This is a genomic window from Phyllobacterium sp. RCAM01083 (assembly GCF_055685835.1).
Map to the genome: position 1 here is coordinate 229,995 of NZ_JBVFZN010000003.1, position 115,343 is coordinate 345,337.

A 115,343-nucleotide genomic window follows, 5' to 3' on the forward strand; every position below is an offset into this window, starting at 1 on the left:
TCGCATTCCTGCAAACCGCCTATGACAGGTTCATGCAACTGCCCAACCACGGGCCGGAGGTTTTGCCCAATGTGAATTCCTATCAGGGCGCCGGCCGGGATTTCGGCGTGCGCGCATGTCCGCGCCCGACAGGCATTCTGGGTCAGGCGGGCTGGTACATCAACGGCCTGTCCTGCGCGATGATGGAGCACACCTACGCGGCTGCCTATGCCTCGGCCCAGACGGCCATTGCCGCCGCCGATGCCGTCCTGAATGGCGCGCGCCAGTCATTCGCCCTTTGCCGCCCGCCCGGCCATCACGCCTATGCGGACCGCGCCGCGGGTTTCTGCTATTTCAACAACGCAGCCATTGTCGCCCAGCATCTGCGCAAGCGCTATGATCGCGTTGCCATCATCGATTTCGACACCCATCACGGCGATGGCACCCAGGCCATTTTCTACACCCGTCACGACGTATTCTTCGGCTCCACCCACACCGATCCATCCAACTACTATCCGCACTACAGCGGCTATGCCGACGAAACGGGAGCCGGCGCGGGCCAGGGTGCCAATCTCAACCTGCCTCTGTCCGAAGGCAGCGGCGATGCCGCATTTATCGACGCCAACCGTCGGCTTGCCGCCGCCGTGGCCGCGCATGGATCGACGGCGCTGGTAATATCGGCGGGTTGGGACGCCCACCACGACGACCCGCTCTCACGCCTGAAGGTGACCACGGACGCCTATGCGGAAATCGGCGCTCTATGGGGGGCTGTCAATCTGCCTGCGGTTATCGTGCAGGAGGGCGGCTATTCGCTGAGCGCCGTTGCCGAAGCGGCTCCCCGCTTCATGGCTGCTTATCGGGCATCGCGGGACAAGCCGTAAACGAAGACATTTCCGCCGTGCTGAGCGGGGACTGGAAAACGTCCGTGCTCCAGCCCCCGGATATCCATACAATTGGGCGTGACCATATAGCGTTCGGCTACCCTGTGTTGTAAACTGAACAGTTGAAAGGTTCGGGGGATTCCTGCCAATCCCGGAAGATATAGACACTACCATCCATTTTTGCCCTCCACGTCATTGCACCGAACGGTTTCAAAAGGAGGCTCTCACCGGAATACAACCTATTCGAATTGTTCAGAATTCAGCTTATTTGACAGCTTACGGTTACCCATGGAAAAAAGTTTAACGCGCTATATCTGGTCGAACACGCGGTTCCAGCAAATATGGATATTGATGGTCGTTGCGGCCTCGATGATCCCGTATTTCCTGTCGTTCGATTTGCCGAAACAGATTGTCAACGGCCCCATACAGGGCACGGGATTCGAAGTGGAAGGCGCAACGCAGACCTTCATGCGCATCCAGTATACGCTGCCTTATTTCGGCAAGGTGATGTTCTTCAAAGGGCTCCAGCTGACGCGCTTCGAAATGCTGATGGCGCTGAGCCTTGTGTTTCTGCTGCTTGTGGTGATCAACGGCCTCTTCAAGCTCTACATCAACACCTATAAGGGCCGGCTCGGCGAGCGCATGTTGCGCCGCATCCGCTTTGAATTGATCGATCGCGTTCTGCGGTTTCCCCCGAGCCAGTTCAAGAGGGTAAAATCGGCCGAAATTGCAACGATGATCAAGGATGAAGTGGAGCCGATGGGCGGTTTCACCGGCGATGCGTTCGTTCAGCCAGCCCTCCTCGGCGGACAGGCCATCACGGCGCTTGTCTTCATCATTCTGCAGAATTTCTGGCTTGGCATGATTGCCGTCGGAATTGTTGCGGTGCAGGGCGTCGTCATTCCGCGCATGCGCAAACGATTGCTGGATCTCGGGCGGCAGCGTCAGCTGACGGCACGCGAACTTTCGGGCCGTGTCGGTGAGATCGTCGATGGTATCGGCACCATTCATGGCAACGACACGTCCAATTATGAGCGCGCGGATATTGCGGCGCGTCTGGGGCTGATCTTCTCCATCCGCTATGATCTTTACCAGTGGAAATTCCTGGTCAAGTTCATCAACAACTTCCTCGCACAGATCACGCCCTTCCTTTTCTATTCCATTGGCGGCGTTCTCGCGCTGCAGGGCCGGCTGGATATCGGCCAGCTGGTTGCGGTCATCAATGCCTATAAGGATTTGCCCGGACCGCTGAAGGAACTGATCGACTGGGATCAGTCGCGCCAGGATGTGCAGGTGAAATATGCGCAGGTCGTCGAGCAGTTCAATGTCGATATGCTTGTCGATCCGCATATCCAGGCGGTTGTGTGCGAACCGGTGGGAAAACTGGAACATTCGCTGAATGCGGTGAACCTCACCCTCTCCGACGATAGCGGCGCACGCCTTGTCGAGCACGTCTCGCTCGAGATCAAACTGGGCGAGACGGTGGCCATCGTCGGTGCAAGCGGCGGTGGCGGTGAGGCGATGGCGGAAGCCTTCGGCCGCCTGATCTGGCCTGATTCCGGCCGTATCACCATTGACGGCACCGATATTCTCGAGCTGCCGGAATCGATCACCGGGCGGCGCATCGCCTATGCCGCCTCCGATGCCTATTTCTTCCACGGGACGCTGCGCGACAACCTTCTCTATGGCCTCAAGCATGCGCCCTTGACCAAGGTCGAATATGACGGGACCAAGGCCGCCAAATACAAATGGAACATCAACGAAGCGCGGCTTGCCGGCAACCCGGACCTTGATCTCAACAGTGACTGGGTCGACTACCAATCTGCCGGCGTCACCGGACCCCAGGATCTTTTCAGGGTCGTGCGGCCGGTGCTCGAAGCGGTCATGATCTCGCAGGACATTGTCGATCTGGCGCTTCGCTCGCAGGTGGACACCGCAACCCATTCCGACCTGACGAGCCGCATCGTCGAACTGCGGCAGGCCCTGCGCAAAACCCTCCAGGATGAAAACCTGGACGGGCTGGTCGTCCCGTTTGAACCGAAGGTCTACAATCCGCAGGCAACCATCGGTGAAAATCTCCTCTTCGGCACGGTGAAGCGGCCGATGATGACCAATCTTCGACTTGCCGCCCATCCCTATTTCCGCGCGATCCTGCGCGAGAGCGGCCTCAATGTCGATCTGTACAAGATGGGTCTGGAAATTGCGGCCAACGCCATCGAACTGTTCGAGGACCTGCCGCCGGACCATCCGTTCTTCCAGCAGCTCACCTTTATGACGGCGGACGATATTCCGGCCTATCAATTGCTGTTGCAGAAGCTGCAGGGACGCGATTTTGACGCCGCCTCGCCCGACGAACGATCGAATATCATCCGCCTGAGTTTTGCTTACATCGAGCCGCGGCACCGCTTCGGTCTGTTGACCGATGAACTCATGGCAAAAATTGTCGAGGCAAGGCTTCGCTTCCACAAGAATTTGCCGGATGATCTCAAGGCCGTCATTGAACGCTACGATCCCAAGAAGTTCATTACTTCGGCTAACCTGATGGACAATGTTCTGTTCGGAAGGATCGGGTACGCGCAGGCCGATGGACCGGATCGGATTCGCGTCATCCTGCGCAACCTCTTCGACGAACTCGGGCTTTATGACAGCGTCTTGTCCATCGGTCTTGATTTTGATGTCGGATCAGGCGGCAAACGCATCACCAATGTGCAAAGACAGAAGCTGAACGTTGCCAGGGCTCTGCTCAAGCGGTCCGACTATGTGATTTTCAATCGCCCGCTGCCTGCACTCGACCAGCGTGTCCAGGATCAGATCACGCGCAATATTATGCAGGATCTGCATGAGGAAGGTCACGCGCCCGCGATTATCTGGGTGCTGGCTAATTCTTCACTGGCAAACCTGTTCGATCGTGTCCTTGTATTCGATCGCGGGGCCTTGGTCGAAGATGGAACACACGCGACTCTTTTGGAGAAAAACGGTATATTCAAAGAGCTGGTATCGTAATACTCTATGTCTGGGTAGAGTGGCACTTGTGGGGTATTGGACGTTCATGCTTCTGAAAGACGAAGTCGAAATGTTGCGGCGGATTCCGCTGTTTTCCGGTGTGGCGCCAGCGAAGCTCAAGCTTCTGGCCTTCACGTCCGATCGCGTCAGCTATCGCGCCGATCAGGCTTTGTTCCGTCAAGGCGACATGGGCGATGCCGCCTACGTTATTCTGTCGGGTACGGCCGAGGTCAGCGTCGATACGCCCAACGGACAGATCAAGGTCGCTGAAGTCGAGCACGATTCCATCGTCGGCGAGATCGCGATCCTTTGCGACGTCCTGCGCACGGCCACGGTTACGGCCTCAACCCCGCTTGAGGCCCTGCGCATCAGCAAGGAGCATTTTCTCAAGCTGCTGAGCGACTATCCCGAGATGACCATCGAAATCATGCGGGTTCTCGCCAGCCGGCTGAGCCATACGACAGCGGAGCTCTCGGAAGAGCGCAGCAAGCACTGACCGGCATTTTTTAAATTATCAGACTTTTTCGATGCTGCCGGTGGCAAGATCGATCCTAAAATGGCGCGACGGCAATCCTGAGAGATAGCAGCCCATCATGCGCACAATCCGGGCAAACTTCTCCTGCGCGCCGCCCATTTCCAATGCATCGGACACGGCAAAAACATCGATCAGGATGTGATAGATGGCCAGTCTTCCCGCTGGTATGCGATCGAGCGCCATTTCGCTGCCCATTCTGAGGCGGTACCAGTCGCCCAGAAATTCCTGCACCGTGATCCCGTCGAAAGACTTGAGGGCAACCTCCCTGCCCGCCAGCAAGGCATCCAGCCTGGCTTTGGTCTCGGCACGCCCGCGCTCGGCATGGACAAGGATGATGGTCGCATCCATATCCACGGGCTGGTCCAACAGGCTGAGTGTGAGCAGGTCACCGAGGGTGAGCAGCGGCAGAGCCCGCGCCATGTCTTTGGGCCACTCGCGCCGCAGGTACCGGTGCACGACCAGCTGATCGACGTGCTCGGAGATGAAGGCCCCGTAATCCGCGGCATCGAGCATCTTTCCGATCTTCTTGCCGGTCAGGTCGATTTCGGTCCGGTACAGGGCGTTCAGGCGCGGATCGATCGCCTGTCGGTCAATCCCGACGGTTTCAACATTGAGGGTCGGCGCCTCGAAGGTGACGACCTTGAACGCGGGCGGAAATGCCACCAGTGACGGCACACCGATATTGATTAGCCAGGACGCATCCTGCGCAACCCTCGCGGTATCATTGACATGCAGGTGGCCGCTGAAATGTATCCTCATCCCGGCATCCATCATCGCGGCGGCAACGTCCGGCAGCGGCATCCGCTTGACCGAGCCCGTGTTACCGATGACCTGCCTTTCATCGTCATGCGTGCTATCCAGGATATCCAGCATTGGGTAGTGCGAGAATGTAAGCAATCTCTTACCTTCCAGCGCCGCCCGCCTCGTGACGTCCTTGATCCATTCGATGACAAACCGCTTGTGCCGCAGCATGGCGTTCCAGCCGGCATTGGTGCTGTCGATGAATGCACCGGAACTGCCGCGCTCGAAATCGCCGTCACGCGGTTCGAAAACATTGGCGTCGATCATCAACAGCCACAGGCCCGCCACCGGCTCGACAAGATAGGATGCATCCATCAGGTGGTATTCGTTGGTGCCGTCGGCCGAACGCACCGGATAGAGCCGCTGCTCCGGCGCATCGTCCGGCCCGAACGGCGTTTCCCAGTGCAGATCGCCCGCGCGGCGAAAGAAACCGAGATCCGGCAGAGCCCGCAATCCCTTGGGATAGCCTGCGCAGAACATCTTGTCCGTTACGACCATCCCGTCCGCATCCTCGTCAATGAATGCGCTGTCACTGGCGACGATGGTGTACGTGCCGTCGGGATTGAGTAGGCGCTTGGCATGATGCCGCCCTTCGGGGCCGAATATGTCGTGGTTTCCCGGAGTAGCGGTAAAGACCAGCCCATGCGCCTCGGTGTAGCCATCCAGCAAATGCCGAAGTGCGTTCAGCGTCGCAACCTGCCCGTCATCGGAATAGTCCCCGAGCAGAACGACCTGCTTGATTCCCCGCTGCACGACCTCGTCCAGGGCCGTGCGCAGGGCAAAATAGCTTTCGTTGAAAACCCGGGTGGAGCGCACCGTATCCGTCAGGCGCCGCGCTGTCATGCGCTGGCCGCCGGCCCCTACCCCGGCAAAATCATAATCGCCGTAAAGATCATGAAAATGGGCATCTGCGATGATGGCGACAGGCGGAAATGCGGATGAGGACATGAATCAGACGTTCCGATGATTTTATACATTTGTATCAGCGATTGTCATAAAGCTTAAAAAACAAATCGCTATCGCCTACATATGCTGAATGGCAGACTTTTATTGCGCACTTAGCCAATAAAACAAAATCCAAGCCTCGCATAACGTCTGCAGTTTGGTTACGATGACCAAAAAAACGGGGAATTGGGTGTGAGAAACGTATGAGTGAAGAGATATTTCGGGTGAAATTCTGGGGAACGCGTGGCAGCGTACCAGTTTCCGGCCCCGAATTTGAACGCTATGGCGGAAACACGTCATGTATCGAAGTGCGTTGCGGTGAACATAGAATGATCTTTGACGGGGGCTCCGGCTTGCGTCAGGCGGGTGATGCCCTGTCGGTGCAAGGCGTCGACCAGATCGATATTATTTTCACCCACAGCCACTATGATCACATTATCGGCCTGCCGTATTTTGCCCCCCTCTACAATCCGATGATGAATGTACGGCTCTGGTCCGGCCACCTCGCGGGAATCATGACCACCCGGGAAATGGTCCGCCAGTTCATGCGGCCGCCCTGGTTTCCCGTCGAGCCGGATATTTGCAAGGCAAGTCTCGGCTTTCGTGATTTCCGCTCCGGTGATGTGCTGACACCGCGCGACGGCGTCACCATCCGGACCGACAGCCTGAACCATCCCGGCGGCTGTATCGGCTATCGCATCGAATGGGCGGGCAAGGTGCTCGCGCTCATTTACGACACGGAACACGAAGCCGGTATCCTCGACCCGGCCGTGCTGCGCCTGATCGATGGCGCCGATCTCGTCGTCTACGACTGCACCTACACGGAAGACGAGATGCCGCGGCGCTTCGGCTATGGCCATTCCACATGGCAGCACGGTGTCAAGCTGGCGGCGGCCGGCAAGATCGGCAAACTGGCGCTCTTCCATCACGCGCCCTCGCGCACTGACGACGAGATCGACGCATTCGAGACATTGGCCAGAGAGCGCTTCAGCGGGACATTTGCCGCCCGCGACGGCCAGGTCATCGATCTCTAACCCCCTGGCTTCTGGCTCTTCATCAGATCAGTAACAGAGAGCCAGCGCCCGCCCGGTGTTCGTGCAACGACCTGAAAGAGCTTGGTCAGGAAAACCCATGCCGACTCGTCGTGAACAAGATGATGGGTCAGAATCCCGATTGGCTCACCGCTTCCGTCAAACCGCAGCCGCAGCTGTTCCACGATGGCGCCGACCAGTTCCGCGTGGTCGCGGCAGCCGCGCGTGCCGTGCCAGTCCATCAGATCGACATGGGTGTTGATCTGCGGCACCGAAGTTTCCACCGGCTTGGCCGGGCCAAACACGGAGAGCGCCTTGAACCCACACGCTTTGAGATAGGGCAGGAGTGCCGCATCAATCCGGTTCCACGGCGGCACAAGAACGGGCACAAACCGATCAGGATACAGTCTGGCGAGCAGCACGCATCCCTCGCGCAATTGCCGCAGCACCAACTCCTGAGGCCGGTCAGGGCCAAGCTCCTGCTTCTTCCGGTCCTTCGGCGCATGGTTTTCATGCGACCAGCCGTGAACCGCAACGCAGATCCGGCGCTCCGCTGCGAGGCGCTCCGCCAGCGCCTCGCCGGTATGGGCTGGTATCACCGCGAGCGTCACCGGCACGTCAAAATCGTTGACCAGGCCGATGAGGCGGTCCAGCGCGGCGGTCGGCTCGACTGCATCGTCATCGCGCAACCAGAATTTTGCACTGCGGCTGGCATGGATCCAGCGCGCGAGTTCCGCCTGCAGAGGCTGCCAGATTGGGTCTTCCGTCATCGGCTCCGTCCCATGAATTGTGTCAGCACAGCATCCAATTGTCGTACCGCATTCTCCAGCGACCGCTCCTCCAGAACAAACCGCCGCGCCCGCGCGCCCATGGACTGCCGCAGATCATTGTCATCCAAAAGGCTGGCGATGGCGGCGGCGTAAGCCGGCACATCATCGTCCCGCGTCAGGAAACCGGTCACACCATCCTCGACCACTTCGGGAACGCCAGCCGTTGCCTGCGCAACAACCGGCAAACCCGCTGCCTGTGCCTCAAGATAGGCGATGCCGTAGGCTTCGCCGCAACCGGGCCAGACGTAAATACCACCCTGACGCAACAACGCGGCAATGTCACCGGCGTTCCGTTGTCCGAGCCACTGGATGCGGTCACCGAAAGCGGCAAACAGCGCCTGCACATCGTTGCGGGCCGGACCGTCGCCGACAATCGTCAGGGTCCAGGGCCGTCCGACAATCCGTGACAGAGCCTTGGCCAGCATTTCATAGCTGCGGAACTTGTCACCCGGCCGCATCATCGCCACGGTGACCAGCCGATGCGGATTATGCCCGATGCTGCTCTCACGAAAAGCCGCGGTATCGATAAACGGTTGCAACCGGGCTAGGCGCGCGCCGGGAATATTGCTTGCGAGCCCATCCATGTCGCGTTGCGTAAAACACAGGTTGACCGCTGCCGCGCGCACCGCTTCCGCCACGAGAATTTGCGTCCCGGCCCAGCCAAGCGCATTGCGGCGCGGCGAATAGGATGCTTCCGCGGTGATGTAGGCAATATCCATCGCCGCCGCCATGACGGGGCCGATCAGGTCCGGCGCCTTGTAATAGGGGTGATAACAGAACCAGAGATCGGGTTTTCGTCCGGTCTGCCAGAGGCCTGCGAGGCGCTCAATCTCGGCGCGCGCCGCCGCGGCGATGGGTTCGCGCTCTTCGATTGCGGGCGATGCGCTGAAGCTGCGCAGCTCCGACACGACTTCGACCTGGTGTCCGGCTTTGCGCAGCGCTGACATGAGCAGCCGAGCCATCTCACGATCGCCCGACGGCGTCGCGTGATTGGGTGATTTCAAGGGCGCGTAAAAGGCAACCTGCATGCGCACGCAATCCAGTATTTCACAATCGTTTCAACCATTTCGGCGAACGCTTGCCGATTCCGGCAAATCTATAGCCGGTTCCTGACGTCTGACACTAACAATCTTTTGATCTGTACCGCCATGATTGTTTGTCAAAAAGCCATCATTGCGCTTGATCGCTCGCCTCCCGCTCGCCAAATCAGATGGGCTCGCATAAGCTTTGCACGGCGACGGACGACAGGGGAAACCATATGGCTGACAAGATGCGGGAATTGATGCGGTATTCATGACGATAACAACGATAGCACCCATGCTTTCCGAGCGGTCCCTGCGCAGGGCGCGGCTGGCATCGGGCTTGATCATGCTCACATTCCTGACCTTGCATCTGACCAATCATGCGCTCAACCTCATCTCGCTTGCCGCCGCCGAGGAAGGACGCCGATGGTTTCTCGCCATCTGGCGCAATCCCGTCGGCACCACCCTTTTCTACGGCGCTGCGGTCACGCATGTCATGCTCGCGATGCGGTCACTCTACCTGCGACGGACGTTCTACATGCCGGTGGGTGAAGCGCTGCAGATCATTCTGGGGCTGGTGATCCCGCTGCTCATCATCGACCACGTGGTCGGCACGCGCATCCGCCATGAGCTATCCAACTACTACGACAGCTACGAAGCGATCATACGCGGTTTCTGGATCACCTCGCCCTTCAACGGCGTCAAGCAGACCCTCGCCCTGATCGTCATCTGGTGCCACGGCTGCATCGGCATCTATTTCTGGCTGCGCTACCGGCAATGGTATCAAAGCGCTGCACCGGTGCTGTTGACCGTCGCCATCCTGTTGCCGGTGCTCGCCCTGCTTGGTTTTGCCAATACCGGCCGGACCATCGCCAACATGTCGCCCGCCTCGGGCTACGGCGAGTTCCCTTCATCGGGCTATCAGGGTCACAAGAACTTCAATGCCACGCGCTACGCCTCCCCGGCCGAACGCGCCGAGGTCAAGCAAGACGAGTTTCTGATCAAGACCGGATTGTATGGCGCCTTTGGCGGCGGGCTGGCGCTGGTTGTCGCCTTGCGAATCCGCCGCCGCTGGCGCGAGCGCGCGACCCAGATTGAAATCCGCTATGCCGATGGCGAAAGCGTGCGCGTTCCCCTCGGGTTCAGCGTCCTTGAAGCCAGCCGCCTCGGCGGCATACCGCATTACGCGGTCTGCGGCGGCAAAGGCCGGTGTTCGACCTGCCGCGTCCAGGTTCTGGAGGGTGCCGAGACGCTGCCACCGCCCGAACCGATCGAGCAGACCACCCTCACCCGCATCGGGGCGGATTATGGCGTGCGTCTCGCCTGCCAGTTGCATCCAACCGCCAATATCAGTGTTGCACCGCTTCTCGTGCCCAGTCTTGAAAGCATCGTGCCGGCAGGCAGCCAGCAGGCGAGCCCCGGACGGGAGCGCGAAATCGCCATCCTGTTTTGCGATATCCGCAGCTTCACCATGCTGACGGAAGCCCGGCTGCCCTACGATATCGTTTTCCTGCTCAACCGGTACTTCGCCATCGTCGGCCAGGCCGTCGAGCGTTCGGGAGGACGGCTCGACAAATTCATCGGCGATGGGGCAATGGCGCTGTTTGGCCTGACGGGTTCTGCCGCCGACGGTTGCAAGAACGCGTTGAAGGCGGCTGCCATCATCGTCAAGGAAATCGAACGGCTGAACGATGAACTGGCGGGTGAGTTGAGCATGCCCTTGCGCGTTGCCATCGGCATTCACACCGGTCCGGCCATTGTCGGCGCGATGGGGTACGGGGCGGTGAAGAGCCTGACCGCGATTGGCGACACCGTCAATGTCGCCAGCCGGCTGGAAGCCGTTGCGAAGGAATTCGACGTGACCCTCGTGGTTTCAGAACCGGTCGTCACCCTCGCCGCTTCCGATACCGCAGGGCTTGAGGTCAGGGATGTTGCCATTCGCGGGCGGGCGCTTCCGCTTCGGGTCTACATTGTTCCGCAGGAAAGCAGCATTCGTTTCGGGTAAAGCGCGCGGCGCATGCCCTTTGGCGCGGGATCAGCGGCGGCGATAAAGGAAGTAACGTCCCGGCTTGACGCTGATGGGCAAGGGAAGCAGGTCAAGCGCGGGATGATCCAGCGCCAGGCCACTGGCGACGATACCGTGACGGGCCAGCAGCCCAGCGGCCAGCTGCGGCAGCCATGTCTGGGTAATGGCATCCTGGTCCGGATAGCCCGTGCCGATGTCCGCATGCACCAGGGCCGCGTCGATGCCGAGAAAGCTTTGCGCAGTTTCCCTGATTTCCCCGATAATCATGTTTTCCGGATCGGGCGTGGAAGCCTTGTAGGCATGGGATGCCCGATCAAACGCAATGATCCGCCGATCCGGAAACCGCTCGCGCAAATGATCGTAGGTGCGGCCATTGCCGAGACCCAGCTCCAGCACCGGCCCCGGCAGTTCCCTGACCGTGTCGCTGATATGGTTGAGAACATCGCGCTGGGCCGTCACGCGGCGGATGAAGCTGTCAAGACGGCTCATGATGATCGGGTATCCACTGTCAATTCACTACAGGCTTGGCTTAGCAGGCCGACGCAGCCGGGTCGACCGCGCCAGGCGACATATCCGGTAGATTCTTTTTGATCGCTTCGGGCGGAACCACCCTCGAATCCCCCGCTTGCCGCCGCCTCGAAGGCGCCTCTTCAAATCGCATTTTCTTTAACTTGACTCTTTTTCTCAAGTTCTTGTATAGCTGCACTCGCGATAGTTGCAAAGCTGGATATTTCAAAATTTGAAATATTTCTGGCCGTATCTCATGTTGCCATGAGCGGCAATACAATCATATGCAAAAAAGAATAAAGATCATGCCAAAAGAAAAGAGTCTTCATGATGAAAATGTTCTTATTGATGCACTGGTTAAATACAAAAATAAACTGATAGCTATTGCCGAAAGTGTATTGCACTCCCATGCACAGGCGGAAGATATATTTCATGACGCCATCGTCAAAGCTTGCACCATGCAGACAAATTGCATTCATTGTCCGGTCGGATATGCCTGCCGCATGGTCTATAATCTTGCGCTCGATGAGGCGCGGAAGCGGCAATACGAGAAGAAGAATCTCATGCCGATGGACGGCGTGGATTCCGTGCCTGCGCCGTGCGTCAACGCGCTTGATTGTATCGTGATGACGGAAGCGCTCAACCGGGTCATGACCTCATTGAACGACCTGCCCAAGCGCACCCACGACGCGTTCATCCGCCACCGCATCGAAGGTGTGCCGCAGAAGGACATTGCCGAAGAACTGGGCGTCTCGCGCACCCTGGTGAACTTCATGATCAAGGATGCCCACCGCTACTGCGAGCAATCACTTAAAGTCGCCTAGCCGTCTTGCGCGGGCGCAGGAGCAGCAGCGCAAACACCGAACCGCCCAGAAGCGTCGCGATCAATCCCGTCGGCAATTGCCACGGGAAATACGCCGTGCGGCCGATGAAATCCGCGACCGCCATCAACAACGCGCCAAACAGAGCCGTACCGAGAAGATGCGGAAATCCGCGAGTCAGTCCGATGCGCTGGGCAAGGTGCGGCGCCATCAGACCGACAAAGCTCAACGGCCCGACGACGAGCGTCGCGACGGCCGTCAACAGGGCGGCAAAACCGAGGATAAGGATGCGGAATGTCCTGACATTGACGCCATGGGAATGGGCGGACATTTCGCCCAGCGCAAAATGCTGCAAGGGCCGCAGGAAGACCGGCACCACCGCCATTGCCGCTACAGCGCAGATCAGCGAGATGACCGCCGCGGTGCCGGTGACACTGTAGGTCGATCCCGTCATCCAGCTGATCAGCGACATGGCGCGCGGATCGCCCGATGCCAGGATGACTGAAATCAGCGCCGTCAGGAACGCACTCAGCGAGACGCCGATAATGAGGAACTGGTTGCCCGACTGCGCTTTGCGCCAGCTCATGGCAAACAGCGCCACAAGCACGGCGGATGCGCCGAGAAAACCGCCCAGCAACCTGCTGATATAATCGGGCTGCGCCACGACAAACAGGACGCACAGCAGCCCAAAGGCCGTACCCGCGCTGACGCCGAGCACCTCGGGGCTGGCCATGGAATTGCCGGTCAGCCGCTGCAGCAGGCTGCCGGCAAGCGCCAGCATGGTTCCGGCAGACAGCGCCGCAATCAGCCGGGGCAGCCGCCACGGCAGCAGGGAGTCCAGCATGGCGCCGGTATGAATGGCCCAGGCCGTATCGATGCCGCGGCCGACAAAGACGGCGGTAACACAGGCAAGCAGCAGCAGACCGGCAAGCGCGGTCAGGATCAGCGCCGGATGCCGACTCCTGCGCACAGGCGATGCAGCGGCTGTCGGCTGCCCCGCGGCCTTGCGGCGCAACATGACGATCAGCAATGCCGGCACCCCGATCAGTGCCGTTACGGCGCCGGTCGGCAGCAGGATGCCGGTCACGGCCGCCTGCATCTGCAGCAGCTGGTCGATCAGGACAAGCAGCCCCGCACCGACAAGGGGCGCGACGATCAGCCGGTCCTTGATGCGCCGCGCGCCGATCGCCCGGGCAATGGCCGGCGAGGCAAGGCCGAGGAAGCCGATGATGCCGACCACGCTCACGGTGAATGTCGTCAATGCGACGGCAACCACGAGGGTCAAGGCACGCGTGGTTTGAAGCTTCATGCCGAGCCCCTGCGCCGCGTCGCCGAGGGTCAGCACATTCAGTTGTCGGGCGAGAAGAAACGCCAGAAACGTGAAGCAAGCGATTTTTGGCAGGAGCGCGCTCACATCGCGCCAGTCGTTCTGATTGAGCGAACCGCCACCCCAGACGAACAGGCCGGCGAGATAATGATTGTTCATCAGCACCAGAATGGTCGTGATTGCGGTGCAGTAAAGCCCCATGACGAGACCCGCCAGGATGACGGTGACAGGCTGGAACTGGAAACGCCACGCCACAGCAAAGACGATGGCCATGGCCGCGAACCCGCCAATGGCCGTGGTGAGGTCCCGGCTCCAGCCAAGCAAGGCCGGAAACCACAGGATCGCCACGCCAAGCGCCAGTTGCGCCCCGGCCTCGATACCCAGCGTCGAGGGCGATGCCAGCGGATTGCGCAGCACATGCTGGAATAGCGTGCCGGACAGCCCGAGGGCAAAGCCGCAGACGACGGACATGGCCAGACGCGGCAGCAGGCTGTAGTGCAGGAGAACCGCCTCACCGTCGCTTGCCGGCGGAGGCAGGAAAACGGCATCAGGACCGAGCTTGCCGATCATCGGCCACAGATTGAAAGCAGCAACGCCGAGCGCAACCAGCCACAGGGCACCTGTCCAGATCAGACGTTGGGATGACGAAGTACGTAACATCTAGACTTTTACCTCCGCCAGAAGACGGGCGAAGCGGGAGACCGACGGCAAGGCGCCGAACATCAGCACACTGGCCATGCGCTCGGCATGGCCCCTTTGAACAAAGGGCATGGCTTGCCATAGAGGACTTCCCGCCAAGCCGGCCAGAACATCCGGCGGAACCGGATCCATGTAGAAAATGCGGCTGTCGCCAATGGCAATGAGATCGGCAAGCCCGGCATCGCTGAAACCCCATTCATTGGTTCGCCTCGTCCAGGCATTGTGCAGGTCGAGCCGGTCGAGAACGTCCTGAAAGATACCGCCAGGGCCATACACCCGAATGTTGCGGGCATCCAAAAACGTCATGATGGCCAGTTTCTGCTCGGCGAGACGCCGGGTTGCCGCCTTTGCCGCCAGCAGCTCCCGCTCGGTGCGGTCAATCAGGGCCTGCGCTTCCTGCGGCTGCCCGACAATCTGCCCAAGCTCCAGCGTTGCAGCAACGATGTGCGGATATGGCGAGGATCCGAGTGCATGGATGGGAAAGGATTTAACCGGCGCGATTGTCTCGAGCTGTGGCCTGATCCATTCGAGATAGGGTGTCGAAATGATCAGATCGGGCTGCAGCAGCTGCAGCATTTCCATGTTGATCTCATAGTTCGAACCGACATTGGCAATGCCCGGCGGCAGGGTCGGCTCCATGACCCAGTCATACCAGCCCTGTGTGTCGATCAGGCCAACGGGCGGCGAGCCGAATTCGATCAGCGTCTGCGCCAGACCGTAGTCCAGCGAAATGATGCGCGGCGTCGCAGCCCTGGCAGCACGCGCGAGCAGCGGCGATGCGAGCAGAAGGCTTGAGCCGAACAGAAAATCGCGGCGGCGCAGCGCGGCCATCATCAGAATCCCGATCCTTAGAGAACGTAGCTTATGGGCGACTGTGTTTCCGGATGGCGGAAAATACCCATGCGGACCCCGTAAATGGCGTTGAGCTTGTCGGCCGTGATCAGCGCATCGGTCTCGTCATGGGCCACAAGCCTGCCGCCCGACAGGGCGATCAACCTGTCGCAGAAGCGCGCGGCCATGTTGATATCGTGCAGGACGATCAGCACCGAGCGATCATGCTCATGCGCCAGCATGCGGATGAGGCTCATCACTTCGATCTGGTGGTTGATATCGAGCGCCGAGATCGGCTCATCCAGCAGAAGACATTCCGTATCCTGCGCAATGAGCATGGCGAGAAAGGCGCGTTGCCGTTCGCCGCCGGACAGCGTGTCCACGATACGGTCGGCAAACGGTGTCAGTCCCGTCAACTCCAGGGCTTCGGACACTTTGGTGCGGTCGGTGAGCGAGAAGCGGCCAAGCGCCCCGTGCCAGGGATAACGCCCGAGCGAAACCACTTCCCTGACCGTCATGCCATCGGTGTCCGGCGTCTGCTGCGGCAGATAGGCAACCTTCCTGGCATAGTCCTTTGGGCGGAACGAGGCGAGCGGCTGACCGTGATAGTCAGCCTGCCCCCGCGTCGGCGCCTGGAACCGGGCCAGGATTTTCAGCAGCGTCGACTTGCCGGAACCGTTATGGCCCAGAATGCCGACCACCTCCCCTTTCGGAACGTCCAGTGTCAGTGGATGAAGCAGGGTTCTTCCGTCGATATCGAAACCAACACCCCTGAGGGAAAAGGACGTTCCGTTCATTTGATATTTGACCTTAGAATTTGACCGACAAGGTACCCTTGATCGTCCGGCCTTCGCCGTAGATACACATCGGTGCATTGTCATAGTCGGTCGAGCAGGTGGAATAGTAACCCTTGTCAAAGAGATTGCTGACCTTGAGCGCGCCCTTCCATCCATTCTTCTCATAGCTGACGGCCGCATCGACCAGCGTATAGTCAGGAACGTTCACCTGCTTGCCACTGGCACCGCTGCCGACGGAACTGCCGACATAGCGTATTCCGGAGCCGATGTTCAGCCCCTGAAGCAGGCCGGAGTCAAAGGTGTACTTGGCCCAGAGCGAGGCCTGGTTCTTGGGCACCATCGGCGTGCGGTTGCCGACTTCGGGCAGAGAACTGGCCGTGATTTCAGCGTCGAGATAGGTGTAGCTACCTGTCAGGCTGACATTGTGGAAAAGATCAACGGTGGATTCGAACTCAAAGCCGCGATGGCGCACTTCTTCGATCTGGCGATATGCACCGTCGCTGACAAAGGCCAGTACATTGGTTTTCGTGATGTCGAACAAGGCAGCGGTGAAATGCGCCGGCATGAAATCGGGATCATACTTGACGCCGACCTCGTATTGCCGCGCCTTTGACGGCGCATAAGGGGAACCGGTCAGGGCATCCTGGCCGATATTGGTCACGAACGAGGTGGAGTAGCTCGCATAGGGTGTGATGCCATTGTCGAAGAGATAGCCGAGGCCGACATTGCCGGTGAAGGCATTGTCCGATGTATCCGTTCTCGTATTGCTCAGGCGGTCATCCGTCTTTTCCTCGAACCAGGACTGGCGCCCGCCGAGATTGAGCAGCCAGCGATCGTTGATCTTGGTCTGTGTCTGCGCATAGATGCCAACTTGGTCTGTCGTGGTCTTCCGGTCGACAATCGTTCCCGGCATCGGCACATCGATGCCATAGACCGGGTTCTCGAAATTGAGACCGGGTCCGGGTGCATATCCGTTGTGACCGTCAACCGTGTAGCGGCTGTAGTCGACGCCCATCAACAGCGTGTTCTTGATATGATCGGACTGGTAGTCGTACTGCGCACTGTTGTCGACGCTGAAGATGGTCGCCGTTTCATCAACCGTGAAGGCGGCTCTGCCCAGGGTCTGCTCATCCAGCATCTGGGTGTAATACAGGTGACGGTAATCCGTGTCCTGCGAGGTGTAGCGAAGGTTCTGGCGAACCGTCCAGGCATCGTTGAAACGATGTTCGAAGGAATAGCCGATCGAGCCATGATTGGCGTTGAAGCGGTCAAAATCCGGATCCGATGTTGTGAAGCTGCGCGAGAACTTCGGCAGGTTGGGATGAAGCGGGCTCGCAACAGGCAGGAACGTATTGGGCGGAAGCTTATCCCACTGATAGTTGGCGAAGACCGTCAGAGAGGTGTCGGCGCTGGGAGACCAGGTGATCGCCGGTGCAATGAACACGCGGTTGTTCTTGGAAAAATCAATCGCCTCATGCCCCTCGCGGAACAGACCGGTCAGGCGGTAGGTCCACACGCCTTCCTTGTCCAGCGGACCGCCGGCATCGAGACCGACTTCATAGGTATTGTGCGAGCCGTAGCCGGCATAGGCACTGTACAGCGGGTCCTTGGTTGGCCGCTTGGTGGTCAGGTTCACCAGACCATCGGCACCGTTCTGACCATAGAGTACCGAGGCCGCCCCTTTGATGATCTCAATACGCTCAAGTCCGTAGGGCTCGGCCTTGAAGCCGGAGAAATCAATGGTCCGCTGTGGCAGCCCGTCGCGAGACACCGCATAAGGGCCGACGTCGAAACCACGGATCATGAATTGATTATAGCGTTCGTCAACACCCCAGGGCGAACTGGTTACCCCCGCCGTATAGGCCAGCGCATCCTCGATTCGCTGCGACGGACGGTCATCCAGCTGCTCGCGCGTGATAATGGAAACTGAACGGGGAACTTCGCGCAGCGGCGTGCTCGTCTTTGTTCCAGTCAAGGTGCTGTTGGCGAGATAACCATTGCCGGGACCGGTGGCATCGTCGCCGCTGTTGATGACAATCGGATTGAGCTCGATGGTCGGCGCCTGCTGTGCATAGGCGAGATTGGCAGTCATGAGCGTTGCCAGCGATGTGGTCATCAGCAGACGTTTGTGCGAACGCTGCTTGCGCCCGGCTGAATTGACCCCGTTCCAAATCATCGTCCTGCAACCCCGCATGACCAAACCCCCGTTAAAACCCTGAGACTATTCGATATTTAATATGAGTATTATTCTCATATTCAAAACATGACTACATTTATCATGTTCTCAAAGTCAAGGCGCGTTCGACGAAATGTCCGTCTTTTTCACCCGCCTTGACCAACTTTGTTTTGCCTGTGTCCTGCCTACAACCTGGCGGCGTGGAGGGCCTGCTGGATGTCGTTCCAGATGACCTCGGGCTCCTCCAGACCGACAGCGAAACGGATGGTCTGCGGATTGACGCCAAAGCGTACGAAGGAGGTCATCCGGTCAGGAATCTGCAAGGCGGCTTTGGCAGGAACCACCAGCGTTTCCGGTCCGCCCCAGCTGACGCCAAGGCGGATATGGCGCAAGGCGTTGACAAAGCGCGCGACATCGATGTCCGGGTTCAGATCGAAGGCAAAGAGGCCGGAAAAGCCCGTCAGCGTCTTCTTGCCCGGATGATCCCAAAAGGCGGGATGACGGACAAGCGCGATATCGTCATGCTGCTGCAGGTGCTTGGCGAGGACGAGCCCATTGTGCATGTGTTCTTTCAGCCGCACTTTCAGCGTACGCATGCCGCGCAGCAGCAGCCACGCTTCGAACGGCGAGAGTTTTGCGCCGACATAGGGATAGGTCGAGCTGTTGATCTTGGCGATCAGATCACGCGGCCCGACAACGACGCCCGCCACCGTATCGCTGTGGCCGCCGAGATATTTCGAAGCGGCGTGGATGACGATGTCGACGCCGTGCTGGATGGGTTTCTGGAACAGCGGCGTCGCCCAGGAATTGTCGATGACGGTCGTCACGCCATATTCCTTGGCCATGGACGTCAGGGCTTCGATGTCCTGCAGTTCGAAAACCATCGATGTCGGGTTTTCCAGATAGAGCAGCTTGGCGCCGGGCAACGCCGCGCGCACTTCGTCGTGGTTGGATGGATCGACGAAATCCACGGTGACGCCAAACCGGGCAAGCAGCTTCACGAACAGCCGGTAGATGTCATTGTAGAGATGCTGGACGGCAACCACGCGGTCGCCGGACTCGACGAGGCTGAGAATGGTCGCGGTGATTGCGGCCGTACCGCTGGAGAAGCCGCGTCCGTCTTCCGCACCTTCCAGGCGGGCGGTCAGCAGTTCGAATTCGCGCACCGTCGGGTTGTCGCCGCGCGAATAGATGTAATTGCGCGCACGCCCGGCAAACACATCTTCCATGGCTTCATAAGTGTCGTAGGTGAAGAGCGACGTCTGGAAAATCGGCGGCGACACCGCATTGAAGGCGGCCGCATCGACCGGCGAAAACAGGTCGTCCGGCATTTCCATTGGATCGAATTCATGGGGTGGCATGGATTTGTTCATGATGCCCTCTCAGACACGGTGTTGTTGAAGGTTGCGACGGGAAGATCGGTATCGGCGCGCAGCGGGCGCAGCGTGGTGAAAAGAATGACGGCGGACAGAAGTGCGGTCAGCGTTGGAGCCAGGAACAGGCTGGCAAGAAGGCCGTCAAAGCCGAGGAAATGCGGCAGGACAAACAGCAGTGGCAGGAGGAAATAGCCGTTCTGCGCGATGCTGATCGTGGCGGCGAGCCGCGCCCTGCCCTGTGCCTGCAGGAGTACGACAAGGATTTGCCGCATACCGAAAAAGATGAAGGGAATATGGGTGACGATGATGGTCAGCGCGGCGATCCGGGCGATCTCCGGATCATCGGTGAAAATGGCTGCGATGGGATAGCGCAGGAGAACGGCGCCAAGCCCGTAGGCCACGGAAAAAGCCGAGGTCAGCATCAGGAGCAGGTTCGATGCCGCCAGCAATCGCGGCGTCTTCCCCGCACCCCAGGCGAAGCTTAGGACCGCCTGGCCGCCCAGCGACAGACCGACGATGGGAAGCATGCCCAGAGTGAGAACCCGCAGCGCGATACCGACGCCGGCAATGCCGCTGTCGCCGCGATAGAACCCGGCATAGGTAAACAGCACGGCGAAGCTGATGCTGCTCAGCATGCTGGTCAGCGTCGTCTGCAGGCCGATGGAGAATACCGGTTTCAATATATCCGCCCGGAACGCGGCAAAGCGCGCCGACAGGTGCAGTGTGCCCATGCGCTTGCGGAAATACAGCGCGTATGCCGCAATCGCCGCGATCTGGGACAGGATTGTTGCCATGGCCGCGCCTGCAAGCCCGAAGCCAAACCCGAAGATCATGATCGGATCGAGAATGATATTCAGGGCAAAACACCCGAGCAGCGTCCACATGCTGAAACGCGTATTGCCTTCCGAGATGGCGATGAAATCCGACACTATCTGGAGCATCGTCAACGTCACCGAAAAGGCGACGATGATCAGATAGTGTTCGGCAAGCGGCATGATCGCTTCGCTGGCACCGAACAGGCCGAGCAGTTCACGCCGGAAGACAAGGATGCCTGTGGTGAGCACGATACCGAGCGGCACGGTCAGAACCATGAGTGTCGATGCCGTCACATTGGCGCGCTGCGGGTTGGCGCTGCCCAGGGCACGCCCGACGGCGGTCGCCACGCCGACGCCAAGCCCCTCGCCGATGGCACCGATCATCATCAGGATCGGCAGGACAACGGTGATGGCGGCAATTTCATGGGCGCCGATCATGCCGACAAACACCATGTTGATCGTATGATGCACTGCATTGATCGACAGGCCCGCCACGGCCGGCAGGCCGAGCCGGAAGATGAGGCGCGTCAGCGCCGGATCGTTGAGATCGTCGGGCGCAAAATAGGCGCGCCTTGGCTTCATCTGCCCGATTTCTTCGGGATTCATGGTGCCGGCACCCAAAGCCTGTCATCGAAAAAGCGCTCGCGCAGCAGCATGACCAGCATGGCCCTTTTATGCGGGAAATCGAAGTGCTTCACCTTGGAAAAGCCCGAGCGGTCGAGATTGCGGATCTGCTGCTCATGACTGGCGCGCGGCTCGCCGACAATGCGCTGGGTGCGCGGATCATCGAGAAACATGAAATGCATCAGCGACGGCAGCCACGCCGTGATCCACTGCTTGCCGCGATAGGCCGGCTCGCCGATGGCCACATGCCAGCCACGGTCGTAATCCTGCGCGTCGTAATAGGGTCCAAGCCGGTTTTCCCTAGCCCAATAGACCTCGAAATAGCCGAACGGCACGCCGTTGAAACAGCCGATCAGTGCAAGGACATGCGGATCATGCAGCCGCTCCTCGAGAATGGCCGCGTGTTTTTCCCTGTCGCCGCCGTCTTCCCAGATCACATTGACCTGCTCGTCATTCATCCAGCGATGGAAATGCTCGATATCCGTCTGCGGATCCGCAGCCCGGAACGAAAGCACCTGATCGAGCCAGGGAATGTAACGTTCATAGACGACGCCGACCGGCTTGCGCGGGCGTTTGGGATGATACTGGCCATTGGTCATGACGTGCACCTGCGGGTGCGGCCAGGCGGGATTGGCAATCCATGGCATCGGCCATTGCCAGAATTCCCTGACATCGACGGTCAACGAATTGCCGCTGTGCGTCCCCAGCGGAAAATCCGATGGCTGCACATTGTCGACTTCAACCAGACTGATATTGCGCGACTGCGCCGACAGAAATTCGATGGCCGAAGCCAGAACCGAAACGGTTTCGTCGGCATTCAAATCCGGCAACCGAACGCGGACACTTCCAGCCCTTGGCTCGACATCCGCGAGATAGCGCCCGGCCACGGTCGAAATCAGCATCTGACCCGGCGTTTTCATTTCGGCGGATTTCAGGAAGCACGACAGACCTGAAGCTGGAAGCGGCGAAACATTGGCTTCTTGAGAGATATTGGAAACAAGGGTCATGGTGCGCTCCGCAGCCTGCTCACTGGCAAGTTTTGACAAGATGGTTGCTACAGAGACGGTCGGCACACCGCTCGATTTAGCCAAAACTTTGAAAAATTTTTCTCCCGTTCCGCTTAAATCGGGCGCGGGTTCATCCGTCTCTTGGTCATGTCTTTATTCTGCAAGGAGCCCGCATGATGTCGAATGCCGAGACGTCGCCAGAGACCTGGAGCATCGTTCGCGATCAGGAACACCGCTATTCCGTCTGGTCCAATGACAAGGCTCTGCCCGTCGGCTGGAGCAAGGAAAGCTTCAGCGGCACCCGCGAGGAATGCCTGGTTGAAATCAAGAAAATCTGGGTTGATCCGCGGCCGCTTGCCCTGCGGCAGGCCATGGCGTGATTGCCGGCTATCCCTTTCAGACAACAGATCGGTGACACCATGAACAAACTCTTCGCTCAACCCGAAACCAATGAACCGGTTGCCGTGGACGGCATCGCCAGCGGTGCGGCCGAAAGCTTTCCGCTGACGCTGGCGCAAAAACGCATCTGGTCGCTCGAGCAGATCGGCAACGCAACGGTTTTTCCCTTCCAGGTGCTTTCCCTGCAATGGGAGAAGGGCGTTGCACTTGATCAGGTGCAGGGCGCCCTCGACCGGCTGGCGCAGCGGCACAGCGCCTTGCGCACGCGCTTTCGCCGCTTTGCCGGCGGTCGTATCGAGCAGTTTTCCGTTCCGGGCGACGTTCCCTCCAATGAGATTGTTGGTAGTGACAGCAATCCTCTGAGCGCGACAGAAGCCGAAACGGAAAAGGCGGGCTTCATTGCCCGCCCCTTCGATCTCCTGAACGGTGTTTCCGCCCGCTGTCAATTGATTGCCGGCAATAACGGCCAACTGATCTCGACAATCGTGCTGCATCCCATCGTCTGCGATGAGGCAGCGCTTGCCATTCTGCGCAGCGATCTCATCGCACTCGCCGAGGGCAGGGAATTGCCAGCACTTCCCGGCGACAGCCTGCAGCGCGGCATGCGCGAAGAAGAAGCGCTGGAAACGCCGCAATTTGCGGCGGCCCTTGCCCATTGGCGCAATCTGATCGGCGAGGAGTACAATGCGACGACGCTGCCCACACGCTTCAATGCTGCCGGATATGCCGGTGCCAGACGCAAACGTATCCCGTTCACGATACCAGCTGATCTCTGGACAACAGTCGAAACCCATGCGCGTTCCAAGAAACTAAACGCTGAGCATCTGCTTTCCGCCGCCTTTGCTGTTCTGCTGGCCCGCTACAGCGGCACCTATTCGCTGCAGTATGGAACTTTGCTTGGATCCACGAGCCAGGAGGCCATAGCGCGCAGCGAGCAAATCCTGCCGCTGAAGCTTGAACTGACCTCGCGCACGGCCTTCCTGGATGTTTGCAAAGCGCTTGCATCGGCGGTTGCCACAGGAACGGAATATCTCGTTCCGTTCGAGCGTCTCGTGCAGGAAATCCAGACGCATGAGGAACGGGAACAGGACGCGATCGTCAAATCCCTGTTCGAGTTCCGTCAGCCGCCCCGGCATTCCACATTGGCGCAAGACCATGTGCCAGCCGTCGCGCCGCGCTCGGATGCGGAACTGGCGTTGGTGCTGACCCCGAAGGCGGACGGCACGCTCGCCGGCCTGTTCGACCATGCCGAAGACATCTATGAGCCGGCGCTGATCGAGCGCGCCGCCATTCATTTCCAGCGCGTTCTCTCCCAGGCCATTGCCGGGGAACAGGTCCGCATCAAGGATATCGACCTCATCGCCGAGGATGAACTCGATGTTCTCTCGGCTCCCTATGAGGATGACACGATCAACGACGACCGGGCGGTGCATGAACACATCGCCGCCCATGCCCAGCGCACGCCTGACAAGACCGCCATCATCTTTGCCGACGAAGTCTGGAGCCACGCCAAGCTTGACAGCAGCGCCAACCGGCTGGCGCACCGGCTGATCAAGCTCGGTATCGGTGCCGACATCAGTGTGGCGATTGCCGTCAAGCGTTCTCCCGAAGCCATCGTCGGCATTCTCGCCACGCTCAAGGCGGGCGGCGCCTATATCCCCGTTGAGCCGGATCATCCCACCAGCCGCAACCACCACATTCTGCGCGATGGCGGCGTGAAGGTCATCCTCACCCACAGCTGGCTGCTTGACCGCATTCCGGAGGGCCTGGATGCGGTCATCCTCGAACTCGACAAATTCGACCTGTCGGAGGAGCCGGACAGCGTCCCCGATGTCAAAGTCCACAAGGGCCAGCTCGCCTACATCATGTACACATCCGGTTCGACCGGCCTGCCAAAAGGCGTTGCCGTCGAACATGGCCCCTTGACCCATCACATGCAGAACACCTCGCGCGTCTACGGGATGAGCGCGGACTCGCGCGAACTGCCGTTCCTGCCCTTCAGCTCCGATGGCGGACACGAACGCTGGATGAACCCGCTGATGGAAGGCGGCAGCATCATTCTGCCGGACCAGCCCCTGTGGACCCCGGAGGAAACATTGACCGCCATGCGCAAGCACGGCGCCAACAATGCCAGTATTCCCACCACCTATCTGCAGCAGCTGGCGGAATGGGCTGATCTCACCGACAGCGCGCCGCCGATGCGGCTCTATTCCTTTGGTGGCGAAGGACTTGCCCAGCAGACCTTCGATCTCCTGTCCACGGCATTGAAGTCGGAATGGCTGATCAACGGGTACGGCCCCACCGAGACCATCATGACACCGATGGTCTGGAAAGTACGTGCCGGGCAGAAATTCGAAGGCACCTATGCACCGATCGGCCGTGCTGTCGGCAATCGCCGCGTCTATGTCCTCGATCCCGACCTCAACCCCTGCCCCATCGGCGTGACGGGCGAGCTTTACATCGCCGGTGAAGGCATGGCCCGCGGCTATATCGGCAAAGCCGATACGACAGCCGACCGTTTCATTCCCGACCCGTTCTCCAAAGAGGGCGGGCGTCTCTATCGCTCCGGCGACCTGACCCGCTGGCGCGAAGACGGCACCGTAGAATTCGTCGGGCGCGTTGACCATCAGGTCAAGCTGCGCGGCTACCGCATTGAGCTCGGCGAGATCGAAGCGGCGCTGCTCCAGCTTGAGGGTGTCGGCGAAGCGCTCGTGGTCCTGCGGGATGATGAAGCCACCAGGCAGAAGATGCTGGTTGCCTATGTCGTGCCGAAACAGGGCATTGAGCTTGAGGTGGCGCAGATGCACGCGGCGCTGGAACGCATGCTGCCCGCTTATATGGTGCCTTCGGCTATTGTTCCGCTGAAAGCCATGCCGATCAATCCCAACAGCAAGCTCGACCGGTTCGCCCTGCCCGCGCCAACACCGATGAAGCGCAACATTGTCGAACCGGAAAACGCCGTCGAGGAAGAAATCCGCGATATCTGGCAGGACATCCTGAAAACCAGCCCGATCAGCGTAGAGGACAACTTCTTCGCCATCGGCGGCAATTCCCTTGGCGCCATCCGCATCCTCACGGCTCTGCGGCAGCGCAAACCGCAGAACCGCACGACCATTGCCGATCTCTTCAACAATCCGACGATCCGCGCATTCGCGCAGGTCGTCGAAAACGGCAATAGCGAGGCGGGCAGCGAAGTGATTGTGCTGCGCGCATCGGGAACCAAGCCCGTGCTCTATTGCTTCCCCGGCCTTCTCGTCAGCACGCGCGAATATGTCAAGCTGGTCGACTATCTCGGCGCCGATCAGCCCGCTACCGGCTTCATCTGCTATTCACTCTCCGAACAGAAGGAAATCGGCTCATCCGTCGACGATATCATTCAGGGCTATGTGGATTACATCCGCCGCGAAAGCAAAGGCCAGCCCTGCTATTTCCTTGGCTGGTCGTGGGGCGGACTGCTCGCCTATGAAACCGCGCGCAAGCTCGGCGACGAGATCGATCTGCGGCTGATCACCATGGTCGACGTCTGTGATCTCGGCACCGAGTTCGCCATTGGTGCCAAGCCGCGCTTCAAGCCGGGCGAACGCGACCAGTTGCACGCGACCGTGCAGGAGTGGTTGTCGCGCACCGCCATGCGCGCCGAATGGGACCGCCTGCTCAACGTCATGGACGAAGATACCTATGAGCAGTTCCTGCGCTTTGTCGGCGATGAGAAAGACGAGTTGCCGACGGATGGTCCGGACATCAGCAGCCGCGAACACACGTTCTGGATCCTCATCGATAACGCCCTGATTTTCAGGCGTCACGAACTGAAGCCGTATGACGTGCCGATCCATTCCTGGGCGGCCGACGACAGCCTGAATCGGGGTCTCAACCTGATCGACTGGCGGCGCTACTCTCCCCGGGCCAATCCGGCGGAAATCATCTCTGGCACCAACCATCTGCACGTAATCGGATCACAGGCATTCCACAGCCGCCTCTCCCACCGGCTGGACGAGGCCCGGTAGGGCCCTTTGGAATCAAGATCACGGAAAGGAATTCTGATGACTGCCATGTTTGCGAACAATGATCATACGCGCCAGCCGAACGAGACCCTCGATCTGGCGGGTATCGGTGTCGGACCTTCCAACCTGAGCCTTGCGGCACTGCTCGACAGCGTCGGCGGCCTCAAGGCGCATTTCTACGAGCGCCGGACAAATTTCGACTGGCATCCCGGCATGATGCTGCCCGATGTCGAACTGCAGTCGTCTTACCTGAAGGACCTGGTCACACCCGTCATGCCGACCAATCCATGGTCGTTCGTGTCCTATCTCGTGGCCCACAAGCGCCTCTATGCGTTCCTCAACGCCCATTACGATGCCGTGCCGCGCCGGGAGTTTGCGCAGTATCTCGCCTGGGTCGCCGGACAGCTCGACAATGTTTCATTTGATGCTGCCGTGCGCGAGGTCAAACACGACAAGGACAGGTTCGTGGTGCAGTTCGACAACGGCAGTGTGGCGGCAAAGAACATCGTGCTGGGAACAGGAACCACGCCCTTCGTCCCTTCATGGGCGGCACCGTTCCTCGGCGAACGCTGCTTCCACAATTCCGAAGCAAAATTCCGGCTGCCGGACCTCAATGCAGCCCGCATCGCGGTGATCGGCGGCGGCCAGAGCGGCGGCGAAGTGGTTGAATCCCTGCTCAACTCCAAAGCCAATCTGAAAGAGCTCAACTGGTTCAGCCGCCGGCACAATTTCGAACCGATCAACGACACCGCTTTTTCCAATCAGGTGTTTTCGCCGGAATATGTCTATGCCTACCTCAACCTCAACAATGACCAGAAGCTCGAAGCATTGAAAGCTTCGATCCTGACCAGCGACGGCCTTTCCCTGTCGACGATCAATGCGATCTACCGCCGGCTTTACAGTCTGCGCTATCTGGAAGGCCGCAGCATCGAGGCAAAGCTCTCGCCCAATCGCGATGTGATTCAGGTGGAAGCGGACAAGGACGGCTATCGGCTGATCGTGCGCAACCGCTTTGACGGCGGTGTCGAGGTTGCCCATGCCGATGCCATCATTCTTGCCACAGGTTACCAGTTCAAACTGCCCGAGGCCCTCTCCGGGTTGCAGGACCGTATCCAGTTCGACCGTCACAGCCGCCCCGCCCTCAATGACGAATACTGTCTCAACTGGAGCGGTCCGAAGCAGAACCGCATCTTTGCCCAGAACGCCGGGCGCTACAGCCACGGCATCGCCGATTCACAGTTGAGCCTGATGGCATGGCGCAGCGCCCATATCATCAACACGCTTACAGGTCACGAGCACTTCGATCTGGAGCCGCATGACTCGCAGGTCAACTGGCTGTCGAGCGGGCACGAGACCGTCGGCCAGTCCATCGCCGTAGATTACTAGAACCGGAAAATCGGATCGGGCAGGCTCTGTTGGCGGAATTCCAGTTCTGTCCGATCCGATTGCGCGCAAACCGCAATCATGTGCCCGCTTGGGGACAGAAGCAGCCGGTGGCACCAGTTGTCCCGATCTCCGGGCAGATCATGGTCCACACGGATTGCCCGGCTTACCGGATCAACCCACACATTTAGCCGATGCGGCTCGACAGCCAGCCCGTGGCCTGTCGCTTTCAAAAAGCTCTCCTTGAGTGTCCAGAAAGCGAGCAGCAGCGCCTGACGTTCGGCACCTTGAAGCATCGATAGCGTCGCAAATTCCGCGGTGGAGCAGATGAGTTGCGCCGCCCTGGCCTCAAGTGTCGCCGAGCGCATCTCGGCATCCACGCCAACAGCCGTACACGCGCGGCTGACTGCAAGCACCGCCAGACCGTTGGTATTGCTGAGATTGAATGCCAGCGCCGTTTCGCCGGCAAGATACGGTTTGCCGTGTTCGTCGGCAGCAATGTTCAAGTCCTCCGCCGCGGCTCCGGTGTAGAGTGACAGGACGCTGCGCTGGAGGTAACGCCCTGCCATGAACCCGATGGCATCCCGGTCGAACCTGAACGCAGCCGCCCGCTCCTGTTCCGGCAGCGTGAGTGCCGACCTGACCTTTCCCCAATCCGTTTGGCCTTCAGTAAAGGCCCACCACCAGATATCAATCGCAGCAGGATGCCCAAGGGTCCGGGCCGGGCTGGCCTCCGGCAAATCCGTGAGACGATCATATGGCAGCATCGGGCCTCTCCCTTCCCCCGGCTGTGTTCAACCGTCCTGGCGCGGCTTTACAACGGCGAAGGCAGCCTGAATGGCACGATTGACCGCCACCGGCAGCAGAGACATGTGGTTTTCACCGGCGTGAATCTCGAACTGCGTCCGGACCGGCCGGTCAGGCAGGGCGTTCAGCCGGCGCATGAGTTCGACGGAATGAACATCATTCAACGTGATTTTCTTCTGTGCCAGCCGGTCCGCCTCATCGGCCGCACCGCGCTGGAATGGTGCCAGCTTGTCCGTCTCGTACTCGCCGCAGGAGAGATAAAGCGCCGCCCCCGGCCGCGTCGCATGCGCTGCTTCGAAGTGGGGAAGAAAGGCATTGATCGCACAATTTTCCCAATAGATCGACGCGCTCGCCGCAATCCATGTTGTGAAGGCCGATGGGCGGGTGAAGAGACTGTAGAGTACGAAGAGGCCGCCGAAGGAATGACCGAAGATCGCCTGGCGATTGCGATCAATGGGAATGTCCGCTTCGATCATCGGCTTGATCTGATCTTCGATGAACGTCAGGAACTCCCCGGCCCCGCCGGTCCTGACTTCAGGGGTGTTTTCATAGAACGGCGGATAGACCTGTCCGGGCGGCGGCCCGAGATCCCAGGAGCGTCGCAAGGGATCATAGGCGCCGTCCACGGGATAGCCGATGGTGACAATCACGCCATAAGCCACATTGGTGCCGCTGGGATAACTCGCCTGCGCCCGCATCGCGTCGACGGCCATACCGATCACCGCATTGCCATCGGTCATGTAAAGCACCGGCCATCCATCGCTTGGCGGCTCCCCGCCGGGACGGTAGACGAAAATGCGGTACACCAGGCCATTCTGGTTCGAGACCACGTCATGAAAGGTGGTGTTGCCAATCATGGCCGGTGATGAATTGGAGAATGCTGTCATTGGTCCGTATCTTGTGAAGGGAAGGAGAACCCTTCCGCCATCGGAGCAGCTTGCATGGTGCAAATCCGGCTACCCTGTTATTAAACATGACTATAATGGTCAATATTTATTATCCGCTGGCGCTGGAAGGACCGTTGCGACGCAGCGCCAGGTGCTGGAATTCATCATCGCCAAACGGGTGCGGGACCATAGGCTCTCAGCCTGCAGGAAAGCTGCGCTAACCATATATTCCATTTCCCCTGGAACAATTATGGAAAGCCCCTTGCAGCAACGCAGTTAATTTCCGATGTTTACTCAGATACCGGAATTCTCTCTCTTCATATGTATAAGTAAATTACATATTGATCGTTCTTTTTGCCTTGGAGTTATCAAAGAAGTGAGAAGAAATATATGAATGCACACGAAAAGCTAATCGAATCCATGGCAAAGGCTATCCACGCCCAGAAATATACTGGAAACCAGAGCTGGGACAGCATTCCGGATTTTGTCCGTCAGACATACCGGGAATATGCCAAGGCGGCCATTCCGATCGTGTATAATGTCTTGCGTGATCCAACCAACGAAATGATCGATGCCGCCAACCGAGCGCGCCCATCCGTCACGTCAAGAACGATTCAGGCGGCTGTCGATGCATCGCCCCTCAATCCGAACGGTAAAATATAGCGTATTTCCGCTAGAATCGGCACCATGGGGTGCCTCTGTCCCGTCAAGACACCCATAATTTTGTCGTATAAATGCCTTCGGGGGATCACAGGCGCGATCCCTCTCGACGGTTGATCGCGGCATTTTAACCATACAAGGTGCCCTCCGCCCCGGGCGTGCGCGATTTGGCATCACGCGTGTAAATTATACACATCACGACAAACATATATAATAAACGTCAATTTATTCTCGCTTACGCCAATATATATATTGAAAAATGTGTTCAAAAATCTCACGACTTGAACAATTGTTTTGTATTGTACGGGATATATAAACTTGTATTTAAATTTTGAATTAATCAAAATAAGTGAAAAACTTGTTATGACAATTTCTTTAGTTGCTATTTCTGTAAAACTTCTCGTAGTCTGAACTTCCTTGAACGTCTAAAGTTGATCTTGAACTTCCGTTGCAGAAGTTGCTTGAGGTATTTGGGTTTTTTGGGGGGAGTGAATGTATAAGAATCCGATGGAACGTTCTGAATACAGATCTCTTCCGAGCTCAAGCGGCGACATATCCGGCAATGTTGAAAAGATGGACGGGAATTGGCGCTGGTCGGGCTTCCCCGATGAACAGGGACGTTATGGCTTCAAACGCCAGGTGTGTCCATTACATCAGACATCCATCGTTTATGGTGAAACAAGCGGCCGATTGGAAGTTGCGTCCAATGGTATTGGTGCAACGTTAAGCTTTGTATTCGTGCTCAAGGGCGCGGTTGATCTCATCGATACCAAGAACCGCAAGATACAGAATATTCCGGCGGGAACCGCCACCGGCGTGTTCGACCGCCCGGGGGTCAAGGCGAAACTTTATCCGGCCAGCTCCTGGGTGAGTTATCTTGTTCCGGTACCGACATTGCGCGAACACTTCGAACGCCTGATGCGGCGCCCGTACTTTCAGGAGCTCGCATTCTCGCCCCTGCATGATTTCCGCACCGGCAGCGCTTCCGCGCTATACCAGACGCTTTGCTACGTGAGCGAGGATATAGCGGCGGCAGCGGGTTCAGGCCGCGATGTCCTGGCGGGCGTGTATGAACGATTGCTGCTCGCCAAGCTGTTCATGACCAGGCCTGACAACGTCAGCGCCCTGAGCAGCCAGTCCTCCCGGAGAATTTCACCGCGCTACCTGCAGAACGCCGAAGCGTTCATGCGTGAGAACATTCACAATTCGATCACGCTCGATGAAATTGCGGCGGCAGCGGGCTGCAGTTCCCGCGCCCTGCAGCGTATGTTCAAGGAATATCGCGATACCAGCCCCATGCACATTCTGTGCGCGTACCGATTGTCGGCGGCGCATGATGCAATCGTCAGCGGCAGTGCGCGCAATGTCACCGACCTGGCCATGCATCTGCAGTTTTCAAATCCGGGACGTTTCTCGTCGCTGTATCGGAATGCCTATGGAATGAGCCCGTCGGCAATGATGCGATTTCACGAAAAGAGCACGTAAGACATGCTGAAGAGGCAAGCTGGACCTTCACTGCCAAGCATCGTGATGCCACTCTATCCCTTTCATCGGTATTTGGAGCCGAGACGATCCGCATCGGCGGGGCTGGTTCTCACCATGATGTCTGCAATTGCCCTTTCCGGCTGCGCACTTCCCGGTTCGGGTCCTTCAACCGCGCAGATCGTCGAGCAGCGGAAAACGGAAACGCGCACCAACTACGCCATGGTCGACGTGAACGACGCCGTGCTTTCCTATGCGGCGACGCGGCCGCGCGAAAGCCTCGTCAATCGCTTTGGCGCCGGGCCGCGCACGAGCGACCTGCGCATTGCCGTCGGCGATGTGGTTGGCGTCAACCTGTGGGAAGCGCCGCCCGGCAGCCTGTTCGGCAGCAACATCACCGCAGCAGGCTTTCAACAATCCTCCGGCGGATCGACGGTCATTCCGCCACAAACCGTTTCGGGCGATCGCACGATCGCCGTGCCCTATGCCGGACGCATTGCCGTTGCCGGACGGACTCCCTCCGAAGTGGAGCGCCAGATCGCTGCGGCCCTTGACGGCAAGGCCGTCCAGCCCCAGGCGCTTGTCACCATTCAGCGCAGCACGGCCAATTCCGTCACCGTCACTGGTGAAGTTGCCTCCGGCGCGCGGATTTCCCTTTCGGGTGCTGGCGAACGCATACTGGATGCCATCGCTTCGGCGGGCGGTATCCGGGCCGCAGCCAGCGAGAGCATCATCCGGTTGACGCGCAATGGCGTGACTGCCCGTATTCCGTTCGACGTGCTTATCGAAAATCCGGCGGAAAACATACGCCTGAAATCCGGGGATCTCATCACCGTCGTGCGCGAACCGCGCACCATTCTTGTGTTGGGTGCGGCTGGACGCAATGCCGAAATTCCGTTTGAAGCATCCCGGATTTCCATGGCCGACGCGCTGGCCAAGGCGGCCGGCCTGAACGACAACCGCGCTGATGCCAATGGCGTCTTCGTCCTGCGCTACGAACTCGCCTCCGTTGCCAGACGCTTTCTTCCCGCGGGCAACCCGCTTCTCAACTCCGGCGAATATATCCCCGTGGTGTACCGCTTCAACATGAAGAACACGAGCACGATGCTGGCAATGCAACGATTCGAAATGCAGCCGCGCGACGTCATTTACATTGCCAATGCATCCGGGGCCGAATGGCAGAAGGTCATGGCAATCTTCCAGGGTGTCGCATCCCCGGCTTTGTCCGCCACCTCGATCGGCATAAGCGCGGCGGCGGCAACGAAGTGAAACTGGCAAGAGCGTAACGTCTGATCCGCCGGTGTGCGGGGACTTGAACAACGAGACCATTACCGTCCTATGCTTCCCCTGGGAGCAGCTGCCGTGAGAGTAAACAATGCCATCCCAATCGTTGCTTCACCTCCATGAGATTGCAAGCTTCAAGCGCCCGGATCTGGAGTTGGCCGTTCAAAACCTCGCACGCAGCGCCTATCTCGGCGACTACACAGCGGTTGCGCGCATTCTGGGCCGCTACAAATTCTATATCGACACCCGGGACCGCGGCTTTGGATCGCACCTTCTTCTGGATGGGTACTGGGAAATCTGGCTGACACAGTTTTGTGCCCGGAACGTGCGCGATGGCATGGTCGCCGTCGATGTGGGCGCAAATTTCGGTTACTATTCGGTCCTGCTGGCGGAGCTTGTCGGTGCGTCGGGGCAGTTGCTTGCGATCGAACCCAACCCCCATGCCATGGATTTTCTCAGGCGCAGCATCGATCTCAACGGTTTTCTGCGTCGTACCCGCCTCGAACAAATCGCACTCAACGATACCAACGACAAGCTTGTCTCCCTCTACATCCCTCACAATGAGCCCAAAAACGCGGCAGTGGTGGAGCCCGGCTTCGTCGCGGATGCTGTCTCGGGATCTCTCGTCAATGTTCGCACGGCGACGCTCGATCAGCTGTGTCAGTCCTACGCGCGGGTGGACTTCATAAAAATCGATGCGGAAGGCGCGGAGGAACATATTTTTGATGCGATGCAAGAAACCATAAAACGCCATAAGCCCATGATTGTCATGGAGTTTAATGCGCTCCGGTATGCAAACAGCGTTGAGTTCATTCGCCGGTTGACGGCGGTCTACGGCACATTGCGGCACCTCGATTTCCAGGGACAGACACATGCTGTGACACTCGAACAGCTCTCTGCAAACGGCACTGGCGATGACTGGCTGCTTGTCTTGTCGGCTCATGAACCGGCATGATTGTACGATTTTGGGCTGATTTGCATTTCTGCGCCGCCCTGAAAGGAAGCCGACTTGGCAAGAACCATACTGTATGATGGTCTCAATCTATCCATGCAAAAGGGCACAGGCGTGGCCACCTATACACGTGGTCTGATTCAAACCGCGCGCCAGCTCGACTACAAGACGGGCATTGTGCATTCGGTTCGCGGCAAGCTCCCCAAAGATCCGGCCCTGCGGGAAGTCATCCTTTTCGACGATAATTCAAACAGAAAACTGGCTCCCGTTGCGCAGGCGAAACGCTGGCTGCGCCGGCAGATTGGCGCCCCGTTGGGGGCGACCCCTACCCCCATTCCCCTGACCGGCACGGTCATCGTCAAATCGCTGCAGGGAAACCTGATGGATTCAGAGTTTCTCTATGCGCACAATGATATCTTTGCGTTGGCCCGTCAGCACTTCAAGACTTTCGGGAAAAGCCTGCCGCTGTCATTCGACAAGGCTCCTGATCTTCTTCACTGCACATATCCGCTGCCGCTCAGAGCGCGCCAAGGCCTGAACATCTGCACCATTCATGACCTGGTTCCATTGCGTCTTCCCTATCTGACCGAGGACAACAAGCGATACCACTACAAGCTGCTGCGCCATCTGACCAAAACGGCCGATCACATTGTCACGGTCTCCGAAACCTCCAAGCAGGACATCATTCGCATCCTCGGGGTAGACGAGAAGCGCATCACCAATACGTATCAGGCTGTCCACGTCCCTCTGGATTTACGCGAAAAACCGGAGGGCGTTGCGGCCGATGAAATTGCCGGCATCTTCAATCTCGACTGGAAGAAATACTTTCTGTTCTTTGGCGCCTTCGAGCCCAAGAAAAACCTGTCCAGGCTGGTCGAAGCCTATCTCTCGGCCAAGGTGGATTTTCCCCTGATCATCGTCGGCGCGCCGGGCTGGAAAGGTGACCAGACACAGCTCCTCATCGACGACGAGCGGTTTCGCTTCTACACACACGTCGAAAACCGGGTTGTTCCTGGCCGCCGTATCCATCGTTTCGACTTCGTTTCCTATTCTCTTCTCATCAGTCTTGTCCGCGGTGCCCGCGCCGTGCTCTTCCCATCCCTCTATGAGGGCTTTGGTCTCCCGGTCCTCGAATCGATGCAGCTTGGCACACCGGTCCTGACATCAACGGAGGGGTCCGTCCCAGAGATTGCCGGTGATGCTGCCCTGTTGATCGATCCTTACGACACGGATTCCCTGCGCAATGCGGTCAAGGCGCTTGCCCGCGATGACGACCTCTGCAACCATCTTGCCAATCTCGGACCCAAACAGGCTGAACTTTTCTCGCCTGCGCGTTATCATCAGGCTGTCAGTTCACTGTACGACAACGTCTTCAACGGCGGGAGGTAGACAGGCCAGATGACTCTTCAGATTGCTTTGGGGATACCGGGTCTGATGTCGACCTGGGGAATCCATGCCCTGAAAGTCATAGCGGACGAAGCATTCGACGATTACAATTACGCGCCCGTGGAAACATTGGACGACATGCGCAATGCCTGGACAAGCCGGAGCAGCCAGAATGTCATCCTGTCTTCGCTCTACCCCGATGCGGCGTTGTGCGCATTTCTTTGCCGCTCCAAGACTCCCTACATCATCTTCAGCGAGAGCGCCCTGGATTCCATTGCACATCTCATCCATCAGTTCGCGAAGGAAGATATATCACTGGTTCGCTCTCTGTCAGCCAGCATTGCCTGCGTTTCGCAAATGCGCCCACACCCCTTTCTCGTTCATCTGGACCGTTCAAAAATCGGCAATGTGCGCATCCACCGCATCATCGCTCAACTGTGCCGGCAGCTCGATGTCTCGCTGACACCCGCCGGCATGGTCCGGTGCCTGGAACAATTGGGCATGGACAGCACCGGTTCAACCACAGAAACCCGGCACATTCCGACCCTTGAGGAGTCCGCCGCCAGGATCAGCCCGCACGATGTGCATCAGCCGGAAAAGGTGGAAGGGCTGTTGAAGATTGTACAGCACGCGATTGAACCGTTTGATGGTAAAATACTTAAGGGACAGGTCGCTTCTCTCACCTGGCCGCAGGAAAGCTTCCTGCTTGCCGACAAGGGAGGCGAGCCCGCGACAGGTGAAATCGACCTTGTCGGACAGGCTCGCTGCCTCGTCTATGGGCCCTACTTCCATCTTCCGGCCGGCGAGTGGAACGTCCGGTTTTTCCTGGATATTGATCAGAATATCTACGGACAGATTTTTACGATCGAAATCTACAGCGAGGACGTACTGGGTAAAATCCGCGTTCGCCCGTCCGGAACAGGGTCGTTCGCAGCGGAAACGACCTTCCGGGTTGAACGGCCTAAAATACCGATTGAAATTCGCCTCTTTACAGAAACAGGCTCCATCGAGGGCTCAATCGCGCACTGGCACGTCGAATTAAGTCCGGTCCATAGCGAGATTGGCACTCCCGAAGATTACCAGTCCGGTTCGGATCCGCAGCCCGAACAGGATGCGGTCGCAATGAAACTGGAATCCGTTAACCATCAGGACTGAAGCGATATTTCCCATTGCAATACAAAACGCGACAAACACAGACATCTGGCGACTATATTTAGATAAACCAATGTAATTAAAGTATATATCGTAATTATAATCTATGGCAATCTTCACCTCGAAGTTGGTCTTTTGAAGGTGAAAGTTATGCAGAAACTTGGTGCTATCGGTCTATTCTTTGCAGCCGCAGTTTTATCGGGCAATGCTTATGCCGCCGATGCCGTCACTGATACAGCTCCGCCGGAAGCAGTGTTCACGGCACCGGCTTTTACCTGGACGGGTTTTTATGCCGGTGTGAACGCCGGCTATGCATTTTCTGGAAATGACCGCGTTGGATTTCGCGAAGGCGGCAATTTCCTCGGCAGCATCGGCACCCTGGAGGATAACGGCTTTCTCGGCGGCGCCCAGATCGGTTACAACTATCAGATCAACAATTTCGTTCTCGGCCTGGAAGCGGATTTCCAGGGCGGCGACATCAGCGACAGCATTTCCGGTCCGCTTGGCCGCGTGAACTTCGATGCCCACTCAAAGATCGACTGGTTCGGCACCGTTCGTCCGCGCCTCGGATATGCATTTGACCGCACGATGATTTACGGAACGGGCGGCCTGGCCTACGGCAATGTCAAATACTCGATTTCCGACAGCATCGGCAACGCCGCCAGCGAGAGCAAGACCCGGGCCGGCTGGGTCGCGGGCGCCGGTATCGAACATGCCTTCACAGACCACCTCACAGCCAAACTCGAATACCAATACATCAATCTCGGCACGCATACGGTCGGGAATGACTTCATTTCGACAGACGCAACGTCTGATTTCCACAGCGTGCGCGTCGGCCTGAACTACAAGTTCTGATCCGCCCCACTCTGGGAATGCAAGCAACGAACACCGAGCTCTTAACAGAGAGGGATTTGTCATGACTTTGCTAAACGTTCAACTTGTATCCAACACCAACCAGACCATCAATTCCAGCAACGCCAGTAACGGCGACACGGTGAATTTGGGCCTGGTTTCAAACGGCATCCTCACTGTGGATGGCGTCAATGTCACGCTGACCAATGTCGCGGGTGCCGGTGTTGTCACCAGCACGACGATCAATCTCGTGAACAACGCCAATCTTACGGTCAATACGGCACTTCTCAGTGTAACGGCAGGTTCAACATTCCATTACAATATTGGCGCGGGTACCAATCTGACAATCCTCGCCGCTCCCATTGCTGCCAGCCTGTTGAACGGCACCACAATCGACTTCGCTACCGCCGGCGGCACCGGACATTTCACATACAACCCAGGAACCGTAAACCTCAATCTCAGCACTCCGCCAAGTATCATCAATGTGGACAATGGTGACAAGGTAACGGTCGTCAACGCGGCCAGCGTGCAGCTCAGCGGAAATACGCTTACATTCTACGGCCCTCTTGGTGTCTTGCAACCTCTTGCATCTTACCAGATTCCAGCAGGGGCAACCTACCAGTTCACCAGCAGTGACAACACTGTCACGTTCCTTACTCCGTGCTTCGTTCGCGGAACGCTCATCGCAACACCTGGCGGCGAAGTCGCCGTCGAATTCCTGAAGATTGGCGACATTGTTCTCACCGTGAACAATGGTGCAGTCCCGATCAAGTGGATAGGAAGCCGGAAGCTCGATCCGAAGGCCATGGATAAACCTCGCGACGAGTTACCCATTCGAATCTGCGCCGGAGCAATATCGGAAAACCAGCCGTCAAGAGATCTCTTCGTCTCTCCTGATCATTGCATGTTTATCGAAGGCTCGCTCATTCCTGCAAAACTGCTGATCAACGGCACAACAATTTTGCAGGAGATCATTCTCAGTCCAATTGATTATTTCCACGTCGAACTCGAAGAGCATGACGTGATCTGGGCGGAAGGCGCACAGGCCGAGAGCTATCTCGACCTCGGCAACAAGAGCGCATTCTTCGAACCGGGTGTTCTCCAGTTCACATCCCCAAAGGCGAAACAGGCGAAGGCTTGCTATCCCTTGGCTTACTGGGGCCCCGCCGTTGATCAAGCACGCGCATTGATCGCCGAACGTGAAACCGCCCTTGGCTACACCACGGATGAAGCAAAAGCGTCTTGATATAAAAACATAAACACAGATTGCAGCGACATATGTCGCTGCAATCTGTAATATTAACCACGCACGACAATAATATACTTTAGATATATAATATACTTCATTTACAACTCTATTTTTCAGCATGAAGTAAACTTCAAATGCACTTGGAGAGCAGTGAATGCGCAGTGAATTATTTACTTCACCTTATTCGCTCGATGTAGATATAGACGATATGAGAGGTTTGCTTGCCAGGTTTGCAGGCAAGCGCATTTTCTTTGATGGCGTGTTCAAGGGTGACTACAGCCTGGCCATCGTCAATCGTTTCCTGGCACAAGCACTGATTGCATCAGGCGTTGAAATCGTCTGCTACACGCACGAATCCGATTGGCAAACCGATTCCCGCCTGAATGCCATGCCGGACGTCAAACGCCGGCTGCTTGCCCATTATCCGGCTGGCGAAACATTCGATATTCACGTGCGCAATACCTGGCCGCCGGCGACCCATGACATGCTTGGACGCTTCAATGCCTATGTCAATTTTGCCTGGGAAGAGCTGGAAGTACCGCAATATCTTGTCTCGCGTTTCAACCGCGATCTCGATCTCTTGATGGTAACGTCCAATTTCGTCAAACAAGCCTTCGTACAATCCGGATTGACCATTCCTGTCGAAGTTGTCGGCAACGGGACGGACCATATCCAGGCCCATGCGGGACTTGCCGCGGAATCGCCGCTGCCGCCGCATGGCAAGGCACGGATTCTGCACGTGTCATCCTGCTTCCCGCGCAAGGGCGTGGATGCGCTTGTCGAGGCCTACGCCAGGACATTCAAACACGATGAGCCCGTTGAGCTCGTCATCAAAACCTTTCCCAATCCGGACAATATCCTCAAATCCGTCATGGCCCGCTTCGAAGAGCAGCTGAAACAGGCGCCACCCATCATTCTGATCGAAGATTATTGCGATCCCGAGCAATTGCTTGCGCTGTACCGGACCGCATCGCTTGTCGTTGCGCCAAGCAGGGGCGAAGGGTTCGGCCTGCCCCTGGCGGAGGCAATGCGCCTGGGGATCCCCGTCGTAACCACCGGCTACAGCGGCCAGGTGGATTTCTGCACCGCTTCCACCGCATGGCTGGTCGACTATCACATGGCACCGTCGCTGGCCCATGTATCGGGTTCGTTGAGCTTGTGGGCTGAGCCTTCCACCCTGCATCTTGGCGCGCAAATGCGCGCAGCGCTCGACAATGAGGAGGAGGCACGCATGCGCAGCAAAAATGCGCAACGTTTTCTGGACGCGCATACCGGATGGAATTCGGTGGCTGCCAGGGTTCTTGCGGCCATCGCCAAACCGGTAAAACTGATCGTCTCCCCCAAGCGGCCGTGGACTGTCGACCTCGTTTCGTCGTGGCAACAGCAGTGTGGCCTTGCGACCTATGCCGGGCACCTGTTTTCCACCCCGGCACTGGCCGGCCGTTTCTCCCATATCTATGCGCGCCGCATTCTCGATGATGCCCTGCCGGACAGCGCAGCCGCCAGGACCGCCGAAACTGCGGATATCACATCGCGGCCGTGGGGCTATGATCTTACCTCGCTCATGCGGTTCATCGCGGAAATCGAGGAGGCAAAGGGCGACGTCCTGTGGATGCAGCATCATCCCGGCCATTTCTCAACATCAGACATGGAACTGCTGTTGAAAACCCTGCTGCAGATCAACCACAAGCTGCGCGTCATAACCATGCACAGCGTGAAGGAAACGCTGCGCGGCGGCAATCTGGACTGGACGAAGAGCTTCGATATCGTGTTTGTCCATTCGGCAGAGGACGCGGGGCTCCTGGCCAAGGCGGGACATCCCAACGCCATTGTTGTTCCCCACGGAGTGCGTGAGGCGACGGGCGGGGGCGCGCAACCCGATCCATCCGCATTCACCATCGGTTCGTTCGGCTTTTTGATGCCGCACAAGAACATCGACGTCCTGGTGCAGGGATTTGCAAAGGCGCGGCTTTTCGAACCGCGATTGCGCCTCAAACTGCTCAATTGCATGGTTCCGAATGATGAATCCAGGGCATCCCGGGTGCTGATCGAGAATCTTCTGACACACTTTGACCTGCATGACGTTGCAACAGCCCGCTTTGATTTCATCGACGAGAATGAGCTGAGCGACGAGCTGGCCCAATGCAACCTTCTGGCCTTTCTCTATGGCGCCTCGACGGAGACGGCGACCGGCGCCGCGCGGATCGCCATGACGGCGGATCGCCCCCTCCTATGCTCCCGTTCATCGGTGTTGCGGGACATGTGGCCCATCAGCCATGTCGTGCGCTCGGTGGATGTGGATTGCGTTGCCGAAGCTCTGGTCAGTCTCGCCCAGAACCCGGACCTTCTGGGTTTTCGCGACGCCGACCGCCGGCAGGCGGCGGAATGGAACTCCTATCCGCGCGTGGCTGCGCGGCACGTTGTGATGATCGAACAGATGTTGGGACGCAAACATGACAATCGCCGAGCTGCATAAGATACCGCTGCAAGCCCTGCCCAAGGATGTCTTTTCCTTGCCGGCCGACGCATTCGTCGACGCCTGGGCCACCGCCTTCAACCTGGCAGAAACGGATCTGAGCGCGGACGACCGGCATGATCTGGCGCAGGCCATTCGCAATGGAACCAACAGAATGAAAGTCATCGACGCCCTTCGGTCCGTTGCCCCCGAGACCACCGAGAAGATTGGCGACTTCTCGGCACAGGTCATACGGCGACCCGCCGATCAGTTCGCGCTGCTTGAAAATTTTGCCCGTTTTGCACCTGACAGCGACGTGGCATTTCTGCGGTACGGTTTTTCCAAGATTCTCGGGCGCGAGCCCACCGACAAGGAACGGCTCGCATTCGAGTTCGACCTGCGGCGGGGCACGATGGCGCGCGAGGAGGTCGTCAAGACGATCGTTGGAATTGCCCGCCGTGAAGGCCGGGTGTCGCTTTGGGATACGCTGGCGGAACCGGGCCATGCGCAAGGTGTGCAGGACGACAGCAGTGCCGCGCGGAGCATGCCGGCTGGCCTCTCCTATGATTTGAATGGTCAGGAGACGCTGATTTTCGTGCGCGAGGTTCCGGGGTCCGGCTGGATGATCGGGCCGGACCTGTTGCGCCAGCCGGTCAACGTTGTCGACAATGGATGGAAGGTCAGCCCTGGCTGGCTGCTCGTCGGGCCGAAGCGCAGCTTTCAGACGGGGTCGTGGCGTATCCAGATCGATCTGGTGCAGGAAATGAATGCCAAGCTGGCCATACAGCTGGTTGCCAATTCCGGCCTCGATATTCTTCAGGAAGTGACGATAGCAGGCTCTTTCACCGGCAATCTTTCAACCGATATCCGTGCCGAACACCGCTTCGTTGAACTGCGTGTAAAGATTGTCGATACACACAGCGAGACGTCGTGGGTACGGCTGCGCGATATATCGATGGTTCGCGAGGCACAGTCATGATCCGCCTGCCATTCTCGGGGCAAACGGCCAGACGCCAGCCGAAACCGGCAGACAACGGTGCTGCGGTTGAGACACAGCTGTCCGCCGGAGCACAGGCGGATGCCGCCCGCAATCGCGGTGACTGGCAAAGCGCAGTCACCTTTTACCGGCGCGCCATTGCCGATAGCCCGGCACGCACGGATTTGCTTGTGCAGCTTGGCCACGCCGAAAAGGAACTCGGGAACTACGACCGCGCAGAAACGGCCTACCGCAAATATCAGGGCCTGCATCCCCGCAATGTCGATATTCACGTTCAGCTCGGCCACCTCTTCAACCGCAAGGGTGACTTGAAGGCGGCGTTCACCTGGTATGAAAAAGCCCTTCAGCTTGCGCCCGATGACCGGGAAATCGCCCGCCACGTCAATATCGCGCGCAACGGTTCCAGCCGCCCCGGCCTCGACCAGAGCCGCCGTGATGCCATGCGGCTCGTGGAGGAAAACAAATGGTCACAGGCCCGCGCCGCCCTGCGTGCACTGGTCGTCGACAATGGCCAGACCGACATGATTGCCGTCTTCGCCAATGTCACGAAGGAAGACGGAGATTTCGACGCGGCGCTGAAGCTCTATGGCCAGTACCGCGATTATGCCAATGCCTTCAACCCTGACAGCCTGGAAGATGTGGAGGTTCAGCTCGGGCATCTGCACAAGATTGCCGGCGACTATCGAACAGCGCTCACCCACTACATCAGGGCGCGGAACCATCACTTCAAACGTTCCGGCTACGTTGACGCAACCTCATCGCATGAGCGCGAAATTCAAGCCTGCATCAGCGAGATATACACCTGCTTCTCCGCGTGAACGATGGCAGGCGGTTCAGCCCAATACACCCTAGTTGCTGTGATCCCGGATTGCGGTGAGCAGCAGCCAGGCGAGCAGATAGCCGATGGACGTCACCAGCAGAACAATCGTGATGTTCCGTATGGCTGTCGGCAGTTCCGCCTTGTCAGGACGATTGGCAGGCACGACAACCTCCAGATAAAGCTGCTGCCGCCTGGCATCCGCCCTTGCTGTCTTCAGCGAATCGAGCGCGGACAGGAGTGCCTTGTTGGAAAATTCCCGCTGCAGGATCAGCCCTTCATAATCCGCAATTCTGGGGGCGATGGAGCTGTCCGTTCCCGCAACTTTTTGCTGCTCGAGTTTCAGTTGCTCTTCCAGGGCGCTGATACGGCTGGTGATGAAAGGGATCGAACTGGAATCCGGCGCCGTTTCCCGCGTCTCGGCAAGACTGGCCCGCGAAGCGGCCAGCTCGGCGCTCAGCCGGCTCATCAGTTCAACCAGCGATACGGAGTTCTGCCCCGGATCGATCATCAATTCCCTGTTGCGGAAAAGCGTGATCGCCTTCTGCGCATCGATCATGCGCTGCTCGGCATTGCCCACCTCGGTGGTGGCGAAGCGAATGGCATCGCCGCGCGCCCGCTCATTCATTTTCAGAAGCCGCTCGCTGCCGAGTTCAAGCAGCTTCTGGTTCATCTCATAGGCATCGTCCGGCCGGAACGCCGACGTCCTGAGAACGGTGATGCCGGTTGTATCGTTGTGAATGACCTGCACCCGCTGCGAGAAATACCGGTAGAGCTCTTCGAACAGGCCGGTTTGCCACGGTGCCGGGAAGCGCGCAAAAACATCCGCCTCCGGACGATCGAAATAGGTGCGGATGGGCAGGTCGTCACTCATCCGCTGCAAGGCGTCCCGCGACCGGATATATTCCTGTGCGGAGAATGTGTCGTCCTGGGATCGGGTAATGCCGCTGTTCTGCAGCAGGTTGCCGAAACTTGACGACGAGGGTGGTGCCGAGACACGCACGACAAAGGACGATTGCGAAACATAAATCGGCGCCGCGATAAATGCGTAGTAGACGCTGACCAACAGAACGGGAAGCACGATGACAACCAAGGGCAGCCGTATCTGCCAGAGCCTGGCAAACATGCCCCATTTTCTTCCCCTCGAGGACGGAACAAAAGAATTATGCGCCAGACTATTTATGATTTTAATCCTTTGCAGCAGCGAAATTGAATATTGCACGCCTCATTTCATTCAAACTGAAACAAAAAGAGTATATGTCTAAAATATATGGCTTGTGAAGTATTTAGATCGCTCTTGCACCGATGAAAATAACGTATAAAGTTTCATTTGACGCTCAGTGGATACAACTTGAAGAAGACATTCAATGAAAGCTGTCTTGCCTCAATACAACACGAGATCCCGCTTTTTTACTGGTCTGCGCGCGCAGGGGCGTGTTTTGGGCGCATTGGTCATGCGGGAGATGATAACCCGCTATGGACGCGAAAATATCGGCTTCCTCTGGCTGATACTTGAACCGATGATTCTGACATGCGGCGTCATGTTGATGTGGACCCTGATGCGTCATGAAGCGCACGGGCTGACAGTCATTGCCTTCGTTCTGAGCGGCTATATGCCCCTGACCCTGTGGCGGCACGTTTCGTCCTACATGGTGAGCTGCATCCGTCAAAATCTGCCTTTGATGTACCACCGGCAGATCGGCCTGGCCGATGCGCTGATGTCCCGGGCTTTGCTGGAGATCGGCGGAACCACTTTCGCCCTGCTGGTTGTCTATCACGGCGCCTATCTGGCAGGATTTATCGAACCGTTTGCCGATCTTGGCCTCGTCCTGGCCGGCTGGCTGTTCATGGCATGGTTTGCCTTTTCCGTCGGGCTCGTTCTGGCAGCGCTGGCGGAAATATTTGAGGTTGTTGAAAAGCTGGTCGCGCCGCTTCAGTATCTGATGCTGCCTATCTCCGGCATGTTCTTCATGGTGTCCTGGCTGCCCCACGAAGCCCAGAAACTGGCGCTCTACGTGCCGACAGTGCATTGTTACGAGATGTTCCGGGCCGGTACCTTCGGCAATACGATCAAGCCCTTTTATGATGTCTCATACGTTTTTTCGGCTTGTCTGCTCACAAATGCCGTGGGCTTTTACCTCATTGAACGCGTCAAAGGACACGTCAAGTTTGAATGAGAGCAGAGGCTGCCGTTTACCAAACACTCGGACCAGCAACAGCGGAGGATCCCATGCGCGATACAAATGAAGATTGGGAAAAACTGGCGCAAGACAATGCCTATTGGGCGGTTCTGACCGAGGACGAATTCAAATCAAAGAAACTGACCAAAAAACATCTGCAGACGTTTTTTGCGAGGGGCCGCGCCGATATCGCTAATCTCAGGGCGAAGATCAAAAGTCTTATTCCCGGTTTTTCGACGCCAACGGAATCCGTCATCGATTTTGGCTGCGGCGTCGGGCGGCTGCTCATTCCATTGGCCGAGCAGGCAAAAAACGCCATCGGCATCGATATATCGGAGACCATGCGCTCCATCACCCTGCAGAACGTTGCCCGTCATGGCCTTGATAACGTCCGATGTGTTGAAAGTGCTGAAACGCTCGTCAAGGAAGGCGTCAAAGTCGATTGGCTGAACAGTTACATCGTGTTGCAGCACATCGAGCCGCGTCGCGGCTATTTCATCATCAACGATCTGTTGCAATGTGTGAAAAGCGGGGGGATCGCCTCATTGCATATCCCGCTGTTCAAGACGGCGAACAAGGCCGAGTATTACAATGACCGGGTCATGTATTTTCGCAACGACTACTACAAGAACGAAACAGTCTTTGTTGACCGGGATAATTACAGCCATCCGGACATACAGATGTATGACTATGATGCGAATACGGTTTTGGCTCTGTTCCACAAGAACCAGATGACGAATGTCCATCTTCTCCACGATCAGTCGGCAACGGGTATTCACGCCTATTACTTCATCGCCAGGCGCGATTGAACGACCGCCTGCACAATCTATAGCGAAGCGTAAATACTGAACGCAAACTTGACGTCGTCGAAGACCCGGCCCCTTCCGCTTTTCAGGACAAGCGCCGATTTGCACTGGTCGGCGATGATATCAAGGGTATGGCCAACGATAATCATCGCGCGATCCCTGCGCTTCACAAACAGCTCGTCAAATGACCGGCGCTGAAAGCGCTGGTCGCCGACGGCAATGACTTCATCGATCAGGTAGCAGTCGAAATCGATCGCAAGGGACAGACCGAACGAGAGGCGCGCGCGCATCCCGGAGGAATAGGTTTTGATCGGCATCTGCAGATATTTGCCGAGATCGCTGAAGGTCTCGACGCTGTCGCGTATCTCATCGAGCGGTCTGTCATAGATGCGTGACAGAAACCGCATGCAGTCATATCCGGTCATCGATCCGCCAAAACCACCGCTCAAGGCGATGGGCCATGAAAGCGACATGGACCGTACGACCCGGCCGGCCGTTGGTTTTTCAATACCCGCAATCAACCGGACCAGCGTGGATTTGCCCGCACCATTGTGGCCGAGTATCGCGATCTTCTCCCCGGGGCGCACTTCGAAAGTGATATCGTCAAGCACGCGCCGGGTTCCGCCATGGACCGGATACTCCTTGACCAGGTTATACACGCCGATGGTGCCGTCTTTCGGCAATCCGTCGGGTGACGGGATATTGGCGGTGAATGCAGGCGGAGCACCACCGGGATGGCTGAACGTCAGTGTATCCGAATTGCTCATGTCTCTGCGTGCTCGTAAATCTGGTTGAGCATGAAACGGACGATCCAGAATGCGGCAAAGCACATCACGAAGGTCAGCAGGATCGACCACAGACGCCTTGGATACAAGGCATGGTCAGGGCGGTTGGGATTGACGATCCGCTCGAGATAAAGCTGCTGCCGTTGCGCCTCGATCTTTGCATTCTCGAGCGATGTCGATGACGATTCCAGCATCCGCATGCCGAGTTCGCGCTGCAGGAGCAGTTGCTCATACTGGGCGATCAATGGCGCCATGGAAGCATCCCCGCCAACGACCCGGGCCCGCTCCATGCTGATCTGCGTCTCCATTGCATCGATGCTGCTGCGAAGCGACTGAATCCGCGGGCTTTGCGGCGCCTGCTGGATCAGCGCCGTATATTGGGCCTTGTTCTTCGCCACCTCATCCGACAACTTCGCAATCATGTCGAGCATGACCGCCGACTGCTTGCCGGGGTCGATCATGGCAACCTTGTTGCGGAATTCCGTCAGCGACTTCTGCACCTCCGCCATCCGGTTTTCGCTGTCGGCAACCTCGAGCTTGGCGTAGCGTATGGCGTCCTGGCGCGCCCGCTCATTGAGCTGGTTGATCAGAGCTTCTGCGCCGTCGAGCAGCGCTTCCGTCAGCCTCTGCGCGTCCTCAGGCCGTGCCGCGCGCACTTCAAGGGTGGTGATACCGCCGCCCGAATCCGTGCCGACTTTCATGATTTTGAGATAGTGCTTGTAAAGCGCCTCTTCCGTCGCATCGCCCCAGATGCGGGGAAAGCGCGTCAGAAAATCGATGTCGGGCCGGGACAGTATCGCGCGCAGATCGGTTTTCGCTTCAAGTGTCGCAACGGCGGCGCGCGATTCAATATATTCCATCACCACATAGCTGTCGTCCTGGGCGCGAACGAAGCCTGTACTCTGCAAAAATCCGCTGAGCAGGCCCGCTGCGTTTCTGTTTGGGCTGCGCACCACAAAGCGCGTTTCCGATACATATTGGGGCGAGGCAATGACCCCGTAATACACCGTGGCAAGCGTCGTCGGGAGAATGACCATCAGGATAAGCAGCACATGCCGGCGCAACAGCGCCATCAGGCGTATCGTCCAATGGTCTTTGCGCGCTTTCTCAGCTTCTGACTGGCTGAGATCAACCAGCGTCAGGTAGTCGATGAATTCGTCGTTGGGACTAAGCCGCGTCATGCCAAGAAGCGCCCGGTTGTTGCGGCATCGGGTTCAGAATGTTTGCCGGATAATGCCAAACTCATATTCATCTCCGCCAGCGGCCTGATGCCATCCACTACAACGCCAAGATATAATGAAACTAAATATTCTGCAATTACAACTGAATATAACTATTGATATAATCAAATATGATAAAATACAAATGTTCACCAGCAACAATGAAAAGACAAATACATATCTTATTGTCGTAAATATACTTGTTCTGGCGGAATTAGTATAGCGCCGCAAAAATCCGAATGAAATAACTACCTGAAATTGCGTTTGTTTTGGGTTCTGCTGACATAACGTCAAGTCAGAACCGATTGCGAAGGGGCTTGACGACCTGTGGAGGAGAAATCCGGGCAATCTGGCACAATCGTTCCTTTTCCGATCCGCGGACGGGCAAACCGTTGCATCTCCTCGCAAAAGCCTCTTGTCCTGTTGCTTCAGGGCCCCGTGGGCCCATTCTTTCGCATCCTCTCCAGCACATTCGAAACACAGGGCTTTGATGTCCTCAAGATCAACTTCAACGGTGGAGACTGGTTGTTTTCGCATGGTCCCGGCACGCTCAACTTCTGCGGTTCCATGGATGCCTGGTCAGATTGGCTGGACGCGTTCATACGCAGCAGGCGGCCGGAGGCGATCATCCTGTTCGGCGACAGCCGGCCCTACCACCGCCAGGCGATCATGGTTGCGCTGCGCGCCGGCGTGCCCGTCTCCTGCTTTGAGGAAGGCTATATCCGCCCCAATTTCATTACCTGCGAATGGGATGGCAACAATGCGCTGTCGCCCCTTCGCAGGCCCCAGCCGGCGCGGTCTGCATCGTCGACGCTCCCGATAGAACCGGTCAAGGGCAACCTTTTCCGCGCCATGACCCTGTTTGCCGTCCGCTACTACCTGGCAAAGACGGCTGGCGCCGTGTTCTTTCGCGGCAACGTCCATCATCGCAGCCGCGGTATTCTGTCGGAAGCTGTTCTCTGGACGCGGAATTTCTACCGGAAAATACGCCACTATCCCGCGAACAACGCCATGATGCTCAATCTGATCGAGAATCTGGAGAACCAGTATTTCGTCATTGCATTGCAGGTGCACGACGACCAGCAGCTGCTGCGGCATGGCCGCGGCTGGACAATGGAAAAGCTCATCACCGAAAGCATCCGCTCATTCCGGCGGCATGCCGCGCCGGCGCACCATCTGGTGATCAAGGTGCATCCGATGGACCGCGGCCACAAGAGCTACCGGCCATTTGCCATGGAACTGGCACGGATCGCCGGCTGCGCGGAGCGGGTCCATGTCGTCGATGATGGCTCCATCGGCTTGCTGATACGGCACTCCCTGGGGCTGATAACGGTCAACAGCACCTCGGGACTGCTGGCCCTGAACCACGGCAAACCCGTGCTTTCCCTCGGCGAAGCAATCTACAACAAGCGCGATCTGGTTTGGGGCCGCCGACATGGCGGCGAGCCGGGTGACACCGCTGGAATGGATGGCTTCTGGACATCGCCGGTTCCGCCGCGCCGCGACGCCGTCAAGGCATTCAATGCGCGCATGCACGAGGAAAGCCTCGTCAACGGCAGTTTCTACCTGCGCAACCTGACCGAAGCCACAAGCAAACGTGTCGTGCAACGCATCCAGCGGGACCTGAAGATGATTGCGGTCAATATTCCCGCGCTGTCGCCCGACATTCCGAACGGAACGCCATGAGTTTCGCCCGATCACTCCCCCTTCAGGCAACAGGCCCGGCAAACGCCGGCGCGGCGGCCATTGGAGCGGCAGAGCAGGCGAATTGGCTGCCGCCGCAGGGCGCCGCGCTGCTGGCATTTCTGCCGACGAGGCTGCGGTTTCCCCTCATTGGACCAGCGCTCGGCGCCACCGCGATAAGGTCGGCGGAAATGGCCTGGAACCGCGCCGACGGTGTTGTCGGCTGGGGTGAGAAGCCGCTTGCCCGCCTGGGAAAGGGGTTGGCCGCCATGCGCGGCATTCCCTATTGGTCGCTGGAAGACGGCTTTCTCCGGTCGGTTGGCCTTGGCAAGGCGGGGGCGCCGCCGGTTTCGATGGTGGCGGACGATCTCGGTATCTATTTCAATGCCGCCCGGCCATCGCGCCTGGAAGAATTGCTGCAGTGGGGCGCCGACAAGCCGGACCTCGCCCGCGCCCGCACGCTGCGCGCCATGATCGCTGAACACCGGCTGACGAAGTACAATCATTTTCCGGACCGGCCAGTCGCCCTGCCCGCAGCCCATGGCCGGCGGATCCTGCTCATCGATCAGGTGGCCGGCGATCATTCGGTGAGGGGAGCGGGTGCCGGCGAACACACGTTCCGGCATATGGCCAATGAAGCCTGCGCCGTGCCCGGGGCAACGGTGCTGGTCAAAAGCCATCCGGATAGTGTTGCCGGTTATGCCAGGGGGTATCTCAGCCATCTCGCGGGAAGGCCCAATATCCGCTTTATCGATGAGAACGTATCGCCGCATGCCTTGCTCGATGTCGTCGATGAAGTCTGGACGGTATCCAGCCAGTTCGGTTTCGACGCGCTGTTGCGGTCAATCCCCGTCACGACGTTTGGCGTTCCGTTTTATGCCGGCTGGGGTCTGACACGGGACTGGGCCGACGGCCCGGTTGCCAATGCCGCTTTGAACCGCCGCACACACCGGGTGAGCCTCGATGCTTTTGTCGCGGCAACATTGCTTCAGTACGCCCTCTATGTCGACCCCGTGACAAAGCGGCAAACGACAGCCGAAAAGGCCATCGACCGGCTTGTCGCCTGGCGGCACCACGCGCTGGAACGGCGCGGCAACTATCTCTGCGCCGGCTTCTCGCGCCATAAGCGGCCGACAATCCGGCGTCTGCTGCAGGGACCCTGGTCCAGCGTCAGTTTCTGCGGTGAGGTGCCGACGAAAAAACAGCTGGCACAGGCGGACTGTCTCGTGCGCTGGGGTCAGAATGCCGACGAACCCCATCGGGGGAATGTCCTCTCCGCACCGTTGCCGGTTCTGCGCATCGAAGATGGTTTCATCCGGTCTGCGGGGCTCGGCGCCAACCTGACACCCGCCTCCTCGCTTTGTATCGACCGGGAGGCGCTCTACTACGATGCCACCCGCGAAAGCGGTCTGGAGAGGCTGCTGCGCACGGTATCGTTCGACCCGCTGCTGCTCGCCCGAGCAGCCCGCCTGCGCCAGCGGATCATTCAACACGGGATCAGCAAATACAATCTCGACGTCACCCCATCGCCCGACTACCGCACGCTCGCCGCCGGCCGCCGCATCGTCACCGTTGCCGGACAGGTGCCGGACGATGCCTCCCTGCGGCTTGGCCTCACCGGCGGCATCTCGAACTTCCAATTGCTGCAGATGGTGCGCACGCGCCGCCCGGATGCCTTCGTGGTGTACAAGGAACATCCCGATCTGCTGGCGGGAAAGCGGCAGTGCCTTTGCGATGCCGCCGCACTTGGCAAGCTGGCCGACCTTGCCGTCGGCAATGTCGCGCTCGACACCCTGCTTGATGCGAGTGACGAGGTGCATGTCGCCACGTCGCAGCTGGGCTTCGAAGCCCTGATCCGGCAACGGCCGGTCTGGTGCTACGGATTGCCGTTTTATGCGGGCTGGGGCCTGACCCATGACGCCGTCACGCCGCTTCGCCCGCGCCGCACGCTGCCGCTCGACGCGCTCATGGCAGGCGTTCTCATTCTCTATCCCCGCTATCTCTCCGGGAACACCGGTCTGCCCTGCGAGGTGGAAGACGTTATCGATGAAATTCACGCAACGCGACACAACAAGACCGGCCTGCTGCGCCGGTCATTACGCCGGATTGGGTGGGTACGATGAATGCAATAGCCATGGACATCTCCCGCCTGATCGGGCGCGCGCATTATTCGACGCCGACGGGGATTGATCGCTTTGAACTGCAATACGCCCATTGGGCCAGGGAACGCAGTTCGCTTTTTGTCGAAATGGGGCGGAACAAACCGATTGCGATCAATGAGGGCCGTGCAGCGGGATTGATAACCGACCTGAGTGCGCGCTGGTCCGGGACGGCGCTGAGCCCGAAGCAGTCCGCCGAGCTGGAACAGATCTATGCGGCCATCGATGGACGGATCTCCTGGTGTGATATCAGGCCCGCCCCGGCCGGATCAAAGCCGGCAAAGGTGAAACAATGGGGTCTGGTCGCCGGAAAGGCCTTGCGGACCCTGTTTCCGGCCGGGCCGATGGCGCGCAACACCCCTTTCGTCCATGTCTCCCATACGAACCTCGACAGGCCTGCCGCCTTTTCATGGCTTGACGGAAAGCGCCGCAGCGGCGTTTTCTACGTCCACGACCTCATCCCCGTCACCCATCCCGAATTTGTCCGCAGGAAGGAGCCCCAGCGCCATCTGCAGCGGATGGAGACTGTGCTGCGGCATGCCGGTCTTATCCTGTGCAATTCCCAGACAACGGCACGTTCGCTGCGGTCATTTGCCGACGAACGCGGACGCGTGGCACCGCCCATGGCGATTCTGCCTCCGGGCATCGAGAACAGCTTTCGCCAGGTCCGCCGCACAGGCAGGCCCCGCACCCAAAACCCCTATTTCGTCATTGTCGGAACCATTGAACCGCGCAAAAACCACATCCTGCTCCTGCAATTGTGGCGCTGGCTCGTCGAGCGCGATGGCGACAGCGCGCCGCGCCTGGTGATCGCGGGCAAGCGCGGCTGGGAAAACGCGCAGGTCTTTGCCACGCTGGACCGGTGCCCCCAGCTGCGCAACATGGTGCTCGAAGTGCCGGATCTGGGCGATGCCGCTTTGGCCGATCTGATGTCCGGTGCCGCCGCCCTGCTCGCCCCCTCCTTCGTCGAGGGATATGGCATGCCGGTTGCCGAAGCCATGGCGACGGGAACGCCTGTCATCGCATCCGACATTCCGTCCCATAAGGAAATTGTCGGCGACCAGGCAACGCTGCTCGATCCCTGTGACGGCCTTGGCTGGCGGGCGGCAATCGAAGCGCATGCCGGCGAATACAGAAGTAAATCACGACACACTCCACAAGATTGGAGTGGACATTTTGAAGTATTGGATGAATTGTTAGCAAATGCCGTGCAAGTTGTACGGTAATAGCACGAATTTCTCCTGATGTAGCTGATACACTCCAATGAATGTGAAGGCGTCATGACGAGTTACAATGACATTATGAGTTGCTACAAATTTATTCTTGGACGCGACGCAAATGCTGAAGAGATAAATGCAATTTCCGAGAATTTACTCGATATCTCGGATATCCCGTTCGGGGAACATCGAAGAATGTTCCTGTCATCCGATGAATTTCACCATAGACACGCAGAAGTTATCTTCGGCAATTTTGTTCGAAAGAGCATCGAAGTGCTCTATGAAACAAAGCAAAAATTCAAGATTTATCTGGATTTGCGCCAATACCACATGACATTTGGCATCTTTAGCGGCCAGTATGAGAAGTTTGATATCGACATCATAAAGGCCGTGACGCCGGACAACGGCGTATTTTTCGATGTCGGCGGCAATGTCGGATATTACTCGCTGTCCGTGGCAAGCAAACCCAATTTCTCCGGCAAGGTTGTTGCTTTCGAGCCGCTCCCGCACCTGTGGAACCTGTTCAATAAATCCATCTCGGAAAACAAGCTTTCGAAAACCGTCAAAGTTCACAAACTGGCGCTTGCCGATGCTCCGGGCATCATGGAGCTCAACACTGCCGAACACACGGTCAATGCGGGCGCAACCAGCCTGATTGCCGGCTCCGGAAACACCACGTCCGAGCGCAGCACGAAGGTTGAAACGTTGGACCGCATCGCAAAAGGCCTCAAGCCGGATTCGATAAAGGTCGACATTGAAGGCGCCGAAGAATTGTTCTTCGCCGGGGCTGCCGAAACCATTACGGCATCGAAGCCGACAATGCTGGTCGAGGTCAACCGCGAGGTCCTCGCGACGCTGTCGAAAACCACTCCGGGCCGTATATTCGACCGGCTGTCCGGCTGGGGCTACGAGGTCTGGGAAGTTCTTGAAGACACGATCAGACAATTGCCGACAGGCCCTGCAACCGACACGGCTTTTCCCGCCGGACGGGTCGCCAATATCCTTGCCGTCCACCCCGACCGCAAACAGGACGTCGCGCAACGGCTGAAAGCGCTCAATCTGACACTCTGACGGGCCGCAGAATACAATTCTTTCCCCGCTTCCGCATCTTGGGCTATAGCTGCGCGAGATGGAGGAATCGGCATGCAGATCATCAACAGAGTCATGGTGGGCGAATCCCTGGTCGGCGAAGGCAATGAGGTTGCCCATATCGACCTGTTGATCGGCCCGCGCGGCAGCGCGGTGGAAACCGCGTTCTGCAACGCCCTGACCAACAACAAGGACGGTTTCACCTCGGTTCTGGCCGTCATCGAGCCGAACCTGCCCTGCAAGCCCAATACGGTGATGTACAACAAGGTCACGATCCGCGGATCCGGCCAGGCCATGCAGCTGTTCGGACCGGCGCAATCGGGTATTGCCAAGGCGGTGCGCGATTGCGTGGCGGAAGGTGTGATCCCGCTCGAGGAAGCCGACAACCTGTTTATCTGCGTCGGTGTTTTCATTCACTGGCAGGCGCGCGACGACAGCAGGATACACGATTACAACTATCAGGCGACAAAAGAGGCCATTCAGCGTGCGGTTACCGGACGGCCGACGGCAGCGGAGATACTCGGCCTGAAATCATAACCGCCGCCCGACGATCAGTGATCGCGCCTGCGATGCGATACGGGTGCGTTGGCAGGCAGGACCGGCGCGATCTGTGTCTCGCGCCTGCGCTCGATCTCGACGCCCACGCCCCCCGGCCCCAGTTCCAGCTTTTCCGCCCGCACCACCACGCGGGTGACACGCGGATTCTCCAGGATGAACGCGGCAATGCGCTCGGCCAGCGTTTCCGACAGCTCGATATGGCCGCGCGCGACGATGGCGCGAATACCGTCCATGATCAGATCATAGGACACGATGTGGCGCATGTCCTCGGGATTGCGGGTTACCCGCAGGACATCGGCGGTGACGTCGAAACGCATCTTCTGGGCAATGCCGTGCTCGAAACTGTACGCGCCGATATGAACGGGCAGGACGAAATCACGGACGAAAATCTTGTCCGTCCCAAGCCCTTCTTCGGCCGGATCGGGGAAATAGCCGCGCGCCGCCAGCAATTGATAATCGACACCGGGCGCAAGACTGTCCTGCCGCTCTGGAGGAATGAGCTCGCGGATTTGCGAAGCCGCCTCAACGTTGATCGTGCCCGCATGGGCATTCTCGAAAAATGCCTGCCTGAAACCCAGAATATCCAGCTGAAAACTGAGAAGGCGCGGAATATCCGGCGTTTCAAGCGCACCGGCGATGCCGACCAGGATCGAAAGCGCGTGGCACTCCCGGACATAGGCATCGATTCGGGCGAGCGACACATGGTTCAACAGCCGCGATCCGTTGCTCGTATCCAGCATGATCACGGCAAAGCCCTGGGACGACAGGCTGGACACGTCGGGCAACGCGCTCATCAGGTCCACATGAACGACCGCCATCCACTTTGCCGGAGCGGGCAAGTCGGGGAGGGCGTGAAGCGGCGTGGACGTTTCGACCGGAATGCCGATGAACCCAAGCCCTGCGCCCGCCAGCTCCCCGGCACGGGATGCGAGCGCCGCCTCCGGCAATGTTGCGGACAGCGCGGCCTTGCCGCGCGCGGCTTTCGCGTAGGGCTGCAACGCTTGCAGATCAGATGCCGGTACATCAATGATGTCGGCGCCGCACTGAAGGACGATGTCCGCCTCTTCAGGACTGCGGACAATGGCAAGCATCTTGGTCATGGGCAAAAACCTCCGGATGCACCATGAACTACATGTATCGGCGCATGTCCGCGCCGATCATGACGCCATGAAATGGCGTCATTGCGAAACAGGGCACCTATTTCAGTGCCAGCTTAGAACAACCTTGCCCGAGCTTCCCGAGCGCATGGCGTCGAAGCCCGCCTGGAAATCATCGATCGGCAGGCGGTGGGTGATGATCCGGCTCAGATCGAGCCCCCCTTGCACGAAGGCAATCATCTTGTACCAGGTCTCGAACATTTCCCGGCCGTAAATGCCCTTCAGGTTGAGCATCTTGAAAATGACCTTGTTCCAGTCGATCTCGAAGCCGGTCGGCGCGATGCCGAGAATGGCAATCTTGCCGCCATTGTTCATCTTGTCGATCATGTCGCGGAAGGCCGGCGCGGCGCCGGACATTTCGAGGCCGACGTCAAACCCTTCGGTCATGCCGATCTGGCGCATGACATCTGCAAGGTTTTCATTCGACGCATCGACCACGTGATCGATGCCCAGCTGTTTGGCAAGCGCAAGGCGGGACGGATTGATGTCCGTGATGACGACCTTGCGGGCGCCCGAGCGCTTGGCAACCAGCGCACCCATGATGCCGATGGGCCCGGCGCCCGTGACCAGCACGTCCTCGCCCACCAGATCGAAACTCAGCGCCGTGTGAACCGCATTGCCGAACGGATCGAAAATCGCGGCGATCTCGTCGGAAATATCGTCGGGAATCGGCACGACATTGTATTCCGGAATGCACACATATTCGCCGAACGAGCCGGGACGATGCACACCGACGCCCAGCGTGTTGCGGCAGAGATGGCCCCTGCCCGCCCGGCAGTTGCGGCAGGTGCCGCAGACAATATGCCCCTCGCCGGAAACCCGCTGCCCGACCTTGTATTTGGTGACCGCCGAGCCGATGTCGGCAATCTCGCCGCAGAACTCATGCCCGACAACCATCGGCACGGGAATCGTCGCCTGCGCCCACTGATCCCAATTGTAGATGTGAACGTCGGTGCCGCAGATCGCGGATTTTTTCACGCGGATCAGCACATCGTTGGGACCGGGCTCCGGCACGGGAACGTGTTCCATCCAGATGCCGGGTTCCGCCTTGGCCTTTACCAGTGCCTTCATCATGTTCGACATGGTGTTTTTCCTATTTGATGATGCCGAGATCACGCCCGACTTCGGCAAAGACGTCTATAGCGCGGGCGACATCTTCCGTGGTGTGGGCAGCAGACATTTGGGTGCGGATGCGCGCCTGGCCTTTCGGCACGACCGGGAAGGCAAAACCGATGACATAGACGCCCTTTTCCAGCATGCGCGCCGCCATTTCCTGCGCCAGCGATGCGTCGCCCAGCATGACGGGGATGATCGGATGATCGGCGCCGGCAAGCGTGAAGCCGAGCTTGCTCATATCCCTGCGGAAATGCGCGGCATTGGCGCTGAGGCGCGCCCGCAGGTCGGCACCCCGGTCGATCAGGTCGAAGACCTTCAGCGAGGCTGCCGCGATGACCGGCGCCAGCGTGTTGGAGAACAGATAGGGCCGCGACCGCTGGCGCAGCCAGTCGATGACTTCGGCCTTCCCGGAGGTGTAGCCGCCCGATGCCCCGCCCAGCGCCTTGCCCAGCGTGCCGGTGATGATATCGACCCGGCCTTCGACGCCGCAATGCTCGGCCGAACCGCGGCCATGCCTGCCGACAAAGCCGACCGCATGGCTGTCGTCGACCATGACCATGGCGCCGTATTTTTCGGCGAGATCGCAGACGCCGCCGAGATTGGCGATAATGCCGTCCATGGAAAAGACGCCGTCGGTGGCGATCAGCTTGAACCGGCAGCCTTCGGCTTTCTTCAGTTCTTCCTCCAGCGCCGCCATATCGTTGTTGGCATAGCGGAAGCGCTTTGCCTTCGACAGGCGCACGCCGTCAATGATCGAGGCATGGTTCAGCGCATCGGAAATGATCGCATCCTCTTCGCCCAAAAGGGTCTCGAACAGACCGCCATTGGCGTCGAAGCAGCTGGAATAGAGAATCGTGTCTTCCAGCCCGAGAAAGCTGGAGATGCGCGACTCAAGCTGCTTGTGCTCTTCCTGCGTGCCGCAGATGAAACGGACCGAAGCCATGCCATAGCCGTAACGGTCGAGTGCGGCTTTTCCGGCTTCCGCCAGCTCCGCATTGTCGGCAAGACCGAGATAATTGTTGGCGCAGAAATTCAGGACCCTGGCACCGCCGGAGACCTCGATTTGCCCGGCTTGCTTGGAGGTGATGACACGTTCGGACTTGTAAAGCCCGGACTCCTTCAAGCCTTTCAGCTCGCTCGTGAGGTGATCGATGAATTGCTGGGTCATGATCGGTATGGTGTCCTGCTGTGTTCTTCCGGCGGGGCCGTGGCGTTGGTGCAATCGGATATTCGCAGGCTGTGTCATCTCACGATCGGATGAATGTCTCAAGCCCCAGATTGAACAGCGGCCGGACGGCACCGAGAATGGCGAACTCCTCGCTTGATTTGTCCGCGATCAGAACCGGCAGTTCCAGCGTTCCGATCAGGCCTTCCGCCTGAAAGGCTTGTTCGAACGCCTGCCAGACATCCGCATTGGCAATGAACGGTCCTGTCACGATAACCCGCTTGGGAAAAAGCAGGCGGCAGACATTGGCGAGGGATCGCGCCATGAGCTCCACCCCGGTGCGCATATCTTCCATGTCGAGCAGGGGCCGCCGGGCCATTTGCCCGGCCAGCACTTCCTCGTTCTCGGACAGGGACGGCCATCGTTCGAGCATCCGGGGCAGCAGCGCCCAGAGCGACGCCGCCGTTTCAAGACAGCCATGATTGCCGCAGCCGCAGGGGCGGTCTTCCAGCAGGTTGAAACGCCAATGGCCGATTTCGCCGAATGGTCCGCCCGCACGGATGAACGGATCGCCATTCACGCTATAGGCCAGGCCGATGCCCCAGCCCCAGTGCAGGAGCAATGTATTGTCGGTGCCGTAAACCGGGTCCTGCAGCATGCGGGCATTGAGTTCGGCATCGAGGTGCCGGCAGACGAGTACCTCCGGGGTGACCGGCGCCAGCGCCGCCGCCAGGTCAAAATCACGGATCTTCGGCCAGCGCGAGGTGAGCAGCCAGGTGCGGCTTTCGACATCGACGACACCGGATACGGACACGGATGTCCCGATGTGCTGCATTCCCGCCGGACACTTGTCCGCCAGAAACGTGACCAGATCCTGCATGGCGGCCGTCATCTGGCCGCAGTCGGCGTCGGCCCGCATATCGAGACTGAGGCGTTCCAGCGTCCGGCCGCCGAAATCCACCAGCGTGCCGCGCAGGGAACGGCTCGACACGTGAATGACCGTTGCGGCGAAACGCTGCGTGTTGAGGCCGATTCGGATGGCGGGGCGGCCCCGCCCGCTTTTTTCGCCGGCCGTTTCCACCAGCAGGCCGCGCGCGATCAGGTCCCCCACCACTTTTGACGTGGTGGTCGAGGTCATGTCGAGCGCTTCGGCAATGCCGGGGCGGGAATGCTGGCCGCCGTCGGAGACAAGCGCCACGACCCGGGCGCAGTCACGCTGGTGGGCATCGTCATAATGTGTCTCGTCAACCGTCAGAATCATGCGGAAACGCCTTCGTTCTTATTTTTGAACAATATTATTCTAAAATACCTTGCAGTGCCATGGACAGCTATGCTTACAATGGCGGCTACGGTGAAAAGCATATGCAAGAAGGTTGGTAAAGCCCATGGTCGATACGCGTATTTTATCTGACAAGCAGGTCCTCGGCGCGACCGGCGCTGCGCTTGGCGCGGCGGCGATCCGCCTGGCGATTGCGCAAAAGGGCAAGGCGTCGATCATTGTCGCGACGGGCGCCAGCCAGTTCGAACTCCTGCAAAATCTCGTTGCAGCGGAGGACATTGACTGGTCGCGGGTCACGGCGTTCCATCTTGATGAATATGTCGGCATGGACATCACCCACCCCGCCAGCTTCCGCAAATATCTGAAGGAGCGGTTCGTTGCGCCGCTCGGTGGCAATGTAACGTTTCATCCGGTCAATGCCGAGGGCAATCCGCAGGCCGAAGCAAAGCGGCTCAGCGCGGTGATCGCCGAACACGATATCGATGTCTGCTTTGCCGGTATCGGCGAAAACTGCCATCTGGCCTTCAACGATCCGCCCGCCGATTTCGATACGGAAGAGCCCTATATCGTGGTGACGCTGGACGAGGCATGCCGCAGGCAGCAGATGGGTGAAGGCTGGTTCCCGTCGCTGGACGCCGTGCCTGAGCAGGCCATTTCGATGAGCATCCGGCAAATCCTCAAGAGCCGCCTCATCATCCTTTCCGTGCCCGACGCGCGCAAGGCGCAGGCCGTCAAGGACGCATTGGAAGGTCCGGTCGACCCACGTCATCCCGCCTCGATCGTCCAGACCCATCCGCAGACAATCCTGCTGCTCGATCCGGACTCGGCGTCGAAACTGTCATGATCACATCTGGCCTCGTCGATATCCAGGTCAACGGGTTTGCCGGGGTGGATTTCAACGCCGCCAGCCTGACGCCGGAGGCGTTGGACCTCGCCTTGGAGGCCATGCTGGCAACGGGCGTCACCACCTGCCTGCCGACGATCATCACCGCCTATCCCGATGAACTGGAGGCGCGCTTCACCGCGCTCGACCGCTGCGTCAACGCCAGCCGTCTCGGCCCGATGATGTGCCCGGGATACCATCTGGAGGGGCCGTTTCTCAATCCGGCGCAGGGCTTTTCCGGGTGCCATCCCGCACAGGCCATGACATCGGCGGATCCCGCGCTGGTCACGCGTCTGCAAGACGCGATCAAGCGGCCGATTCTTCTCGTGACTGTCGCGCCTGAGATATCCGGCGGCCTCGATTTCATCCGGGCCATGGCGGCACGGGATATTCTGGTTGCAATCGGCCATTCCGCTGCGGATTTCGCCATGGTGGAGGCCGCGGCGCTGGCCGGGGCAAGCCTGTCGACGCATCTCGGCAACGGCCTGCCGCAGATCATGCCCAAGCTCGACAATCCGCTCTTTGCCCAGCTTGGCGAAGACCGGCTGCTGGCGACCTTCATTGCCGATGGTATTCATCTTCCACCCAAGGCGCTGAAATCGCTGATGCGGGCCAAGGGTTTCGAACGCTGCGCCCTGGTGACCGACGCTGTCGCCGCAGCCGCCGTTCCCGCAGGCACCTATGATTTCGCCGGCATGCGTATCGAGCGCACCGCAGACGGCACCGTGCGCCTGCCCGGAACGACGGGGCTGGCCGGATCGTCCCTTTGTCTCGATGACGGGGTGCGCAACCTTGTCCGTTGGGGCATCGCGTCCTTCGAACAGGCCGTTGAAATGGCATCGACGCGATTGCTGGTTGCACTGGCACCGGCCCTGCGCGCCCGCAACATCACCCTGCCGCATGCGGAAATCGACTGGTTGGACAGCATGTCCATCCGCAGCGTCCGCATCGGCGACGAGATCAGAAATTGCAACTGAAACATCCAAGAACAATAAAGGGGAATGCAAATGGGAAATGACCAGTTTCGAATGAGCCGCCGGGCGCTGCTGGGCGGCATGACCGCATCGGCAATGGCGGGCGCGATGCCCGCCTGGGCCAAGACGCCCGCTCTGCCCTCCGCGCCTGTCGTGATCACCGTGATGGACGTGGGCGGTGCGCTGGCGCTGATCCAGCCCGCATTCGAGGAATATGCCAAGACCTATCCGGAACGGGCATCGCGGATCATCTTCACCAAGGCGCCGGTGACGGAGCTCGCCGGCAAGCTCAAGGCGCAGCAGAGCGCGGGCCGCGTCGATATCGATATCGTTCTGACCGGCAGCGACGGATTGGCGGCCGGGCTTGCCAATGAAACATGGCTGAAAATCCTGCCGGATTTCGCCGACAAGTTTCCGGGAATCGAGGAAAACTACGAACCCGCCGCGCTCGCCCTGCACAAGGCGCAGGGCGACGGCTACGGTGTCGTCGTCAACTACTACCCCTCGGGCCCGCTGATCGAATATGATCCGGAACGGGTCAAAAAGGTCCCGACCAGCGCGGAAGAACTTCTGGCCTATGCCAAGGAAAACCCCGGCCGCTTCATGTATGCCCGCCCGACCAATTCCGGTCCCGGCCGCACCTTCATGATGGGGCTGCCCTATATTCTCGGCGACAAGGACCCGCAGGACCCGGTCAATGGCTGGGACAAGACCTGGGCCTATCTCGCCGATCTCGGCCAGTATATCGACTATTACCCCGCTGGAACCGGCGCGACGATGAAGGAATTCGGCGAAGGATCGCGCGACATCATCATCAGCACCACCGGCTGGGACATCAATCCGCGCGCGCTCGGCATCGTACCCGAAACGGCAAAGATCGGCACCCTCAAGGGTTTCCACTGGGTTTCCGACGCCTTCTTCATGTGCATGCCCAAGGGCATCGCCGACGACAAGGCGGCTGTCATCCTCGACCTGATGGCCTTCCTGCTCACCCCCAAGGCGCAGGCCTATTCCTATGACGAGGGCTATCTCTATCCGGGTCCGGCGGTGAAGAACGTGCCGCTGTCCATGGCACCGCAGCACAGCCAGGACGTGATCAAGCAGTTCGGCCGGGAGGAATATGCCGGGCTGATCGCCAACAACCCGATCGAACTGCCGCTGAAGCCGGACAAGATGGTCATCGCCTTCCGCAAATGGGACGAACTGGTCGGTTCCAAGAAAGCGAAGTAAGGGCCTACTGCACCTGAACCAGGTGTCCCGCCGAAACTTCATTGTATTGCCGCACAGGCACAATGAAGTCCGGCGTGCGCACCGGGCTCTTGATCTCGTCATTGGAGACCGGCCGCTTGATGCCACGCCGCGACGGATCGGGCACCGGCACGGCTGAAATGAGCTTGCGCGTATAGGGATGCTGCGGGTTCTCGAAAATGGCTTCGCGCGATCCGATCTCGACGATCTCACCGAGATACATCACCGCGATGCGATGGCTGACCCGTTCCACCACGGCGATATCGTGCGAGATGAAGAGATAGGCAAGGTTGAGGCTCGCCTGCAGATCGAGCAAAAGGTTGATGACCTGCGCCTTGATCGACACGTCCAGCGCCGAGACGGATTCATCGGCGACGATCAGTTTCGGATCGAGTGCGAGTGCGCGGGCAATGCACACGCGCTGCCTTTGACCGCCGGAAAATTCATGCGGATAGCGGCTTGCCATATCCGCAGTCAGCCCGACCCGCTCGAGGAGATCGGCGACACGCTCTTTTGCCTGCGCGCGCGTTCCCAGCTTGTGTTCGAGATAGGGTTCGGCAATCGCCGCGCCGACGGTGATGCGCGGGTTGAGACTGGCGAACGGATCCTGAAAGATCATCTGCATGGTGCGGCGCATATCGCGCAGCCGCTTCGGCTCCATGGTCAGCACGTCTTCCCCGTTCAGCAGCACCTCGCCGCTGAGCGGCTGCACCAGACGCATGATGGAGCGTCCGGTCGTCGACTTGCCGCAACCGGATTCACCGACGAGCGACAGGGTCTCGCCCGGCTGCAGGGTGAAGGACAGATTCTCCACCGCATGCACGCGGCCTTCCAGTTGTCCGAACATCCCCGAGTGAATATTGAAGCGGGTGGTGAGGTTCTTCACCTCGAGCAATGGCTTTACCTGCGATTTGACGGTGTCGGCGGCCTCGACAGGCACGTCCGACGTGCCGGTTGCCCGGTCCACCACCGGAAACCGCAACGGACGCTTATGTCCCTTCATCGAGCCGAGAATGGGAACAGCGGAAAGAAGCGAGCGGGTATAGGGATGCTGCGGGCGGGCAAAGATGTCCTCGGTCCTGCCGGTTTCCACCGCCTCGCCATTATACATGACGACGGTGCGGTCGGCGATCTCGGCGACCACGCCCATATCGTGGGTGATGAAGAGGACGGATGTGCCCTCCTCTTCCTGCAGCAGCTTGATCAGATCAAGAATCTGGCCCTGGATCGTCACGTCAAGCGCCGTCGTCGGCTCATCCGCGATCAGCAGCTTCGGCTTGCTGGCCAGCGCCATGGCAATCATCACGCGCTGGCGCATGCCGCCGGAGAAGCGGTGCGGATATTCGTCGAAGCGCGATTGCGCGGCGGGAATGCGCACCTTCTCCAGAAGCCGGATCGTTTCGGCCTTGGCCTCCGCCCGTGACATGGCGGAATGGCAGAGCAGGGCTTCGCTGATCTGCTGGCCCACGGTGAACAGCGGATTGAGCGAGGTCATCGGCTCCTGAAAGATCATGGCGACGTCATTGCCCCGCACCGCCCGCATCTGGCTCTCGGGAAGCGCAAGAATGTCCTTGCCGTCCAGCATGATGCGGCCTTCGATGCGGCTCTTGTCCTTCTGCAACAGCCGCATGATGGACAGCGATGTCACACTCTTGCCCGAACCGGATTCGCCGACGATGGCCACCGTCTCCCCCGGCGCCACGTCGAACGAGACATTGCGCACGACCGGCCGCCATCTGCCGTCGGACTGGAAGGATGTCGTCAGATTGGCGACCGACAGGACCGGCGCGGGGGCATTGCCCCTGTTGCCGGGATGGGAAGGCTGACGATTGTCCATGAGTACAAATCCTTTCCGTTGGCAGGTGGCGATGCGCCGCTCAGTCGGGCCAGCGCATGAGACCGGCCATGCGGCGCGCGTAGCGGTTTTCAACCGGGGTCGAGATGATCGCGTTGGACGCGCGCGCCTTGCCGAGCTCTTCCGTCAGACGGCTGGCCACAATGGTTTCTTCTCCCGGATGCAGATTGCACGGGTCCATATAGAAGTAGCCGTGTTCGACCTCGTGGTCCCGGACGATCACCGGGGGCGCGCCCTGTGCCAGTGCATCGGCGAGATCCCAGGCGGAGATATGGGCGGCCTGCGGTTCGATGGTGACGCGCAGGCGGTCGAGCGGGTTGTGTGTCGGATCGGGCTCGATGACTGCCGTGACGCCCGGCTTGCCTGCAAGCGTCTGCTGCCAGAGGTTGAGATAGCCGGTTTCCCGCTCGCGGATACCCGCATGGTCGCGCTTTTCCCAGGCTTCCAGCGCAGCGATGGTTCCAAGGATGCTCTCCTTGCCCACTTTCATGCCGCGGCCGATGCCCATGTTCTGCAGGAAGGTGTTGCGGACGAAATCCTTGGCGCCGGCGACGATGCCGCCGGTCGGACCGCCCAAAAACTTGTGTGCGGAATAGAGCGCGATGTCGGCCCCCTGCTCCAGAAAGATCTTCAGATCATATTCGGACGCCGCATCGACGATGACAGGCACGCCGCGGGCGTGGCAGACTTCGGCAAATTTCTGCAGGGCAACGAGGCCGTACTGAACCGTGTGATGCGAGACAACAAAGACTGCTGCGGCGGTGCGCTCGTTGATTGCCCCATCGAGATGATAGGGGTAGCAGGATGTCGCCTGACCGACCAGGACGGCCTTGGCACCGGCCAGCCGGATACCCTGATCGACCGGCGCGCCATAGCTGACCACGTGGCCCATCTGGATGATGACTTCGTCCTTCAATCCCGTGGTGTCGGGCAGGCGCTCGATGGCGGCAAGATCGTTCCCGGTCATGGCCGCTGCTACAGCAAGACTGATGCCGGCGGAGCAGGACGCCGTGACAAAACCGGCCTCGCCGCCGGTCAGCCGGGCAATCACCGGGCTCGCCTTCTTCTGCAGGTCGTTGACCTCGACGAACTGCGGAAGGATGCCCGTCATGGCGGCGACCGCTTGCGGAACCACGATCGACGCCCCCAGCGAGGTCATCGTACCGGACACGTTGATAACGGGTCGCAACCCGAGCGTTTCGCGAATATCGTCGGGGTTGTGAGAGTCTGTCATGCTAATCTCCTCGAAATGTTGCCGCTTGCAACACATTCCATTTTCTAGGCATATATGCCATTATAATGTAATAAACTGTTTGAACATCAATCGAGCCTGCCAGGAGCCTGAACGTGGACGCAAAGACATCAGACATGGGCGCTGCCCCCGGTCTTGAGACAACCGAACAACCGGAAGCGACGGGCCGCCGTTCCCGTGTCAGCGGCATCGACCGTGCCTTGCAGGTCCTGGACTATCTCTACGAAACCGGCAGTCCGGCCGGTGTCTACGGCATTGCCAAAGCCATCGGCGCGCCACTGTCCACCGTCTATGTCATCATTGACGATCTGGTCGAGAAGAACCTTCTCTCCCGCAACAATGACGGCTCCGTCTGGCTGGGTGCACGGCTTTACCACTACGGTCTCGCCTATGCCCGCTCGCTGGATTTTCTCGACGTCGCCAATCACGAAATGCACAATCTCAGCCGCGTATCGGGTGAAACGGTGCAGGTTTGCGGCCGCGACGGCGATCATATGATGGTTCTGGCCATGGCCGATGGTCCCGGCCATTTCCATGTCACGTCGCGCGTCGGTACGCGCGTACCGCTGAACTGGACCGCATCCGGCCGCCTGCTTGTCGGCCATCTGCCCGAAGCCGAACGGCTGGATCTGTTCAAGCGCTGCGCCAAATCCTCGCCCACCGGCCGTGCCGTCATCGAACCGGCAGCGCTGTCGAAAGCCGCTGCCGAGGCGCTGCAATCGCGCATTTCCATTCAGGCGGGCGAATCCGACTACGCCGTCGCCTGTGTTGCCTCGCCCGTATGCGACGACAAGGGCACCTGCGTTGCCACCATCTCCATCGTTCTGCCCGAGCAGAAGATTGCCGATGACCCCGAGCGCTACACGGCCGAGGTCAAGGCATCTGCCGAACGGATCGAAACGGTGATGGGCTGGCGCAGTCATTCCTGATCCTAGTCCCTCAAGGCGATGATCGCCTCGATCTCCACGGTGATGTTGCCCGGCAGTGAGCCGAAGCCCACGGCCGAGCGGGCATGTTGTCCCGCATCGCCGAACACGTCGATCAGCAGATCGGAGCATCCGTTGATAACAAGCGGATGATCGGCAAAGTCAGGCACGGCATTGACCATGCCGAGCAGCTTGACCACCTGCTTGACGCGGCCAAGATCGCCCAGGGCGGAATGCAGGACCGCCAGCAGGTTGATGCCGGTCAGCCGGGCGTGGGCGTAGGCGTCCTCAACGCTGACGTTGTCGCCCACCTTGCCCGTATGCATGAAGCCGTCATCCTCGCGCGGGCCCTGGCCCGAGAGGTACAGCATGTTGCCTTCCTGGATGTGGGTGACGAAATTGGCAATCGGACGCGGTGCCGGCGGCAGCACGATGCCCAGCGCCTTCAGCCTGGTGTAAGGAGATGTGCCGGCGTCGACAGCCGGACTGGATGAAGGATTCACGCGAGCTCCTTAGCGGTATGAATGGGTATGGCGGTGATTGACCAGCTCGGGCTTCACCGGTTGATAGCGGCTCGCCGCGATGGTTTCGGTGCCCAGAACCACCATGCGCGGTTCGAACAGTTTGTGCAGCGTCGCTTCATAGCCCAGCGAATCGATGACACTGAGATCTGAATCGACCAGTTCAAAGATGGTGAACTCGGCCGGCTTGCCGACGGAGAGGAGATTGTCGGTCGGCAGGCCGATGGCCGATGCCGGCGAGAGCGTCACGGCCTCGACAACTTTGTCGAACGGCATGCCGACGCTCAGCAGCTTCGACATCGTCGTTCCCAGATCCCACACGGAATAGTTCAGGCTGTGCAGGTGGATGTCGGTCGAGATGGAGAAAGGCAGCAGGCCGCGGCTGATGGCGACTTCCGCCACGCGGAACGAGAACGACGCGCCGCCATGGCCGATATCGAGCCGGATGCCTTCACCAGCGCAGCGTTCCGCCAGTTCGAACAGATCCTCATCTTCGATGATGCTGGCGCCGACCTTGCCGTTGAAGCAATGGGTGATGATATCGCCCGGTCCCAGGATCTCCAGCACTTCGTCATAGAGCGCGGGCGGTTCGCCCACATGCACCATCATCGGCAGCTTGAGAATTTTTGCCACCTTCTTGCCGACCTTGACCGGAGTCACGCCCCAGGAACCGGTGATGACATGGCTGGCACGCACCTTCAGGCCGACAATGTGGTCGCGGTTCTCGTTGACGCAGGCGACCGTGCGGTCGAGATCGATGGAGCGGATATCGCTGAGTTCGCTAACGCGGTTGCAGGCGACAAGGCCAATCGAGCCGAGATTGAGGAAAGCCTTGATGCGCTCCTTTGCCGGTTCGATGATATATTCGCGCAGGCCGTGGAAATTCGCTTCACCCGCCGAGCCCGCATCGACAATGGTCGTCACGCCGCGCTCGACACCGCAGATTTGCGGGCGAACCGAGATATCGGTTCCGCCATGCCAGACATGGGCATGCAGGTCGGTCCAGCCGGGCGAAATCCAGGCGCCCTTCATGTCAATGCGCCTGGCATCGCCGGCGATGTTCAGAGCGGGGCCGAATTCGGCGATTTTTCCATCCGCACCGATCAGGATATCGATGGTGCCGGAGGGTGTATTGGGGCCAAAGGCAACCGGCTTGACATTGGTCAGCAGCAAACGGCCGTCGGTTGCGGAGGGGGCGGGCATGATCAGAGATCCTTTCTGAGGCGGGGGTCTAGGAGGTCGCGGAAGCCATCGCCGACCATTTGCAGCGAGAGAACGGAGAGGACGATGGCGATACCGGGAAACAGGGTCATCCAGTCGGCCTGACCGACATATTGCCGGCCGGCGGCAATCATCGTGCCCCAGGTCGGCACCTCGGGGCTGACGCCGAGACCGAGGAACGACAGGCCGGCTTCCGCCAGCATGGCATGGGCAAACAGGAACGTTCCCTGGACGAGGATGGGCGAGAGCAGATTGCGCAGGATATGGCGCGTCAGGATATGCGGGGTCGAAATACCGAGGGCATGGGCGGCTTCCACATAGGGCAGTTCACGGATGACCAGTGTCGAGGCCCGCACCACGCGGGCAAGCCGCGGCGCGTAGACGATGCTGAGCGCGATGATCACCGTTGTCAGCGACGGACCGAGCGCCGCAACCAGCGCAATGGCAAGCAGGATGTCGGGGAATGCCATCATCGCATCGATCAGCCGGGTGATCGGCGCATCCAGCTTGTGGAAGAAGCCGGCGAGAATACCAAGGGTCACGCCAATAAGCGAGGCGAGCACCACCACGGCAAAACCAACGAGCAGCGACAGCCGGGCGGAATAGATCGTGCGGGAAAACACGTCGCGTCCGAATTCGTCCGTGCCGAAAATCCATTGGGCGCTCGGCGGCTTCAGCCGGTTGACGATCGACAGCTTGTTCGGCGCATAGGGGGCGATGAGCGGCGCGAGAATGGCAAGCGTGATGAAGATTGCCAGAACGATCAAGCCGAACAGGACGGTCTTGCGGCGCAGGAGAACGCGCAGGAATTTGCTGCGCTCGCTGGCGGGAACGGGTGAAACGATATCGGTCATCAGTAGCGCACCCTTGGATCAACGACGAGGTAAAGCATGTCGATGGCGAAATTGATGAGGACATAGAGCCCGGCGATGATGAGGAGCGCGCCCTGAATGACGGGGTAATCGCGGCGCAGCACGGCCGAGACGACGAGATTGCCGACACCGGGCAGGCCGAATACCGTCTCCGTCACCACCGCACCGGAGATCAGCACGGCGGCGGTCAGGCCGACGACGGTGATGATCGGAATCAGCGCATTCTTGAAGGCGTGCTTGAGCACGACGCTGCGCTCGACGACGCCCTTGGCCCGGGCGGTGCGGATGTAGTCATCCCCCAGCACATCCAGCATCGAAGCGCGGGTAAACCGCATGATCAGCGCCGATGAAACGATTCCCAGCGCAAAAGCCGGCAAAACGAGATGATACAGCCGCTCGCCCAGCGTCGTGTCCGGCCCGCCATAGCCCGAGACCGGGAAAATACCGAAGCGGACGGCAAACACCTGCATCAGGATCAGGCCGAGCCAGAAGCTGGGAATGCTGGCGGCCAGCATGGCAAGCGCCGTTGCGGCCTGATCGAAGACCGATCCGCGCCGGTAGGCGGCATAAACCCCGATGGGGATCGCAATGACACTGGCAATCAGGATCGAGAAAACCGTGAGGAAAAATGTCGGCTCGGCGCGCTGCGCCAATGCCGTCAGCACGGGCTGGTCGAGAAAGATCGACCGTCCGAGATCGCCCTGCAGCAGCTGGCCGATGAAATACACATATTGAACGAGGATGGAGCGGTCGAGCCCGAGGGCTGTCCGCAACTGCGCGATATCGGCAGCGGTCGCTTCCGGTCCGAGCATGACGGCCGCCGGATCGCCGGGCGTGACGCGCACGATGATGAACACGATGGTCACCACCAGAAACATCACGACAATCATGCCGATAAAGCGTTGGAAGATGTAACGGAGCATGGGCCGGTTGGATCCTGCTGCGGGAGCTACGATACGAAGGGACGGGCGGCAGGCGGCTTGCGGCCACCCGCGCCCGAACGCTTCAGATTACTGCTTGAGCGACACGTTCCAGAAATAGGGCCAGGGCGCCGGAGTAAAGTGCTCCAGCTTGGGCGATTTGGCCGACAGCGCGTTGAAATCGCCGATCTTGATGATCGGCGCTTCCGCGTAGATCACCTTCTGAACGTCCGCCCACAGCGCGATACGCTTCTTCGGGTCCGTTTCTGCGTTGAAGGCATCCACCGCCACCTTGCGGGCCGGTGTATCCCAATTGCCTGGCGCACTGGTCGACAGGGCGCCGATCAGCGCGGGTTCCGGCAGGAACGGGCTGTGGCTGATATAGATATCCCAGAGTGCCGGGTCGGCGCGGCGCTGCGTCAGCGTTGCCCAGTCGACCACCTGCAGATCGACATTGATCCCGGCGGCCTTCAGATATTCCGCTGCGACCTGTGCCATCTTGTAATGGAACTCATACTGGCGGCTGGTGAGAATGCGCACCGGCTTGCCGTCGTAATTGGCTTGCTTCAGAAGCGTCGCCGCCTTTTCGGGATCGCCGATATTATAGCCATCCTTGACGCCCGCATCGCTCGCCCAGCTATAGGATGCCGGATAGAACGATCCATTGAGCGCATAGAAGTCCTTGCTGCCGAAAGCGGCGGCCAGCATGTCTTCCACGTTGAGCGCAGCACGGATCGCCAGGCGCATATCCTGGTTCTTGGTCAGGCCCTGCGCCGTGTTCAGCACGAAGACCGGCCAGCCGAAAGGCTTCAGCAGCACCGGCTCGGTGACCTTCTGGCCCTTCAGACGGTCATAAGCCTCGACAGGCAGACTGTCGGCATAGTCGAACTGGCCGGAAATCGCGCCTTCGACCCGGGTATTGGCATCAGGGACAGGAACGAAGCGGATTTCATCGAGATACTGATGACGCGCGCCGCCATAGCCATTCTCACGCCCTTCCGGAGACTTGTAGCCATCGAAGCGCACGAGCTGGATATACTGGTCCGCCTTGCGCTCCTTCAGCTTGTAGGGGCCCGTGCCGACCGGGTCGGTCATCGGGTTCTGCTGCTTTTCACTTGGGAGGATGATCGCCGCGGCATTGTTGAACGCCAGCAGCGACAGCAGCGGTGCATGCGGGGCATTGAGCGTGATGCGGACGGTCGAGGCATCAACCGCGTCAATGGCTGTGATGAGAGGCGCGACCTGCTTGCCGCGCGAGGCGATCTGGGTCCAGCGCTTCAGCGAAGCCACGACATCGGCGGAATCCATGTCGGTGCCGTCATGGAACTTGACGCCGGTGCGCAGCTTGATCGTGTAGATTTTGCCATCCGCCGAAATCTCCGGCAGGCTTGCCGCCAGCAGCGGGGTCGGGTTCCAGTTTTCATCGAAGGTGTAGAGTGTCTCGAAAATGTGCTGGGAAACAATGCCGACCAGATCAGCCGTCGATGCCATGGCGTCAAGTGTCGGCGGCTCGCCGATGGTCGCGACATTGATGACGCCGCCCTTGGTCTGGGCAAGGGCTGCAGGGCTGAGGGCAACCAGCGCCGAACCCAACAGGAGTGCGAGTTTCAGTGATTTCATGACAGTTCCCTTTGTTATTCTATTATTATGTTATATAATGTTTTATAGTAGAATAAGACCAAATGTATCAGGCGCTGTCAAACAAAAAAGAAAAGGCAGCGCGAGGGGCGCTGCCTTGATCATGCAACCAGCCGGCAATCCGTTCAGATAATGCCGCCGCTGCCGCCCGTGCTGGCCGGCCGGATTTTCCCGACCTTTTGCCGGTAGCCGCTGGCCCGGTAGGCGGCGATGGGATCGATGGCGCCCCCCGCCCGGCGGCGGGCTTCGGCGAGTATCGGCTCGACATCCGTCCGGTAGGCGCGCTTCAGCGCATCCGATGCCATCAGCGCATCATTGCCGTCCTGATAGCCATCCAGAGCCGCCCGGTCGACCAGCAGGGCCTGCGCATAGGCGCGGCGAATCTCATTGGCGCTGGAGATCAGGCTCTCAATCGGATCGGTCACATTGTGCGACTGATCGATCATATGCGCGGGGCGGAAATTCTCGACGCCGCGCGCCTCCGCATCGACCAGTTCGTTGAAAACCAAGAACAGCCGGTACGGGTCGATGGAACCCGCATCCAGATCGTCATCGCCATATTTCGAATCGTTGAAGTGGAAGCCGCCCAGTTTCTTGAACTGGATCAGCCGCGACACGATCATCTCGATATTGGTGTTCGGCGCGTGATGGCCGAGATCCACGAGGCAGAAGGCTTTCGGCCCCAGTGTCTGGGCGATCAGATAGTTGCTGCCCCAGTCCTGCACCACGGTCGAATAGAAGGCGGGCTCGAACATCTTGTGTTCGGAGAAAATGCGCCAGTCATCCGGCAGCGCCTTGTAGACCTGCGCCATGGCATCGAGATAGCGCTCGAACGACCGGGCAAAATGGCTCTGGCCGGGGAAATTCGATCCATCGCCGATCCATACCGTCAGAGCCTTCGAGCCGATGGCGTCGCCGATTTCGATGCACTCAATATTGTGCGCAATCGCCTGCTTGCGCGTCGCCGCATCCGCATGGCTGAGCGAGCCGTATTTGTAGGAATGCGCCTGATCCGGCGCATCGGAAAAGGTGTTGGAATTCATCGCGTCGAAGCCGAGGCCGAGCGCCTCCGCATGGGCTTTGAGCTGTTTCGGGTCCGCCTTGTCCCAAGGGATGTGCAGCGAGACGGTCGGCGTCGCGCGGCTCAGCTGGTGGATGACTGCGCAGTCATCAAGCTTGTCGAAAATGCCGCGCGGCTCGCCCTGCCCCGGAAACCGGGCAAAGCGCGTACCGCCGGTACCGACGCCCCACGAGGGAACCGCGACGAAGAAATCGGCCACTTTGGCGGTGATCGCCTCGATATCGATGTTGCGGCGGGCAAGATGCGCGCCCAGCGCCTCGAAATCGCTTTTGTGCGCCGCACCGCGCTTGTCGTTCTCGGATGCGATCAGATCGCCGGAAATATGCTGTTCAGCCATGTTGTCCTCCCCCGGACTGCCTTTATCGCGTGAAGCTCTGCACGTTGCCAGCGTCCACATTGATAATATTGCCCGTTGATTTGGCGGACGCGTCGGAGGCAAGGAAATAGATCGCCTCGGCGATGTCTTCCGGCAGCACGTTGAGCTTGAGCAGCGACCGCTTGCGGTAATGCTCTTCCAGCTCGTCCACCTGCAGGTTGGATGAGGCGGCACGCTGTTCGCGCCATTCGCCGTTCCAGATTTTCGAGCCACGCAGCACGGCATCGGGATTGACGGTGTTGACGCGGATACCGGCTTCCGCCCCCTCCAGCGCGAGGCAGCGGGCGAGATGGATTTCCGCCGCCTTGGCAGCACAGTACGCGCTGGCATTGGGCGAGGCGGCAAGCCCGTTCTTCGATGCGACGAAGACCACGTTGCCGCCGATCTTCTGGCGCCGGAACAGGCGGAAGGCTTCGCGCGACACGAGGAAATAGCCGGTCGCCAGTATGTCCATGTTGCGGTTCCACATGGCAAGCTCGGTCACCTCTATCGGGGCAGACGAGGCGATGCCGGCATTGGAAACGAGAATATCGATGCCGCCGAATTCAATCGAGGCCTCGGCGAAGCTGGCGATCACGGCAGCCTCATCCGTCACGTTGAGCTGCACGCCGCGCACCGCATCGGCGCTGTAGCGCGCGGCAAAATCCTGGTGGGCGGCCTTCAGGGCCTCCGCATCGATATCCGCAAGGACGACACAGGCGCCCTGCCCGAGCAGCCGTTCCGCCGTGGCGCGGCCGATGCCGCCGGCACCGCCCGTGACAAAAGCCACGCGGCCCGCCAGGGATTTCGGCTTCGGCATGCGCTGCAGCTTGGCTTCCTCAAGCAGCCAGTATTCGATATCGAAGGCCTCCTGTTCCGGCAGTCCCTGATAGTCCGAAACAGACGATGCACCGCGCATCACATTGATGGCGTTGACATAGAATTCCCCGGCGATACGCGCCGTTGCCTTGTCCTTGGCAAAGGACAGCATGCCGACACCGGGAATGAGGAAGATGACCGGGTTGGGATCGCGCATGGCTGGCGAGTTGTCATGTTTGCACGCGTTGTAATAGCGGGCATAGTCGGTGCGGTAGGCTTCCAGCGCCGCATCAAGCGCTTCGACAGCGGCTTCGGGATTGGCCGCATCGACATCCAGCACCAGCGGGCGAATTTTCGTGCGCAGGAAATGATCGGGGCAGCTGGTCCCGAGTGCCGCCAGCGGATGCAGGTCGCGGGAATTGACGAATTCCAGCACCGCCGGCTGATCGTCGAAATGGCCGAGCTTGCGTTCGGCTACACCGATCTTGCCGCGGATTTCCGGCATCAGCCGCGCGGCGATGGCGCGGCGTGCCGATGCGTCGAGGCTCGCCGTTGCTTCCCCGCCGAATGCGGGTTTGCCCGCCGTCTTGGCGTCGAACCAGACAATCGCCCTGTTGATGATATCGAGCGTCAGCTCGTAGCATTCCTTGGCGTCATCGGCCCACGTGAACAGGCCATGGCTTTCCAGCACGACACCCTTTGAATTGGGATGCGCCGCCGCATAGGCGCCAAGATCGAGGCCGAGCTGAAAGCCTGGACGGCGCCAGGGCAGCCAGCCGATTTCGTCGCCAAACACCTCTTTGGTCAGTTCACGCGAATTCTTTGATGCGGCAATGGCGATGATCGCATCGGGGTGCATGTGATCCACATGCCTGAACGGCACGAAACCGTGCAGGGGCGTATCGATCGATGCGGCGCGGCTGTTGAGATTGAAGGTGCAATGGGGCAGGAAGCCCACCATGCGGTCTTCGTCCGCAACACCCTTGTAGATGGACTTCAGCGATTCCAGCTTTTCCATATAAAGCGTGGCGAAACCGTCGAGCTTGATCGTGCCGACATCGCCGCCCGATCCCTTCACCCACAGCACCTCCACCGGCTTGCCCGTAAGCGGATCGGTTTCCGTCACTTTCGCCGAGGTGTTGCCGCCGCCGTAATTGGTGATGCGCTTGTCGGCACCCAGCAGATTGGAGCGGTAGAGCAGCTTGCCGGGCTCATCCAGCGCGGCAGCCTTTTGATCATCCCAACGATTATCCAGAAGTTGGACCTTGTTCGCCATGCTTGCCTCCCGAAGACGATCTGATGGCCTGACAACACGCCGCAGCCATGTGAATTTTCTCTAGCTATGAAGCAGGGAGTGATTTGCTGTCAATCATAAATGATCAAATTCAATCATAAAATTGCAATTGTGCAGTGCAGTATGAATAATTTTGACTGAAGTTGATTGACAGCACCGTGTTATTTGCGCAATGTTCGCAGCAGTGGAGGGAAAAATGCACGAACGTGAGCGCCAACGAATTATCCTGAGTGCCGTTCAGGAAAAGCCGTTCATCACCATTCAGGACATTGCCGAACTGACGGAAGCGTCGGAAGCAACGATCCGTCGTGACATCGCCTCCATGCACGTCCAGGGCAAGCTGCGCCGGGTGCGCGGCGGCGCGGAAGCCATTCACCCGCCGCAGCAGACCGCGCTTGCCGGCCGGCCATTCCGCGTCTCGGAAGCCGAGAACATCGACAAGAAGCGGGCGATTGCCCGTGAAGCCGTGGGCCTGTGCAACGAGGGCGACGCCATCATCCTCAACGGCGGCACCACGACATTCCAGATGGTGCATTATCTCGCCACCCGCCGCCTGCAGATCATGACCAATTCCTTCGCCATCGCCGAACATCTGGTGAAGAACTCCAAGAGCACGGTCATTATTCCCGGCGGCATGATCTATCGCGAGCAGAGCATGATCCTCTCGCCGTTCGACAATGACGTGACCCGCAATTTCTACGGCAAGCGCATGTTCATGGGCGCCGTCGGGGTCGGTCCGTTCGGCGCGATGGAATCGGACCCGCTGATCATTCAGGGCGAGCAGAAGCTGATCAATCAGGCGGATGAACTGGTGCTGTTGGTGGATTCCAGCAAGTTCGAGCGCCGGTCGAGCCTGATCCTGTGCCCGCTGCAGCGGGTTGCAACAATCATCACCGATGACGGCATTGCGGATGCCGACCGGAAGATGGTGGAGGATGCCGGGGTTGAGCTCATCGTCGCAAAGGTGGGAGCTCAGGACAAATCAAGGGATTCCGCTTCGATCGCATAAAAACCAGGCGCCGAAGCGGCGTATTTCAATCTAGGGAGGATGAAATGAAACTGTTGAAGAAACTCGCACTGGGATCGGCCTTGGCCCTTGCCATGCTCGCATCGCATGCACAGGCGGAAACGATCAAGATCGGTCTCGTCGCCAAATCACTCGGCAACGGCTTCTTTGAAGCAGCCAACAAAGGCGCGCAGGAAGCCGCCAAGGAGTTGGGCGGCGTAGAAGTCATCTATACCGGACCGACATCGACGACGGCCGAAGGCCAGATCGAGGTCATCAATGCGCTGATCGCGCAGAACGTCAATGCCATCGCCATTTCCGCCAACGACCCGGACGCCGTCGTCCCGGCTCTGAAGAAGGCCATGGCGCGCGGCATCAAGGTGATCTCGTGGGATTCCGCCGTGGCCAAGGACGGCCGCATCGTCCACCTCAACCCGTCGTCGAACGAGCTGATCGGCAAGATGTGCCTGCAGCTTGCCGCCGCCCATCTGCCTGATGGCAAGGGCGACTTCGCCATCCTCTCGGCCACGACCACATCGACAAACCAGAACACCTGGATTGCCGAGATGAAAAAGCAGCTGCCGAACTTTCCCGGCCTCAACCTTGTGACGACAGTCTATGGCGATGACCTCGCCGACAAGAGCTACCGCGAAGCGCAGGGCCTCCTGACCTCGCAGCCCAATGTGAAGGTCATTGTCGCGCCGACCACGGTTGGTGTATTGGCCGCCTCGCAGGCGGTATCCGATGCCAAGAAGATCGGCACGGTTTATGTGACCGGCCTCGGTCTGCCGTCGGAAATGGCCGGCGCCATCAAATCAGGCGCCACCAAGGAATTCGCCATCTGGAATCCGATCGATCTCGGCTACTCCGCCACGCAGATCGCCTATCATCTCGTCAAGGGTGATACCGACGGCAAACCCGGCAGCGACATCAGCGCCGGCCGCATGGGCAAGATCAAGATCGGCGACAATGGCGAGGCGGCCATGGCTGATCCCTTCGTCTATGACGCGAAGAACATCGATCAGTTCTCCAAAATTTTCTGATCCGGCAATCGCGCCGCAAAGCCCGGCAGGCCTTCTGCCGGGCATTTTTTAACCCTTCGGTATTGCCCATGATGACCGCAGCCCTTGCTGACTCACCCCTCGCAACCCCCATTCTGGAAATGCGGGCCATCTCCAAGACCTTTCCGGGTGTGAAAGCCCTGAATGACGTCAATATCGCCCTGTTTCCCGGCGAGGTGACGGCGCTCATCGGCGAGAACGGTGCGGGCAAATCCACGCTCGTCAAGATTCTGACCGGCATCTACCCGTCCGACGAAGGCGAGATCCATATCGACGGCAAGCCCGTCACCTTCGGCAACGCGCAGGATGCCATCGATCACGGCGTGACCGCCATCCATCAGGAAACGGTGCTGTTTGACGAACTCTCGGTTGCCGAGAACATTTTCATCGGCCATGCGCCGAAGACATCGCTGGGTCTGGTCAACTGGAAGGGTGTCAACGCCAGGGCGCTCGCCCTTCTTCATTCGCTCGAAAGCAATATCGATCCGCGCACGCGGCTGAAGGATCTCTCCATCGCCCAGCGCCATCTTGTTGCCATTGCCCGCGCGCTGTCGGTCGACGCGCGTATCGTCATCATGGACGAGCCGACCGCCGCCCTGTCGCGCAAGGAGGTGGACGACCTCTTCCAGATCGTCAAGCGGCTGAAGGCGCAGGGCAAGGCCATTCTCTTCATCAGCCACAAATTCGACGAGGTCTACGAGATCGCCGACAATTATGCCGTGTTCCGCGACGGCAAGGCCGTAGGCAGCGGGGTTCTCGCCGAGATCAGCCAGAACGACATTGTCCGCCTCATGGTCGGCCGCTCCATCGAGCACGCCTTTCCGAAAGTCGACATCCCGCTCGGCGAAACGGTGCTCAAAGTCGAGAACTACAGCCATCCCACCGAATTCCGCGACATTTCCTTTGCTCTCAGAAAGGGTGAAATCCTTGGCATCTACGGGCTGGTCGGCGCGGGCCGCTCGGAAATCTGCCAGTCCCTGTTCGGCGTGACCCGGCCGTCCGGCGGCAGGCTGGAACTGGACGGCAGGGAGATCCAGATCCGCTCGCCCGGCGATGCAATCCATGCGGGCATCGTCTATGTGCCGGAGGAGCGCGGCCGCCACGGTGCCGTGCTGCAACTGCCGATTTACCAGAACATTTCATTGCCGTCGCTTGGACGGACATCCCGTTCGGGTTTCCTGCGCGCCGCCGAAGAACTGGCGCTGGCGCGAAAATACGCCGAACGCTTCGACCTCAGGGCCGCCGCGCTTTCCGTGCCGGTTGGCACGCTTTCCGGCGGCAACCAGCAGAAAGTCGTCATCGGCAAGTGGCTCGCCACGCAACCGAAAATCCTCATTCTGGATGAACCGACCAAGGGCATCGACATCGGCTCGAAGGCGGCGGTCCACGCCTTCATCAGCGAACTTGCCGGCGAAGGCCTCAGCATCATCATGGTATCGTCGGAACTGCCGGAAATCCTTGGCATGTCCGACCGCGTGCTGGTGATGCGCGAAGGCCTGTCCGCCGGTCTCTTCGAGCGCGCCGACATGAGCGCCGAGACGCTGGTTCGCGCCGCAACGGGCAACGCGTGAGGATCGGGATGATCAAGCAACTGTTCAAATTTCGCGAAATGCTGCTGGTGGTGATCATCGCCGTGCTGCTCGGCGTTTTCTCTTCCCGCTCGCCCGGCTTTGCCAGCCCGTCGAACCTCTCAAATATTTTCAACGACACGTCGATCCTGATCATTCTGGCCCTCGGGCAGATGACCGTCATCCTGACGAAATCGATCGACCTGTCCGTGGCGGCCAATGTGGCCTTTACCGGCATGGCGGTTGCCATGCTCAACGCCGCGCATCCCGGCCTGCCGCTGGCACTGATCGTTCTCATCGCGCTTGGCATCGGTGCGGTCCTCGGGGCGATCAACGGCCTGTTCGTGTGGAAGCTCGGCATTCCCTCGATTGTCGTCACACTAGGCACGCTTACCATCTATCGCGGCATGGCCTTCGTGCTTTCCGGCGGCGGCTGGGTCAACGCCCACCAGATGACCGAGCCTTTCCTGCAGACGCCGCGCCAGCTTTTCCTCGGCCTGCCCGTGCTCGGCTGGACGGCCATCGTCATTGTTGCCGTCATCTATGTCGTGATGTCGCGCACCTTCCTCGGCCGGGCAATCTACGCCTCCGGCGGCAACCCGACGGCAGCGGTCTATGCCGGTATCGATGTCGGGCGCACGCGCTTTTTCGCCTTTGTCATATCGGGCACGCTCGCCGGGCTCTGCGGCTACCTCTGGGTATCGCGCTATGCGGTGGCCTATGTGGATATCGCCGCAGGCTTCGAACTCGACAGCGTCGCCGCCTGCGTCATCGGCGGCATCTCCACCCTCGGCGGCATCGGCTCGGTCGCCGGGGCGGTGCTTGGGTCGCTGTTTCTCGGCGTCATCAAAAATGCCCTGCCGGTCATCAACATTTCGCCGTTCTCGCAAATGGCAATTTCGGGCGGCGTGATCATCGCCGCCGTGATCTTCAATGCGCGGCAGGAACGGCGGCGCGGCCGCATCATCCTGCGTGACCGCGGGGCATCGGAAACAATCGAGGGCATCGCATGAGCGCGGTCAGTGAAAAACGTCATATCCCGGACCGGCTCGGCACCTCCGCAACGCGGCTGTTTGCCAGCTGGGAAGCGCTGCTGCTGGTTGTCGCGATCCTGATCTTCATCGCCAACTCCTTTGCATCGCCCTACTTCCTCAATGCATGGAACCTGTCCGACGCCACGTTCAACTTCACCGAGAAGGCGATGGTGGCCTTCGCCATGGCGCTCCTGATCATCGCTGGTGAAATCGACCTGTCCGTCGCGGCGATCATTGCGCTTGCCTCGACGGCCATGGGCGCCGCGGCCCAGATGGGCGTGGGCACGCCGGGCCTTGTTGCCATCGGCCTTGGGGTCGGCATCGGCTGCGGCGTGATCAACGGCATTCTCGTTGCCGGGCTGCGCCTGCCGTCGATTGTCGTGACCATCGGCACGATGAGCCTGTTTCGCGGCATCGCCTATATCGTCCTCGGCGACAAGGCCTATGGCGGCTATCCCGCCTCCTTCGCCTATTTCGGCCAGGGCTATGTCTTCTGGGTCATTTCGTTTGAATTCGCCCTGTTCGCCGCCCTGGCCATTCTCTTTGCCATTCTCCTGCATGCGACCAATTTCGGCCGGCGCGTCTATGCCATCGGCAACAACGAGTTTGCCGCGCGTTTCTCCGGCATCCGCGTCGAGCGCATCAAGTTCACGCTGTTCCTGATGACCGGGCTGATGTCGGGCATCGCCGCGGTCTGTCTCACGTCACGCCTCGGCTCGACACGGCCGTCCATCGCGCAAGGGTGGGAACTCGAAATCGTCACCATGGTGGTTCTCGGCGGCATCTCCATTCTCGGCGGCTCGGGAACCATTGGCGGCGTGGTCATCGCCGCCTTTGTCATGGGACTGGTGACATTCGGCCTCGGGCTGCTCAACGTGCCCGGCATCGTCATGTCGATCTTCATCGGCCTGCTCTTGATCATCACCATCACCCTGCCGATCATCATCCGCCGCTTCAGGCACAGGAAACATGCATGAGTACCCGGGAAACCTATGCGTTCAAGATGACCCTCCATCCGGGCATGGAAGAGGAATACCGCCGGCGGCACGATGCCATCTGGCCGGAACTGGTCGCTCTCCTGCACGGTGCGGGCGTGCAGAACTATTCGATCCACCTCGATCGTGACACCCACACGCTGTGCGGTGTCCTGACGCGCCCGAAGCAACACGGGATGGCTGATCTTCCCGATCATCCCGTGATGAAAAAATGGTGGGCGCACATGGCCGACATCATGGTGACGAACCCCGACAATTCACCGGTGCAGACCGATCTGGTCTGCCTGTTCCATCTGGCCTGAACCGGCATGACCAAGCCAGGCCATATCGCTGTCATCGACGTCGGCAAGACCAACGCCAAAGTCGTCATCGTTGATGCGGCGAGCGGCGTGGAACTTGCCGCACGCAGCACGCCCAACCGCGTGGTCACCGGCGGCCTCTATCCGCATTACGATATCGACGCACTCTGGACGTTTTTTCTGGCCTCCCTGACGGAACTCGCTGCAACGCCCGGTTTCGACGCGATATCCGTCACCGCCCATGGCGCAGCGGCAGCCTTGCTCGGCGACGACGGCCTGGCCATGCCCGTCATCGACTATGAATGCAGCTATCCCGATGCAGTACGCCGCGCCTATGCGGACCTGCGGCCGGACTTTGCCGAGACCGCCTCGCCCTATCTGGCGGGCGGACTGAATGTCGGCGCGCAAATCCATTACCAGAAGACGCAGTTTCCCGAACGGTTCCGGGATGTCAAAACCATCCTGACCTATGCGCAATACTGGGTATGGCGGCTGACCGGCATTGCGGTCAATGAAGTGACGTCGCTCGGCTGCCATACGGATCTGTGGAATCCGCGGGAAGGTGATTATTCCAGCCTTGTCGACACGCTGGACCTGCGCCCGCTCCTGCCGCCGATCCGTAGGGCATTCGATCATATCGGCGATTTGCTGCCCCCTCTTCAGCATCAGCTTGGCGTCTGGCAATCTGTGCCGGTCTTCTGCGGCATTCACGATTCCAATGCGTCACTGCTGCCGCATCTGATGACGCGCAGCTCGCCATTTTCCGTCGTCTCGACGGGCACGTGGGTTGTGCTGTTTGCCGTGGGCGGGCGGCTGGACAGGCTCGATCAGGAGCGCGATACGCTTGCCAATGTCGATGCCTACGGCAAGCCGGTGCCCTCGGCCCGGTTCATGGGCGGGCGGGAGTTTGACCTTTTGACCGGCGGCAATGCCGCCACGCCCGATACCGCAACGCTCGACCGGGTCATCCGCGATCGCATCATGCTGCTGCCCAGTCTTGTCAAGGGGACGGGCCCCTTTCCGCACCGGGAGGCCGTATGGCCGAACGGCGAGGCCCGGACACCGGCCGAACGCACAGCCGCAGCCTCGCTCTATGCCGCGCTGATGACCCATGTCAGCCTCGGGCTGATCGGAGCTGAGGGCAGCACGATTGTCGAAGGTCCCTTCGCCCGCAATGCGGTGTATCTGTCTGCCCTGCGCAGCCTGACGGCGCGTGACGTGGCCGCCCTGCCCGGTTCAACCGGAACCAGCCTTGGCGCGGCCCTTCTGGCGGGCGCGACAATCCCCGTGCAGGCAAAGACCGGAAATGTACAGCCGCTCGACGCCGCATTCGACACATATGCGGCGATATGGCGGGACCACCTCGCATGAAAAAGGCGGGCTGAAAAGCCCGCCTTTCCCTCTCAGTCGTTACCGGCTGTCAGCCGGCATAGGCAAGGGCTTCGTCTTCGCTGACGCCGCCATGCAGTGCGCGGTCAAGCTGGCCCTTGTCCAGTTCGCCTTCCCAGCGGGCGACAACGATGGTCGCCACCGCATTGCCGACGAGGTTGGTCAGGGCGCGGCATTCCGACATGAAGCGGTCGATGCCGAGGATCAGCGCCATGCCGGCGACCGGCACGGCCGGAACCACGGACAACGTTGCCGCCAGCGTGATGAAACCGGCACCGGTGATACCGGCAGCACCCTTGGAGCTGAGCATCGCCACCAGCAGCAGCAGAATCTGATCCGTCAGGGTCAGCGGTGTGTTGGTTGCCTGGGCAATGAACAGCGCAGCCAATGTCATGTAGATGTTGGTGCCGTCCAGGTTGAAGGAATAACCGGTCGGGATGACGAGGCCGACGACGGACTTCTTGCAGCCCGCCTTTTCCATTTTCGCCATCAGCGTCGGCAGGGCGGCTTCGGATGAGCTGGTGCCGAGAACGAGCAGCAGTTCTTCCTTGATGTAACGGATCAGGGCGAAAATCGAGAAGCCGTTGTAGCGGGCGACGGCACCGAGGATGATCACCACGAAGAGGATCGACGTCAGGTAGAAGGTTCCGATGAGGAACAGCAGGTTGGCAACCGACGAAATGCCGTACTTGCCGATGGTGAACGCCATGGCGCCGAAGGCACCGATGGGAGCAGCCTTCATCAGAATGGCGACCAGCTTGAACACCGGTGCCGACAGCACATGCAGGAAGTTGGTGACCGGCGCGGCGCGCTCGCCGACCATGGCCAGCGATACACCGAAGAGAACCGAGAAGAACAGCACCTGAAGAATGTCGCCGGAGGCAAAGGCACCGACGATCGTCGTCGGAATGATATTCTGCAGGAAGCCGATGACACTCTGTTCATGCGCCTGCTGCGTGTAGGTGGCGACCGAGGCCGGATCAAGCGTTGCCGGATTGATGTTCATGCCGGCACCGGGCTGCACGACATTTGCAACGATAAGGCCGACGATCAGCGCCAGTGTCGAGAAGGTGAGGAAGTAGATCATCGCCTTGCCGGCGACGCGGCCGACTTTCTGCAGATCGCTCATGCCGGCGATGCCGGTCGTCACGGTCAGGAAAATGACCGGAGCAATGATCATCTTCACCAGCTTGATGAAGGCATCGCCGAGCGGCTTCATGCTGGTGCCGACATCGGGATAATAGTGGCCAAGCGCGATGCCGATGGTGATGGCAACGATGACCTGGAAATACAGATGGGTGTAGATAGGTTTCTTGACGCGCGGCTGCGGTGCTGCGCTGATGGTCACAGGACTCATGTCTTCCTCCATGGTGCGAGCCGCGTCTGGCAGAAACCCTGTCAGCCTCCCGGGCCCTTCTTGTTCTCGAGAACAACGCATGCGTTCTCTGGAAAGGCATAAGCAAGCACCGTGCCAATCTTAATTTATTTGATAATATATTGATTTTATTGCATATTATTTTTATGCTTCGGGCGCGGGATATAAAAACGTGCGGAATTTCGCACAAACAGATTGTCAATCGTGCGGATATATGCACAAATCAGCCATGGACCGCCCCCTGCCAAACGATGCCGATATGCTGCCCCGGACCGGGGGATTCAGCACCATGGGCAAAATCGTCTATGGCGCCCTGGCCGTTTTCATCATTCTCGGCGCCCTGTTGGCCGCCAATGATTACGGCCGCAATCGCGCCTATGTCGCGCTGGAAACCCGGGCCAGAAGCGCGGCGGAACTCAACGCCGTCCTGCTGCGGACCGTGCTGGAGAAGCAACGCTCCCTGCCCTTCGTCCTCTCGCAGGACCGCGACCTCATCAGCGCGCTGTCATCCCGCAGCGAAAGCATGCTGCATCTTGTCGACCGCAAGCTGGAAAGCCTGATCGAAGGCACGCACGCGTCCGTCATCTATCTCCTCGATGCGAAGGGCACGGCCCTGTCGGCCAGCAACTGGCAGGAACCGACCAGCTTTGTCGGCGTCGACTACAGTTTCCGCCCCTATTATCTGCGCGCACTCGCCAATGGCAGTGCCGAGCACTATGCGCTCGGCACGATCAGCAAACGGCCGGGCCTGTATATTTCGCGGCGCATCGACGGTCCGAACGGCCTGCTTGGCGTGATTGTCGTCAAGGTCGAGTTCGACGAACTGGAGGCCGACTGGCGCCGGAGCAGCGACCCGTCCTATGTCCTTGATCCTCGCGGCATCGTGCTGATCACAAGCTTTCCCGAATGGCGCTTCATGGCGCAGGCACCGATCCCGGCCGAACAGCTCGGCCCGATCCGGGAAAGCCTGCAATTCGGCAATGCGCCGCTCGAACCTTTGAGCGTCGCGCCTGCCTTGACAACCGCGACGCCGGACAGGGTAACCGCCCAATTGCCGGGTTCCAGCCAGGACGCGGAGTATGTCCGGGTCCGCGTTCCCGTGCCGACAACCAGCTGGACGCTGCAATTGCTGACCCCGGCCGGCGCGGCGGTGAGCGAAGCCATCCGTGCCGCGCAGCTCGCAGCGCTGGCGGTCATTGCGCCTCTCCTCGGCTTCACCGCGTTCTTCCTGCATCGCCGCGGCCTGGCGCTGCAGCGCCTGCAGGAGCAGGAACTGGCGCGCCGCGAACTGGAGCGCCGTGTGGCGGAACGCACCGAAGCGCTGAGCACCGCGCATGCCGAACTGGTGATGCAGGCGGAGGAGCGGCAGAAAACCGAAAACAAGCTGCAGACCGTGCAGCAGGAACTGGTGCAGGCCAACCGCCTTGCCATTCTCGGGCAGGTAACAGCGGGCGTTGCGCATGAGATCAACCAGCCCGTGGCGGCCATCCGCGCCTATGCCGACAATGCCGGGACGTTTCTGGCGCGCAATCAGGTCGAACCGGCCAGGGAAAACCTGTCGGCCATCGCGGGCCTGACCGAACGCATCGGCAGCATCACCGATGAACTGCGCACCTTCTCGCGCAAGGGCACCGGCGATGCCGGTCCGGCAGATGTCAGCGACGTCATCGAAGGCGCGCTGCTGCTGCTCGGCAGCCGTTTCCGCCAGACCGTCGGCAAGATCACGACCGAGACGCCGCCGGCCGGACTGAAGGTGCATGGCAACCGCATCCGGCTCGAGCAGGTGCTGATCAATCTGATGCAGAACGCGCTGGAGGCAACCGAAGGCGGGCCATCCAGCCGGATCAGCGTCGGCTATGCCGTTGCCGATGACGAGGTGCAGCTGACCGTGGCCGATAACGGCCCCGGCATTCCCGATGACATCATGCAGGCGCTGTTTACCCCCTTCAACACCTCCAAGGACCGCGGGCTCGGGCTTGGCCTGGTCATCTGCCACGACATCGTCGCCGAGTATGGCGGACGCATCGAAGTGGACAGCAGCAGCGCCGGAACCCGATTCACCGTCCATCTCAAAAGGGTTGCCTGACCATGGGATTCCAGCCGCAAATCGCCTTTGTCGACGATGATGACGACCTGCGCAACGCCAACAGGCAGACGCTGGAACTTGCCGGGTTCAGCGTGATTCCGTTCGCCGATGCCATGAGTGCCCTGCGCTTCCTGACACCGGAATTCGCCGGCGTCGTCGTCAGCGATGTCCGCATGCCGCATGTGGACGGGCTGGAATTTTTCCGGCGCCTGCGCGCGATGGACGCGGATCTGCCCGTCATCCTGATCACCGGGCATGGCGATATCGAAATGGCCGTCGAGGCCATGCAGGAAGGCGCCTACGATTTTATTGCCAAACCCTATCCGGCCGAGCGCCTCGTCCAGAGCATCCGCCGCGCCGCAGACAAGCGCCAGCTTGTCATGGAAAACCGCCAGCTGCGGCAATTCATGGAGGCCTCCGACGAAACGGTGCCGCTGATCGGCCAGACACCCGTGATGCAGAATCTGCGCAAGACGCTGCGTCATGTGGCCAATGCCGATGTGGATGTGCTGATCGCCGGCGAGACCGGCAGCGGCAAGGACGTGGCCGCCGGTCTCCTGCATGAATGGAGCCGCCGCAGGCAGGGTAATTTCGTTGCGCTCAACTGCGGCGCCCTGCCGGAATCGGTGATTGAAAGCGAGCTGTTCGGCCACGAGGCCGGAGCCTTCACCGGCGCGCAGAACAAGCGTATCGGGCGGATCGAACATGCCAGCGGCGGTACATTGTTCCTCGACGAGATCGAAAGCATGCCCTTGGCCACCCAGGTCAAACTGCTGCGCGTTCTGGAAATGCGGGAAATCACGCCGCTTGGCACCAATGAGCACAGGCCCGTGGACCTGCGCGTCGTCGCCGCCGCCAAGGTGGATCTCGGCAGCCCCGAACAGCGGGCGAATTTCCGCGAGGATCTGTTCTACCGTCTCAATGTCGTCACTGTCTCGATCCCGCCCTTGCGTGAGCGCAAGGAGGATATTCCGCTGCTGTTCACGCATTTCCTGCACCGCGCCGCCATCCGCTTCAAGACGGAACCGCAGGACATAAACGCGGCGATGCGCGCGCGGCTGATGGATCATGACTGGCCCGGCAATGTGCGCGAACTCGCGCATTTCGCCGAGCGGGTTGCGCTGGGTCTGGATGAAATGACCAGTGAACACACGCCGTCGCAGACCAGCACGCTCACCCTGCCCGAAGCCATGGAACGCCATGAGGCAAAGCTCATTCGCGAGGCCCTGGCGGGCAACAATGGCGATGTGAGGACGACAATCGAGGCCCTGGGCATTCCGCGCAAGACATTCTACGACAAGCTGCAGCGCCACGGCATCGACCGGGCTGATTATGTCAAAGGAAAGTCACCCCCGGACCAGATCTAGAGCCTTTCCTGGTGCGCTCCGTCACCGAGAGACGCTCGACCAGCGGGCATTCGAGCTTGGTGATGGGGTAGCGTGTTCCGCTCCCCGTGGCATAGCTGTCGAGCTGTTCGATGGCCCAGCGGCCCATGGCCCGGTGCGGCAGGACGGATGTGGTCAATTGCGGGTGCAGGTGCCGTGAAATTTCTTCATCGTCATAGCCGATGACCGAAATATCCTCCGGGATGCGGATGCCCGCTTCCTTCAGCGCTTCGTAGCAGCCGATGGCGGTCCGGTCATTCTGGCAGAAAATGGCCGTGGGCCTGTCCTTCAGCGCCAGCAGCGTCTTCGTCGCCTTGTAGCCCGCGCTTGCCGACCAGTCGCCCTCGATCACCAGTTCCGGATCGAAGGGAATATCGGCGGTCGCCAGTGCCCGGCGATAGCCGCGCAGCCGGTCCTTCGCCGCCTCCATCCACGGCTCGCCGGTGATGATGCCGATGCGCCGGTGGCCGTGCTGGATCAGGTGGCGGGTCGAGTGCTGGCCGCCGGCGATCTCGCTCGGAACGACCGCCGGAAAAGCATAGTCGGCGGTATAGCAGTTGAGGAGCACCAGCGGGATATCGAGATTGTAGAGGTAGTCCGGCAACGTCACCTCGCGGGTAAAGATCGCCATGTAGATCAGCGCGGAAATCCCCTGCTCGCGCAGGGCGCGGATGGTGCGCGGCTCCATCTCGGGGTCATTCAATGTCTGGGCAACCAGAATGATGTTGCCCGCATTCCACGAGGCCTGCCGCGCGCCCTCAATGGCAACGACCGCTTCGGGACTGGTTGCCAGCTGGTCGACCACGAAGCCGATCTTGCCGTCGACCGCAGGCGCATAGGCATCATGGCTGTCCAGGTGGGCAAAGTTGGGCGCGGCATAGCCGAGCGAGCGGGCAGCCTCGATCACGCGTTCGCGCGTTTCCGCCGCCAGCTTGATGCCCGGCGTCTTGTTGAGCACGAAGGAAACCGTTGCCTGCGAACAGCCGGCAATGCGCGCGATATCGGTCATCGTCACGCGCTTGTTGACGCGTTTGCGCCGGGCCGTGACCCGGACGGGCTTTTTCTTTTCAGTGGTCACATCATCCACTGTGTCATTCATTCGAAAACAGCCCTTTGCCACATGCAAGCACGGCTGAATCAATCAAACCGCGTGGGAATGATTATGCAGCGAAACACCGGCTAATCAACATAAATAATTATTGACTAATTTTTATAAATGAAGATGATCAGGCCAGTGGAATTTCCACGCTCTGAATTTCTGGGAGGAAAATTCGTATGTCCATCACCCGTCGTACCCTATTGCTCACCTCGGCTGCCGGCCTCGCCGCCGCCATGGCTGCAGGCAGTGTTTTCGCCGCGTCGCCGCCGCTGAAGAAGAAAGACACCTACAAGGTCGGCTTCGCCCAGACGGAAAGCAACAATCCGTGGCGTCTGGCCCAGACGGCCAGCATGCAGGAAGAGGCCAAGAAGCGCGGCTGGCAGCTTGTCTACACGGATGCGGCAAGCTCCGCGGCCAAGCAGGTCGCCGACGTCAATTCGATGATCGCACAGGGCGTCGACCTGATTTTCCTGGCCCCGCGCGAGGAAAAGCCGCTGATTCCGGCGATCAAGGCCGCCAAGAGCGCCGGAATTCCGGTTATCCTGCTTGACCGCAGCGTCGATCCGTCCCTCGCCAAGGCTGGCGACGACTATGTGACCTTCATCGGCTCCAACTTCATCGAAGAGGGCCAGCGCATCGGCGAATGGCTGGTGGCCAACGCCAAGGGCAAGACAAAGATCATCGAACTGGAAGGCACGACCGGCTCCTCGCCGGCCAACGACCGCAAGAAGGGCTTTGACGACGTCATCGCCAAGCATTCGGATTTCTCGATCGTTGCCTCGCAGACCGGCGATTTTGCCCGTGACAAGGGCCGCCAGGTCGCCGAAACCCTGCTGCAGGCGCATCCCGACGCCAATGTCATCTACGCCCACAATGACGAAATGGCGATCGGCGCGATTTCCGCCATTGAAGCGGCAGGCAAGGTACCCGGCAAGGATATCCTCGTCCTGTCGATCGATGGCGGCAAGGAAGCGGTCCAGGCCGTGGTCGACGGCAAGATTGCCGCGGTGGTCGAATGCAATCCGCGCTTCGGCCCCAAGGCCTACGATACGGCAGCCGCCTATGCCGCCGGGGAGAAAATCGCCCCGAAGATCATCAATCCGGACCAGTTCTACGATGCCGGCAATGCGGCAAAATTGTTGAGCTCCGCCTATTGATATCTGACGAAGCCAGCGCTTCCATGGAGCGCTGGCTTTTTCATGTCTGGTGTAACCCTGCATCCAGGCAAAAGCTCCGGATGATTTCAGAAACGGCTTTGCAATGGACACCGATATTCTTCTGTCGATGACAGGCATCGACAAGCGCTTTGCGGGTATCCCTGCCCTTTCCGCCGCCTCGTTCACCGTGGCCCGCGGCGAGGTGCATGCGCTGATCGGCCAGAACGGCGCGGGAAAATCGACGCTCATCAAGGTGCTGACCGGCTATCATCGGCGGGATGCGGGCGACGTGACGTTCGACGGCAAGCCGTTTGAAGTCGCCTCGCCGCAGCAGGCGCAGGCAAACGGCATCAGCACCATCTATCAGGAAATCAATCTGGTTCCCTACCGTTCCCTGACGGAGAACATCTGCCTTGGACGGGAGAAACGCCGCTTCGGCCTGCTCGACTGGGCGAGCATGCACCGGGAGGCTGAAAACCTGTTGCGGCGCTTCAATATCCGCGCCGACGTCCGCCGACCCCTGATGGAATTCAACACGGCAACCCAGCAGATGGTGGCCATAGCCCGCGCCATCGGCTTTTCCGCCAAGCTCGTCATCATGGATGAGCCGACCTCCTCGCTCGACGAGCGCGAAGTCGGCGTCCTCTTCAACGTCATCCGCCAGTTGAAACAGGACGGCGTTTCCGTGGTGTTCGTCAGCCACAAGCTGGACGAACTCTATGCGGTGTGCGACCGCGTGACGATCATGCGCGACGGCCGGACGATCAGGACCGCTCGCATGGACGCAATTGAAAAGATCGAGCTCGTCTCGTCCATGCTGGGGCGCAGCATTGAAAAGACCGAGGGCCACGCCACCGCCTTTACCGCGCGCGATGAAAAGAACATCGGCAAGGTCCTGCTGTCCGCCGACAATCTCGCCGTGGGGCAGATCGTCCAGGATGTCTCCTTCACCATCCGCAGCGGCGAGATCGCCGGCTTTGCCGGACTGCTCGGCGCGGGCCGCACCGAAACGGCGCGGCTGGTCTTCGGCATCGACCGCCTGAAGGCGGGCGCCATGACCTATGGCGACAAGACGTTCGAACCCCGGCGGCCCTCCGACGCCATCGCCGCAGGCATGGGTTTCTGCACCGAAGACCGCAAGAGCGAAGGCATCGTGCCGGATATGAGCGTCGCGGAAAACATGATGCTGGCGCTGATGCCGAAACTCGCCAAATCCGGGGTTATCGACGAGAAGGCGCAGCAGGAGATCGTGAAACGTTTCATCAAGCAGCTCGGCATCAAATGCTCCGGACCGGAGCAGAAGGTGCGCGAGCTTTCCGGCGGCAACCAGCAGAAGGTCCTGCTTGGCCGCTGGCTGGCGATGAACCCGCGCCTGCTCATTCTCGACGAACCGACACGCGGCATCGATGTCGGCGCCAAGGGCGAAATCCAGTTGCTGATCAAATCGCTGGCGGACCAGGGACTGGCTGTGCTGATGATCTCCTCCGAGCTGGAAGAGGTCATCGAGGGCGCTGACCGGGTGTTCGTCCTGCGCGACGGCATCAGCGTCGCCGAATTCGGCCGCGCCGCCGCCACCGAAGACGCGCTCATGGGCGCCATGGCCCATGGCAATGCGCCCGCTGTCGAGGAGGCCCTGATATGACCGGCACACCCCAAATGGCGCGCACGACAGCCCGGCGTTTCGATCCCTTCGATTTCCTCGCGCGCTACGGCACGCTGATCGCGCTGCTGCTGCTGATCCTGTTCAATCTGGCGTTCACCCGCAATTTTGCAACGATACAGACGCTGAATGTGAACCTCACCCAGGTCTGCACCATCGTCATCGTCGCGGTCGGGATGACACTGGTCATCGCCACCGGCGGCATTGACCTCTCCGTCGGTTCGCTTATGGCCATCTCCGGCGCCCTGGCGCCGATGATCTTCCTCGGCAAGATCATGCCCATCGGCAATATCTATCTCGCCGTTGCCGCTGCCATGCTCGTTTCCATCGCCGTTGCCGGGCTGTTCGGCCTGTTCAATGGCTGGCTCATCTCCGCCTTCCGCATCCAGCCCATCGTTGCCACGCTTGTTTTGTTCATCGCCGGGCGCGGCATTGCGCAGGTCATGACCAACGGCAATCTGCAGACATTCCGCGTGCCGCAGTTCCAGTTCATCGGGCTTGGCCGGGTGCTCGGCATTCCGGTGCAGGTGATCCTGATGCTGCTGATCGTCCTCGCCGCCGCATGGATGCTGAAACGGACGGTGTTTGGCCGCCAGATCATCGCCATCGGCGGCAATGAGCGGGCGGCAGAACTGTCCGGCATTGCCGTCGCCAGGGTCAAGCTGCTGGTCTACGCCATCAGCGGCCTGTGCGCCGGACTGGCCGGGCTCGTCGTCATCGCCATCAACTCCTCCAGCGACGCCAATCTGGTCGGGCTCGGCATGGAGCTTGACGCCATCGCCGCGGTCGCCGTCGGCGGCACGCTGCTGAGCGGCGGCAAGGCCACCATCATCGGCACGCTGATCGGCGCCATGACGATCCAGCTGGTGCGCTACACGCTGCTCGCCAATGGCGTGCCCGATGCCGCCGCACTGGTGGTCAAGGCGGGGATCATCATCCTGGCCGTCTGGATCCAGCAGCAAGGCAGGGCACACGCATGACCCGGACACGATGGATATCCCTGCTCGGCAGGTACGGCGTGGTGGTCGCGCTGCTGTTGCTCGTCATGTTCGGCTGGCTGCGCTACGATTATTTCCTCGGCTTTTTCAACATCTCCAGCGTGCTGCGCTACAATTCGATGTTCGCGCTGGTGGCGCTTGGCATGTGCTTCGTCATCATGACCGGCGGCATCGACCTCTCCGTGGGGTCGACCGCAGCGCTCGGCAGCGTGGTCGCCGCGCTCTTCAGCCCGCAGGGCGCATGGATCGGGCTTGGTGCCGGCGTCGGTGCCGGGCTCTGCGTCGGCCTCGTCAATGCCGCGCTGGTGACCCGGCTGAAGATCATGCCGTTCATCGCCACACTCGCAACCATGCTGGCGGCCAGCGGCACCGCCCTGCTGCTCGCCGACAACCAGTCGGTTTCGGTCTCCTATGACAGCGGCTTTACCAGCATCGGCCAGGACAACTTTTTCGGCTTCCCCATCCCGGCATGGATAGCGCTAGCCGCCTATGTCGCCGGCTGGATCATCCTCAACTTCACCAGCACGGGACGCGGCGTTCTGGCCGTCGGCGGCAATGAGGATGCGACGCGGATGATGGGCCTGCCGGTCGGCCGGATCAAATTTCTGGTTTACCTTGCCAGCGGCGGGCTTGCCGGCCTGGCCGGCGTCATCCTCGCCTCGCAGTTCGGCGCGGGCCAGCCGATTGAAGGCGTCGGCTGGGAGCTTTTTGCCATTGCCGCCGTGGTCGTCGGCGGCACCCTTTTGACCGGCGGCGTCGGTTCGGTCGGGGCAACGCTGGCGGGCGTGCTGCTCCTCGGCATTCTCTTCAACGTTCTCAATTTCGAGAACGGCAAAGGCTGGATTTCGCTCTCCGCCTACTGGCAGTCGGTCATTCGTGGCCTGTTTCTGCTCATCGTCGTTGTCCTGCAGGCGAAGCTCGCCGCGCGCGGCAATGCAGCCGTGCGGGACCACTGAGCGTGCGCGCGCTGCTCGGCCCCCAGCCCTTCGGAATGTTCGCCGGGGAACCGGTGTTCCAGGCAACGATCCAGTCGCCATCCGGTGCGCTGGCGCATGTGCTGAACTGGGGCGCTGTTATCCGTGACCTGCACATCCCCCTGGCGGACGGCACGCCGCAACGGGTGGTGCTCGGCTTTGACCACTTCGATCCCTATCCCGTCCAGTCGCCCTATTTCGGCGCGCTGGTCGGGCGCTACGCCAACAGGATCGCCCATGGCCGCTTTACCCTTGACGGCAGGGAATACCAGCTCGACCGCAATGAAGGCGGGAAACAGACCCTGCATGGCGGCGCGATGGGGACGTCGCAGCGCCTGTGGACCGTCGCCGACTGGAGCGCCTCATCGGTCACGCTCGCCTTGCGGCTGCCCGACGGCGATCAGGGTTTCCCGGGGGCAATGGAGGTGCGCTGCACCTACCGCTTCACCGCGGATTCGACGCTGTGCATGGAGATCACAGCGACAACCGATGCGCCGACGGTCGCCGGTTTTGCCCAGCACAGCTATTTCAATCTCGACGCGTCCGACGATATCCGCAGTCACCGGCTGCAGATTTTCGCCGACAGCTATACGCCGGTCGCGGACGACCTCATTCCGACCGGCGACATCCTGCCGGTCGACGCAACGCCCTTCGAATTTCGCGCGTCGCGCCTGATCGGCGCCCGCCCGCCCGCGGCCTATGACCACAATTTTGTGCTGAGCGGCGCACTCAGGGACGGCCTGCGCCATGCCGCGTCGCTTGCCGCCGACAATGGCCTTGAACTGCAGGTTCATACGAGCGAACCCGGCCTGCAATTCTACGACGGCCGGATGATCGCCCCCGGACTGACCGGCCTTGGCGGCAGGCGCTACGGGCCGCATGCGGGCCTGTGTCTGGAAGCCCAGCACTTTCCCGACAGCCCCAACCAGCCGCATTTCCCCGGTACCGTGCTGCGGCCCGGCGAGACCTACCGGCAGCAGACGGAATTCCGCTTCCTGCAGATCTAGAGCGGTTTGCGGCCATATTGGATCAGTTCTGTTTCCCGGATGGCGAGACAATCCACGCGGAAGGTAGCAAGGCCGATGTTTATCCATCGGACGAAGCTGCCTGACAAAGTGGGTGTCCGCCAGCCGGAAACCCGAAGGGCCGGGTGAATTTGGCCCAATTCCTGCGGGTTTTGACTTCGTCCGATGGAGAACATCGGTCTCGTCAAACCCCTTGACCTTGTCCGCAAATTCCCGCCGGCAGAACGATTCAATATGGCCGCAAACCGCTCTAGCCTGTTGCCAAGCGCCCGCTCCCGTCCTATGCCGGAACGCAAAGCAGCCGGATGAGGAGCGTTTTGGTATGGCGAGCAATGTGGCATTGACGGGATTGGCGCGGGACATGCAGGCACGGGCGGATGCGGGCCGTCCGATCCGCATCGGGCTGATCGGCTCGGGCGAGATGGGCACGGACATCGTCACGCGGGTGGCGCATATGCCGGGCGTCGAGATCGGCGCGATTTCCGAACTGAACCTGCCCAATGCGCTGAAAGCCGTCGATATCGCCTACCGCGAACCCGGGCATGCGCAGGAAGTGACCACCGGCTCGGCCCTGACCGCGGCAATGGAGGACGGCCGGATCGCCGTCACCGACAATGCCGACCTCATCCTCGAAAATGACCTGATCGACGTGGTGATCGATGCGACGGGCGTTCCGGCGGTCGGGGCCGAGATCGGCCTTCGCGCCATGGAGCACGGCAAGCACCTCGTCATGATGAATGTCGAGGCGGATGTGACCATCGGCGCGTATCTGAAAAGCGAGGCGGACCGCCTCGGCGTCACCTATTCGCTGGGCGCCGGCGACGAGCCGTCCTCCTGCATGGAGCTGATCGAGTTCGTCTCGGCCATGGGCCATCCGATCGTTGCCGCCGGCAAGGGCAAGAACAACCCGCTCAACATCGACGCCATTCCCGACGATTACGCGGAAGAGGCGGCACGGCGCCACATGAATGTGCGCATGCTGGTGGAATTCGTCGACGGCTCGAAGACCATGGTGGAAATGGCGGCGATCGCCAATGCCACGGGGCTTGTCCCCGACAAGGCGGGCATGCACGGCCCCGCCGCCACGCTGGACCAGCTCAACAAGACGCTGATCCCGCAAAAGGATGGCGGGCTGTTGTCGCGCGTCGGCGTGGTCGACTATTCCATCGGCAAGGGCGTGGCGCCGGGCGTGTTCGTGGTCGCCGACATGTCGCATCCGCGCATTTCGGAGCGGATGGAGGATCTGAAGATGGGCAAGGGCCCGTATTTCACCTTCCACCGGCCCTATCACCTGACCTCGCTGGAAGTGCCGCTGACCTGCGCGCGCGTCGTGCTCTACGGCAAGGCGGACATGGTGCCTTTGGCGAAGCCCGTGGCGGAAGTCTGCGCGGTGGCGAAGAAGGACCTGAAGGTCGGCGACACACTCGATGCGATCGGCGAATACTGCTACCGCGCCTGGATCATGACGGCGCCGGAGGCGCGCGCCGCCGGAGCCATTCCCTGCGGCCTGTTGCAGGGCGGCACGGTGACGGCGCCCATCGCCAAGGGCGCGCTCATCACCAGCGCCAATGCCGCCCCCATCCCCGGCTCGAAGATCGTCGAGCTCAGACAGCGGCAGGACAAGCTCGTCTATGGCTGATTCGCGTCAAGCCGATTGACGCCACATTTGCGCCGTTCTGCCCCGGAGGGCAGGACGGCTTTTTATTTCGGCCATGGAACAAAATCACTTTATCTTTTGAAAACAAAGGTTTGGCTAATGAGTGGGCGATGAAAACCACCCGCAAATAAACCTGTATAAAACCTGCATCTCCTTGAAAAAGCCGTGTCAAGTGCCAATATTAATAAATGGTTAACGACTGAGTCTTTGGTGCAGGAGAATGAAGTGCCAGCGTATCAAGTCAAATTTGCCTATCTGACCAAATACAAACAGACACGTCATCTGTTTCATCAGCTTGTCATTGCTGAAGACGAGGCCACGGCGCTTATCGAAGGCCGCAAGATGATGAACAGGCGCTCCCCCAATGCCCGAATCATGCATGAGTCCTGCGTGCTGCGCCCTGACAGCCAGGACGTCGAAAGCGCCACCGCCCAGGGCTGGGTGCTCAACGACAACTGGTGGTCACGGCCGATCAAGCCGGACGACGATCTGGCAGCCATTGCCAGGCACGGCTTTGCGCACAGCAACCACATTCACGCCAAGTCGGCGATGGACTGCGTCGCCATCGACAAATACGCCGCCTGATGCAATGCGGACCTAGAGTTCGGTCCGCATGCTCCACAATTCCGGAAACAGCACGACATCGAGCATCTTGCGCAGGTAATTGACGCCGGATGTTCCGCCCGTGCCGGTCTTGAAGCCGATGATGCGTTCCACCGTGGTGACATGGTTGAACCGCCATCGGCGGAAGTAATCCTCGAAATCCACCAGCTTTTCCGCCAGTTCATACAGCGGCCAGTGGGTCTCCGGCGAGCGGTAGACCACCAGCCAGGCATCGCGCACGCTGTCATTGGCCTCGTAGGGCAACGCGCAATCCCGCTCCAGCACCGCCGCGTCGATGGCAAAGCCCTTGCGGGCCAGCAGACGGATCGACTGGTCATAAATGCTGGGCGCACGCAGGATACCCTCCAGCCACGCATGAATATCGGGTCTGTGCGCATGCGGGCGCATCATGGCGGCATTCTTGTTGCCGGCCAGAAATTCGATGGCGCGGTACTGGAACGACTGGAAACCCGATGACATGCCGAGCTCCTCGCGGAAGGTCGTGTACTCGCTCGGCGTCATCGTTCTCAATACATCCCAGGCGGAGTTCAGCTGGTCGAGAATGCGCGAGACGCGGCTGAGCATCTTGAACGACGGCGCAAGATCGTCTTTGGCAATGTGTTCGCAGACCGACATCAGTTCATGGATGACCAGCCGCATCCAGATTTCCGACGCCTGGTGCTGCACGATGAACAGCATTTCGTCATGGGCGTCGGAGAGCGGTGCCTGTGCCGTCAATATCTTGTCGAGACGCAGGTAGTCGCCATAGGACATGCGCCCGTCGAAGGACATCTGCGCGCCTTCCGTCTCCGGATTGTAGGGTGTGCGGCTCATGTGACGGCCTCCCTCACCTTGTATTTCGGCGCATCCCAGGCCCGTGTCGACAGAATGTCCCGCAGGATGGCAACCGCTTCGGACACTTCGGCAAAGCTGAGATAAAGCGGCGTAAAGCCGAAGCGGATGATATCGGGCGCGCGGAAATCACCGATGACGCCGCGGGCGATCAGTGCCTGCATGATGGCATAGCCATTGTCGCAGGAATAGGAAACCTGGCTGCCGCGCTGATCGGGGTTGCGCGGCGTGACCAGCGTCAGGCCGAATTCTCCGGCAAAACCGTCGACTTCCTGAATGAAGAAATCGCACAGCGCCACGGACTTGGCCCGCAGCGCATCCATGTCCACGTCATCCCAGAGCGCCAGCGCCTCATCCATCGCCACCATGCCAAGCACCGAGGGCGTGCCGCACAGATACTGGTCAATGCTGTTCGACGGCGCATAGGATGATTCGAAGGCGAAGGGTGCGCGATGCCCGAACCAGCCGGACAGCGGCTGGCGAAAGCCGCCGTGATGGCGCGGATTGACATAGAGAAACGCCGGGGCGCCGGGGCCGCCATTGAGATATTTATAGCCGCAGCCGATGGCAAAATCCGCGTCCGCTCCCGCGAGATCAATCGCCATGGCACCGGCGGAATGGGCGAGATCCCAGATGACGAGAATGCCCTTGTCATGCGCCGCTTTGGTGATTGCGGCCATGTCGTGCCGATAACCCGTGCGATAGTTCACATGGGTCAGCATGAGAACCGCGACATCGTCCGCCAGCATCGCCGGGATATCGGCAGGCTTGTCAGTCAGCACCAGCCGGTGGCCCTGACCGATCTGCCTGGCGACACCCTCGGCGATATAGAGATCGGTCGGAAAATTCTCCCGTTCCGAGACAATCTTGCTGCGGCCAGGATTGAGGCTGAGCGCGGCGGACAGCACCTTGAACAGGTTGATGGAGGTGCTGTCGGCCGACACGACAGTGCCCTCCTGCGCCCCGATCAGGCGGCCGATCCGGCCGCCGACCTTTTGCGGCAGATGCACCCAGCCCGCCGTATTCCAGCTGCGGATGAGCTGATTGCCCCATTCCTCGCTGATGGTGTGGGCCACGCGGGCTTTCACCGTCTTCGGCAGGGCGCCCAGTGAATTGCCGTCGAGGTAAATCACCCCATCCGGCAGATCGAACCGCTCGCGGAAATGGCGCAGGGTATCCGTCTCGTCCGAATGTGTTGCATTGATCCGTGTCATCGTCACTCTTCTCTTTGATCTGTCAGGCGGCCGTATCAAAACCGGCGATGCCGCTGGCTTTGGCAAGTTTCAGAAAGGCGTCCTTGGCAAGCCGCACATGGTCGAGCATCAGGGCCGCCGCCCTGGCCTTGTCACGGGCGAGCGCCGCTTCCATCAGGGCCGTGTGGGCATCGATCCCCAGCGCTTCGCGCGACAGGTTGCCGAGCGACTTGTCGCTGTTTTCCTGCGCGACACGGGTCAGGTGATCGATCCGCAGGATGATGTGGCGGCGATAGCGGTGCAGCTGGGCATGCAACTGTTGGGCAAAGTTGAGCAGCCACTTGGATGACGCCCCGGCGATGAGCGCCATGTGAAATTCGGTGTGGGCGACGTCCCAGACATCGATTGCCTCGAACTGCGAAAAGGAATTGGGCACTTCGCAGGTCGACAGCCGGTAGTGCGCCCCGACGAGATTGGCCTCCCAGTCCCGGTCGCCGTTCTCGATGGAACTAACGAGGAGCTGGGTTTCGATGACGGACCGCGCCGCTTCGAGATCCTGCAGTTCCTCCAGGGTGACGATGGCCACGCGAAAGCCCTTGTTGGCCTCGGTGGTTACAAAGCTCTCCGCCTGCAGCCGGTTCAACGCCTCCCGGACCGGCGTGGCACTGCTGCCGAGTTCGGCGGCGAGCGTGCGCAACCGCAGGGATTGCCCTGGTTGCAGGTCGCCGTTCAGGATGCGCGAGCGCAACGCTGTATAGAGGTTTTCCGACTTGATGCTTTCGGCCATTGCGTTCCCTCGGCCTTTGCCATTTTCTGTTTGTATATCATTTCACGTTTGTTATATTATTTTCAAGCCTGAGGAGGCGAGGCCAATAAAAAGCCAACAAAAAATGGAGAACAATCGATGATCGGTGCAAAATACGTCGTGCGGACAGCGCTTGCTGCGGCACTGGGAATGGGGCTTGGGCTCAGCGCAGCCTATGCGGAAACGAAGATCGGCATTGCGCAGTTCGGCAAGCATCCGCAGCTGGACGAAACCGTCACCGCCTTCAAGGCCGAACTGGTCAAGCTCGGCATTGCCGATGCGGTTTTTGATGAGCTGCAGGTGAATTTCGATGCAACGCTCATCCCGCAAATGGTGACGAAACTGGCTTCGGCCAATCCGAAACTGATCCTCGCCGTCACCACGCCGGTGGCACAGGGCGCCCGCCAGATCGTCGGCAACACCGGCACGCCGGTTGTTTTCGCCGCCGTGACCGATCCGGTCGTCGCCAAGCTGACACCCTCCTGGGAAGCCGGCGACAAGAACATGACCGGTGCGTCCGATCTGCAGGACGTCAACTCCGTCGTCAAGTTCATCAAGCAGCTGCTGCCGGATGCCAAGCGTCTCGCCTATCTCTACAATCCGGGTGAAGACAATGACGTTGCCGTGCTGAAGCTGGTCAAGGAAGCTGCCGCAGCGCAGGGCCTGACCGTCGTGGAAGTCGGTCTCGACAATACCAATGACATTCCGATGCGCGTGAGCTCGCTCGCCGGCAAGGCCGATGTCATTTACGTACCGGCCTCGAACCTGGTGCAGCCGGCCGTTCCCGCTGTTGCCGCCGCAGCGCTCAGCATCAATATCCCGATCGTCAATGCCTCGGCCCAGGCCGTGCGTGACGGCCTTGTCGCCGCTGCCTTCGAAGTGTCCTACACCAAGGTTGGCCAGAACGCCGCCAAGCTTGCTGCCGAGATCATTGCCGGAAAGTCCGCTGCCAGCCTCGCACCGATCAAGCCGTCCTATGCGGATCACGCGGCGCTGATCAACGAGAAGGTCCTGGAGAAAACCGGGCATAAAGCCCCGGACTCCCTCAAGGATTGCGGCTGTTTCGTCAAATAAGCCTTCTCCTATCGTCTGCAAACATATAGTTCCTGCGCCATCACAGGCGCAGGAACTTTTGACACGGGGCGCTTCGTCCTGGTTTGAGGGGCTCAAACATGACTACCAACATGCTTGCCGTAACGGGCGGCACAAAGATTTTCTATCGCGGCACACTGGATGAACGCCGGGCGCTTGATGGCTTGAACATCGCGCTCAAACCGGCCGACTTCTGCATCGTCATCGGCAGCAATGGCGCGGGCAAGTCCAGTTTTCTCAACGCCGTTTCCGGCAAACTGCCGCTCGATGCCGGACGGATCACGATTGACGGCCAGGATGTCACCAAGCTGAACGCGCATCGCCGTGCGCAGTTCATTGCCCGCGTGTTCCAGGACCCGATGATCGGCACCGCGCCGACCATGACCATCGGCGAGAACATGCTGCTGGCCGAATTGCGCGGCAAGCCGCGCGGCTTTTCCTACGGGCTGACCGCGCCGCGCAAGGCCAAATATCGCCAACAGCTCGCAGAACTCAATCTCGGCCTGGAAAACCGGCTGGACATGCCGGTCGGGCTTTTGTCCGGCGGCCAGCGCCAGTCGCTGTCGCTGGTGATGGCGGTGTCGACCCGGCCCAAACTGCTGCTGCTCGACGAGCATACGGCCGCGCTCGATCCGCGCACCGCCAAGCTGGTGATGGACACCACCGTGCGCGCCGTCGAGGAACTGAAGCTGACCACGCTGATGGTCACGCACAATATGGAACATGCGATCAAGTACGGTAACAAGATCGTCATGATGGATGCAGGCAAGGTTCTGCTTGAGATCGGACAGGAGGAGAAACGCGGCATTACCGTACCCGACCTGATTGACCGGTTTCACACCAAATCCGACGCCATCGCATTGCAGGGGAGTTGAGCAGCATGCTGGACATTCTTACCAGTTTCTACGGTCTCATTCCCGTCACGATAGCGCAAAGCCTGATCGTCGCCTTCGTGGTGCTCGGCGTGATGCTGCCGTTCCGCATCCTGAATTTCCCGGATCTGACATCGGAAGGCGCCTTTCCGCTCGGCGGCTGCGTCTGCGGCACGCTGATCAGCATGGGCGTCAATCCGTTTCTGGCCTGCGGTGTCGCGCTTGTCTGCGGCTTTCTCGCCGGCTGCACCACGGCATTCATCCACCTGCGCTTCAAGATCAACACGCTGCTCGCCGGCATCCTGGTCATGACGATGCTCTACAGCATCAACCTGCGCATCATGGGCCGCACCAACATTCCGCTCTTCACCTATGACACGGTCTTCACCATTCTTGCCGGCCCGTCGGCCAACGTTCCCTGGGTGAAAATCCTGATCGTCGGCGCCCTGATTGCCCTGGTTGTCGGCCTGATGCTGTATTTCTTCATGTCGGAAAAGGGCACGTCGATGCGCGCCGTCGGCGCAAGCCCTGACATGGCAGAAGCACAGGGCATCAATGTCGGCATCGCCACCATCATGGGCGTCGGCGTTGCCAGTGCGCTTTCGGCAACCGGCGGCAGCATCATGGTGCAGACGCAAGGTTTCGTCGACGTCAACATGGGCTTCGGTATCCTGATCAACGGCCTTGCGGCGCTGATCATCGGCGAAGCGATCACCGGACGGCAAACCATCCTGCGCCAGGTCATGGCGCCGGTGGTCGGTTCGATCGTCTATTACCAACTGATTTCCTTCTGCCTGACGCTTGGTCTGGCCCCGGCCGATCTGAAATTCGCCACCGGCGCATTCGTTCTGCTGATGCTGGCCTTGCCCAACCTGCGCAAATCCGGCTCCGGTACGCAGATTCGCGAAAAGATACGGGAATAGACAACCCGCATGACGAGCCCGGCATTTTGCGCCGGGTTCGTCCTCTGATAGTCTTGGGCAACGGCATCGATGGGGGAACCGTCATGAGCGCGAAATTCGACTGGGACGCCGCCTATTCCAATGGCGCCTACATCCCCGGGGGAAATGATTTTCCACCGAAATGGAAGACGCTTGCCGCGGACTTTCGGACGGAAATGACGACCGCCGGCCGGCTGAAGGCCGATATCGGCTACGGTCCGCATGAACGCAATGTCCTCGATCTCTTCATGCCGCGCGGTGAGGCGAAGGGCCTCGTCGTGTTCGTGCACGGCGGATTCTGGATGAGTTTCGACAAGTCGGCATGGTCGCATCTGGCAAAGGGGCCGCTCACGCACGGGTTTGCCGTCGCCATCCCATCCTACGTGCTGTGCCCGCAGGCCCGCATCAGCGACATCACCGTGCAGATTGGCACCGCCATTACCCATGCCGCAGGAGAAGTCCCCGGACCGGTTCACCTGACGGGCCATTCGGCGGGCGGGCATCTCGTCGCGCGGATGGTGTCATCCACCTCGCCTCTCGGGCAGCCGATTCGCCATCGCATCCGCAAAACGGTGCCCATATCGGCGCTCGGCGATCTGCGGCCCCTGATGAAGACGCGGATGAATGAAACGTTTCATCTCGATGCTGTCGAGGCGCGGCTGGAGAGCCCCGCCCTGCTCGAACCGCAGGAAGGCATTGATGTGACAGCCTGGGTCGGCGGCGCGGAACGGCCGGAATTCGTGCGCCAGAGCACACTGCTGGCCAATATCTGGTCAGGCTTCGAGTGTCAGGCGGATGTGGTGGAAGAGCCGGGAAAGCATCATTTTGATGTGATTGACGGTCTGGCCGATGGCGAGCACCCGCTGACGCGTACGCTGCTCTGCCTGTAGCCAGGGAATCACCAGAATCAAAAGACTGCCAGAGTTGGGATTTGGCTCTGGCAGTCTTTTGGATTTTTTGATTTAAAAAATCAATTATTTCATGCGCTTAGACGTTTTGAGACGTCAGGCGTCATGGCATTTGCCGGCAGCCCGAGGGCATGGGCAATGCGTTCCAATTTCGTCGGGTCGGAATTCTGCCCGCTTTCAATTGTATCAATTTCAAGGGTTGTAAGACCGCACGCAACGGCCAAATCCTCTACGGAATATCCGAATTGTTCGCGGAACGCCCTAACAATGTTTGTACCATTGGCTATCGCCGTGGAAATGGCTTCTGGCAATGAATAGTCGCCGACGGTTGTGCTCATCGCTTTGCTCCTAACGTGAATGGTTGGTTAACAAATCGGAAGGCAGAACTTATACGTCCATCGTCTTCGATCAAGCCTTTTATCAGCGATCACCAAAAACGTGATCGCAAAGCTCCATCCGAACATGCCTTATTTAGGCACCAGATGTCAGTAGAATACTGTAATTCGCGGAATGTTAACTCGACCAATTCCTAAAGAATATCAGTGGATTGTTACGCCACTGTGTCACTTGTGACAGGCTATATATAGGAAAGATGCGGCGGAAATGAACCATCACCCCCTGAAATATTTCAAACCGGTATTTTTGACGCTGGCCGCAGGCCTTCCCCTGCTGGCGGGATGCGCAGGCGGTGTCTATTACGATACGTTCCGGTATGACGCGACCTGCGTCGACACGGATTCGCGCCATCCGGAGCGGGGTCCGGTCTGCGTGGTGGAAAAGACCCGCTAAGCCCTTCCGGGGATAACAGCCCCGCCGGACCGGCATACCGGCAAACAGCGTCTGACGCGCCGAATGCCGTTTTTGCTTAAGAAACCGTAAACAAAAACGCTATAAATTATTGAAATATATAATAAAATTTCTCATTTTCCCGTTCTGTGCAATGTGGATGCAATCTTCAATTGCAAAATAAACCATGTCTTCCGGCGCAATAGGTATTGCCGGAAGTGGGGTGGTCGATTGCAGGGGTTTTGCGTCAGTTTCGGTGGCCATTTCATGGATCGGGCGATCATCGTGCCGGAAGACATCTGTACCAGAGCGTGATCAACCCAAGTGTATCAGGCTCTCAGGAGTTGAACCCGCGCATCAACATGTCGCCGGACAGTTCGGTGGATCATGCGCTTGTATGTTTGGAGTAATGCGAATGTCCTCTCAGAGAAAGACTGTCTTGCTCGCCGGCGTGTTTGCGCTGGCAGCCTTATCAACCGGGACGGCGATGGCCGCCGATCTCTACAATTCCGCACCGGCCTATCGTGATCCGCCCGCCTCCCAGTGGAGCGGCGCGTATATCGGCGCCCATGGCGGAACCGCCTTTACCAAGTTTCCCAACCCCTTCGCCGACAGAAACGGCTGGAGCGGCGGTATCCAGGGCGGCTACAACTACCAGATGGGACCGGCTGTCCTCGGTGCCGAAGTGGAAGGCTCCTATCTCGGCGGTGCCGAGCACAAGGTCCTTGGCGGCAAGGTCGAAGAAAAATGGCGCGCCGCCGCCAAGGCCAAGGCGGGCCTGACCTTCAACCAGACGCTTGTCTTCGGAACGGCCGGCGTGGCCATGACCAAATTCGATTCAGGCGACAAGGTGCGCGACACCAGCGGCTGGAAGACCGGTTATCTCGTCGGCGCCGGCGTTGAACAGGCCTTTGCCGGCGGCCTGTCGGCCAAGATTGAATACAACTACATCCACACGCCCAATGTGAAGGCAACGTCAGCTCTCGGCCGCAGCGAGACCGACATTGGCAGTCATGAGCTTAAAGCCGGTCTCAACTACCGGTTCTGACGACGACGCATGATCCCGGTGGCGCAAGGGCCGCCGGGACCATGTGCGACCGCACTCCGCAGCGCCGTGGATTTCAGTCCCGTCCACGCGCTTGCGGTGTAGAAGTGCCTATCCATCATGGGCACTGTTCGGAGAGAGAATGGTCAAGGCACTTGCAGGGATCCCGCCCATCAGTCCCTGCCGCCAAGACTGTTTTCTCTCCGTTCTGTTTAGGGGTCTTTCCTGCTCAAACAGGACACATGGCTACCGGCGCTACTCATAGCGCAGTGCGTCGATGGGATTCATCCGCGCGGCACGGCGCGCCGGGAAATAGCCGAACACCACGCCGATCAGGGCGGAGAAGCCGAAGGCGATGAGGACGATCAACGGATCGAAGACGAACGGCACCCCCATCAATGTCACCGCGGTAAAGGCAAGCGCCAGGCCGATCACCGTGCCGATCAGGCCGCCGAACAGGCAAAGCACGATGGCCTCGACCAGAAACTGTGTCAGCACCTGCCCTTCCGTGGCGCCGATGGCCAGGCGCACGCCGATCTCGCGGGTGCGCTCGGTGACGGAGACCAGCATGATGTTCATGATGCCGATGCCACCGACCAGCAGGCTGACGGCAGCGATGGACGACAGGAGCCCGGTCAGGATCACGGTGGTCATGGAAACGATGCCGAGAATCTGGCTGAGATCGGTCACCTCGAAATCCCGGTCGCCCGACTGGCGGATTTTACGGCGCTCCTTGAACAGGTCCTCTAGCGCTGTCTTGACCGGTACCGTTGCCCCGTCCCTGGCCGAAACCGTTATCAGGGACACGTCGGTCGACCCGGCAATACGCCGCTGGAACATGCGGAATGGGATGAGGACCATATTGTCCTGATCCTGCCCGTCGATTGCCTTGCCCTTGGAGACCAGCGTACCGATGACTTCGCAGGAAATGCGGTTGACGCGGATGCGCTCGCCGTCCGGAATGCTGTTGCCGAACAGGACCCTTTGCACTGTCGCACCGATGATGCAGACGGAGCGGCCGCTGCGTTCCTCCGATTCCAGAAAATTGCGGCCCGTGGCGAGCTGCCAGTTCATGGTGGTGAAGTAATCGTTGGTGGAACCGACGATCGATGCCGTCCGGCTGTTGCCCTCGCGGATGGCGGTGCCTGAGACCTGGCCGAGCGGCGCCACAGCGGCGACGCCCGGCACCTGGTCGCGGATCGCATCGACATCCCGGATGTCGAATGTGCGCGGCGGCAGGGTCGACCGGCGCTCCGGATTGCCGGGCGATACGAACAGCAGATTGGTGCCGAGCTTGGAGATTTCGCCGGTCACTCTCTGGCGCGTGCCATTGCCGACGGTGACCATGGCGATCACCGCGCCGACGCCGATGACAATGCCCAGCATCGTCAGGAAGGAGCGCATCATGTTGCGCGACATGGAGTGCAGTGCCAGCCGGAACGCTTCAAGCAGCATGGTTATATATCCTGTCTGCGTTCATCGCTCTGGATGTGGCCATCGACAAAGCGGATGATGCGCTTGGCATAGGCGGCGATATCCGGCTCGTGCGTGACCATGATCACGGTGATGCCGTTGTCGCGGTTAAAGCCGGAGATCAGTTCCATGATCTCCACACTCGTCTTCGTGTCGAGATTGCCGGTCGGCTCGTCGGCGAGCAGCACCTGCGGGTTGGTGACGATGGCGCGGGCAATCGCCACACGCTGCTGCTGGCCGCCCGACAATTCCGAAGGGACGTGATTGGCGCGTGCCGCCAGCCCCACCTGCCGCAATGCTTCCAGTGCGCGCTTGCGCCGCTCCGCAGCGCCCATGCCGCGATAGATGAGGGGCAGCTCCACATTCTCCACGGCGGATGTGCGGCGCAGGAGATTGAACCCCTGGAAGACGAATCCCAGCAATTCGCGCCGTAGCGTCGTTTGCTGATGCCGGTCGAGCTGGTCGATGCCGGTGCCGCCGAACAGATACTGCCCGGTGCTTGGCCGGTCGAGACAGCCGATCAGGTTCATAGCCGTCGACTTGCCGGAACCCGACGGCCCCATGATGGCAACGAAATCGCCTCGTTCGATGGCAAAGTCCACCCCGGCCAGGGCGTGGACCGCCGCCTCGCCCGCTCCATAACTCTTGGTGATCCGGCGGAATTCGATCAGCGGCACGGCTTTTTGCACGGACTGGATGGTCATTTGGGCGGCGTGCTCGCTGCCACAATGACCTCGTCGCCTTCCTTGACGCCGCCCGAGAGCACGATGGTGTTGCGCCCGTCCGTCGCACCGGCGCGCACCTCGATTTTTTCCGGCTTGCCGGCACGAAGCACCCAGACGGACCGCTGCACGCCGGCTTCCTTCTTCACCGTGTCGGGGATGCTTGCCGTCTGCTCAGGGCTTTCGGCTGCCTCGGTTTTCGCCGGCGCGCTGGGCGGCGCAAAACGCAGGGCAGCGTTCGGCACCAGCAGGGCATCCTTGACCTCCCTGACCTTGACATAGGCTGTCGCCGTCATGCCGGGACGCAGGGCAAGGTCATCATTCTCGACGGCCAGCATCGCCTTGTAGGTCACGACATTCGATACGGTTTCCGGCTGGAACCGGATATTGACAATCTTCGCCGGGAATGTCCGGTCCGGATAGGCATCGACGTTGAAGGTCGCGTCCTGCTGCGGCTTGACCAGACCGACATCGGCTTCGTCGACATTGACCTGCAGCTGCATCTTCTTCAGGTTGCCGGCGAGCTTGAACAGCACGGGCGCCTGGAAGGCGGCAGCCACCGTTGCCCCCGGATCGACCGAGCGGCTGAGCACGACGCCGTCAATCGGCGAAACGATCTTGGATTTGCGCAGGGAGGTCTCGTTGACCTGCAGTTCCGCTTCCGAAACGGCTACCTCCGCATTGGCAACGTCGAGCGCGGCGACGGCCGAGTCATATTCCGACTTGGCCACATCCAGCTCGCGCACGGATGAAACTTTGCTGTCCTGCAGCGATGTCATGCGCTCGAACGCGTTCTTCTTGGCCTCAAGCGTCGCCTGCGACTGCACGACCCGCGCACGCGATGCCAGAAGTTTTGACTTCGAGCTCTCGATGTTGGTCCTGATCGTGTCGATATCCAGCGTTGCCAGCACGTCGCCTTTGGCGACAAAACTGTTGTAGTCGACCAGAACGGTGCGCACGGTACCGGAGAGCTCGCTGGACACATCCACCTGTTCGGTCGGCTGAACGGTTCCGGTCGCCGATACGGTGATGGAAAGCGTGCCCCTGGTCAGCGGCTTCTGGGTGTAGTCATAGTGGGTCCCGCGCGAAAACCAGCTCACCGCCGCCAAAGCCAGGATGACGAGAAGCCCGCCGCCAAACAGAAAGGGATGCCTGCGAAAGACGTTCCGCCGCCTCTTATTGTCCACAATGGAAGCCAGAGTCTTGCTCAGATCGGGTTGGTTTGTTGAGGAATCCACGCCGTTACGCCATTCGCTTGATCGGTTGCATGATACGCCAAAGCGCTTCGGGTGAGATAAGCGCACAAAAAACAGACTTCAATGCGATGGCCTTTTTACTATTGACCGCCCGGGGGCGGTCGTCATTCATCCTGGACCCGATCATCGCAGGACGAGATTGCGTCAGCATTGCAGACCAATTGCCGATAAAACGGGGGTAAAATGGCCGCGCCCCCCGCTGAAAAGCAGCGAGCCGGCAGAGGATCACGCTCTGCCGACTCGCATGACACGTAAAATATCTTACAGGGCGACGTCGAATGCCGCCTGTGTCTTTGCCTTGATTTCGTCCACGGTAACGCCGGGCGCAATCTCGATGAGCGTCATCTTCGGTTCACCGCGCCGCTCGATCGTGAAAACGCCAAGATCGGTGATGACGAGATCGGTGACGCGCTGTCCCGTGAGCGGAAGCGTGCATTCTTCCAGAAGCTTGGCTTCACCCTTGGCTTCATGCTCCATGACAACGACGACCTTCTTGACACCGGCCACCAGATCCATGGCGCCGCCCATGCCCTTGACCATCTTGCCCGGAACCATCCAGTTGGCCAGATCGCCATTGCGCGCCACCTGCATGGCACCAAGGATCGACAGGTCGATGTGCCCGCCGCGGATCATGCCGAAACTGTCGGCCCCGGAGAAATAGCTGGTCGTCGGCAGTTCGGTGATGGTCTGCTTGCCCGCATTGATGAGGTCGGCATCCTCCTCGCCCTCATAGGGGAACGGGCCCATGCCGAGCATGCCGTTCTCGCTCTGCAGCTGAACGCTCATGCCGGTCGGGATGTAGTTGGCGACAAGGGTTGGAATACCGATGCCGAGATTGACGTAGAAACCGTCCTGCAGTTCTTTCGCGGCCCGTTCGGCCATCTGATCACGTGTCCAGGCCATCTCAGTTCACCTCGCTTGCAGCGACAAGACGCGGACGGGTCGTCCGTTGTTCGATATGTTTGACAGGGTTCGGCACATGCACGATGCGCTTGACGAAAATGCCCGGCGTATGGATATGGTCGCCGTCGATCTTGCCCGCATCCACAAGGTTTTCAACCTCGGCAATCGTCACCTTGGCGGCTGTCGCCATGATCGGATTGAAATTGCGGGCGGTCTTGCGGTAGACGAGATTGCCTTCGGTATCGCCCTTGAAGGCGTGAACGATGGACAGGTCGGCAAACAGGCCGCGTTCCATCACATAGGACTCGCCATCGAACTCGCGCACGTCCTTGCCGTCGGCAATGATGGTGCCGACGCCGGTCTTGGTGAAGAACGCCGGAATACCCGCGCCACCGGCGCGGATGCGCTCGGCCAGCGTGCCCTGCGGATTGAATTCCAGCTCCAGTTCGCCGGAAAGATACTGCTGGGCGAACAGTTTGTTCTCGCCGACATAGGACGAGATCATCTTGCGGATCTGCCTGGTTTCCAGAAGCACGCCAAGACCGATACCGTCAACGCCCGCATTGTTGGAGATGACCGTCAGATTCTTCACGCCGGAATCGCGGATCGCATAGATCAGGGCTTCCGGAATGCCGCACAGGCCAAAGCCTCCCGCCATGATCGTCATGCCGTCAAACAGCACGCCATCCAGCGCATCGCTTACATTTGATCGTACTTTTTTCAAGAACACTCTCCCATTGTTCTGCATCCTCTGCGGCAGGGTCTGAACGCTGCCGTTGCCGCAACGGTATGGCTTGTCTTGATGGCACAGGTAGTCGTATTAATACTGCATGACCACAGCCGAGTTTCCTATCTCCGACATTGCCGTTTCAGGAAGCGCAAAACGCTTCGTGCTGACCGACATGCCGGTGCCGATGGTCTATGCGACACACCGTATCATACGCGATTGCAATTTCGAATTCGCCGAGACCTTCGGCTATGAACGCGGCGAACTGATCGACCAGAGCTTCAGCCGCCTCTATCCCAAGATCACCGACTTCGTGCGTACAGGAGAAATGTGGCGAACGAATTTCGCCGGCGGGCGCGTCTATTACGACGAGCGGGTGATGCGGCGGCGCGACGGCGCCAGCTTCTGGTGCCGGGTGCGCGGACGCAGCGGCAACCACGCCGATCCCTTTGCCGAAGCGCTCTACTGCTTCGAACCGATGAACCGGACGGTGGCAGGCAATGCCAGCCTCATTTCCGACAGGCAGAAGCAGGTGCTGACGCTTGTTTCCCAAGGCAAGACCAATGCGCAGATTGCCCTAGAAATCGGCCTGTCGAAACGCACCATCGAGGCGCACCGCGCCCGCATCATGCGCGCGTTCGGGCTGCACAACAGCGCCGAACTCATCGCATGGTTTTCATCCCTGCGCTGATCAGAATGTCGGCGGCGTGCAGGCACTGACGACCTCGCAGGGATTGGGGCCGACACAGCGGAAGCGGTGCGGCTGACGGCTTTCGAAATAATAGGCGTCGCCCGGGCCGAGAATGCGCCGCTGGTCGTCGACGGTCACTTCAATCCGCCCGCTGATGACGACACCGCCCTCTTCCCCCTCGTGCACGAGCATGACCCGGCCCGTATCGCCGCCGGGTTCATAGCGCTCTTTCAGGATCTGCAGGGCACGGCCGAACAGGTTCTCGCCGATTTGCAGATAGGAGATGTTGCCCTTGCCGATTTCGACCAGTTCACCCGCCTCGTAGAACACCTTCTGCTTGCGGTCAGGTTCAAGGGCGAAGAATTCGGACAGGCCGATGGGAATGCCATCAAGAATGCGCTTGAGCGCACCGACCGAGGGATTGGTCTGATTGGACTCGATCAGCGAGATGGTGGAGTTGGTCACGCCCGCCCGCTTGGCCAGTTCGCGCTGCGACAGGTTGTGCCTTTGCCGCAGGAAACGCAGACGCCCGCCCAGATCAATTTGCATCGGATGCCCCTTTGGCTGTTCTACATGTTCGATATAATGAATTTATGAATGACATATTCAGTAAAATCAATGCTTTATATGAATATAGAAAAGGACTTGTTGGTGAATAGAAAGCATGGCTCCCTGTGATGAGAAGAGGAGTCGCCCCACATGCTCATGAGCAATACACCATCTCTCGAAAATTATTGGATGCCCTTCACGGCGAACCGGCAGTTCAAGGCAGCTCCGCGCCTGCTCGCCTCCGCCAAGGGCATGTACTACACCGATGTCGATGGCGGACAGGTGCTGGATGGCACGGCTGGCCTCTGGTGCGTCAATGCCGGGCACGGGCGCGAAAAGATCGCCGATGCCGTGGCGCGCCAGTTGATCACCATGGACTATGCGCCGTCGTTCCAGATGGGCCACCCCCTCGCCTTCGACTTTGCCGAAAAACTTGCGGCGCACGCGCCGGGCGGCAAGAAGGCCGGCCTGACAAAAGTATTCTTCACCGGCTCCGGCTCGGAATCCGTCGATACCGCGCTGAAGATCGCCATCGCCTATCAGCGCGCCATAGGACAGGGCACGCGCACCCGGGTGATCGGCCGTGAGCGCGGCTATCACGGTGTCGGCTTCGGCGGCATTTCCGTCGGCGGTCTTGTCAACAACCGCCGCGTCTTCCCGCTCCTGCCGGGCACCGACCATATCCGCCACACGCACGATCCCGTCCGCAACGCCTTCGTCAAAGGCCTGCCTGAACACGGCGCTGATCTGGCCGACGATCTGGAGCGGCTGGTCGCGCTGCACGGTGCCGAAACCATCGCCGCAGTCATCGTCGAACCGGTTGCGGGGTCAACAGGCGTTCTCCTGCCGCCGAAGGGCTATCTCGAGCGTTTGCGCGCACTCAGCCAGAAGCATGGCATCCTGCTGATTTTCGATGAAGTCATCACCGGCTTCGGCCGCCTCGGCACTCCGTTTGCCGTAGACTACTTCGGCGTGGTGCCCGATCTCGTCACCACCGCCAAGGGCCTGACCAATGGTGCGGTCCCCATGGGCGCGGTGTTTGCCAGCGAAACCATTTACGACGCACTGATGCATGGCCCCGAGAGCCAGATCGAGCTTTTCCATGGCTATACCTATTCCGGGCATCCTGTCGCCTGCGCGGCCGGTCTGGCCACGCTGGAAGTCTACGAGGAGGAAGGGCTTCTGACCCGCGCCGCTGATGTGGCAGAGCACTGGCAGGATGCGATCCACAGTCTCAAGGGCCTGCCCGGTATTGTCGACATCCGCACCATTGGCCTCGTTGCCGGCATAGAACTCGCCTCGCGTCCCGACGCTGTGGGTGCTCGCGGCTACGATGTCTTCACCGACTGCTTCAAGAAAGGCCTGCTGGTGCGCGTGACCGGCGATATCATCGCGCTGTCGCCACCCTTGATCGTCGAGAAGGAACAGATCGACACCATCGTGTCGATGCTGGGCGACGCGATCAAGAACGCCGCCTGATCAGGGCGTTTTCAGAATTGCCGAGAAGCGCGGGTCAAAGGCCCGCGCGATCGGCTCCGCTGCCGCTCCCAAGGCGACTGACCAAGGATCAGCGAGCCCTGCCTGAAGGCGGGGCTCGGGGTAGCGCAGAGCCCGGTCCGCTATCGACGGCATCAGGGGCCCCATCCGCTCGATCAGGCGGTCAATCAGCGCTTTGGGCGCGCCGCCGCACAGAATGGTGGTCTGCGGATCGAAGATCGATTCCAGCATCTGAACGGTGCGGCGCAGCCGGTCCGCCGCGTTGTCGATCCAGCGCTCCACTTCGGGACCACCATTGACCACCGCATCGGTGACCAGCGCGAAAAGCCGGGGGTCCGAAGGGTCGATACCCAGCACGTTGCACAGCGAGGCCATGGACGTGTAGTGCTCCAGCGGCTCGACATTCGCATCGTCGCCGGGAGCCAGCGCCAGCATCATGCCGATCTCGCCGGCATTGGAGTAGGCGCCGCCATAGATCTCGCCATTGAGGATCAGTCCGGCGCCAAGACCATAGCCGAGATAAATGCACACGACATGGTCAAGGCCATGGGCGGCGCCCAGCAGCCTTTCCGCCGTTGCCGCCGCCGAGGCGTCGTTCTGCAGGGCAACTTCGAGGCCGGTGCCTTCGGCTATCCGTTCGGCCAGCGGAAAGTTCTGCCAGGCTGTCATCATCCATGGATCGTCATAGAGCTCATTGATGCCGAAGGGGCCGGGCATGGCAAGGCCGAGCCCGACGAGCTTTCTCGCCGCATGCGGGAATTGCGCTGTCAGCGTTTCACAGGCCTTCTTGACGATATCGAGAATGACAAGAACCCCTTCCGCCGGGCCGCCGGAGGGTAATTTGGATTCCGTCTGCACCAGCACGTCGCCAACCAGGTTGACGATGACGGTGCGCGTGACATGCCGGTCGATCTGCAAGCCGACGGCGAAAGCGCCATCGGGCACCAGATGGTACGGTGTGGCAGGCTGGCCCCGGCCCTTGCGGACACTGGCCTGCGACTGCACGAGTCCGTCCCGGGCCAGTTCCTCGATGATGTTGGACACGGTCTGCGGGGTCAGTCCAGTGGCACGGGCAAGGTCAGCGCGGGACAAGGCGCCATTGACCCGCAGCGCATCGATCATGATGCGACGGTTGTGTGCGCTCGCACCACCCAGATTGGTTCCGCTCTTGGCCCGGATCGATTTTCTCGCGTCCATTCCGCCCCCTCTTGACACCAGATCAATATTGATCAAGAAATAAGTCAAAACAATTGATTTAATCAAAAGACCGCAAGAGTCTTGGGGAACGTGAGCACTGGCTGGACGTAGGCACGTCGCGGACAGTCCTGAATGACAAAAGCTCCCGCGCATAATGACCACCAACCGGCACCCGTTCATCACGGACAGGTTCCGGGCCACAAGAGCCAAATAGGAGGTACCATGTTGAAATCCATCCAGACCGCGCTGCTTGGCGCAACACTTCTGGGAGCAGCGCTTGCCTCTCCCGCCCATGCAGAAACCAAGATCAACGCGCTTTTCATGGCGCAGGCTGCCTATAGCGAAGCCGATGTCCGCGCGATGAGCGAGGCCTTCACCAAGGCCAATCCGGATGTCACCGTCAACCTCGAATTCGTGCCCTATGAAGGCCTGCACGACAAGACCGTCCTGGCCCAGGGCTCGGGCGGCGGTTACGACGTGGTTCTGTTCGATGTGATCTGGCCGGCGGAATACGCCACCAACAAGGTGCTGCTTGACGTCTCGGACAAGATTACCGGCGACATGAAGACCGGCGTGCTTCCCGGTGCATGGACCACGGTGGAGTATCAGGGCAAGCGCTATGGCATGCCATGGATTCTCGACACGAAGTACCTGTTCTACAATAAGGAAATCCTCGAAAAGGCCGGCATCAAGAACCCGCCGAAGACCTGGGCGGAACTGACCGAGCAGGCCAAGACCATCAAGGACAAGGGCCTCCTGGCAACACCGATCGCCTGGAGCTGGTCGCAGGCGGAAGCCGCGATCTGCGATTACGCCACGCTGGTCAGTGCCTATGGCGGCAGCTTCATCAAGGACGGCAAGCCCGTCTTCCAGTCGGGCGGCGGCCTCGATGCCCTCAACTACATGGTCGACAGCTACAAGTCCGGCCTGACCAACCCCAACTCCAAGGAATTCCTGGAGGAGGACGTGCGCCGCATATTCCAGAACGGCGAAGCCGCCTTCGCGCTCAACTGGACCTACATGTACAACATGGCCAATGATCCGAAGGACAGCAAGGTCGCCGGCAAGGTCGGCGTTGTTCCCGCTCCGGGTATCGACGGCAAGAGTGCCGTCTCCGCCGTCAACGGCTCGATGGGCCTCGGCATCACCTCCACCAGCAAGCATCCCGATGAGGCCTGGAAGTATATTGCGTTCATGACCTCGCAGCAGACACAGAACCAGTATGCCAAGCTGAGCCTGCCGATCTGGACATCATCCTATGCGGATCCCGCGGTCTCAAAGGGCCAGGAAGAGCTGATTGCTGCCGCCAAGCAGAGCCTTGCGGTGATGTATCCGCGCCCGACGACGCCAAAATATCAGGAGCTGTCGACCGCCCTGCAGCAGGCAGTGCAGGA

At 59.8% G+C, this 115,343-nt stretch carries 98 protein-coding genes (2 of these 98 cut by a window edge); 56 read left to right on the forward strand and 42 right to left on the reverse strand.

The window, feature by feature from the left end; translation table 11 throughout:
- From ACZ25R_RS02670 to ACZ25R_RS02680, 3 genes are all read left to right on the forward strand, one after another.
- Positions 1-860, forward strand: the 3' portion of a protein-coding gene (locus ACZ25R_RS02670) for a histone deacetylase family protein (protein ID WP_472459950.1). 199 nt of this gene lie to the left of the window's left edge; only the last 860 of its 1,059 coding nucleotides appear in the window; the start codon falls outside the window, past its left edge; the stop codon is at positions 858-860.
- Between the two features lie 288 nt (positions 861-1,148).
- Positions 1,149-3,863 (forward strand): ABC transporter transmembrane domain-containing protein, encoded by a 2,715-nt coding sequence (locus ACZ25R_RS02675; protein ID WP_472459951.1) that lies wholly within the window; start codon positions 1,149-1,151, stop codon positions 3,861-3,863.
- A gap of 46 nt (positions 3,864-3,909) precedes the next feature.
- A complete protein-coding gene (locus ACZ25R_RS02680) occupies positions 3,910-4,359 on the forward strand; it encodes a cyclic nucleotide-binding domain-containing protein (protein ID WP_105733445.1) in 450 nt (149 codons plus the stop codon).
- 18 nt (positions 4,360-4,377) lie between these two features.
- Here the strand turns inward: ACZ25R_RS02680 and ACZ25R_RS02685 are convergent, their stop codons facing one another.
- Complete coding sequence (locus tag ACZ25R_RS02685) at positions 4,378-6,147, reverse strand: metallophosphoesterase (RefSeq protein WP_472459952.1); 1,770 nt, start codon at positions 6,145-6,147, stop codon at positions 4,378-4,380.
- Positions 6,148-6,347: 200 nt separating this feature from the next.
- On the opposite strand from ACZ25R_RS02685, the gene ACZ25R_RS02690 reads away from it, so the two are divergent.
- A complete protein-coding gene (locus ACZ25R_RS02690) occupies positions 6,348-7,178 on the forward strand; it encodes an MBL fold metallo-hydrolase (RefSeq protein ID WP_472459953.1) in 831 nt (276 codons plus the stop codon).
- Here ACZ25R_RS02690 and ACZ25R_RS02695 read toward each other — a convergent pair.
- Positions 7,175-7,945 (reverse strand): polysaccharide deacetylase family protein, encoded by a 771-nt coding sequence (locus tag ACZ25R_RS02695; RefSeq protein ID WP_472459954.1) that lies wholly within the window; start codon positions 7,943-7,945, stop codon positions 7,175-7,177. The two genes, ACZ25R_RS02690 and ACZ25R_RS02695, sit on opposite strands and share 4 nt — an antisense overlap.
- A complete protein-coding gene (locus ACZ25R_RS02700) occupies positions 7,942-9,033 on the reverse strand; it encodes a glycosyltransferase family 4 protein (RefSeq protein ID WP_472459955.1) in 1,092 nt (363 codons plus the stop codon). The genes ACZ25R_RS02695 and ACZ25R_RS02700 overlap by 4 nt, the downstream gene beginning before the upstream one ends.
- 265 nt (positions 9,034-9,298) lie before the next feature.
- Between ACZ25R_RS02700 and ACZ25R_RS02705 the strand changes: the two genes are divergently transcribed.
- The gene (locus ACZ25R_RS02705; RefSeq protein ID WP_472459956.1) at positions 9,299-11,032 is read left to right on the forward strand and encodes an adenylate/guanylate cyclase domain-containing protein; all 1,734 of its coding nucleotides are present in this window, start codon (positions 9,299-9,301) and stop codon (positions 11,030-11,032) included.
- 30 nt (positions 11,033-11,062) lie between these two features.
- Here the strand turns inward: ACZ25R_RS02705 and ACZ25R_RS02710 are convergent, their stop codons facing one another.
- A complete protein-coding gene (locus ACZ25R_RS02710) occupies positions 11,063-11,542 on the reverse strand; it encodes a class I SAM-dependent methyltransferase (RefSeq protein WP_472459957.1) in 480 nt (159 codons plus the stop codon).
- A gap of 323 nt (positions 11,543-11,865) precedes the next feature.
- On the opposite strand from ACZ25R_RS02710, the gene ACZ25R_RS02715 reads away from it, so the two are divergent.
- Positions 11,866-12,384 (forward strand): sigma-70 family RNA polymerase sigma factor, encoded by a 519-nt coding sequence (locus tag ACZ25R_RS02715; protein WP_472459958.1) that lies wholly within the window; start codon positions 11,866-11,868, stop codon positions 12,382-12,384.
- Here the strand turns inward: ACZ25R_RS02715 and fhuB are convergent.
- The 7 genes from fhuB to ACZ25R_RS02750 form a co-directional block, all read right to left on the reverse strand.
- Positions 12,371-14,368, reverse strand: coding sequence for a Fe(3+)-hydroxamate ABC transporter permease FhuB (gene fhuB, locus ACZ25R_RS02720; protein WP_472459959.1), 1,998 nt, complete (start codon positions 14,366-14,368; stop codon positions 12,371-12,373). The genes ACZ25R_RS02715 and fhuB overlap by 14 nt on opposite strands.
- Entirely contained in the window at positions 14,369-15,238 is an 870-nt protein-coding gene (locus tag ACZ25R_RS02725; protein WP_472459960.1) for an ABC transporter substrate-binding protein, read from the reverse strand.
- 17 nt (positions 15,239-15,255) lie between these two features.
- On the reverse strand, positions 15,256-16,035 hold the full coding sequence (locus tag ACZ25R_RS02730; RefSeq protein WP_472459961.1) for an ATP-binding cassette domain-containing protein: 780 nt from the start codon (positions 16,033-16,035) through the stop codon (positions 15,256-15,258).
- A 13-nt stretch (positions 16,036-16,048) separates the two neighbouring features.
- Positions 16,049-18,211, reverse strand: a complete 2,163-nt coding sequence (locus ACZ25R_RS02735) for a TonB-dependent siderophore receptor (RefSeq protein ID WP_464664507.1) — start codon at positions 18,209-18,211, stop codon at positions 16,049-16,051.
- Between the two features lie 185 nt (positions 18,212-18,396).
- Positions 18,397-19,584 (reverse strand): PLP-dependent transferase, encoded by a 1,188-nt coding sequence (locus ACZ25R_RS02740; RefSeq protein WP_472459962.1) that lies wholly within the window; start codon positions 19,582-19,584, stop codon positions 18,397-18,399.
- Positions 19,581-21,008: an MATE family efflux transporter gene (locus ACZ25R_RS02745; RefSeq protein ID WP_472459963.1), complete on the reverse strand. Its 1,428-nt coding sequence runs from the start codon at positions 21,006-21,008 to the stop codon at positions 19,581-19,583. Before ACZ25R_RS02745 ends, ACZ25R_RS02740 begins: the two co-directional genes overlap by 4 nt.
- The gene (locus ACZ25R_RS02750) at positions 21,005-21,946 is read right to left on the reverse strand and encodes a GNAT family N-acetyltransferase (RefSeq protein WP_472460139.1); all 942 of its coding nucleotides are present in this window, start codon (positions 21,944-21,946) and stop codon (positions 21,005-21,007) included. Before ACZ25R_RS02750 ends, ACZ25R_RS02745 begins: the two co-directional genes overlap by 4 nt.
- 260 nt (positions 21,947-22,206) lie before the next feature.
- Here ACZ25R_RS02750 and ACZ25R_RS02755 point away from each other — a divergent pair, with 260 nt between their 5' ends.
- The 3 genes from ACZ25R_RS02755 to ACZ25R_RS02765 are packed head-to-tail and all read left to right on the forward strand — an operon-like array spanning position 22,207 to position 27,819.
- Positions 22,207-22,413: an MbtH family NRPS accessory protein gene (locus ACZ25R_RS02755; protein ID WP_223614812.1), complete on the forward strand. Its 207-nt coding sequence runs from the start codon at positions 22,207-22,209 to the stop codon at positions 22,411-22,413.
- A gap of 39 nt (positions 22,414-22,452) precedes the next feature.
- Entirely contained in the window at positions 22,453-26,436 is a 3,984-nt protein-coding gene (locus tag ACZ25R_RS02760) for a non-ribosomal peptide synthetase (protein ID WP_472459964.1), read from the forward strand.
- Between the two features lie 36 nt (positions 26,437-26,472).
- Positions 26,473-27,819: a lysine N(6)-hydroxylase/L-ornithine N(5)-oxygenase family protein gene (locus ACZ25R_RS02765; RefSeq protein ID WP_472459965.1), complete on the forward strand. Its 1,347-nt coding sequence runs from the start codon at positions 26,473-26,475 to the stop codon at positions 27,817-27,819.
- Here ACZ25R_RS02765 and ACZ25R_RS02770 read toward each other — a convergent pair.
- Positions 27,816-28,583, reverse strand: a complete 768-nt coding sequence (locus tag ACZ25R_RS02770; RefSeq protein WP_472459966.1) for a 4'-phosphopantetheinyl transferase family protein — start codon at positions 28,581-28,583, stop codon at positions 27,816-27,818. The two genes, ACZ25R_RS02765 and ACZ25R_RS02770, sit on opposite strands and share 4 nt — an antisense overlap.
- Before the next feature lie 27 nt (positions 28,584-28,610).
- Positions 28,611-29,510, reverse strand: coding sequence for an alpha/beta hydrolase (locus ACZ25R_RS02775; RefSeq protein ID WP_472459967.1), 900 nt, complete (start codon positions 29,508-29,510; stop codon positions 28,611-28,613).
- A 390-nt stretch (positions 29,511-29,900) separates the two neighbouring features.
- Between ACZ25R_RS02775 and ACZ25R_RS02780 the strand changes: the two genes are divergently transcribed.
- The 11 genes from ACZ25R_RS02780 to ACZ25R_RS02830 all read left to right on the forward strand — a co-directional run bounded on the left by ACZ25R_RS02780 (position 29,901) and on the right by ACZ25R_RS02830 (position 42,797).
- Positions 29,901-30,173, forward strand: a complete 273-nt coding sequence (locus tag ACZ25R_RS02780) for a hypothetical protein (protein WP_464664499.1) — start codon at positions 29,901-29,903, stop codon at positions 30,171-30,173.
- Between the two features lie 570 nt (positions 30,174-30,743).
- Entirely contained in the window at positions 30,744-31,655 is a 912-nt protein-coding gene (locus ACZ25R_RS02785) for a helix-turn-helix transcriptional regulator (RefSeq protein ID WP_472459968.1), read from the forward strand.
- Positions 31,656-31,769: 114 nt separating this feature from the next.
- A complete protein-coding gene (locus ACZ25R_RS02790; RefSeq protein ID WP_464664497.1) occupies positions 31,770-32,921 on the forward strand; it encodes a polysaccharide biosynthesis/export family protein in 1,152 nt (383 codons plus the stop codon).
- A gap of 106 nt (positions 32,922-33,027) precedes the next feature.
- The gene (locus ACZ25R_RS02795) at positions 33,028-33,891 is read left to right on the forward strand and encodes an FkbM family methyltransferase (protein WP_472459969.1); all 864 of its coding nucleotides are present in this window, start codon (positions 33,028-33,030) and stop codon (positions 33,889-33,891) included.
- Between the two features lie 54 nt (positions 33,892-33,945).
- Positions 33,946-35,277 (forward strand): glycosyltransferase family 4 protein, encoded by a 1,332-nt coding sequence (locus ACZ25R_RS02800; protein ID WP_472459970.1) that lies wholly within the window; start codon positions 33,946-33,948, stop codon positions 35,275-35,277.
- Between the two features lie 9 nt (positions 35,278-35,286).
- Complete coding sequence (locus ACZ25R_RS02805; RefSeq protein WP_472459971.1) at positions 35,287-36,429, forward strand: hypothetical protein; 1,143 nt, start codon at positions 35,287-35,289, stop codon at positions 36,427-36,429.
- Positions 36,430-36,576: 147 nt separating this feature from the next.
- The gene (locus tag ACZ25R_RS02810; protein ID WP_464664493.1) at positions 36,577-37,281 is read left to right on the forward strand and encodes an outer membrane protein; all 705 of its coding nucleotides are present in this window, start codon (positions 36,577-36,579) and stop codon (positions 37,279-37,281) included.
- A gap of 61 nt (positions 37,282-37,342) precedes the next feature.
- A complete protein-coding gene (locus ACZ25R_RS02815; RefSeq protein WP_472459972.1) occupies positions 37,343-38,524 on the forward strand; it encodes a Hint domain-containing protein in 1,182 nt (393 codons plus the stop codon).
- 211 nt (positions 38,525-38,735) lie between these two features.
- Positions 38,736-41,003 (forward strand): glycosyltransferase family 4 protein, encoded by a 2,268-nt coding sequence (locus tag ACZ25R_RS02820; protein WP_472459973.1) that lies wholly within the window; start codon positions 38,736-38,738, stop codon positions 41,001-41,003.
- The gene (locus ACZ25R_RS02825) at positions 40,981-41,961 is read left to right on the forward strand and encodes a hypothetical protein (protein WP_472459974.1); all 981 of its coding nucleotides are present in this window, start codon (positions 40,981-40,983) and stop codon (positions 41,959-41,961) included. The genes ACZ25R_RS02820 and ACZ25R_RS02825 overlap by 23 nt, the downstream gene beginning before the upstream one ends.
- Entirely contained in the window at positions 41,958-42,797 is an 840-nt protein-coding gene (locus ACZ25R_RS02830; RefSeq protein WP_472459975.1) for a tetratricopeptide repeat protein, read from the forward strand. Before ACZ25R_RS02825 ends, ACZ25R_RS02830 begins: the two co-directional genes overlap by 4 nt.
- Positions 42,798-42,827: 30 nt before the next feature.
- Here the strand turns inward: ACZ25R_RS02830 and ACZ25R_RS02835 are convergent, their stop codons facing one another.
- Complete coding sequence (locus ACZ25R_RS02835) at positions 42,828-43,922, reverse strand: KpsE/RkpR family capsule polysaccharide export protein (RefSeq protein WP_464664488.1); 1,095 nt, start codon at positions 43,920-43,922, stop codon at positions 42,828-42,830.
- Positions 43,923-44,163: 241 nt separating this feature from the next.
- Here ACZ25R_RS02835 and ACZ25R_RS02840 point away from each other — a divergent pair, with 241 nt between their 5' ends.
- Both ACZ25R_RS02840 and ACZ25R_RS02845 read left to right on the forward strand, forming a co-directional pair.
- Entirely contained in the window at positions 44,164-44,973 is an 810-nt protein-coding gene (locus tag ACZ25R_RS02840) for an ABC transporter permease (protein WP_472459976.1), read from the forward strand.
- A 53-nt stretch (positions 44,974-45,026) separates the two neighbouring features.
- On the forward strand, positions 45,027-45,785 hold the full coding sequence (locus ACZ25R_RS02845; RefSeq protein ID WP_472459977.1) for a class I SAM-dependent methyltransferase: 759 nt from the start codon (positions 45,027-45,029) through the stop codon (positions 45,783-45,785).
- 17 nt (positions 45,786-45,802) lie between these two features.
- On the opposite strand, the gene ACZ25R_RS02850 is transcribed toward ACZ25R_RS02845, so the two are convergent.
- Entirely contained in the window at positions 45,803-46,549 is a 747-nt protein-coding gene (locus ACZ25R_RS02850) for an ABC transporter ATP-binding protein (protein ID WP_472459978.1), read from the reverse strand.
- Positions 46,546-47,748 carry a KpsE/RkpR family capsule polysaccharide export protein gene (locus tag ACZ25R_RS02855; RefSeq protein WP_472459979.1) on the reverse strand — a complete coding sequence of 401 codons (1,203 nt, stop codon included), beginning with the start codon at positions 47,746-47,748 and terminating at the stop codon, positions 46,546-46,548. The genes ACZ25R_RS02850 and ACZ25R_RS02855 overlap by 4 nt, the downstream gene beginning before the upstream one ends.
- A gap of 477 nt (positions 47,749-48,225) precedes the next feature.
- Here ACZ25R_RS02855 and ACZ25R_RS02860 point away from each other — a divergent pair, with 477 nt between their 5' ends.
- The 5 genes from ACZ25R_RS02860 to fae all read left to right on the forward strand — a co-directional run bounded on the left by ACZ25R_RS02860 (position 48,226) and on the right by fae (position 54,472).
- A complete protein-coding gene (locus ACZ25R_RS02860) occupies positions 48,226-49,473 on the forward strand; it encodes a capsular polysaccharide export protein, LipB/KpsS family (RefSeq protein ID WP_472459980.1) in 1,248 nt (415 codons plus the stop codon).
- Positions 49,470-51,593, forward strand: a complete 2,124-nt coding sequence (locus ACZ25R_RS02865; protein ID WP_472459981.1) for a capsular polysaccharide biosynthesis protein — start codon at positions 49,470-49,472, stop codon at positions 51,591-51,593. The genes ACZ25R_RS02860 and ACZ25R_RS02865 overlap by 4 nt, the downstream gene beginning before the upstream one ends.
- Positions 51,594-51,604: 11 nt before the next feature.
- Positions 51,605-52,855 carry a glycosyltransferase family 4 protein gene (locus ACZ25R_RS02870; RefSeq protein ID WP_472459982.1) on the forward strand — a complete coding sequence of 417 codons (1,251 nt, stop codon included), beginning with the start codon at positions 51,605-51,607 and terminating at the stop codon, positions 52,853-52,855.
- A gap of 264 nt (positions 52,856-53,119) precedes the next feature.
- Positions 53,120-53,917: an FkbM family methyltransferase gene (locus ACZ25R_RS02875; RefSeq protein WP_472459983.1), complete on the forward strand. Its 798-nt coding sequence runs from the start codon at positions 53,120-53,122 to the stop codon at positions 53,915-53,917.
- Positions 53,918-53,989: 72 nt separating this feature from the next.
- On the forward strand, positions 53,990-54,472 hold the full coding sequence (gene fae, locus ACZ25R_RS02880) for a formaldehyde-activating enzyme (RefSeq protein ID WP_223614787.1): 483 nt from the start codon (positions 53,990-53,992) through the stop codon (positions 54,470-54,472).
- A 14-nt stretch (positions 54,473-54,486) separates the two neighbouring features.
- Here fae and ACZ25R_RS02885 read toward each other — a convergent pair whose 3' ends face one another.
- The 4 genes from ACZ25R_RS02885 to ACZ25R_RS02900 all read right to left on the reverse strand — a co-directional run bounded on the left by ACZ25R_RS02885 (position 54,487) and on the right by ACZ25R_RS02900 (position 59,192).
- Positions 54,487-55,593: a (5-formylfuran-3-yl)methyl phosphate synthase gene (locus tag ACZ25R_RS02885; RefSeq protein ID WP_472459984.1), complete on the reverse strand. Its 1,107-nt coding sequence runs from the start codon at positions 55,591-55,593 to the stop codon at positions 54,487-54,489.
- 102 nt (positions 55,594-55,695) lie between these two features.
- Entirely contained in the window at positions 55,696-56,733 is a 1,038-nt protein-coding gene (tdh, locus tag ACZ25R_RS02890) for an L-threonine 3-dehydrogenase (protein WP_472459985.1), read from the reverse strand.
- Positions 56,734-56,743: 10 nt separating this feature from the next.
- The gene (locus ACZ25R_RS02895; protein WP_472459986.1) at positions 56,744-57,934 is read right to left on the reverse strand and encodes a glycine C-acetyltransferase; all 1,191 of its coding nucleotides are present in this window, start codon (positions 57,932-57,934) and stop codon (positions 56,744-56,746) included.
- 79 nt (positions 57,935-58,013) lie between these two features.
- Positions 58,014-59,192 (reverse strand): ROK family protein, encoded by a 1,179-nt coding sequence (locus tag ACZ25R_RS02900; protein ID WP_472459987.1) that lies wholly within the window; start codon positions 59,190-59,192, stop codon positions 58,014-58,016.
- Between the two features lie 124 nt (positions 59,193-59,316).
- On the opposite strand from ACZ25R_RS02900, the gene ACZ25R_RS02905 reads away from it, so the two are divergent.
- From ACZ25R_RS02905 to ACZ25R_RS02915, 3 genes are read left to right on the forward strand one after another with little or no spacing between them, the layout of a single operon-like run.
- Positions 59,317-60,054, forward strand: coding sequence for a glucosamine-6-phosphate deaminase (locus tag ACZ25R_RS02905; protein WP_472459988.1), 738 nt, complete (start codon positions 59,317-59,319; stop codon positions 60,052-60,054).
- Positions 60,051-61,070, forward strand: coding sequence for an amidohydrolase family protein (locus ACZ25R_RS02910; RefSeq protein WP_472459989.1), 1,020 nt, complete (start codon positions 60,051-60,053; stop codon positions 61,068-61,070). The genes ACZ25R_RS02905 and ACZ25R_RS02910 overlap by 4 nt, the downstream gene beginning before the upstream one ends.
- A gap of 30 nt (positions 61,071-61,100) precedes the next feature.
- Positions 61,101-62,297: an ABC transporter substrate-binding protein gene (locus tag ACZ25R_RS02915; protein WP_472459990.1), complete on the forward strand. Its 1,197-nt coding sequence runs from the start codon at positions 61,101-61,103 to the stop codon at positions 62,295-62,297.
- A gap of 4 nt (positions 62,298-62,301) precedes the next feature.
- On the opposite strand, the gene ACZ25R_RS02920 is transcribed toward ACZ25R_RS02915, so the two are convergent.
- Both ACZ25R_RS02920 and ACZ25R_RS02925 read right to left on the reverse strand, forming a co-directional pair.
- Positions 62,302-64,152: an ABC transporter ATP-binding protein gene (locus tag ACZ25R_RS02920; protein WP_464664474.1), complete on the reverse strand. Its 1,851-nt coding sequence runs from the start codon at positions 64,150-64,152 to the stop codon at positions 62,302-62,304.
- 40 nt (positions 64,153-64,192) lie between these two features.
- The gene (locus ACZ25R_RS02925) at positions 64,193-65,404 is read right to left on the reverse strand and encodes an aminotransferase class V-fold PLP-dependent enzyme (RefSeq protein ID WP_472459991.1); all 1,212 of its coding nucleotides are present in this window, start codon (positions 65,402-65,404) and stop codon (positions 64,193-64,195) included.
- Between the two features lie 113 nt (positions 65,405-65,517).
- Between ACZ25R_RS02925 and ACZ25R_RS02930 the strand changes: the two genes are divergently transcribed.
- Positions 65,518-66,351 (forward strand): IclR family transcriptional regulator, encoded by an 834-nt coding sequence (locus tag ACZ25R_RS02930; protein WP_374042759.1) that lies wholly within the window; start codon positions 65,518-65,520, stop codon positions 66,349-66,351.
- A gap of 2 nt (positions 66,352-66,353) precedes the next feature.
- On the opposite strand, the gene ACZ25R_RS02935 is transcribed toward ACZ25R_RS02930, so the two are convergent.
- The 7 genes from ACZ25R_RS02935 to ACZ25R_RS02965 all read right to left on the reverse strand — a co-directional run bounded on the left by ACZ25R_RS02935 (position 66,354) and on the right by ACZ25R_RS02965 (position 75,051).
- A complete protein-coding gene (locus ACZ25R_RS02935; protein WP_288194274.1) occupies positions 66,354-66,851 on the reverse strand; it encodes a RidA family protein in 498 nt (165 codons plus the stop codon).
- A gap of 9 nt (positions 66,852-66,860) precedes the next feature.
- A complete protein-coding gene (locus ACZ25R_RS02940; RefSeq protein WP_472459992.1) occupies positions 66,861-68,072 on the reverse strand; it encodes an amidohydrolase/deacetylase family metallohydrolase in 1,212 nt (403 codons plus the stop codon).
- Positions 68,073-68,074: 2 nt separating this feature from the next.
- Positions 68,075-68,944, reverse strand: coding sequence for an ABC transporter permease (locus ACZ25R_RS02945; RefSeq protein WP_105733398.1), 870 nt, complete (start codon positions 68,942-68,944; stop codon positions 68,075-68,077).
- Positions 68,944-69,885, reverse strand: a complete 942-nt coding sequence (locus tag ACZ25R_RS02950; protein ID WP_346306897.1) for an ABC transporter permease — start codon at positions 69,883-69,885, stop codon at positions 68,944-68,946. Before ACZ25R_RS02950 ends, ACZ25R_RS02945 begins: the two co-directional genes overlap by 1 nt.
- Before the next feature lie 87 nt (positions 69,886-69,972).
- On the reverse strand, positions 69,973-71,502 hold the full coding sequence (locus ACZ25R_RS02955) for an ABC transporter substrate-binding protein (RefSeq protein WP_472459993.1): 1,530 nt from the start codon (positions 71,500-71,502) through the stop codon (positions 69,973-69,975).
- 143 nt (positions 71,503-71,645) lie between these two features.
- A complete protein-coding gene (gene rhaI, locus ACZ25R_RS02960) occupies positions 71,646-72,938 on the reverse strand; it encodes an L-rhamnose catabolism isomerase (RefSeq protein ID WP_472459994.1) in 1,293 nt (430 codons plus the stop codon).
- 22 nt (positions 72,939-72,960) lie between these two features.
- A complete protein-coding gene (locus tag ACZ25R_RS02965) occupies positions 72,961-75,051 on the reverse strand; it encodes a bifunctional rhamnulose-1-phosphate aldolase/short-chain dehydrogenase (RefSeq protein ID WP_472459995.1) in 2,091 nt (696 codons plus the stop codon).
- A gap of 214 nt (positions 75,052-75,265) precedes the next feature.
- Between ACZ25R_RS02965 and ACZ25R_RS02970 the strand changes: the two genes are divergently transcribed.
- The 7 genes from ACZ25R_RS02970 to ACZ25R_RS03000 all read left to right on the forward strand — a co-directional run bounded on the left by ACZ25R_RS02970 (position 75,266) and on the right by ACZ25R_RS03000 (position 82,403).
- Positions 75,266-76,078, forward strand: a complete 813-nt coding sequence (locus ACZ25R_RS02970) for a DeoR/GlpR family DNA-binding transcription regulator (RefSeq protein ID WP_223614771.1) — start codon at positions 75,266-75,268, stop codon at positions 76,076-76,078.
- 44 nt (positions 76,079-76,122) lie between these two features.
- Positions 76,123-77,118: a rhamnose ABC transporter substrate-binding protein gene (gene rhaS / locus ACZ25R_RS02975; RefSeq protein ID WP_223614770.1), complete on the forward strand. Its 996-nt coding sequence runs from the start codon at positions 76,123-76,125 to the stop codon at positions 77,116-77,118.
- Positions 77,119-77,186: 68 nt separating this feature from the next.
- Positions 77,187-78,707, forward strand: coding sequence for a sugar ABC transporter ATP-binding protein (locus ACZ25R_RS02980; RefSeq protein WP_472459996.1), 1,521 nt, complete (start codon positions 77,187-77,189; stop codon positions 78,705-78,707).
- Between the two features lie 11 nt (positions 78,708-78,718).
- Entirely contained in the window at positions 78,719-79,717 is a 999-nt protein-coding gene (locus ACZ25R_RS02985) for an ABC transporter permease (protein ID WP_472460140.1), read from the forward strand.
- Positions 79,714-80,715 carry an ABC transporter permease gene (locus ACZ25R_RS02990; RefSeq protein WP_472459997.1) on the forward strand — a complete coding sequence of 334 codons (1,002 nt, stop codon included), beginning with the start codon at positions 79,714-79,716 and terminating at the stop codon, positions 80,713-80,715. Before ACZ25R_RS02985 ends, ACZ25R_RS02990 begins: the two co-directional genes overlap by 4 nt.
- Positions 80,712-81,035, forward strand: a complete 324-nt coding sequence (gene rhaM / locus ACZ25R_RS02995) for an L-rhamnose mutarotase (RefSeq protein ID WP_472459998.1) — start codon at positions 80,712-80,714, stop codon at positions 81,033-81,035. Before ACZ25R_RS02990 ends, rhaM begins: the two co-directional genes overlap by 4 nt.
- A 6-nt stretch (positions 81,036-81,041) precedes the next feature.
- Positions 81,042-82,403, forward strand: a complete 1,362-nt coding sequence (locus tag ACZ25R_RS03000; protein ID WP_472459999.1) for an FGGY-family carbohydrate kinase — start codon at positions 81,042-81,044, stop codon at positions 82,401-82,403.
- 49 nt (positions 82,404-82,452) lie between these two features.
- Here the strand turns inward: ACZ25R_RS03000 and ACZ25R_RS03005 are convergent, their stop codons facing one another.
- Positions 82,453-83,778: a dicarboxylate/amino acid:cation symporter gene (locus ACZ25R_RS03005; RefSeq protein WP_472460000.1), complete on the reverse strand. Its 1,326-nt coding sequence runs from the start codon at positions 83,776-83,778 to the stop codon at positions 82,453-82,455.
- A 232-nt stretch (positions 83,779-84,010) separates the two neighbouring features.
- On the opposite strand from ACZ25R_RS03005, the gene ACZ25R_RS03010 reads away from it, so the two are divergent.
- Both ACZ25R_RS03010 and ACZ25R_RS03015 read left to right on the forward strand, forming a co-directional pair.
- The gene (locus tag ACZ25R_RS03010; protein ID WP_472460001.1) at positions 84,011-85,882 is read left to right on the forward strand and encodes a sensor histidine kinase; all 1,872 of its coding nucleotides are present in this window, start codon (positions 84,011-84,013) and stop codon (positions 85,880-85,882) included.
- Positions 85,883-85,884: 2 nt separating this feature from the next.
- Complete coding sequence (locus ACZ25R_RS03015; RefSeq protein WP_472460002.1) at positions 85,885-87,249, forward strand: sigma-54-dependent transcriptional regulator; 1,365 nt, start codon at positions 85,885-85,887, stop codon at positions 87,247-87,249.
- Here the strand turns inward: ACZ25R_RS03015 and ACZ25R_RS03020 are convergent.
- Positions 87,218-88,366, reverse strand: a complete 1,149-nt coding sequence (locus ACZ25R_RS03020) for a LacI family DNA-binding transcriptional regulator (RefSeq protein ID WP_472460003.1) — start codon at positions 88,364-88,366, stop codon at positions 87,218-87,220. The genes ACZ25R_RS03015 and ACZ25R_RS03020 overlap by 32 nt on opposite strands.
- A gap of 176 nt (positions 88,367-88,542) precedes the next feature.
- On the opposite strand from ACZ25R_RS03020, the gene ACZ25R_RS03025 reads away from it, so the two are divergent.
- The 7 genes from ACZ25R_RS03025 (at position 88,543) to ACZ25R_RS03055 (ending at position 96,422) form a co-directional block, all read left to right on the forward strand.
- The gene (locus ACZ25R_RS03025) at positions 88,543-89,523 is read left to right on the forward strand and encodes an ABC transporter substrate-binding protein (RefSeq protein ID WP_472460004.1); all 981 of its coding nucleotides are present in this window, start codon (positions 88,543-88,545) and stop codon (positions 89,521-89,523) included.
- Positions 89,524-89,626: 103 nt separating this feature from the next.
- Positions 89,627-91,165 (forward strand): sugar ABC transporter ATP-binding protein, encoded by a 1,539-nt coding sequence (locus ACZ25R_RS03030; RefSeq protein WP_472460005.1) that lies wholly within the window; start codon positions 89,627-89,629, stop codon positions 91,163-91,165.
- Positions 91,162-92,163, forward strand: a complete 1,002-nt coding sequence (locus ACZ25R_RS03035; protein ID WP_464664836.1) for an ABC transporter permease — start codon at positions 91,162-91,164, stop codon at positions 92,161-92,163. Before ACZ25R_RS03030 ends, ACZ25R_RS03035 begins: the two co-directional genes overlap by 4 nt.
- Positions 92,160-93,137, forward strand: a complete 978-nt coding sequence (locus ACZ25R_RS03040) for an ABC transporter permease (RefSeq protein WP_472460006.1) — start codon at positions 92,160-92,162, stop codon at positions 93,135-93,137. The genes ACZ25R_RS03035 and ACZ25R_RS03040 overlap by 4 nt, the downstream gene beginning before the upstream one ends.
- 2 nt (positions 93,138-93,139) lie before the next feature.
- Positions 93,140-94,162 (forward strand): aldose epimerase family protein, encoded by a 1,023-nt coding sequence (locus ACZ25R_RS03045; protein ID WP_472460007.1) that lies wholly within the window; start codon positions 93,140-93,142, stop codon positions 94,160-94,162.
- Between the two features lie 340 nt (positions 94,163-94,502).
- Positions 94,503-95,819 carry an NAD(P)H-dependent oxidoreductase gene (locus ACZ25R_RS03050; RefSeq protein WP_472460008.1) on the forward strand — a complete coding sequence of 439 codons (1,317 nt, stop codon included), beginning with the start codon at positions 94,503-94,505 and terminating at the stop codon, positions 95,817-95,819.
- A 243-nt stretch (positions 95,820-96,062) separates the two neighbouring features.
- Positions 96,063-96,422 carry a hypothetical protein gene (locus tag ACZ25R_RS03055; protein WP_472460009.1) on the forward strand — a complete coding sequence of 120 codons (360 nt, stop codon included), beginning with the start codon at positions 96,063-96,065 and terminating at the stop codon, positions 96,420-96,422.
- A 12-nt stretch (positions 96,423-96,434) separates the two neighbouring features.
- Here ACZ25R_RS03055 and kynA read toward each other — a convergent pair whose 3' ends face one another.
- Genes kynA through ACZ25R_RS03070 form a run of 3 tightly spaced genes read right to left on the reverse strand, consistent with a single transcriptional unit; the run spans position 96,435 to position 99,272 of the window.
- Complete coding sequence (gene kynA / locus ACZ25R_RS03060) at positions 96,435-97,274, reverse strand: tryptophan 2,3-dioxygenase (protein WP_472460010.1); 840 nt, start codon at positions 97,272-97,274, stop codon at positions 96,435-96,437.
- Positions 97,271-98,506: a kynureninase gene (kynU, locus tag ACZ25R_RS03065; protein WP_472460011.1), complete on the reverse strand. Its 1,236-nt coding sequence runs from the start codon at positions 98,504-98,506 to the stop codon at positions 97,271-97,273. The genes kynA and kynU overlap by 4 nt, the downstream gene beginning before the upstream one ends.
- A gap of 22 nt (positions 98,507-98,528) precedes the next feature.
- A complete protein-coding gene (locus ACZ25R_RS03070; protein WP_223614754.1) occupies positions 98,529-99,272 on the reverse strand; it encodes a GntR family transcriptional regulator in 744 nt (247 codons plus the stop codon).
- A 117-nt stretch (positions 99,273-99,389) separates the two neighbouring features.
- On the opposite strand from ACZ25R_RS03070, the gene ACZ25R_RS03075 reads away from it, so the two are divergent.
- From ACZ25R_RS03075 to ACZ25R_RS03090, 4 genes are all read left to right on the forward strand, one after another.
- On the forward strand, positions 99,390-100,364 hold the full coding sequence (locus ACZ25R_RS03075) for an ABC transporter substrate-binding protein (RefSeq protein ID WP_346305364.1): 975 nt from the start codon (positions 99,390-99,392) through the stop codon (positions 100,362-100,364).
- A 110-nt stretch (positions 100,365-100,474) separates the two neighbouring features.
- Positions 100,475-101,257: an ABC transporter ATP-binding protein gene (locus ACZ25R_RS03080; RefSeq protein WP_464664852.1), complete on the forward strand. Its 783-nt coding sequence runs from the start codon at positions 100,475-100,477 to the stop codon at positions 101,255-101,257.
- A gap of 5 nt (positions 101,258-101,262) precedes the next feature.
- Positions 101,263-102,177, forward strand: a complete 915-nt coding sequence (locus ACZ25R_RS03085; RefSeq protein WP_346305363.1) for an ABC transporter permease — start codon at positions 101,263-101,265, stop codon at positions 102,175-102,177.
- A gap of 83 nt (positions 102,178-102,260) precedes the next feature.
- The gene (locus ACZ25R_RS03090) at positions 102,261-103,085 is read left to right on the forward strand and encodes an alpha/beta hydrolase (RefSeq protein ID WP_472460012.1); all 825 of its coding nucleotides are present in this window, start codon (positions 102,261-102,263) and stop codon (positions 103,083-103,085) included.
- Between the two features lie 89 nt (positions 103,086-103,174).
- Here ACZ25R_RS03090 and ACZ25R_RS03095 read toward each other — a convergent pair whose 3' ends face one another.
- Positions 103,175-103,441, reverse strand: a complete 267-nt coding sequence (locus tag ACZ25R_RS03095) for a helix-turn-helix domain-containing protein (RefSeq protein ID WP_105733374.1) — start codon at positions 103,439-103,441, stop codon at positions 103,175-103,177.
- 265 nt (positions 103,442-103,706) lie between these two features.
- On the opposite strand from ACZ25R_RS03095, the gene ACZ25R_RS03100 reads away from it, so the two are divergent.
- A complete protein-coding gene (locus tag ACZ25R_RS03100; protein ID WP_472460013.1) occupies positions 103,707-103,892 on the forward strand; it encodes a hypothetical protein in 186 nt (61 codons plus the stop codon).
- Between the two features lie 412 nt (positions 103,893-104,304).
- Positions 104,305-104,937, forward strand: a complete 633-nt coding sequence (locus tag ACZ25R_RS03105) for an outer membrane protein (protein ID WP_472460014.1) — start codon at positions 104,305-104,307, stop codon at positions 104,935-104,937.
- Between the two features lie 252 nt (positions 104,938-105,189).
- On the opposite strand, the gene ACZ25R_RS03110 is transcribed toward ACZ25R_RS03105, so the two are convergent.
- The 5 genes from ACZ25R_RS03110 to ACZ25R_RS03130 all read right to left on the reverse strand — a co-directional run bounded on the left by ACZ25R_RS03110 (position 105,190) and on the right by ACZ25R_RS03130 (position 110,036).
- Positions 105,190-106,389, reverse strand: coding sequence for an ABC transporter permease (locus ACZ25R_RS03110; RefSeq protein WP_472460015.1), 1,200 nt, complete (start codon positions 106,387-106,389; stop codon positions 105,190-105,192).
- 2 nt (positions 106,390-106,391) lie between these two features.
- Positions 106,392-107,111, reverse strand: coding sequence for an ABC transporter ATP-binding protein (locus tag ACZ25R_RS03115; protein WP_288192073.1), 720 nt, complete (start codon positions 107,109-107,111; stop codon positions 106,392-106,394).
- Positions 107,108-108,316 (reverse strand): efflux RND transporter periplasmic adaptor subunit, encoded by a 1,209-nt coding sequence (locus ACZ25R_RS03120; RefSeq protein ID WP_472460016.1) that lies wholly within the window; start codon positions 108,314-108,316, stop codon positions 107,108-107,110. Before ACZ25R_RS03120 ends, ACZ25R_RS03115 begins: the two co-directional genes overlap by 4 nt.
- A gap of 330 nt (positions 108,317-108,646) precedes the next feature.
- Positions 108,647-109,288: a 3-oxoacid CoA-transferase subunit B gene (locus ACZ25R_RS03125; protein WP_463012673.1), complete on the reverse strand. Its 642-nt coding sequence runs from the start codon at positions 109,286-109,288 to the stop codon at positions 108,647-108,649.
- A 1-nt stretch (position 109,289) separates the two neighbouring features.
- Complete coding sequence (locus ACZ25R_RS03130; RefSeq protein ID WP_472460017.1) at positions 109,290-110,036, reverse strand: CoA transferase subunit A; 747 nt, start codon at positions 110,034-110,036, stop codon at positions 109,290-109,292.
- A gap of 82 nt (positions 110,037-110,118) precedes the next feature.
- Here ACZ25R_RS03130 and ACZ25R_RS03135 point away from each other — a divergent pair, with 82 nt between their 5' ends.
- Positions 110,119-110,706, forward strand: coding sequence for a LuxR C-terminal-related transcriptional regulator (locus tag ACZ25R_RS03135; RefSeq protein ID WP_223614743.1), 588 nt, complete (start codon positions 110,119-110,121; stop codon positions 110,704-110,706).
- Here ACZ25R_RS03135 and ACZ25R_RS03140 read toward each other — a convergent pair whose 3' ends face one another.
- Positions 110,707-111,255: a cupin domain-containing protein gene (locus ACZ25R_RS03140; RefSeq protein WP_223614742.1), complete on the reverse strand. Its 549-nt coding sequence runs from the start codon at positions 111,253-111,255 to the stop codon at positions 110,707-110,709.
- Positions 111,256-111,405: 150 nt separating this feature from the next.
- Here ACZ25R_RS03140 and aptA point away from each other — a divergent pair, with 150 nt between their 5' ends.
- Positions 111,406-112,734 (forward strand): omega-aminotransferase AptA, encoded by a 1,329-nt coding sequence (aptA, locus tag ACZ25R_RS03145; RefSeq protein WP_288192075.1) that lies wholly within the window; start codon positions 111,406-111,408, stop codon positions 112,732-112,734.
- On the opposite strand, the gene ACZ25R_RS03150 is transcribed toward aptA, so the two are convergent.
- Complete coding sequence (locus ACZ25R_RS03150; RefSeq protein WP_403182029.1) at positions 112,735-113,949, reverse strand: ROK family transcriptional regulator; 1,215 nt, start codon at positions 113,947-113,949, stop codon at positions 112,735-112,737.
- Between the two features lie 222 nt (positions 113,950-114,171).
- On the opposite strand from ACZ25R_RS03150, the gene ACZ25R_RS03155 reads away from it, so the two are divergent.
- Positions 114,172-115,343, forward strand: the 5' portion of a protein-coding gene (locus tag ACZ25R_RS03155; RefSeq protein ID WP_472460018.1) for an extracellular solute-binding protein. The gene runs 67 nt beyond the window's last position; only the first 1,172 of its 1,239 coding nucleotides appear in the window; its start codon is at positions 114,172-114,174; the stop codon falls past the right edge of the window.

Bases quoted from the DNA above. Each gene is read 5' to 3' on its own strand.
- ACZ25R_RS03150 (WP_403182029.1), bottom strand. From the start codon at position 113,949: ATGGACGCGAGAAAATCGATCCGGGCCAAGAGCGGAACCAATCTGGGT.
- ACZ25R_RS02755 (WP_223614812.1), top strand. From the start codon at position 22,207: ATGATGTCGAATGCCGAGACGTCGCCAGAGACCTGGAGCATCGTTCGC.
- ACZ25R_RS02770 (WP_472459966.1), bottom strand. From the start codon at position 28,583: ATGCTGCCATATGATCGTCTCACGGATTTGCCGGAGGCCAGCCCGGCC.
- ACZ25R_RS02970 (WP_223614771.1), top strand. From the start codon at position 75,266: ATGCACGAACGTGAGCGCCAACGAATTATCCTGAGTGCCGTTCAGGAA.
- ACZ25R_RS03040 (WP_472460006.1), top strand. From the start codon at position 92,160: ATGACCCGGACACGATGGATATCCCTGCTCGGCAGGTACGGCGTGGTG.
- ACZ25R_RS02730 (WP_472459961.1), bottom strand. From the start codon at position 16,035: ATGAACGGAACGTCCTTTTCCCTCAGGGGTGTTGGTTTCGATATCGAC.
- ACZ25R_RS02980 (WP_472459996.1), top strand. From the start codon at position 77,187: ATGATGACCGCAGCCCTTGCTGACTCACCCCTCGCAACCCCCATTCTG.
- ACZ25R_RS03015 (WP_472460002.1), top strand. From the start codon at position 85,885: ATGGGATTCCAGCCGCAAATCGCCTTTGTCGACGATGATGACGACCTG.
- ACZ25R_RS03020 (WP_472460003.1), bottom strand. From the start codon at position 88,366: ATGAATGACACAGTGGATGATGTGACCACTGAAAAGAAAAAGCCCGTC.
- ACZ25R_RS02830 (WP_472459975.1), top strand. From the start codon at position 41,958: ATGATCCGCCTGCCATTCTCGGGGCAAACGGCCAGACGCCAGCCGAAA.
- ACZ25R_RS02750 (WP_472460139.1), bottom strand. From the start codon at position 21,946: ATGAAAACGCCGGGTCAGATGCTGATTTCGACCGTGGCCGGGCGCTAT.
- tdh (WP_472459985.1), bottom strand. From the start codon at position 56,733: ATGTCGAACATGATGAAGGCACTGGTAAAGGCCAAGGCGGAACCCGGC.
- ACZ25R_RS02820 (WP_472459973.1), top strand. From the start codon at position 38,736: ATGAGAGGTTTGCTTGCCAGGTTTGCAGGCAAGCGCATTTTCTTTGAT.
- ACZ25R_RS02940 (WP_472459992.1), bottom strand. From the start codon at position 68,072: ATGCCCGCCCCCTCCGCAACCGACGGCCGTTTGCTGCTGACCAATGTC.
- ACZ25R_RS02735 (WP_464664507.1), bottom strand. From the start codon at position 18,211: ATGATTTGGAACGGGGTCAATTCAGCCGGGCGCAAGCAGCGTTCGCAC.
- ACZ25R_RS02785 (WP_472459968.1), top strand. From the start codon at position 30,744: ATGGACGGGAATTGGCGCTGGTCGGGCTTCCCCGATGAACAGGGACGT.
- ACZ25R_RS02705 (WP_472459956.1), top strand. From the start codon at position 9,299: ATGACGATAACAACGATAGCACCCATGCTTTCCGAGCGGTCCCTGCGC.
- rhaI (WP_472459994.1), bottom strand. From the start codon at position 72,938: ATGGCTGAACAGCATATTTCCGGCGATCTGATCGCATCCGAGAACGAC.
- ACZ25R_RS02775 (WP_472459967.1), bottom strand. From the start codon at position 29,510: ATGACAGCATTCTCCAATTCATCACCGGCCATGATTGGCAACACCACC.
- ACZ25R_RS02870 (WP_472459982.1), top strand. From the start codon at position 51,605: ATGGACATCTCCCGCCTGATCGGGCGCGCGCATTATTCGACGCCGACG.
- ACZ25R_RS02825 (WP_472459974.1), top strand. From the start codon at position 40,981: ATGACAATCGCCGAGCTGCATAAGATACCGCTGCAAGCCCTGCCCAAG.
- ACZ25R_RS03080 (WP_464664852.1), top strand. From the start codon at position 100,475: ATGCTTGCCGTAACGGGCGGCACAAAGATTTTCTATCGCGGCACACTG.
- ACZ25R_RS02950 (WP_346306897.1), bottom strand. From the start codon at position 69,885: ATGCTCCGTTACATCTTCCAACGCTTTATCGGCATGATTGTCGTGATG.
- ACZ25R_RS02965 (WP_472459995.1), bottom strand. From the start codon at position 75,051: ATGGCGAACAAGGTCCAACTTCTGGATAATCGTTGGGATGATCAAAAG.
- ACZ25R_RS03035 (WP_464664836.1), top strand. From the start codon at position 91,162: ATGACCGGCACACCCCAAATGGCGCGCACGACAGCCCGGCGTTTCGAT.
- ACZ25R_RS03110 (WP_472460015.1), bottom strand. From the start codon at position 106,389: ATGCTGCTTGAAGCGTTCCGGCTGGCACTGCACTCCATGTCGCGCAAC.
- ACZ25R_RS02865 (WP_472459981.1), top strand. From the start codon at position 49,470: ATGAGTTTCGCCCGATCACTCCCCCTTCAGGCAACAGGCCCGGCAAAC.
- ACZ25R_RS03010 (WP_472460001.1), top strand. From the start codon at position 84,011: ATGCACAAATCAGCCATGGACCGCCCCCTGCCAAACGATGCCGATATG.
- ACZ25R_RS02715 (WP_472459958.1), top strand. From the start codon at position 11,866: ATGCCAAAAGAAAAGAGTCTTCATGATGAAAATGTTCTTATTGATGCA.
- ACZ25R_RS03135 (WP_223614743.1), top strand. From the start codon at position 110,119: ATGACCACAGCCGAGTTTCCTATCTCCGACATTGCCGTTTCAGGAAGC.
- ACZ25R_RS02895 (WP_472459986.1), bottom strand. From the start codon at position 57,934: ATGACCCAGCAATTCATCGATCACCTCACGAGCGAGCTGAAAGGCTTG.
- ACZ25R_RS02810 (WP_464664493.1), top strand. From the start codon at position 36,577: ATGCAGAAACTTGGTGCTATCGGTCTATTCTTTGCAGCCGCAGTTTTA.
- ACZ25R_RS02925 (WP_472459991.1), bottom strand. From the start codon at position 65,404: ATGACAGACTCTCACAACCCCGACGATATTCGCGAAACGCTCGGGTTG.
- ACZ25R_RS03005 (WP_472460000.1), bottom strand. From the start codon at position 83,778: ATGAGTCCTGTGACCATCAGCGCAGCACCGCAGCCGCGCGTCAAGAAA.
- rhaS (WP_223614770.1), top strand. From the start codon at position 76,123: ATGAAACTGTTGAAGAAACTCGCACTGGGATCGGCCTTGGCCCTTGCC.
- ACZ25R_RS02700 (WP_472459955.1), bottom strand. From the start codon at position 9,033: ATGCAGGTTGCCTTTTACGCGCCCTTGAAATCACCCAATCACGCGACG.
- ACZ25R_RS02765 (WP_472459965.1), top strand. From the start codon at position 26,473: ATGACTGCCATGTTTGCGAACAATGATCATACGCGCCAGCCGAACGAG.
- ACZ25R_RS03090 (WP_472460012.1), top strand. From the start codon at position 102,261: ATGAGCGCGAAATTCGACTGGGACGCCGCCTATTCCAATGGCGCCTAC.
- ACZ25R_RS03070 (WP_223614754.1), bottom strand. From the start codon at position 99,272: ATGGCCGAAAGCATCAAGTCGGAAAACCTCTATACAGCGTTGCGCTCG.
- fae (WP_223614787.1), top strand. From the start codon at position 53,990: ATGCAGATCATCAACAGAGTCATGGTGGGCGAATCCCTGGTCGGCGAA.
- ACZ25R_RS02740 (WP_472459962.1), bottom strand. From the start codon at position 19,584: ATGAACAAATCCATGCCACCCCATGAATTCGATCCAATGGAAATGCCG.
- ACZ25R_RS02945 (WP_105733398.1), bottom strand. From the start codon at position 68,944: ATGACCGATATCGTTTCACCCGTTCCCGCCAGCGAGCGCAGCAAATTC.
- ACZ25R_RS02920 (WP_464664474.1), bottom strand. From the start codon at position 64,152: ATGGACAATCGTCAGCCTTCCCATCCCGGCAACAGGGGCAATGCCCCC.
- ACZ25R_RS03140 (WP_223614742.1), bottom strand. From the start codon at position 111,255: ATGCAAATTGATCTGGGCGGGCGTCTGCGTTTCCTGCGGCAAAGGCAC.
- ACZ25R_RS02910 (WP_472459989.1), top strand. From the start codon at position 60,051: ATGATCACATCTGGCCTCGTCGATATCCAGGTCAACGGGTTTGCCGGG.
- aptA (WP_288192075.1), top strand. From the start codon at position 111,406: ATGCTCATGAGCAATACACCATCTCTCGAAAATTATTGGATGCCCTTC.
- ACZ25R_RS02710 (WP_472459957.1), bottom strand. From the start codon at position 11,542: ATGAGCCGTCTTGACAGCTTCATCCGCCGCGTGACGGCCCAGCGCGAT.
- kynA (WP_472460010.1), bottom strand. From the start codon at position 97,274: ATGAGCCGCACACCCTACAATCCGGAGACGGAAGGCGCGCAGATGTCC.
- ACZ25R_RS02805 (WP_472459971.1), top strand. From the start codon at position 35,287: ATGACTCTTCAGATTGCTTTGGGGATACCGGGTCTGATGTCGACCTGG.
- ACZ25R_RS02840 (WP_472459976.1), top strand. From the start codon at position 44,164: ATGAAAGCTGTCTTGCCTCAATACAACACGAGATCCCGCTTTTTTACT.
- ACZ25R_RS03105 (WP_472460014.1), top strand. From the start codon at position 104,305: ATGTCCTCTCAGAGAAAGACTGTCTTGCTCGCCGGCGTGTTTGCGCTG.
- ACZ25R_RS02845 (WP_472459977.1), top strand. From the start codon at position 45,027: ATGCGCGATACAAATGAAGATTGGGAAAAACTGGCGCAAGACAATGCC.
- ACZ25R_RS02855 (WP_472459979.1), bottom strand. From the start codon at position 47,748: ATGACGCGGCTTAGTCCCAACGACGAATTCATCGACTACCTGACGCTG.
- ACZ25R_RS02745 (WP_472459963.1), bottom strand. From the start codon at position 21,008: ATGAATCCCGAAGAAATCGGGCAGATGAAGCCAAGGCGCGCCTATTTT.
- ACZ25R_RS02885 (WP_472459984.1), bottom strand. From the start codon at position 55,593: ATGACCAAGATGCTTGCCATTGTCCGCAGTCCTGAAGAGGCGGACATC.
- ACZ25R_RS02815 (WP_472459972.1), top strand. From the start codon at position 37,343: ATGACTTTGCTAAACGTTCAACTTGTATCCAACACCAACCAGACCATC.
- ACZ25R_RS02990 (WP_472459997.1), top strand. From the start codon at position 79,714: ATGAGCGCGGTCAGTGAAAAACGTCATATCCCGGACCGGCTCGGCACC.
- ACZ25R_RS02790 (WP_464664497.1), top strand. From the start codon at position 31,770: ATGATGTCTGCAATTGCCCTTTCCGGCTGCGCACTTCCCGGTTCGGGT.
- ACZ25R_RS02835 (WP_464664488.1), bottom strand. From the start codon at position 43,922: ATGTTTGCCAGGCTCTGGCAGATACGGCTGCCCTTGGTTGTCATCGTG.
- ACZ25R_RS02780 (WP_464664499.1), top strand. From the start codon at position 29,901: ATGAATGCACACGAAAAGCTAATCGAATCCATGGCAAAGGCTATCCAC.
- ACZ25R_RS02725 (WP_472459960.1), bottom strand. From the start codon at position 15,238: ATGGCCGCGCTGCGCCGCCGCGATTTTCTGTTCGGCTCAAGCCTTCTG.
- ACZ25R_RS03130 (WP_472460017.1), bottom strand. From the start codon at position 110,036: ATGCAGAACAATGGGAGAGTGTTCTTGAAAAAAGTACGATCAAATGTA.
- ACZ25R_RS02760 (WP_472459964.1), top strand. From the start codon at position 22,453: ATGAACAAACTCTTCGCTCAACCCGAAACCAATGAACCGGTTGCCGTG.
- ACZ25R_RS02905 (WP_472459988.1), top strand. From the start codon at position 59,317: ATGGTCGATACGCGTATTTTATCTGACAAGCAGGTCCTCGGCGCGACC.
- ACZ25R_RS02675 (WP_472459951.1), top strand. From the start codon at position 1,149: ATGGAAAAAAGTTTAACGCGCTATATCTGGTCGAACACGCGGTTCCAG.
- ACZ25R_RS03030 (WP_472460005.1), top strand. From the start codon at position 89,627: ATGGACACCGATATTCTTCTGTCGATGACAGGCATCGACAAGCGCTTT.
- ACZ25R_RS02795 (WP_472459969.1), top strand. From the start codon at position 33,028: ATGCCATCCCAATCGTTGCTTCACCTCCATGAGATTGCAAGCTTCAAG.
- ACZ25R_RS03100 (WP_472460013.1), top strand. From the start codon at position 103,707: ATGAACCATCACCCCCTGAAATATTTCAAACCGGTATTTTTGACGCTG.
- ACZ25R_RS03025 (WP_472460004.1), top strand. From the start codon at position 88,543: ATGTCCATCACCCGTCGTACCCTATTGCTCACCTCGGCTGCCGGCCTC.
- ACZ25R_RS03075 (WP_346305364.1), top strand. From the start codon at position 99,390: ATGATCGGTGCAAAATACGTCGTGCGGACAGCGCTTGCTGCGGCACTG.
- ACZ25R_RS03000 (WP_472459999.1), top strand. From the start codon at position 81,042: ATGACCAAGCCAGGCCATATCGCTGTCATCGACGTCGGCAAGACCAAC.
- ACZ25R_RS02955 (WP_472459993.1), bottom strand. From the start codon at position 71,502: ATGAAATCACTGAAACTCGCACTCCTGTTGGGTTCGGCGCTGGTTGCC.
- ACZ25R_RS03050 (WP_472460008.1), top strand. From the start codon at position 94,503: ATGGCGAGCAATGTGGCATTGACGGGATTGGCGCGGGACATGCAGGCA.
- fhuB (WP_472459959.1), bottom strand. From the start codon at position 14,368: ATGTTACGTACTTCGTCATCCCAACGTCTGATCTGGACAGGTGCCCTG.
- ACZ25R_RS02695 (WP_472459954.1), bottom strand. From the start codon at position 7,945: ATGACGGAAGACCCAATCTGGCAGCCTCTGCAGGCGGAACTCGCGCGC.
- ACZ25R_RS02685 (WP_472459952.1), bottom strand. From the start codon at position 6,147: ATGTCCTCATCCGCATTTCCGCCTGTCGCCATCATCGCAGATGCCCAT.
- ACZ25R_RS03125 (WP_463012673.1), bottom strand. From the start codon at position 109,288: ATGGCCTGGACACGTGATCAGATGGCCGAACGGGCCGCGAAAGAACTG.
- kynU (WP_472460011.1), bottom strand. From the start codon at position 98,506: ATGACACGGATCAATGCAACACATTCGGACGAGACGGATACCCTGCGC.
- ACZ25R_RS03085 (WP_346305363.1), top strand. From the start codon at position 101,263: ATGCTGGACATTCTTACCAGTTTCTACGGTCTCATTCCCGTCACGATA.
- ACZ25R_RS02900 (WP_472459987.1), bottom strand. From the start codon at position 59,192: ATGATTCTGACGGTTGACGAGACACATTATGACGATGCCCACCAGCGT.
- ACZ25R_RS02850 (WP_472459978.1), bottom strand. From the start codon at position 46,549: ATGAGCAATTCGGATACACTGACGTTCAGCCATCCCGGTGGTGCTCCG.
- ACZ25R_RS03115 (WP_288192073.1), bottom strand. From the start codon at position 107,111: ATGACCATCCAGTCCGTGCAAAAAGCCGTGCCGCTGATCGAATTCCGC.
- rhaM (WP_472459998.1), top strand. From the start codon at position 80,712: ATGAGTACCCGGGAAACCTATGCGTTCAAGATGACCCTCCATCCGGGC.
- ACZ25R_RS03095 (WP_105733374.1), bottom strand. From the start codon at position 103,441: ATGAGCACAACCGTCGGCGACTATTCATTGCCAGAAGCCATTTCCACG.
- ACZ25R_RS02915 (WP_472459990.1), top strand. From the start codon at position 61,101: ATGGGAAATGACCAGTTTCGAATGAGCCGCCGGGCGCTGCTGGGCGGC.
- ACZ25R_RS02690 (WP_472459953.1), top strand. From the start codon at position 6,348: ATGAGTGAAGAGATATTTCGGGTGAAATTCTGGGGAACGCGTGGCAGC.
- ACZ25R_RS02680 (WP_105733445.1), top strand. From the start codon at position 3,910: ATGCTTCTGAAAGACGAAGTCGAAATGTTGCGGCGGATTCCGCTGTTT.